Annotated in this window: 95 protein-coding genes, 1 tRNA gene and 1 pseudogene (1 of these 97 only partly in view); 37 read left to right on the top strand and 60 right to left on the bottom strand. The window is 60.5% G+C overall.

The window, feature by feature from the left end; all coding sequences use genetic code 11:
• The 4 genes from ABL914_RS00535 to dusB all read right to left on the bottom strand — a co-directional run.
• Nucleotides 1-412: the 5' portion of an ATP-binding protein gene (locus ABL914_RS00535; RefSeq protein ID WP_391561186.1), read on the bottom strand. 1,802 nt of this gene lie to the left of the window's left edge; only the first 412 of its 2,214 coding nucleotides appear in the window; the start codon lies at nucleotides 410-412; its stop codon lies beyond the left edge, outside the window.
• Nucleotides 413-477: 65 nt separating this feature from the next.
• On the bottom strand, nucleotides 478-1,881 hold the full coding sequence (locus ABL914_RS00540) for a sigma-54-dependent transcriptional regulator (RefSeq protein WP_391561187.1): 1,404 nt from the start codon (nucleotides 1,879-1,881) through the stop codon (nucleotides 478-480).
• Nucleotides 1,878-2,963, bottom strand: a complete 1,086-nt coding sequence (locus ABL914_RS00545; protein WP_391561188.1) for a nitrogen regulation protein NR(II) — start codon at nucleotides 2,961-2,963, stop codon at nucleotides 1,878-1,880. The genes ABL914_RS00540 and ABL914_RS00545 overlap by 4 nt, the downstream gene beginning before the upstream one ends.
• The gene (gene dusB, locus ABL914_RS00550; protein ID WP_391561189.1) at nucleotides 2,963-3,979 is read right to left on the bottom strand and encodes a tRNA dihydrouridine synthase DusB; all 1,017 of its coding nucleotides are present in this window, start codon (nucleotides 3,977-3,979) and stop codon (nucleotides 2,963-2,965) included. The genes ABL914_RS00545 and dusB overlap by 1 nt, the downstream gene beginning before the upstream one ends.
• 70 nt (nucleotides 3,980-4,049) lie before the next feature.
• Here dusB and ABL914_RS00555 point away from each other — a divergent pair, with 70 nt between their 5' ends.
• The 3 genes from ABL914_RS00555 (at nucleotide 4,050) to ABL914_RS00565 (ending at nucleotide 6,301) form a co-directional block, all read left to right on the top strand.
• On the top strand, nucleotides 4,050-5,201 hold the full coding sequence (locus ABL914_RS00555) for a bifunctional 2-C-methyl-D-erythritol 4-phosphate cytidylyltransferase/2-C-methyl-D-erythritol 2,4-cyclodiphosphate synthase (protein WP_391561190.1): 1,152 nt from the start codon (nucleotides 4,050-4,052) through the stop codon (nucleotides 5,199-5,201).
• 73 nt (nucleotides 5,202-5,274) lie between these two features.
• A complete protein-coding gene (locus tag ABL914_RS00560; RefSeq protein WP_391561191.1) occupies nucleotides 5,275-5,802 on the top strand; it encodes a hypothetical protein in 528 nt (175 codons plus the stop codon).
• 4 nt (nucleotides 5,803-5,806) lie between these two features.
• On the top strand, nucleotides 5,807-6,301 hold the full coding sequence (locus tag ABL914_RS00565; RefSeq protein ID WP_391561192.1) for a CinA family protein: 495 nt from the start codon (nucleotides 5,807-5,809) through the stop codon (nucleotides 6,299-6,301).
• Here the strand turns inward: ABL914_RS00565 and ABL914_RS00570 are convergent.
• Together ABL914_RS00570 and lipA are read right to left on the bottom strand one after the other, a co-directional pair.
• On the bottom strand, nucleotides 6,262-6,720 hold the full coding sequence (locus ABL914_RS00570; RefSeq protein ID WP_391561193.1) for a type II toxin-antitoxin system RatA family toxin: 459 nt from the start codon (nucleotides 6,718-6,720) through the stop codon (nucleotides 6,262-6,264). The genes ABL914_RS00565 and ABL914_RS00570 overlap by 40 nt on opposite strands.
• Nucleotides 6,720-7,652 carry a lipoyl synthase gene (gene lipA / locus ABL914_RS00575; RefSeq protein ID WP_391561194.1) on the bottom strand — a complete coding sequence of 311 codons (933 nt, stop codon included), beginning with the start codon at nucleotides 7,650-7,652 and terminating at the stop codon, nucleotides 6,720-6,722. Before lipA ends, ABL914_RS00570 begins: the two co-directional genes overlap by 1 nt.
• A gap of 65 nt (nucleotides 7,653-7,717) precedes the next feature.
• On the opposite strand from lipA, the gene ABL914_RS00580 reads away from it, so the two are divergent.
• On the top strand, nucleotides 7,718-8,374 hold the full coding sequence (locus ABL914_RS00580; RefSeq protein ID WP_391561195.1) for a carbonic anhydrase: 657 nt from the start codon (nucleotides 7,718-7,720) through the stop codon (nucleotides 8,372-8,374).
• Nucleotides 8,375-8,432: 58 nt separating this feature from the next.
• Here the strand turns inward: ABL914_RS00580 and ABL914_RS00585 are convergent, their stop codons facing one another.
• Entirely contained in the window at nucleotides 8,433-9,836 is a 1,404-nt protein-coding gene (locus ABL914_RS00585) for a hypothetical protein (protein WP_391561196.1), read from the bottom strand.
• Between the two features lie 339 nt (nucleotides 9,837-10,175).
• Between ABL914_RS00585 and gyrA the strand changes: the two genes are divergently transcribed.
• Both gyrA and ABL914_RS00595 read left to right on the top strand, forming a co-directional pair.
• Entirely contained in the window at nucleotides 10,176-12,878 is a 2,703-nt protein-coding gene (gene gyrA / locus ABL914_RS00590) for a DNA gyrase subunit A (RefSeq protein WP_391561281.1), read from the top strand.
• Nucleotides 12,878-13,723 (top strand): TauD/TfdA dioxygenase family protein, encoded by an 846-nt coding sequence (locus ABL914_RS00595; RefSeq protein WP_391561197.1) that lies wholly within the window; start codon nucleotides 12,878-12,880, stop codon nucleotides 13,721-13,723. Before gyrA ends, ABL914_RS00595 begins: the two co-directional genes overlap by 1 nt.
• On the opposite strand, the gene ABL914_RS00600 is transcribed toward ABL914_RS00595, so the two are convergent.
• The 5 genes from ABL914_RS00600 to carA form a co-directional block, all read right to left on the bottom strand.
• On the bottom strand, nucleotides 13,698-14,231 hold the full coding sequence (locus tag ABL914_RS00600) for a lysoplasmalogenase family protein (protein WP_391561198.1): 534 nt from the start codon (nucleotides 14,229-14,231) through the stop codon (nucleotides 13,698-13,700). The genes ABL914_RS00595 and ABL914_RS00600 overlap by 26 nt on opposite strands.
• Nucleotides 14,232-14,359: 128 nt before the next feature.
• Nucleotides 14,360-14,836, bottom strand: coding sequence for a transcription elongation factor GreA (gene greA, locus ABL914_RS00605; protein WP_391561199.1), 477 nt, complete (start codon nucleotides 14,834-14,836; stop codon nucleotides 14,360-14,362).
• Between the two features lie 107 nt (nucleotides 14,837-14,943).
• Entirely contained in the window at nucleotides 14,944-18,288 is a 3,345-nt protein-coding gene (carB, locus tag ABL914_RS00610) for a carbamoyl-phosphate synthase large subunit (RefSeq protein WP_391561200.1), read from the bottom strand.
• Between the two features lie 6 nt (nucleotides 18,289-18,294).
• Nucleotides 18,295-18,669 carry a hypothetical protein gene (locus tag ABL914_RS00615; protein WP_391561201.1) on the bottom strand — a complete coding sequence of 125 codons (375 nt, stop codon included), beginning with the start codon at nucleotides 18,667-18,669 and terminating at the stop codon, nucleotides 18,295-18,297.
• Entirely contained in the window at nucleotides 18,669-19,835 is a 1,167-nt protein-coding gene (gene carA / locus ABL914_RS00620) for a glutamine-hydrolyzing carbamoyl-phosphate synthase small subunit (RefSeq protein ID WP_391561202.1), read from the bottom strand. The genes ABL914_RS00615 and carA overlap by 1 nt, the downstream gene beginning before the upstream one ends.
• 159 nt (nucleotides 19,836-19,994) lie before the next feature.
• Here carA and ABL914_RS00625 point away from each other — a divergent pair, with 159 nt between their 5' ends.
• Nucleotides 19,995-20,462 (top strand): GatB/YqeY domain-containing protein, encoded by a 468-nt coding sequence (locus ABL914_RS00625; RefSeq protein ID WP_391561203.1) that lies wholly within the window; start codon nucleotides 19,995-19,997, stop codon nucleotides 20,460-20,462.
• A gap of 65 nt (nucleotides 20,463-20,527) precedes the next feature.
• On the opposite strand, the gene ABL914_RS00630 is transcribed toward ABL914_RS00625, so the two are convergent.
• Entirely contained in the window at nucleotides 20,528-20,881 is a 354-nt protein-coding gene (locus ABL914_RS00630; RefSeq protein ID WP_391561204.1) for a hypothetical protein, read from the bottom strand.
• Between the two features lie 249 nt (nucleotides 20,882-21,130).
• Between ABL914_RS00630 and dnaG the strand changes: the two genes are divergently transcribed.
• Together dnaG and rpoD are read left to right on the top strand one after the other, a co-directional pair.
• Nucleotides 21,131-22,990: a DNA primase gene (gene dnaG / locus ABL914_RS00635; RefSeq protein ID WP_391561205.1), complete on the top strand. Its 1,860-nt coding sequence runs from the start codon at nucleotides 21,131-21,133 to the stop codon at nucleotides 22,988-22,990.
• On the top strand, nucleotides 22,987-25,014 hold the full coding sequence (gene rpoD, locus ABL914_RS00640) for an RNA polymerase sigma factor RpoD (RefSeq protein ID WP_391561206.1): 2,028 nt from the start codon (nucleotides 22,987-22,989) through the stop codon (nucleotides 25,012-25,014). The genes dnaG and rpoD overlap by 4 nt, the downstream gene beginning before the upstream one ends.
• 35 nt (nucleotides 25,015-25,049) lie before the next feature.
• Here rpoD and ABL914_RS00645 read toward each other — a convergent pair whose 3' ends face one another.
• A complete protein-coding gene (locus ABL914_RS00645; RefSeq protein ID WP_391561207.1) occupies nucleotides 25,050-26,714 on the bottom strand; it encodes a M20/M25/M40 family metallo-hydrolase in 1,665 nt (554 codons plus the stop codon).
• Between the two features lie 190 nt (nucleotides 26,715-26,904).
• On the opposite strand from ABL914_RS00645, the gene rpiB reads away from it, so the two are divergent.
• The 8 genes from rpiB to ABL914_RS00685 all read left to right on the top strand — a co-directional run bounded on the left by rpiB (nucleotide 26,905) and on the right by ABL914_RS00685 (nucleotide 32,521).
• Entirely contained in the window at nucleotides 26,905-27,342 is a 438-nt protein-coding gene (gene rpiB, locus ABL914_RS00650) for a ribose 5-phosphate isomerase B (protein ID WP_391561208.1), read from the top strand.
• Between the two features lie 14 nt (nucleotides 27,343-27,356).
• Nucleotides 27,357-28,652 (top strand): serine hydroxymethyltransferase, encoded by a 1,296-nt coding sequence (glyA, locus tag ABL914_RS00655; RefSeq protein ID WP_391561209.1) that lies wholly within the window; start codon nucleotides 27,357-27,359, stop codon nucleotides 28,650-28,652.
• Nucleotides 28,653-28,655: 3 nt separating this feature from the next.
• Nucleotides 28,656-28,856: a hypothetical protein gene (locus ABL914_RS00660; RefSeq protein ID WP_391561210.1), complete on the top strand. Its 201-nt coding sequence runs from the start codon at nucleotides 28,656-28,658 to the stop codon at nucleotides 28,854-28,856.
• Complete coding sequence (gene nrdR / locus ABL914_RS00665; protein ID WP_391561211.1) at nucleotides 28,857-29,318, top strand: transcriptional regulator NrdR; 462 nt, start codon at nucleotides 28,857-28,859, stop codon at nucleotides 29,316-29,318.
• Complete coding sequence (locus ABL914_RS00670; protein ID WP_391561212.1) at nucleotides 29,302-30,357, top strand: TrmJ/YjtD family RNA methyltransferase; 1,056 nt, start codon at nucleotides 29,302-29,304, stop codon at nucleotides 30,355-30,357. The genes nrdR and ABL914_RS00670 overlap by 17 nt, the downstream gene beginning before the upstream one ends.
• 251 nt (nucleotides 30,358-30,608) lie before the next feature.
• Nucleotides 30,609-31,223: a 30S ribosomal protein S4 gene (gene rpsD / locus ABL914_RS00675; RefSeq protein WP_391561213.1), complete on the top strand. Its 615-nt coding sequence runs from the start codon at nucleotides 30,609-30,611 to the stop codon at nucleotides 31,221-31,223.
• 382 nt (nucleotides 31,224-31,605) lie between these two features.
• The gene (locus ABL914_RS00680; RefSeq protein WP_391561214.1) at nucleotides 31,606-31,776 is read left to right on the top strand and encodes a hypothetical protein; all 171 of its coding nucleotides are present in this window, start codon (nucleotides 31,606-31,608) and stop codon (nucleotides 31,774-31,776) included.
• 70 nt (nucleotides 31,777-31,846) lie between these two features.
• Nucleotides 31,847-32,521 carry a nitroreductase gene (locus tag ABL914_RS00685; protein ID WP_391561215.1) on the top strand — a complete coding sequence of 225 codons (675 nt, stop codon included), beginning with the start codon at nucleotides 31,847-31,849 and terminating at the stop codon, nucleotides 32,519-32,521.
• 11 nt (nucleotides 32,522-32,532) lie between these two features.
• Here ABL914_RS00685 and ABL914_RS00690 read toward each other — a convergent pair whose 3' ends face one another.
• From ABL914_RS00690 to grxC, 5 genes are all read right to left on the bottom strand, one after another.
• Nucleotides 32,533-32,841: a septum formation initiator family protein gene (locus ABL914_RS00690; RefSeq protein WP_391561216.1), complete on the bottom strand. Its 309-nt coding sequence runs from the start codon at nucleotides 32,839-32,841 to the stop codon at nucleotides 32,533-32,535.
• A gap of 116 nt (nucleotides 32,842-32,957) precedes the next feature.
• Nucleotides 32,958-33,034: transfer RNA gene (locus tag ABL914_RS00695), tRNA-Arg, on the bottom strand.
• 45 nt (nucleotides 33,035-33,079) lie between these two features.
• Nucleotides 33,080-33,544: a DUF1178 family protein gene (locus ABL914_RS00700; protein ID WP_391561217.1), complete on the bottom strand. Its 465-nt coding sequence runs from the start codon at nucleotides 33,542-33,544 to the stop codon at nucleotides 33,080-33,082.
• A gap of 9 nt (nucleotides 33,545-33,553) precedes the next feature.
• Nucleotides 33,554-34,369: a carbon-nitrogen hydrolase family protein gene (locus tag ABL914_RS00705; protein ID WP_391561218.1), complete on the bottom strand. Its 816-nt coding sequence runs from the start codon at nucleotides 34,367-34,369 to the stop codon at nucleotides 33,554-33,556.
• A gap of 4 nt (nucleotides 34,370-34,373) precedes the next feature.
• A complete protein-coding gene (gene grxC / locus ABL914_RS00710) occupies nucleotides 34,374-34,637 on the bottom strand; it encodes a glutaredoxin 3 (RefSeq protein WP_391561219.1) in 264 nt (87 codons plus the stop codon).
• 138 nt (nucleotides 34,638-34,775) lie between these two features.
• Here grxC and ABL914_RS00715 point away from each other — a divergent pair, with 138 nt between their 5' ends.
• A complete protein-coding gene (locus tag ABL914_RS00715) occupies nucleotides 34,776-35,249 on the top strand; it encodes an Hsp20 family protein (RefSeq protein ID WP_391561220.1) in 474 nt (157 codons plus the stop codon).
• A gap of 251 nt (nucleotides 35,250-35,500) precedes the next feature.
• Here ABL914_RS00715 and ABL914_RS00720 read toward each other — a convergent pair whose 3' ends face one another.
• The 3 genes from ABL914_RS00720 to tpiA form a co-directional block, all read right to left on the bottom strand.
• Entirely contained in the window at nucleotides 35,501-37,135 is a 1,635-nt protein-coding gene (locus tag ABL914_RS00720) for a CTP synthase (RefSeq protein ID WP_391561221.1), read from the bottom strand.
• A gap of 102 nt (nucleotides 37,136-37,237) precedes the next feature.
• The gene (gene secG, locus ABL914_RS00725; RefSeq protein WP_391561222.1) at nucleotides 37,238-37,654 is read right to left on the bottom strand and encodes a preprotein translocase subunit SecG; all 417 of its coding nucleotides are present in this window, start codon (nucleotides 37,652-37,654) and stop codon (nucleotides 37,238-37,240) included.
• A gap of 70 nt (nucleotides 37,655-37,724) precedes the next feature.
• A complete protein-coding gene (gene tpiA / locus ABL914_RS00730; RefSeq protein WP_391561223.1) occupies nucleotides 37,725-38,483 on the bottom strand; it encodes a triose-phosphate isomerase in 759 nt (252 codons plus the stop codon).
• Nucleotides 38,484-38,690: 207 nt separating this feature from the next.
• On the opposite strand from tpiA, the gene ABL914_RS00735 reads away from it, so the two are divergent.
• The 11 genes from ABL914_RS00735 (at nucleotide 38,691) to lexA (ending at nucleotide 49,817) form a co-directional block, all read left to right on the top strand.
• Nucleotides 38,691-40,628 carry a peptidyl-prolyl cis-trans isomerase gene (locus tag ABL914_RS00735; protein ID WP_391561224.1) on the top strand — a complete coding sequence of 646 codons (1,938 nt, stop codon included), beginning with the start codon at nucleotides 38,691-38,693 and terminating at the stop codon, nucleotides 40,626-40,628.
• Nucleotides 40,629-40,637: 9 nt separating this feature from the next.
• Nucleotides 40,638-42,155 carry an anthranilate synthase component I family protein gene (locus ABL914_RS00740; protein WP_391561225.1) on the top strand — a complete coding sequence of 506 codons (1,518 nt, stop codon included), beginning with the start codon at nucleotides 40,638-40,640 and terminating at the stop codon, nucleotides 42,153-42,155.
• A gap of 36 nt (nucleotides 42,156-42,191) precedes the next feature.
• Nucleotides 42,192-43,259 (top strand): alpha/beta fold hydrolase, encoded by a 1,068-nt coding sequence (locus ABL914_RS00745; RefSeq protein WP_391561226.1) that lies wholly within the window; start codon nucleotides 42,192-42,194, stop codon nucleotides 43,257-43,259.
• The gene (locus ABL914_RS00750) at nucleotides 43,256-43,984 is read left to right on the top strand and encodes a phosphodiester glycosidase family protein (RefSeq protein ID WP_391561227.1); all 729 of its coding nucleotides are present in this window, start codon (nucleotides 43,256-43,258) and stop codon (nucleotides 43,982-43,984) included. The genes ABL914_RS00745 and ABL914_RS00750 overlap by 4 nt, the downstream gene beginning before the upstream one ends.
• 18 nt (nucleotides 43,985-44,002) lie before the next feature.
• Nucleotides 44,003-44,962 carry a prolyl aminopeptidase gene (gene pip / locus ABL914_RS00755; protein WP_391561228.1) on the top strand — a complete coding sequence of 320 codons (960 nt, stop codon included), beginning with the start codon at nucleotides 44,003-44,005 and terminating at the stop codon, nucleotides 44,960-44,962.
• Nucleotides 44,963-45,025: 63 nt separating this feature from the next.
• Nucleotides 45,026-45,622, top strand: a complete 597-nt coding sequence (locus tag ABL914_RS00760) for an anthranilate synthase component II (RefSeq protein WP_391561229.1) — start codon at nucleotides 45,026-45,028, stop codon at nucleotides 45,620-45,622.
• 38 nt (nucleotides 45,623-45,660) lie between these two features.
• Nucleotides 45,661-46,584, top strand: coding sequence for an anthranilate phosphoribosyltransferase (gene trpD / locus ABL914_RS00765; protein WP_391561282.1), 924 nt, complete (start codon nucleotides 45,661-45,663; stop codon nucleotides 46,582-46,584).
• Complete coding sequence (gene trpC, locus ABL914_RS00770; RefSeq protein ID WP_391561230.1) at nucleotides 46,581-47,369, top strand: indole-3-glycerol phosphate synthase TrpC; 789 nt, start codon at nucleotides 46,581-46,583, stop codon at nucleotides 47,367-47,369. Before trpD ends, trpC begins: the two co-directional genes overlap by 4 nt.
• Complete coding sequence (moaC, locus tag ABL914_RS00775) at nucleotides 47,362-47,835, top strand: cyclic pyranopterin monophosphate synthase MoaC (RefSeq protein WP_391561231.1); 474 nt, start codon at nucleotides 47,362-47,364, stop codon at nucleotides 47,833-47,835. Before trpC ends, moaC begins: the two co-directional genes overlap by 8 nt.
• On the top strand, nucleotides 47,835-49,037 hold the full coding sequence (locus tag ABL914_RS00780) for a molybdopterin molybdotransferase MoeA (RefSeq protein WP_391561232.1): 1,203 nt from the start codon (nucleotides 47,835-47,837) through the stop codon (nucleotides 49,035-49,037). The genes moaC and ABL914_RS00780 overlap by 1 nt, the downstream gene beginning before the upstream one ends.
• 96 nt (nucleotides 49,038-49,133) lie before the next feature.
• Nucleotides 49,134-49,817 (top strand): transcriptional repressor LexA, encoded by a 684-nt coding sequence (gene lexA / locus ABL914_RS00785; RefSeq protein WP_391561233.1) that lies wholly within the window; start codon nucleotides 49,134-49,136, stop codon nucleotides 49,815-49,817.
• A gap of 6 nt (nucleotides 49,818-49,823) precedes the next feature.
• Here lexA and ABL914_RS00790 read toward each other — a convergent pair whose 3' ends face one another.
• The gene (locus tag ABL914_RS00790; RefSeq protein ID WP_391561234.1) at nucleotides 49,824-51,998 is read right to left on the bottom strand and encodes a ComEC/Rec2 family competence protein; all 2,175 of its coding nucleotides are present in this window, start codon (nucleotides 51,996-51,998) and stop codon (nucleotides 49,824-49,826) included.
• Between the two features lie 350 nt (nucleotides 51,999-52,348).
• Here ABL914_RS00790 and ABL914_RS00795 point away from each other — a divergent pair, with 350 nt between their 5' ends.
• Both ABL914_RS00795 and ABL914_RS00800 read left to right on the top strand, forming a co-directional pair.
• On the top strand, nucleotides 52,349-53,632 hold the full coding sequence (locus ABL914_RS00795) for a citrate synthase (RefSeq protein WP_391561235.1): 1,284 nt from the start codon (nucleotides 52,349-52,351) through the stop codon (nucleotides 53,630-53,632).
• A 44-nt stretch (nucleotides 53,633-53,676) separates the two neighbouring features.
• Nucleotides 53,677-53,892, top strand: coding sequence for a hypothetical protein (locus tag ABL914_RS00800; protein ID WP_391561236.1), 216 nt, complete (start codon nucleotides 53,677-53,679; stop codon nucleotides 53,890-53,892).
• Here ABL914_RS00800 and ABL914_RS00805 read toward each other — a convergent pair.
• From ABL914_RS00805 to ABL914_RS00820, 4 genes are all read right to left on the bottom strand, one after another.
• Complete coding sequence (locus tag ABL914_RS00805; protein ID WP_391561237.1) at nucleotides 53,860-55,275, bottom strand: sensor histidine kinase; 1,416 nt, start codon at nucleotides 55,273-55,275, stop codon at nucleotides 53,860-53,862. The two genes, ABL914_RS00800 and ABL914_RS00805, sit on opposite strands and share 33 nt — an antisense overlap.
• A 6-nt stretch (nucleotides 55,276-55,281) precedes the next feature.
• Entirely contained in the window at nucleotides 55,282-56,250 is a 969-nt protein-coding gene (locus tag ABL914_RS00810; RefSeq protein WP_391561238.1) for a hypothetical protein, read from the bottom strand.
• Nucleotides 56,251-56,273: 23 nt separating this feature from the next.
• Complete coding sequence (locus ABL914_RS00815) at nucleotides 56,274-57,431, bottom strand: hypothetical protein (RefSeq protein WP_391561239.1); 1,158 nt, start codon at nucleotides 57,429-57,431, stop codon at nucleotides 56,274-56,276.
• A gap of 147 nt (nucleotides 57,432-57,578) precedes the next feature.
• Nucleotides 57,579-57,881: an Hpt domain-containing protein gene (locus tag ABL914_RS00820; protein ID WP_391561240.1), complete on the bottom strand. Its 303-nt coding sequence runs from the start codon at nucleotides 57,879-57,881 to the stop codon at nucleotides 57,579-57,581.
• A gap of 69 nt (nucleotides 57,882-57,950) precedes the next feature.
• Between ABL914_RS00820 and ABL914_RS00825 the strand changes: the two genes are divergently transcribed.
• Nucleotides 57,951-60,563 (top strand): ATPase, encoded by a 2,613-nt coding sequence (locus ABL914_RS00825; protein ID WP_391561241.1) that lies wholly within the window; start codon nucleotides 57,951-57,953, stop codon nucleotides 60,561-60,563.
• Between the two features lie 44 nt (nucleotides 60,564-60,607).
• On the opposite strand, the gene ABL914_RS00830 is transcribed toward ABL914_RS00825, so the two are convergent.
• The 23 genes and pseudogenes from ABL914_RS00830 to ABL914_RS00940 all read right to left on the bottom strand — a co-directional run bounded on the left by ABL914_RS00830 (nucleotide 60,608) and on the right by ABL914_RS00940 (nucleotide 83,292).
• Complete coding sequence (locus ABL914_RS00830) at nucleotides 60,608-60,877, bottom strand: DUF1467 family protein (protein WP_391561242.1); 270 nt, start codon at nucleotides 60,875-60,877, stop codon at nucleotides 60,608-60,610.
• A 10-nt stretch (nucleotides 60,878-60,887) separates the two neighbouring features.
• On the bottom strand, nucleotides 60,888-62,522 hold the full coding sequence (locus tag ABL914_RS00835; protein WP_391561243.1) for a ribonuclease J: 1,635 nt from the start codon (nucleotides 62,520-62,522) through the stop codon (nucleotides 60,888-60,890).
• Nucleotides 62,519-63,304 carry a type III pantothenate kinase gene (locus ABL914_RS00840; RefSeq protein WP_391561244.1) on the bottom strand — a complete coding sequence of 262 codons (786 nt, stop codon included), beginning with the start codon at nucleotides 63,302-63,304 and terminating at the stop codon, nucleotides 62,519-62,521. The genes ABL914_RS00835 and ABL914_RS00840 overlap by 4 nt, the downstream gene beginning before the upstream one ends.
• A 10-nt stretch (nucleotides 63,305-63,314) precedes the next feature.
• Nucleotides 63,315-64,031 carry a biotin--[acetyl-CoA-carboxylase] ligase gene (locus ABL914_RS00845; protein ID WP_391561245.1) on the bottom strand — a complete coding sequence of 239 codons (717 nt, stop codon included), beginning with the start codon at nucleotides 64,029-64,031 and terminating at the stop codon, nucleotides 63,315-63,317.
• Complete coding sequence (nuoN, locus tag ABL914_RS00850; protein ID WP_391561246.1) at nucleotides 64,028-65,494, bottom strand: NADH-quinone oxidoreductase subunit NuoN; 1,467 nt, start codon at nucleotides 65,492-65,494, stop codon at nucleotides 64,028-64,030. Before nuoN ends, ABL914_RS00845 begins: the two co-directional genes overlap by 4 nt.
• Nucleotides 65,494-67,023 carry an NADH-quinone oxidoreductase subunit M gene (locus tag ABL914_RS00855; protein ID WP_391561247.1) on the bottom strand — a complete coding sequence of 510 codons (1,530 nt, stop codon included), beginning with the start codon at nucleotides 67,021-67,023 and terminating at the stop codon, nucleotides 65,494-65,496. The genes nuoN and ABL914_RS00855 overlap by 1 nt, the downstream gene beginning before the upstream one ends.
• Before the next feature lies 1 nt (nucleotide 67,024).
• The gene (nuoL, locus tag ABL914_RS00860; RefSeq protein WP_391561248.1) at nucleotides 67,025-69,037 is read right to left on the bottom strand and encodes an NADH-quinone oxidoreductase subunit L; all 2,013 of its coding nucleotides are present in this window, start codon (nucleotides 69,035-69,037) and stop codon (nucleotides 67,025-67,027) included.
• 7 nt (nucleotides 69,038-69,044) lie between these two features.
• Nucleotides 69,045-69,347, bottom strand: coding sequence for an NADH-quinone oxidoreductase subunit NuoK (gene nuoK, locus ABL914_RS00865; protein ID WP_391561283.1), 303 nt, complete (start codon nucleotides 69,345-69,347; stop codon nucleotides 69,045-69,047).
• A 19-nt stretch (nucleotides 69,348-69,366) separates the two neighbouring features.
• Nucleotides 69,367-69,984, bottom strand: a complete 618-nt coding sequence (locus tag ABL914_RS00870) for an NADH-quinone oxidoreductase subunit J (RefSeq protein WP_391561249.1) — start codon at nucleotides 69,982-69,984, stop codon at nucleotides 69,367-69,369.
• A gap of 153 nt (nucleotides 69,985-70,137) precedes the next feature.
• Nucleotides 70,138-70,623 carry an NADH-quinone oxidoreductase subunit NuoI gene (nuoI, locus tag ABL914_RS00875; RefSeq protein ID WP_391561250.1) on the bottom strand — a complete coding sequence of 162 codons (486 nt, stop codon included), beginning with the start codon at nucleotides 70,621-70,623 and terminating at the stop codon, nucleotides 70,138-70,140.
• Nucleotides 70,620-71,132 carry a DUF1643 domain-containing protein gene (locus ABL914_RS00880; RefSeq protein WP_391561251.1) on the bottom strand — a complete coding sequence of 171 codons (513 nt, stop codon included), beginning with the start codon at nucleotides 71,130-71,132 and terminating at the stop codon, nucleotides 70,620-70,622. Before ABL914_RS00880 ends, nuoI begins: the two co-directional genes overlap by 4 nt.
• Complete coding sequence (gene nuoH / locus ABL914_RS00885; RefSeq protein ID WP_391561252.1) at nucleotides 71,129-72,175, bottom strand: NADH-quinone oxidoreductase subunit NuoH; 1,047 nt, start codon at nucleotides 72,173-72,175, stop codon at nucleotides 71,129-71,131. Before nuoH ends, ABL914_RS00880 begins: the two co-directional genes overlap by 4 nt.
• 198 nt (nucleotides 72,176-72,373) lie before the next feature.
• Nucleotides 72,374-74,377 carry an NADH-quinone oxidoreductase subunit NuoG gene (nuoG, locus tag ABL914_RS00890; RefSeq protein ID WP_391561253.1) on the bottom strand — a complete coding sequence of 668 codons (2,004 nt, stop codon included), beginning with the start codon at nucleotides 74,375-74,377 and terminating at the stop codon, nucleotides 72,374-72,376.
• On the bottom strand, nucleotides 74,377-75,123 hold the full coding sequence (locus tag ABL914_RS00895; protein ID WP_391561254.1) for a hypothetical protein: 747 nt from the start codon (nucleotides 75,121-75,123) through the stop codon (nucleotides 74,377-74,379). The genes nuoG and ABL914_RS00895 overlap by 1 nt, the downstream gene beginning before the upstream one ends.
• Nucleotides 75,120-76,406, bottom strand: coding sequence for an NADH-quinone oxidoreductase subunit NuoF (gene nuoF / locus ABL914_RS00900; RefSeq protein WP_391561255.1), 1,287 nt, complete (start codon nucleotides 76,404-76,406; stop codon nucleotides 75,120-75,122). Before nuoF ends, ABL914_RS00895 begins: the two co-directional genes overlap by 4 nt.
• A gap of 190 nt (nucleotides 76,407-76,596) precedes the next feature.
• Nucleotides 76,597-77,265 (bottom strand): complex I 24 kDa subunit family protein, encoded by a 669-nt coding sequence (locus tag ABL914_RS00905; protein ID WP_391561256.1) that lies wholly within the window; start codon nucleotides 77,263-77,265, stop codon nucleotides 76,597-76,599.
• On the bottom strand, nucleotides 77,265-77,645 hold the full coding sequence (locus tag ABL914_RS00910; protein WP_391561257.1) for a hypothetical protein: 381 nt from the start codon (nucleotides 77,643-77,645) through the stop codon (nucleotides 77,265-77,267). Before ABL914_RS00910 ends, ABL914_RS00905 begins: the two co-directional genes overlap by 1 nt.
• Nucleotides 77,642-78,847 (bottom strand): NADH-quinone oxidoreductase subunit D, encoded by a 1,206-nt coding sequence (locus ABL914_RS00915; RefSeq protein ID WP_391561284.1) that lies wholly within the window; start codon nucleotides 78,845-78,847, stop codon nucleotides 77,642-77,644. Before ABL914_RS00915 ends, ABL914_RS00910 begins: the two co-directional genes overlap by 4 nt.
• Before the next feature lie 208 nt (nucleotides 78,848-79,055).
• Nucleotides 79,056-79,664: pseudogene (locus ABL914_RS00920) on the bottom strand (NADH-quinone oxidoreductase subunit C); the annotation flags it as partial.
• On the bottom strand, nucleotides 79,661-80,215 hold the full coding sequence (locus tag ABL914_RS00925; protein WP_391561258.1) for a NuoB/complex I 20 kDa subunit family protein: 555 nt from the start codon (nucleotides 80,213-80,215) through the stop codon (nucleotides 79,661-79,663). The pseudogene ABL914_RS00920 and the gene ABL914_RS00925, both read right to left, overlap by 4 nt.
• A complete protein-coding gene (gene ndhC, locus ABL914_RS00930; protein ID WP_391561259.1) occupies nucleotides 80,212-80,586 on the bottom strand; it encodes an NADH-quinone oxidoreductase subunit A in 375 nt (124 codons plus the stop codon). Before ndhC ends, ABL914_RS00925 begins: the two co-directional genes overlap by 4 nt.
• Nucleotides 80,587-80,659: 73 nt before the next feature.
• Nucleotides 80,660-81,865 carry a hypothetical protein gene (locus tag ABL914_RS00935; RefSeq protein ID WP_391561260.1) on the bottom strand — a complete coding sequence of 402 codons (1,206 nt, stop codon included), beginning with the start codon at nucleotides 81,863-81,865 and terminating at the stop codon, nucleotides 80,660-80,662.
• Nucleotides 81,862-83,292: a coniferyl aldehyde dehydrogenase gene (locus ABL914_RS00940; protein WP_391561261.1), complete on the bottom strand. Its 1,431-nt coding sequence runs from the start codon at nucleotides 83,290-83,292 to the stop codon at nucleotides 81,862-81,864. The genes ABL914_RS00935 and ABL914_RS00940 overlap by 4 nt, the downstream gene beginning before the upstream one ends.
• Nucleotides 83,293-83,430: 138 nt before the next feature.
• Here ABL914_RS00940 and ABL914_RS00945 point away from each other — a divergent pair, with 138 nt between their 5' ends.
• The gene (locus tag ABL914_RS00945; protein ID WP_391561262.1) at nucleotides 83,431-84,627 is read left to right on the top strand and encodes an acetyl-CoA C-acyltransferase; all 1,197 of its coding nucleotides are present in this window, start codon (nucleotides 83,431-83,433) and stop codon (nucleotides 84,625-84,627) included.
• A 140-nt stretch (nucleotides 84,628-84,767) separates the two neighbouring features.
• A complete protein-coding gene (locus ABL914_RS00950; protein WP_391561263.1) occupies nucleotides 84,768-85,022 on the top strand; it encodes a hypothetical protein in 255 nt (84 codons plus the stop codon).
• 35 nt (nucleotides 85,023-85,057) lie between these two features.
• Here the strand turns inward: ABL914_RS00950 and ABL914_RS00955 are convergent, their stop codons facing one another.
• On the bottom strand, nucleotides 85,058-85,531 hold the full coding sequence (locus tag ABL914_RS00955) for an SH3 domain-containing protein (protein ID WP_391561264.1): 474 nt from the start codon (nucleotides 85,529-85,531) through the stop codon (nucleotides 85,058-85,060).
• A gap of 78 nt (nucleotides 85,532-85,609) precedes the next feature.
• Between ABL914_RS00955 and ABL914_RS00960 the strand changes: the two genes are divergently transcribed.
• Together ABL914_RS00960 and ABL914_RS00965 are read left to right on the top strand one after the other, a co-directional pair.
• Nucleotides 85,610-86,629, top strand: coding sequence for a 2-hydroxyacid dehydrogenase (locus ABL914_RS00960; RefSeq protein ID WP_391561265.1), 1,020 nt, complete (start codon nucleotides 85,610-85,612; stop codon nucleotides 86,627-86,629).
• Between the two features lie 113 nt (nucleotides 86,630-86,742).
• The gene (locus ABL914_RS00965) at nucleotides 86,743-88,062 is read left to right on the top strand and encodes an ammonium transporter (protein ID WP_391561266.1); all 1,320 of its coding nucleotides are present in this window, start codon (nucleotides 86,743-86,745) and stop codon (nucleotides 88,060-88,062) included.
• A gap of 30 nt (nucleotides 88,063-88,092) precedes the next feature.
• On the opposite strand, the gene ABL914_RS00970 is transcribed toward ABL914_RS00965, so the two are convergent.
• The 8 genes from ABL914_RS00970 to ABL914_RS01005 form a co-directional block, all read right to left on the bottom strand.
• On the bottom strand, nucleotides 88,093-88,776 hold the full coding sequence (locus ABL914_RS00970) for an esterase/lipase family protein (RefSeq protein WP_391561267.1): 684 nt from the start codon (nucleotides 88,774-88,776) through the stop codon (nucleotides 88,093-88,095).
• An 8-nt stretch (nucleotides 88,777-88,784) separates the two neighbouring features.
• Nucleotides 88,785-90,203, bottom strand: coding sequence for an NAD(P)H-dependent flavin oxidoreductase (locus tag ABL914_RS00975; RefSeq protein WP_391561268.1), 1,419 nt, complete (start codon nucleotides 90,201-90,203; stop codon nucleotides 88,785-88,787).
• Nucleotides 90,200-90,949: a class I SAM-dependent methyltransferase gene (locus ABL914_RS00980; protein ID WP_391561269.1), complete on the bottom strand. Its 750-nt coding sequence runs from the start codon at nucleotides 90,947-90,949 to the stop codon at nucleotides 90,200-90,202. The genes ABL914_RS00975 and ABL914_RS00980 overlap by 4 nt, the downstream gene beginning before the upstream one ends.
• A 64-nt stretch (nucleotides 90,950-91,013) precedes the next feature.
• Nucleotides 91,014-92,141: a peptide chain release factor 2 gene (gene prfB / locus ABL914_RS00985; protein WP_391561270.1), complete on the bottom strand. Its 1,128-nt coding sequence runs from the start codon at nucleotides 92,139-92,141 to the stop codon at nucleotides 91,014-91,016.
• 68 nt (nucleotides 92,142-92,209) lie between these two features.
• A complete protein-coding gene (locus ABL914_RS00990) occupies nucleotides 92,210-92,764 on the bottom strand; it encodes a peroxiredoxin (protein ID WP_391561271.1) in 555 nt (184 codons plus the stop codon).
• A 28-nt stretch (nucleotides 92,765-92,792) separates the two neighbouring features.
• Complete coding sequence (locus tag ABL914_RS00995; protein WP_391561272.1) at nucleotides 92,793-95,399, bottom strand: penicillin-binding protein 1A; 2,607 nt, start codon at nucleotides 95,397-95,399, stop codon at nucleotides 92,793-92,795.
• A 71-nt stretch (nucleotides 95,400-95,470) separates the two neighbouring features.
• Nucleotides 95,471-96,340, bottom strand: a complete 870-nt coding sequence (locus ABL914_RS01000; RefSeq protein WP_391561273.1) for an N-acetylmuramoyl-L-alanine amidase — start codon at nucleotides 96,338-96,340, stop codon at nucleotides 95,471-95,473.
• A 10-nt stretch (nucleotides 96,341-96,350) separates the two neighbouring features.
• Nucleotides 96,351-96,680 carry a hypothetical protein gene (locus ABL914_RS01005; RefSeq protein ID WP_391561274.1) on the bottom strand — a complete coding sequence of 110 codons (330 nt, stop codon included), beginning with the start codon at nucleotides 96,678-96,680 and terminating at the stop codon, nucleotides 96,351-96,353.
• Between the two features lie 104 nt (nucleotides 96,681-96,784).
• On the opposite strand from ABL914_RS01005, the gene ABL914_RS01010 reads away from it, so the two are divergent.
• Nucleotides 96,785-99,469, top strand: coding sequence for a ribonuclease E/G (locus ABL914_RS01010; protein WP_391561275.1), 2,685 nt, complete (start codon nucleotides 96,785-96,787; stop codon nucleotides 99,467-99,469).
• A 228-nt stretch (nucleotides 99,470-99,697) separates the two neighbouring features.
• Here ABL914_RS01010 and ABL914_RS01015 read toward each other — a convergent pair whose 3' ends face one another.
• Nucleotides 99,698-100,255, bottom strand: a complete 558-nt coding sequence (locus tag ABL914_RS01015) for a class I SAM-dependent methyltransferase (RefSeq protein WP_391561276.1) — start codon at nucleotides 100,253-100,255, stop codon at nucleotides 99,698-99,700.
• Nucleotides 100,256-100,446 lie beyond the last annotated feature (191 nt).

Raw genomic sequence — 100,446 nt, forward strand, 5'->3', positions numbered from 1 at the left:
AGAATTCATAGCCAGATTGGAACAGGAACGAAGCGAAGATCACCACCAGCAGCGTCGGAATTGCGGCGATCAGTGAGAACAGAAACACCAGACGGACGTGCAACTGGCCGCTGCGCCCAACCTGCTCAGCCGCCCGTTGCAGCGCGAGCCGCCGCCCCAGCAGCACCAGGATCGCCATTGCCGGCACCAAAGTGCCCAGCAGCAATGCCGCCGCCAGCTCGCTGGGCAGCAAACGTCCGTCAACCGAACGCTCGGTAACCTGGCTCCAGGTGAAAGCCGTCATCCCCAGGAACGCCACGATCGAACCGATTTCTAGAACGGTGAACAGATTTGACCGGCGCGTTGCCACTTGAAGCCGCCGCCACAGGCGTGGCCAGGTCCGCCTGCGGTCAAGTAGTACCTTTTCAGCCATCGTTGCGCAAATACAACACTTGTGTTGCGAAAATGCAAGGCAATTCGCCCTGCGCCAGGCCCGGTTCAGCGCTGAATTACCCCCGGATCGATCTCAAGATCGGTCAGGCGCTTGCGCAGGGTATTGCGGTTGATCCCCAGCAACCTGGCGGCCTGCAATTGATTGCCGCCGGTCTCACGCAGCGCCAGGATGAATAGCGGACGCTCGAACGCGGCCAGCGCGGCATCATAGACTGCGCCCTCACCGGGTCGATCAGCCTGCCACCACTGCGATGCGGCGATTTCAAATCCATTGCCGGTCGCTGTGCTGGAACCTGAATCAACCTCTCGCAGCAGCGGTTCAACGCTGTCCACGTTGATGGTATCTTCGCGGGCCAGCAACGCCACGCGGTAGATGAAATTGCGCAGCTCGCGCACGTTGCCGCGCCATGGCTGACAGGCCAGCAGCTGAGCCGCAGCATCAGACAGACTGTGAAATGGTAGCCCTTCGGACAAAGCAGCCCGGAGGAAATGTCGTGCCAGGGCGGGGACATCATCTGGCCGTTCACGCAGCGGCGGCAGAGTTATGGGCACGACATTGAGGCGGTAGAACAGATCTTCGCGAAACTGGCCTGCGGCAATCATCGGTTCAAGATTGCGGTTGGTCGCAGCAACAATCCGCACATCGACCGAGATCTCTTCACGCCCGCCAACCCGGCGGACCCGCCCCGATTGCAGTGCCCGCAGCAGCCGGGTTTGCGCATCAAGCGGCATGTCGCCAATTTCATCGAGGAACAACGTGCCGCCATGGGCTTGTTCAAACTTGCCGATGTGGCGGGCAACCGCCCCGGTGAACGCGCCCTTTTCATGCCCGAACAGCTCGCTTTCGATCAGTTCAGCCGGGATCGCCGCGGTGTTTACGGCAATGAATGGACCGGATTTGCGCTGGCCCAACTGGTGGATTGCCTCTGCTACCAGTTCCTTGCCGGTGCCACTTTCACCCAGAACCAGGACGGTCAGATCGTTGCGCAGAACGCGGGTGATCATCCGGTAGACCGCCTGCATCGGTGCTGACCGGCCAACCAACGGCAGGCCGGCGACGGGATCATCGCCCTCCCCCGCCACTCGCGGTGCCGAATTGCCAACCGCCTGGCGCACGGTGCGGGCCAGTTCATCGATATCGAAGGGTTTGGGAAAGTACTCGAAGGCGCCGGTGTCGCTCGCGCGGACCGCGGTATCGAGTGTGTTCTGCGCCGAAAGGATGATAATCGGCATGTCTGGCGCTGCATCGCGCACTGTGCCCAGCGTCTCGATCCCATCGCCGTCGGTCAGCATCACATCGGTGATCATGGCGGCAAATTGCTGCTGCGCCAGCAGCCGATCCCGCTCGGCGACGCTATCGCACTGGGCAACGGCAAAACCCTCGGCCTCCAGCGCGGCGGTGATTACCAGCGCGATCCCCGGATCATCTTCTACCAGCAGCACGCTCATGCCGCGTGCTCCCGCAGCAAGGGTTGCCGTTCTTCAGCCAAGGCCAGATGCACCCTGAAATGAGTCATCCCGCTGGCCTCTTCGCGGTCATGGGTGATCCGCCCGTTCATATCGGCCACCAACCGCCGGACCAGCGCCAGCCCCAGTCCCTGCCCGGACTTTTTGGTGCTGACAAAGGGTTCGAACACATGATCACGCATATCAGGAGCGATCCCCGGGCCATTATCACTTATCCGCAGCTCGATCGGCAAACGCACCGCGCTGCCATCGATCGCGCGGTGAAGCTGCAGGCCACTGGCAAAGCGGGTCCGCACTGCCACTTGCGGCTGCGGAGAATGCGCGGCAGCTTCAACTGCGTTCGACAAGAGGTTGATCAGAACCTGCACCAGGGCATCGGCATTGCCCAGAACTGGCGGCAAGGATGGATCAAACTCCTCTATAATCGGCGGAGCCTTGCCGCCCACCTCGATAACGCTGCGTGCGCGCCGCACTGCTTCGTGAAGGTTGCATGGCCCCAGCACAGCAACGCTGCGCCGCGATAGCGATTGCATCTGATCGATCAGCTTGGCGATCCGGTCCACCTCGTCTGCGATCAAGCCGGTCAGGGCCAGGTCGCTGCCTTCAAGCTTGCGGCCCAGCAGCTGCGCCGCACCGCGAATTCCGGCCAGGGGGTTCCTTATTTCATGCGCCAGCACATCGGGTGCGCGGATCGGGCGGTCTTCAGCGGAAGCCTGAGTTTCGCGCATTGCTTCGGCACCGCCAATATCGCTCAGGCTCAATACTTGCCAGCCTGGTTGATCGAGCAACGGAGCAACCGTCACATCAACCCGGCGCCGGCCTTGACCCAGGATTTCAATCGTTGTCGCCCGGGCTGAAAGCTGGGCATCGGCCTCCGCCAGATGCGCGGCCAAGCGGGCCTCGTCAAAGCGCATCACATCACCAAGCGCGCGTCCTTCCAGGCGGCGCAGGGACTGCCCCAGCAACTGTTCAGCAGCGGGGTTGGCAGCTGCCACTTTCTGCCCCGGCGCCAGCACAACTACACCCAGCGACAGGCTGGCAAGTTGAAGCTGCGGATCGGCCATCAGGCTGCGGCCCGGCTCAGGAACGGGCCGTAAAAGCCGTTCAACTGGCGAACCACCTCGGCCGGATCATCGATAAAGTTGACCTGATTGCGGAAAGCCGCCGATCCGGGCAGGCCGCGCGTGTACCAGGCCAGATGCTTACGCGCCATGCGGCTCCCGGTTTCGCTGCCATAGTGATCAAGCATCGCCTGATAGTGTTCCAGCACAATTGCGAATTGCGCATCGATATCCGGATCGGCCAGTTGATCACCGCTACCCAGCCAATGCATTACCTGCGCCAGCGCCCACGGCCGGCCATAAGCGCCGCGCCCGATCATCAGGCCGTCTGCCCCCGATTGCTCCAGCGCCTTTGCACTATCGGCAATATCGCAGATATCACCATTGACGATAACCGGGATTGAAACCGCCTCCTTCACGCAGCGGACAAAAGCCCAATCGGCATCGCCGCGGTACATCTGATTGCGGGTCCGCCCGTGGACAGTAATCATCTTTGCGCCCAGGTCTTCGGCAATCCGGGCAAGTTCCGGGGCGTTCAGGCTATCGTGGCACCAACCCATTCGCATTTTGACCGTAACCGGCACCTGCACAGCCTTGACTGTGGCCTCGATCAACCGCGTGGCCAGCGGAATTTCGCGCATCAGGGCCGATCCGGCATTGCCGCCGACTACTTTTTTCACCGGGCAACCCATGTTGATATCAATGATCGCCGCTCCGCGATCCTCAACCAGCTTGGCGGCTTCGGCCATTTGCAGCGGATCACAGCCAACCAGCTGCATCGAAACCGGATCTTCGGCCGGATCCCACATCGCCTTTTGCACGGATTGCCGGGTTTCGCGGATTGCCGCCGGGCTGGCGATCATTTCCGTGACATTGAGGCCCGAACCGAACCGCCGAACCAGCCGGCGGAACGGCAAATCACTGACCCCGGTCATCGGGGCCAGGATCACCGGGCAATCGATCGTAACGGGGCCAACCTTGATCGGAGCCAATTTGGGCGGTGGTGGAAGCGGGTTCATTGGGTGTGCCTAAAATTTGGGCAGCGCATAGGGAATTGCGCGAGCGAGGGCAAGCCTTTACCGGCAACCCGTGCCCCAGTCGCTTGCCCCTCCTGCCGGAACCGCTGCCGTAATCGTTGCAGCCGGTGCGGGCCTGCGCGCCGGGCAACCCGTGCCCAAGCAATTTGCCCTGTGGCGCGGCAAGCCGCTGCTGCGCCATAGCGCTGAAAGCTTCGCCAGGCTGGGCATTACACCAATCGTTGTGGCAATTCCGGCAGGTGCCGAGGCAATTGCGGACGAAGCGCTGAATGGGCTGCCCGGCGTCCGGATGGTAACAGGCGGCGCAACCCGGCAAGCTTCGGTGCGGGCCGCGCTGGAATCGCTGGTGGGCGATCAAGTGGAAACGGTGCTGATCCACGATGCCGCCCGGCCAAATCTGCCCAGCGGCGTTATCGCGCGATTGATCGAAGCGCTGGCAGCCAATCCGGGCGCAATCCCGGTGCTCCCGGTGATAGATTCGCTAACCGAAACCGACGGGGCCTTGATGGGTATCCCGGCTCAGCGAGAATCTTTACGCCGGGTTCAAACCCCGCAGGCGTTCCGCTATGCTGCGATCCTTGCCGCGCACCGGGCCTGGCCAGGCGATCTTACGGCCGGCGATGATGCGCAGGTTGCGCAAGCTGCCGGGATTGCGGTGGCTTTGGTTGAAGGAGACGAGGCGCTGCACAAGATCACAACGCAGGCCGATTTTGGCCCGGCCCGCGCACCGGTGCGGATCGGGACCGGCTATGATGTTCACCGTTTGGCTGATGGAGAAGAACTGTGGCTGTGCGGTGTCCGGATCGAACATGATCGCGGTCTTGCCGGGCATAGCGATGCCGATGTTGCAATTCATGCCTTGGTCGATGCCATCCTTGGCGCGTTGGCAGACGGCGATATCGGCCAGCATTTCCCGCCCAACGATCCCCAGTGGCGCGGGGCAAGCTCAGATCGGTTTCTCATCCACGCCGCCGAACGTGCCGCGGCACTGGGTTATGCCATCGGCAATGTTGATCTTACGATAATTTGCGAAGCACCCAAAATCGGGCCGCACCGTGATGCGATGCGCGCGCGATTGGCGCAATTGTTGGGCGCACCAATTGCTGCGATCAGCGTCAAAGCCACCACAACCGAGCGACTGGGCTTTGCCGGCCGCGGCGAGGGGATTGCGGTGCAGGCAGCGGTTACATTATTTGCCAACTGACAATGCGGTTAAAGCTATGGAAATCTGCCGCGTTCCAAGGCATCCTGAATTAAATGGAAAAAGGGTCTCCTCAATGATTGCCAAGAACCTGTTTCGCTGCGCCGGTTTGCTTGCGCTGGCCGCCTCTGCACAGCTTTCCGCGGCCCAGGCCAAGCAATGCCTGACTGAACCGGAAATGCGCGGATTGGTGGGCTATGCCCTGCCCGCCGTGGCCGACGCAGTGGTTCAGCGGTGCTCGTCGATCCTGCCGGCCAATTCGTTCCTGAATTCCAGGGGTGCAAAGCTGGTTGCCGATTTGCGCTTGGGCCAAAGCGCAGCCTGGCCAGGCGCGCGATCGGCCATTGGCAAAATCGGCTCAGGCGATGGCAAATCGGGCGAAAACTTGAGCGAATTGCCCGAAGGCCTGGTTGGCCCGTTGATGGAAGGCCTGATCCAGGAACGTTTTGTAGATGATCTCAAGCCGCAGGGTTGCAAGGATATTGACCGGGTTCTGACAACGCTTGCTCCCCTGCCCGCCGCAAACATGGTAGAAATGATCACCCAGGTCGTCATGATCGCGGCACGAGACGACAAGAAAATGCCGACTTGTCAGGCTGTCTGAAAGCATGACCAACCTGCTGCCCAGAAAGCTGATTGAAGCTGCAACCCGCACAGTCGCGCGCAATCGCGCGGCAGGCCGGGTTGTGGCCTTGGCAGAAAGTTGCACCGGCGGGTTGGTCGCTGCGGCTTTAACCGAAGTCGCGGGTTCGTCGGCTGTGCTTGATCGCAGCTATGTTACCTATTCCAATGCGGCCAAGCAGCAGATGCTGGGCGTTTCGGGCGATATTATCGAGACTTTCGGTGCCGTTTCGATCGCCTGCGCCTGGGCCATGGCGCAAGGCGCCCTAAACCGCAGCAACGCCGATATCGCGGTGGCGATTACCGGGATCGCTGGGCCCGATGGCGGTAGCGATGGCAAGCCGGTGGGTACGGTGGTGTTCGCCCGGGCAACTCGCGGCTCTGATGAAATAGAGACCGACGAGCGCTATTTCGATGCACCAGACCGGGCCGGGGTGCGGCTTCAGGCGGCGCTGTTGGCGCTGGAATTGCTGGAACCGTAAAGCGCATCGGCGCGCGCTTCGAATGCCCCCACCATTTTGCGAAAGGCACGGTCAAAATATTGCCCGGCCAATTTTTCGAACACAGCATTGCGGAATGTGAATTTGACCAGAAATTCCACTTCGCAGCCGCCTTTGGTTTCGCGAAACTGCCAGATATTATCCAGATCACGCATGGGCCCATCAAGGTAGATAACCTCGATCTGGGCTGCGCGCTGCTTGATAACCCGCGATGTGAATTTCTCGCGTAGCGCGTTAAAACCCACCAGCAAATCGGCGATCATTTCGGTTTCGCTATTCGAGCGCACCCGGGTGCCGACCACCCACGGCAGAAATTCATGATACCGCCCGACATCGGCAACCAGATCGAACATCTGTTCGGCCGAATAGGGCATCTGCCGGACTTCGTGGATCCCCGGCATCAGGGTTTGGCAGCCATGCGCGCGCTCTGCGCCTGGCGCGCCGCGCGCATGGTCTTGAAATCATCGCCGGCGTGATAGCTTGAACGGGTTAGCGGGCTTGATGCAACCTGCAAGAACCCCTTCGCCCGGGCGATCGAACCATAAGCGTCGAATGCCTGGGGCGTTACGAATTCAATCACTTTGGTGTGCTTGGGCGTGGGCTGCAGATACTGCCCCATGGTCAGGAAATCGATCCCTGCCGTGCGCATATCATCCATCACCTGATGCACCTCAAGTCGCTGCTCGCTCAACCCCAGCATGATGCCGCTTTTGGTGAAGACCAGCGGATCATGGCGTTTCACTTCTTCCAGCAGGCGCAGCGATGCATAGTAGCGCGCACCGGGGCGAATTGTGGGATAGAGCCGCGGAACGGTTTCCAGATTGTGATTGTATACATCGGGCCCGGCAGCAACGATCGCCTCCACCGCTTCACGCATCTTGCCGCGGAAATCGGGTGTCAGAATTTCAATCGTGGTATTGGGGGTATTGGCCCGCAGCGCCTTGATCACCTTGATAAACTGCCCGGCTCCGCCATCGGGCAGGTCATCGCGATCGACCGAGGTTATCACGATATGCTCTAGCCCCATCTTGGCCGCTGCGATTGCAACGTGTTCAGGCTCAAGCGGATCGACCGCGCGGGGCATTCCGGTTTTGACGTTGCAAAACGCACACGCGCGTGTGCACACATCACCCAGGATCATCACCGTCGCGTGCTTTTTGGTCCAGCATTCACCGATATTGGGACAGGCGGCTTCCTCGCAGACTGTATTAAGGCCCAGATCACGCATCAGCTTGCGGGTTTCACCATAGCCTTGGCTGGTTGGCGCTTTAACGCGGATCCAATCGGGCTTGCGCTGGCGTTCAGATTTCGGAGCAGATGCTAGATCGTTCATTGCGCCCAGATAGGCGTATGGGCCAAGGGTTGCCAGCCGGAATTTGCACCGCCAAAGGAACCACCATGAGCGAACAAGATTCCACTGGATTCGAACGCCTGATCGATGGCTATCGCCGCTTTCGTGACAATGGCTGGGGCCCCAACCACGAGCGCTGGGCAACTTTGCACGATGGGCAATCGCCCGATGTAATGGTGATCGCCTGTTCTGACAGCCGGGTTGATCCCGCCCAGATCTTTGATGTCGATCCGGGAGAAATGTTTGTCGTGCGCAATGTTGCGGCAATGGTTCCGCCGTTTGAAACCACTCCGGGCCACCACGGCGTTTCGGCCGCTCTGGAATTTGCGGTGCAGTTTCTCAAAGTGAAGGAAGTGGTGGTGCTGGGCCACGGCATGTGCGGCGGCTGCAAGGCCGCGTTGACCCAGGAAATGCACGGCACCGAACCCGGCGAAGGCGGGTTTATCGCTGATTGGATTGCGATGCTTGACGATGCCCGGGCCAATGTAGTGGCCCACCACGGTGCTCATGGCCGCGCAGCAGAGCAGGCGATGGAGCTTGAAGGGATCAAGGTCAGCCTAGCCAACCTGCGAACGTTTCCGTGTGTTCGATCCAAGGAGCGCAAGGGCGAGCTGCGGCTGACCGGCGCGTACTTCGCGATCTCGGACGGGTTGCTGCATATTCTGGATGAGGCGGACGGCACCTTTAAGCCTTGCCTCAGTTGATCCATGCAAAAGGGCGGCACTTTCGCACCGCCCTTTGCATTAAATCAAAGATGCCCGGCTACTTCCCGGCCAGCTTGTTCTTGGCATAGACCGTCCACAGCTGGGCGATCGGCCCACGGGCGTCGGTCACTTTGGCAAAGGCTTCGATGGCTTCGGCATATTTGCCCTGATCGATCAGGGCAATGCCCAGGCGCAGGTTGACCCGGCCGGCATCAACACCCGGCTTGGTCAGCGCCAGACGGTACATTTCTTCGGCCTGGGCAGACATGCTGTGGCTGAGGAAAGTATCGGCCGCACCCACCACCGTAGCGGCATCGGCGCGTGGCCCACGGGCGTCACGCTCTTGCACAACCAGCAGGCTCTTGTCCTCGGCAACGCGACCGCGGGCTTGCGTTTGCAGCTTGCCAACGGTGTTACCCACGCCATCAACAGGCGTTGCCAGGGTAATCATGCCGGCTGCGATGCCCTGATCGATCATCCGCAAGACTTCAGCCGGAAGCCGCTTAGGATCAGCATAGACGATGTAATCAACATAGTCGCTGCCGTCTTCAAAGCTGCCGGTACGATCGCGCAGCCGCAGCAGATCAAGCCGTTCCTGCCCGGCGTACTTGTTGATCGTGGTCACCGTGAAGATCGCCCGGCTCCAGTTGGCCTTGGTCGGGTAATAGGTCACCAGATCGCTTGCCAGCAGGGTCGTTTCTGCGGGGAGTTTGTTGTTGAACGCAATCACCACCCCGTTGTCGATCCAATATTCAGGAGTTGTTGCGCCGTTGCGAACAATCGCGCCGTGCAGCAGCTTGAGGCCAAGCGGAAGTTGCTTGTCGAGCAGATAGGCATTGGCCAGCTGGAATTCAGCCTCATCCTTCACAAATCCGCCATCGACAGCCAGCTTGAGCTCGCGCTGTGCACCGGGATAGTCGCCCGCATCCAGCGCCAACCGGCCAAGATCATGATGCGCCGAAGCCGCCTGCTCTGGGCTAAGCTTGCCGCTGTCGAGCTGCAATTGCAGGCCGGCCTTCTGGTTGGGCTTGTCCATTGCAATATTGGCGTAATAGGCCAGCAATTGACCGGCTGTCATTTTGTCATCGGCATTTTCGGCAGCGGCGGCAGCAGCCTGCACCAGGCCAAGTTCCTTGGTGAGCATCGCCTGAAGCGCGGCCAATTCGGTGTTGTAACCGGCCAGCGCAGCTTCCTTGGCGGCCTTGTCTCGCGTTGAGTTGAATTTCTGAAGCGCCTGCACTGTCTTCTGGCGCTGGGCCAGAACATCGGCCCGCTTGGCCGCAGCTTCCAGCGCAGCAATAGCCGGACCGGCCGCCCGCTTGAACTTATCGCTAAGCTTTGGAGCAGGTGCTTCCGGCGGCTTCTTGTCTTTGGCTTCAGCAGCGCTGAACCCCACGGCCGCAACACCCATTGCCAGCGCCAGACCCATGGCAGAACGGGCAAAAATATTGGCTCGAACCATCGAAGTCGTCTCCTATTAAGCCCGCAATCCGAAGCACTATTGCCGGATAAAACGGACTTTCCCTCTGCTTTGCCATAGGCGCTGAAGCGCCGGTTTGGCAACAGTCCAGCGCACTAGGCAGACCCCCGTGAACGATGATTGAATGGGCCAACGCCTGTGCGTTCAGAAATGCTTTCCCAGATGTGGAAAAAACCGGCTTTGGCGGGGGTTTTGGTGGCCTTGGCGCAGCGCATGGCCTAGAGCAACGGCAACCCAATTCCCATTCAGAAACGAAGCGAAACCAACCGCGTGAGCGACGAAACCGAAATTCCTGAATCAAGCCCCGAACCGATCGGTCCGATGGGCGATTTTCCCCGCGTCGATATCGTCGATGAGATGAAGGCTTCTTACCTCGATTACGCGATGAGCGTGATCGTGGCGCGTGCCCTTCCCGATGTGCGCGACGGCTTGAAGCCGGTCCACCGCAGGATCCTGTTTGCAGCACAGGAAGGCGGCATGGTTGCGGGGCGGCCCTATCGTAAAAGCGCCAAGATCGTTGGTGACGTGATGGGCAATTATCACCCGCATGGCGATAGCGCGATTTACGATGCACTCGCCCGCATGACGCAGGACTGGTCGATGCGATTGCCGCTCATCGACGGCCAGGGTAACTTTGGCTCGATGGATCCCGATCCGCCGGCTTCGATGCGCTATACCGAAGCCCGGCTGGCCCGGGTTGCCAACAGTCTGCTTGATGATCTCGACAAGGATACGGTCGATTTCACCGACAACTATGATGGCTCGCGGCAGGAACCGACAGTCCTTCCTGCCCGTTTCCCCAACCTGCTGGTCAACGGCGCAGGCGGGATTGCGGTGGGCATGGCGACCAACATTCCGCCGCACAATCTGGGCGAAGTTATCGATGGCTGCCTGGCCTATATGGATAATCCGGCGATCACATCGGAAGAGCTGATCGAATACATTCCGGGGCCCGATTTCCCCACTGCCCCGCTGATCCTGGGTACGGCCGGCGCGCGCAAGGCCTATACTGAGGGGCGCGGCTCAGTCATCATGCGTTGCCGCCATGAAATTGAGCAAGGCCGCGGAGATCGAGAATCGATCGTGCTGACAGCGATCCCGTATCAGGTCGGCAAATCGGGCCTGGTTGAAAAGATCGCCGAAGCCGCCAAGGACAAGCGGATCGAAGGCATCTCTGATATTCGCGACGAATCGAGCCGGCTTGGTGTGCGCGTGGTGATCGAACTGAAACGCGATGCCACTGCAGAAGTTGTGCTGAACCAGCTGTGGCGAAACACGCCGGCCCAGTCGAACTTCCCGGCCAACATGCTGGCAATTCGCGGCGGGCGCCCCGAAGTGCTGATGCTGCGCGATTTTATCGCCGCATTCATCACCTTCCGCCAAGAGGTTATCACCCGGCGGACCAAGTTTGAACTGAACAAGGCGCGTGACCGGGCGCATATCTTGTTGGGCCTGGTGGTTGCTGTCACCAATCTGGATGAAGTGGTGCGGATCATCCGTGCTGCCCCCAATCCCGCCGCAGCCCGTGAAGCCCTGCTTAAGCGCGAATGGCCGATCGGCGAAATCGCGCAATACATCAGGCTGGTTGAGGCGATTGAGCCTACCGAAGATCAGGATGGCGGAACCTATCGCCTGTCAGAAACCCAGGTCAAAGCGATCCTTGAGCTGCGGTTGCACCGACTGACCGCGCTTGGTCGCGACGAAATCGGCGATGAACTGAAGATTCTGGCCACTGCGATCGAGGGATTTCTTGCGATCCTGGGTGACCGGCAAAAACTGTATGCCGTGATGCGCGAAGAGCTGGTGCTGATCCGTGAGACTTATGCCACCCCGCGGATCTCTGAGATCACAGCCGCGGCTGACGGAATCGACGATGAAGACCTGATAGAACGCGATGAGATGGTCGTCACTGTAACGATGGATGGGTATATCAAGCGCACCCCCCTTTCGACCTTCCGGGCACAGAACCGCGGCGGCAAGGGCCGCGCCGGAATGGCGACCAAGGATGAAGATGTTGTAACATCCATGTTCGTCACCAGCACCCACAACCCGGTGCTGTTCTTCTCCACCGCCGGCAAGGTGTATCGGCTCAAGGTCTGGAAGCTGCCCGAAGGCGGACCGGCCACGCGCGGGCGGCCGATCGTCAACCTGCTCCCGGCGCTCGACAAGGATGAAACCATCCAGACAGTGCTGCCGCTGCCTGAGGACGAGGCCGAATGGGCCAAACTTTCGGTGGTCTTCGCCACGGCCAAGGGCAACGTCCGGCGCAATTCGATGGAACTGTTCACCAACGTCCCCAGCAACGGCAAGTTCGCCATGCGCTTTGAGGATGACAGTGCAGACCGGCTGATCGGTGTCGCACTGCTTGAAGCGAGCGACGATGTGCTGTTGGCAACCCGCGCCGGAAAAGCAATCCGTTTTGCAGGTGATGAAGTGCGCGAATTCCAGAGCCGCACCTCTACCGGCGTGCGCGGAATGACGCTGAAGGGAGATGACGAGGTAATCAGCCTGTCAATCCTGCGCCGTGTTGGAACCACCAGTGAAGAGCGTGAGGACTATGTCCGGTTCGCCCCGTGGAAGGGTGAAAAGGAAGGCGAACCTTCGATCTCGGCAGAACGCATGGCCGAACTGGCCGAACATGAGCAGTTCATCCTGACTGTTTGCGCCAATGGCTATGGCAAGATGAGCTCAGCCTATGAATACCGCCGTACTGGCCGCGGCGGCCAGGGCATCACCAATATTGACAATATCGGCCGCAACGGCCCGGTTGTTGCCAGCTTCTCCGCCACTCTGGCAGATCAACTGATGCTGGTGACCAATCAGGCAAAGTTGATCCGCCTGCCGCTGGTCAGCCTGCGTGTGATCGGCCGCGGCAGCGCCGGGGTGCGGCTGTTCAACGTTGCCGATGAAGAACACGTCGTTTCCGCAGTCCGGCTGGCCGAAACCGGCGATGATGAGGAAGCTGGCGACGTCATCGATAGCGGACCCGCCGGCGAAGCCGATCCCGACGATACGGTGCATTGATGCAGCTGGAGATCACCCCATCGGGTCAGGCGTGCGGCGCGCATGTGACCGGGGTTGATCTTAAGGTGCCGCTTGATCCCGGTGCCATCGCAGAAATCCGCTCGGCCTGGCTGGAACATCACGTTCTGGCTTTTCCGGGCCAGTTTCTCGCAGACGATGATCTGGAACGCTTTACACTGGCGATGGGCGGGTTTGGTGAAGATCCGTTCTTCGCGCCGATCCCGGGCCGCAAGAACATCGCGGCGATCCGGCGCGAGGCGGACGAGACAACCCCGCTGTTCGCTGAAAACTGGCATGCCGATTGGTCATTCCAGGAATTTCCGCCGTCCGGAACCTGCTTGAACGCCGTGGATATCCCGCCGATGGGCGGCGACACATTGTTCGCCAGCCAGCACGCTGCTTGGGAGGCACTCAGCGCCGATCAGCAAGCCCGCTATGCCGATCTGATCGCGACCCATTCCGCCCGGCTCGCCTATGCCCCCGACGGCAGTTACGGTGAAAAAGACAAGGGGCGCTCGATGGACATCCGCCCTGGCGAAGCGGCCTTGGCCACGCAATCACATCCGCTCGTCCCCGCCCATCCCGAAACCGGCCGGCGCGGTTTTTACTCAACGCTGGGTTACATAATCGGGATTGAGGGGATGGAGCATAGCGATGCCATCGCGCTGCTGATGGAACTGCAGCAATGGCAAGGTGACGCGCGCTTTATCTACACCCACAAGTGGGAGCCCGGCATGCTGATCATGTGGGACAACCGCTCAGTCCTGCACAAAGCCACCGGTGGCTACGAAGGCCACCGGCGCGAACTGCACCGCACCACTATCGCGGCGTGGCGCGGTCTCTGAGCTCGCCCACCACCCCGGTGCAAATCAGGAACTGACCGAAATAATACAGCGGCCAGATCAGCAGGTCGGGCAGCGCGCTGCGGGCAAGTGGCCCCATGCGAGAGAAGATCAGCAGATCGCTGATCACGAACAGCACGGCACCCAGCCCCACGCGGTAGCGCGGAAAACTGCTGGTCCAGGCTGCGGCGGCCATTGCCGCCAGGCCAAGCGAATAAAGCACCAAACCGGGCGCATCGGCGCGGTTAACAGGAAGCTGGAATGCGATCAACGGGACCAGCCCCAGCATGGCCAGCGCCAGCCCTTTTTGACTGAGGCTGAGGCTTTCGCGTCGATGCCGGCAATAAAGCTGGACCGCTATCAGGTGGCCGATCAGGAACGCGACCGCGCCCCAGATCAGGTTCAGTTCAATCAGCACATCCCCCAGCGCGCCAAAACTCATCACGGCGGCAATCTGGAACGCATCGCGGCCCGTGTGGCGGGCCATTGCATAGGCTGCGAGCAAGGCCACACCCGCGCCCTTCTAGGCCATCTGGTAAAGGCCGGGAATCTGGCTATCCCTGATAAAGAAATAGCTGATCCCGGCCGCAAGGCTAAGCACCAGCCATGGGCGCTTTTCGATGAGCGCCCGGCCCGGCATCAGATGAAAGCGATCTTTTCAACCACGTAGAACCGATCGCCAGATGGCACGGTTACTTCGATCTCGTCATCGACCCGGCGCCCGATCAGCGCCTTGCCCAATGGCGAATTATAGCTGATCCGGCCCAACTTGGCGTCGGCTTCATATGGGCCAACAATCTGATAAGTTACCGGCTTTTCGGCATCATCCAGCAGCGTCACAGTGGCGCCAAAGATCACCTTGTCACCCGAAAGCGTTGTCGGATCGACAATCTGCGCGCGGCTGACTTTGTCTTCAAGATCAGAAATGGCCATTTCGACATGGCCCTGACGCTCTTTGGCAGCGTGATACTCCGCATTCTCAGACAAATCGCCGTGCGCGCGCGCTTCCTCAATCGCATCAACGATCAAGGGGCGCTCTACCCGCAGCGCTTTCAGCTCGCCGATCAGGCGTTCATAGCCCTCTGCCAGGATCGGCATCTTCTCGACACTCGCCATTGTCCCTCTTCCTCCTGCCGCGTCCCCAAATCAGTGACTAGAACCCTATTCCCGCGCCCGGTGGGCTACGGGTCAGGCCAGCCGCGATGTGAGGAAAGCGCGATTGATCAGATGCCGTAATAATCCTGCAACGATCGGACTTCAAGCTTTGCGTGCCGCAGTGCAGCAATTGCCTGCGCTGCCGCCACCGAAGCCGCCGCTGTGGTATAGTAAGGGACCTTGCCCGTAAGCGCAGATCCGCGGATCGATTGCGAATCCTTCAAGCTTTGCCAACCTTCTGTCGTATTGAAAATCAACGATATATCGCCGTCGATAATCTTGTCTACGATATGCGGGCGGCCTTCGGCAACCTTGTTGACCAGTTCAACCGGCAGTCCCGCTTCGGCCAGATAGCGCTGGGTGCCGCCAGTTGCGATCACGCTAAAGCCGTGCTCGATCAGCTGCTTGACGGCCGGCAGGATCACCGGCTTGTCGCTGTCCTTCACCGAAACGAAGGCCACGCCGCTTGCCGGCAGGCGGGTTCCCGCACCAAGCTGGCTCTTGGCGAAGGCAATTGCGAAGGTCGCATCGATCCCCATCACTTCGCCGGTGCTCTTCATTTCGGGCGAAAGCACCGGATCGACCCCGGGGAAGCGCGCAAACGGGAATACCGCCTCTTTAACCGACATGTAGGTGAATTCGCGTTTGAACGGCGGGAACGTATCCAGCTTTTCGCCGGCCATCACCCGCGCTGCGATCTTGGCGACCGGTTGGCCGATTGCCTTGGCCACAAACGGCACCGTGCGGCTGGCGCGCGGATTGACCTCGATCAGATAGACATCTGTTCCTTTGACCGCGAACTGGATGTTCATCAGGCCTTTGACGCCCAGCGCCATTGCCAGCAGTTCAGCCTGGCGCTCCATTTCGGCAATCGTTCCGGCCGGCAGGCTATAAGGCGGCAGGGTGCAGGCGCTGTCGCCCGAATGGATCCCGGCTTCCTCAATGTGCTGCATTACGCCCGCGACGACAACTTTTTCGCCATCGCACAGCGCATCAACATCACATTCAACCGCATCGCGCAGATACTGATCGATCAGCACCGGACTGTCGCCCGAAACCGAAACGGCGGTGGTGATGTAATCATCCAGCTGCGCCACCGAATCGACGATTTCCATTGCCCGTCCGCCCAGCACATAGCTGGGACGCATCAGCACCGGGAAGCCGATCCGGTTGGCCACGGCCACCGCCTCATCACGGCTGCGGGCGATGCCATTGAGCGGTTGCTTAAGCCCCAGATCGTTGACCAGCTTGGCAAAGCGTTCGCGGTCTTCGGCCAGATCGATTGCATCGGGCGAAGTGCCCAGGATCGGAATCCCGGCATCCTCCAGCGCCTGCGCCAACTTTAAAGGCGTCTGTCCGCCAAACTGGACAATCACACCCACCAGCGTGCCATTCTGCTGTTCCACGCGCAGGATCTCCAGCACGTCTTCACCGGTCAGCGGCTCAAAATAGAGCCGGTCTGAGGTGTCATAATCGGTGCTGACCGTTTCCGGGTTGCAGTTGATCATGATCGTTTCATAGCCCGCCTCTTCCAGCGCGTAGCAGGCGTGGCAGCAGCAATAGTCGAATTCGATCCCTTGCCCGATCCGGTTGGGCCCGCCGCCCAAAATGACGATCTTCTTGCGGTCCGATGGCGCGGCCTCGCACTCAGGCTCACCAAACAGCGGGCTTTCATACGTGGAATACAGGTAAGGCGTGATCGCCTCAAACTCAGCCGCGCAGCTGTCGATCCGTTTGAACACCGGGTGCACGCCCAGTTTGGTGCGCAGCTCGCGCACTTCATCCTCGGTGGTCGCCCCGGCCATTGCCCGCAGCGCATCGTGGAGCAGGCCCGAACGCCTTGCCGCCAAGGTTTCGCCCAGCCCGCCGGCCACCCCAACCCCGCGCACGGCCAAAATCGCAAGGCGCTTGTCGGAAAAGCCCATCGCCTTCAGGCGGCGCAGGCCCGCTGCATCGTTGGGCAGGCCGTCTTCCATGATCGCGGCTTCTTCGGTGACGATTTCCGCGATGTGCCGCAGGAACCACGGATCGAAGTGCGTTATTGCCTGCACTTCTTCGATGGTGAAGCCTTCGCGAAATGCCTGCGCGATGATCAGAATGCGATCAGGGGTCTGGCGGGAAAGCGCCGCCGTCACCGCATCACGCCCGGCCCCTTCAAGGCTGAGCATCCGGTTAAACCCGTCCAGCCCGGTTTCCAGGCCCCGCAGCGCCTTCTGCAGCGATTCCTTGAAGTTGCGGCCAATCGCCATCACTTCGCCAACCGACTTCATCGCGGTGGACAGCAGCGGCTCGGCGCCCTTGAACTTTTCAAACGCGAACCGGGGGATCTTGGTGACGACGTAATCGATACTGGGTTCAAACGAAGCCGGGGTTGCGCCGGTGATCTCGTTGGTGAGCTCGTCCAGCGTATAGCCCACCGCCAGCTTGGCCGCGACGCGGGCAATCGGGAAGCCGGTGGCCTTGGATGCCAGCGCGGACGAACGCGAAACGCGCGGGTTCATTTCGATCACGATCAGGCGGCCGTCCGCTGGATTGACCGCGAACTGAACATTCGATCCGCCGGTTTCCACCCCGATCTCACGCAGCACAGCCAGGCTGGCGTTGCGCATGATCTGGTATTCCTTGTCGGTCAGCGTCAGCGCCGGGGCGACGGTGATCGAATCGCCGGTGTGGACCCCCATCGGATCGACGTTTTCGATCGAGCAGATGATGATGCAGTTGTCGTTCCGGTCACGGACGACTTCCATCTCATACTCTTTCCAGCCGAGCAGCGATTCTTCGATCAGCACTTCGGTGGTCGGGCTGGCATCAAGGCCGGAGCGGACTATGACTTCAAACTCAGCCTTGTTATAGGCCACCCCGCCCCCGGTTCCGCCGAGCGTGAAGCTGGGCCGGATGATCGAGGGAAGGCCGGTGCGTTCGAGCACCGCGAAGGCCTCATCAATGTTGTGCGCCACGCCGCTGCGCGCGGATTCCAGCCCGATCTTGTCCATCGCATCGCGGAACCGCAGGCGGTCCTCGGCCTTGTCGATCGCATCGGCATCGGCGCCGATCATCTGGACGCCGTACTTTTCCAGAGTGCCATCATTGAACAGCGCCAACGCGGTGTTGAGCGCGGTCTGCCCGCCCATCGTTGGCAACAGCGCCCAGCCGCCGGGATTGAGCGCGGTCTCCTTGGCGATAATCGCAGCGACCACATCGGGGGTAATCGGCTCGATATAGGTCGCATCGGCCATGTCCGGATCGGTCATGATCGTGGCGGGGTTGGAGTTGACCAGGACCACCCGGTACCCCTCCTCCTTCAGCGCCTTGATCGCCTGGGTGCCGGAATAGTCAAACTCGCAGGCCTGCCCGATAATGATCGGGCCAGCGCCAATGACGAGGATCGAGGAGATGTCAGTCCGTTTGGGCATAATGCGTCAGTCTTCCAACGGTTTACCGTCAGGGCCGATAACTCGCCCCAAATTGTCAATCATTTGCAGCCCAAAGTTGCGTGACTTCACACGTCCAACGGCCTCGAGCAGTCGTCCAAAATCGTCGGGCGAATAGTTATCCGGCACAAGGATGGTGACGGTTCCGGGCTTATCAACTCTAGTTCGATCCCAACCGACGGCCTTTGCTGCTTGGACAATATCGGTAAGAACCGATGATTCTGACGATACAAACCTAACCGCCGCAAGGTTTGGCTCGACTTCGCTTCCTTGAGCAAATGCTGTCGGAGCAACAATCCCCGCGGCAATTGCAATCGCGAGCAGGGTCTTACGAATACATGCTTTGAAAGACATAATCGCCATCACTCCAACATCCCCACAAACCGCTCGAACAGATAGAAGCTATCCATCGGCCCCGGGCTCGCTTCAGGGTGATACTGCACCCCGAACGCGCGCTTACCCTTGATCGCAATGCCGCAGTTGGAGCCGTCGAACAGCGACACGTGGGTTTCCACCACGCCGTCGGGCAGGCTCGCCCCGTCCACCGCAAAGCCGTGGTTCATGCTGGTTATCTCCACCACGCCGTCTTCCAGCCGCTTGACCGGGTGGTTCGCGCCGCGGTGGCCCTGGTGCATTTTGATGGTCTTGGCACCTGCCGCGAGGGCAAGCATCTGATGGCCAAGACAAATCCCGAACACCGGAATGTCGCGTTCCAGCAGGCCCTGAATGACCGGCACGGCATAGACCCCGGTGGCTGCCGGATCGCCTGGGCCGTTGGAGAGGAACACGCCTGCGGGTTCCAGCGCCAGCACATCGGCCAGCGCGGTGTTGCCCGGCACCACCGTGACATGCGCCCCGGCATGGTCAAGGCTGCGGAAGATGTTGTCCTTCGCGCCGAAATCCATCGCCACCACGTGCGGGCGGGGCGAGTGCGGTGAGCGGGCATAGCCCTTGCCCAGCGCCCAGGTACCGCCCTGCCATTCCTGATTGGCGGTGCGGCTGACCACGCGGGCGAGGTCCATCCCTTCCAGCCCCGGCCAGTCCTGCGCGCGCTTGAGCAAGGCGGGCAGATCGAACTTGCCGTCCTTGGCATGCGCGATCACCGCGTTGGGCGCGCCAGACAGGCGGATCATGCGGGTCAGCGCGCGGGTATCAAGCCCGGAAAGGCCGATCTTGCCCTTGGCTGCCAGCCAATCACCAAAGGTGCCGGTGGAGCGAAAATTGCTGGGCGCGGTTACATCTTCGCGCACCACGCAGCCGACCGCGCCGTCTACCGCGCTTTCAAGGTCTTCGTCGTTGACGCCAACATTGCCGATGTGCGGAAACGTGAAGGTGACGACCTGCCCGGCATAGCTGGGATCGGTCATGATCTCCTGATAGCCGGTCATCGCGGTGTTGAAGCAGACTTCGCCCACGGCGGCGCCTTCTGCGCCAAAGCCATGCCCCCAGGCCAGGTGGCCATTGGCCAGCACAAGGACTCCCGTCGCACCAGCAGGTTGCTGCGCGCGGGCAAGGGCGGCGTCGGCCATTTTGGGGCGCTCCGTGTCTCTGGTTCCAGCAATGTCGCTAAGAGGTGGCCGCTAAGCCCCTCTCCCCCCAGCGTCAACCTATGAAACGGGGAATCTTTGGGCTAAGCCGGTTCTTTCCCCAGCTTCACAAAGCTATTCAGACAGAACCGAAGGAATATCATGCTCCGCGATACCATCAAGGCTGCGCAGATCACTGCGATGAAAGCCGGCGACAAGCCCCGCCTTGCCGCCGTGCGCCTGATCCTGGCCAAGCTGAAAGACAAGGACATCGAACTGCGCCCAAGTATTGCTAGCGGGGCTGCTGCGCTGCCAGATGACGATGTGCTGGTAACAGACGTATTGCAGAAAATGGCCAAACAACGCCGCGAATCGATCACCATGTTCGTACAAGGCGGGCGGCAGGAACTGGCCGATATCGAACAGGCCGAACTGGCCGTGATCGAAGAATTCATGCCGATCCAAATGGGCGAGGATGAAACCCGCGCCGCGATTGCCGCGATCATCGCCGAACTGGGCGCGGCGGGCATGAAGGACATGGGCAAAGTGGTTGGCGCGCTAAAGGCGCAGCACGGAACGCAGCTCGATATGGGCAAGGCCTCGGGCCTCGTCAAAGCGGCGCTAGGTTGAACCTGGAACCAATTGGGGCCTTGCCGCAGTTTGCGGCAAGGCCCCGCTTTATGGATTGTCGTAGCTTAGCTTGAAGCCCCGCCAGCCAGGCCTTTGAGCGTAGCGATTGCCCGCGTGACCATCCGGATTGTCGCCGCAACACCAAATGCGCCTGCAGCCACAAGCCCAAACCCGCTGAGCATCGCCCCAAGCTGGGTGCCCACTGCGGGCACAGCTACCATTGCCGCTCCAGCGACCGGCAAAGCAAGCGTTGCGATACCAATCCGCGCCATCATATCATCAGCTATCGAAATCCCGGCAATCATCCCCAACGCCAGCAGACCAAGCGCAACGTTTAGCCCTTCCATCGGCATGAACGCGGTTACGATAGCCATAAGTGTAGCCAGCGCACCTGCCAGCCCGGTTATTTTGGTAAGCATCGTCTTCCCTCCTGTTATTATCAGGGGTGATCCCGGAATTGCTTTGTCTGAATGCTTAAGTCTGAATATTTGATTTTCCCCAGGCCACCCCCGCGACCCGAAATGCAGACTAGTCGCATTAGCAAGAAAGGAAAGGTCTAATTACCCTACGGAATCCGTGGGTTAGCCACTGCGCCTTGCCGGCGACAAGGCTGTGGGGCGATTTCGCATGAGGTTGAGGAAATCCACCGCAGCGGCTAGACCCATGGCATGTCACTCACCCCGCAATGGCTAGATGAACTGCGCGCGCGGATCACGCTGTCCGGCGTGATTTCGCGCACCACCCGGCTGACCAAGGCCGGGCACGAGTTCAAGGCCTGCTGCCCGTTCCACAATGAGAAAAGCCCCAGCTTTACCGTCAACGACCTGAAAGGCTTTTACCATTGCTTTGGCTGCGGGGCGCATGGTGATGTGATCCGCTGGATGACCGATCAGCGCGGGCTTTCGTTTATGGATGCGGTCAAGGAACTGGCCAGCGAGGCCGGGATGGAACTACCCGCGATGGATCCGCGCGCCGCGAAGGAAGCGGAAAGGCGCGATAGTCTGCACGATGCAATGGCGGCGGCGCAGGCCTGGTTTGTCGATCGGCTGGCCTCTGTCGAAGGTGAAAAAGCCCGGGCCTATCTGGCCACGCGGGGGTTCAATCAGCGAACGATAGAGCGGTTTGGATTTGGCTTTGCGCCCGAAGGCCGGCAATCGCTGAAGGCCGCGCTCAGCCAATTCCCAGAAGCGATGCTGATCGAGGCGGGCCTGCGCATCGCGGTTGAGGACAAGGACCCTTACGATCGGTTTCGCGGCCGCCTGATGTTGCCGATTGAGGATGCCCGCGGCCGGGTGATCGCGTTTGGTGGACGGATCCTGGATGCGCAGAAATCTGATGCGCCAAAGTATCTCAACAGCCCTGATACGCCGTTGTTCGATAAGGGCCGCACCCTTTATAACCTGCACCGAGCCGGGCCAGCCAGCCGCCAAAGCGGGCGGATCGTGGTGGTTGAAGGCTATATGGACGTGATCGCGCTGGCCGCTGCAGGGATTGAAGATGCGGTTGCTCCGCTGGGCACGGCTCTCACCGAACGGCAGTTGGAGCTGCTGTGGCGGATGGTTGAAAATCCGGTGCTGTGCTTCGATGGGGATGTGGCTGGGCAACGTGCAGCAATGCGCGCCGTGACCCGCGCCTTGCCGCTGCTTCGCCCGGCGCACAGCCTGAAAATTGTGCGGTTGCCGGCCGGGCTTGATCCCGATGATCTGATCAAGCGCGATGGGCCAGCGGCGATGGAAGCCGCGCTGGCTGCGCCGCAAGATTTGCTGAGCCTGCTATGGGAGCATGAGCGCGATGCCCTCCCCCTTGCTTCGCCAGAGGATAAGGCAGGCCTGAAAGCGCGGCTAATGGCGCACGTTGATACGATAGCCGACCGCGATATCCAGGCGCTGTACCGCCGCGATCTGACCGAACGTTTTTCAGCTTTCGCATTTCCGCGCCGGGAACAGCGCGAATGGAAGCCCGGTGCCCGCGGCGTCCCGGCCCCGCGCCGCAGCGATCCTGCGCAAACCGCTCGCTTGCGCAAAAATGCCGGATCGCGTGATGCCTTGTCAGCCGCTGTGCTGGCCGGGTTGCTGCGTTTGCCGGGTGAATTGGCCCGCCATGCCGATGGTCTGGCCCATGCTGATCTGGCCGATCCGCGGTTTGCCGCCCTGATTGATGCTGTTGATCGCGGTGAACGCCTTGAATCCGGGCATTTGACCACCATATTGGCCAATCGGGGGCTGGCGCCTCCGTCTCTTGAAGACTATGCGGCTTTGCGTTTCGGTTTTCTGGCCGAAGATGCAACCGATGAACAGGCCTGTGCTGATCTGGATCAGGCGGTCAGTTTACTGGTCGAACGGCCGGCGCTTGAAGCAGCGCTGGCCGAAGCGACCAGACGGTTTGAGCGAGACTTGTCAGACGGGGCTTATGCTGAACAGCAGCGTTTGCTGAAGAGAAAGCTGGAATTCGATTCGCGCTTGCGGCAAATGGCCAGCGCGCGTGCGGGGGCAGAATTGAATGCTCCTGCCAAACCAATGGCGGAATGATGGAAGACGACGATATCTCGGGTGGCGAAAAGGATGGCGGCGATGCACCGCTGATTGACCTTAACGAAGCCTCGATCAAAAAGCTGATTGCCCGGGCCAAGCGCCGCGGCGTAATTACGATGGACGAGCTGAATGAGGCCCTGCCGCAAGACCAGATGAGCTCTGAGCAGATCGAGGACATTATGTCTGCGATCAGCGAAATGGGCGTCAACATCGTCGAAAGCGACGAGGACGCGGTCGATCCTGATGAGAAGGAAGTCGACGAGGTAGATGAGCAGCCCGACGGGATGTCGGAGCGGTCCGAGCTTCTCAAAAAGAAAGAAACGATCGAGCGCACGGATGATCCCGTGCGGATGTACCTGCGCGAAATGGGCGCAGTCGAACTGCTCAGCCGCGAAGGCGAAATCGCCATCGCCAAGCGGATCGAAGCCGGCCGTGACACCATGATTCTGGGTCTGTGCGAAAGCCCCATCACTTTCCACGCAATCATCCAGTGGTCCGAAGCGCTCAACAACGGTGAAATGCAGCTGCGCGAGATCCTTGATCTTGATGCCATGCTTTCAAAGGAACCGGCGCCCGAAAATCTGACCGAGGACGGCGAGGAAGAAGGCGAAGCTGAAATCAGCGAAGCGACTGCCGGACCCAGCTTCAAGGAAGAAGAAGACGTCGAGGAAGAGGAAGCCAAGAGCGACGACGACGACGACGATCAGATCGAGCGGCGCATGCCGCGCCAGAGCGACGAAGAAGAAGAAGACAACACGCTTTCGCTCGCGCAGATGGAAGCCCAGCTTAAGCCTGAGGCTTTGGAAAAGTTTGCCTCGATCACCGCACTGTTCAAGAAGTTCGAGAAAATCCAGTCAGATCGCCTGAAAATGATGGGCGAAGGCGGCGCGTTCTCTGCGATAAAGGAAAAGAATTATCAGCAACTGCGCGAAGACCTGACTGCGCAGGTTGAATCGGTCCAGTTCCACGCCACCAAGATCGAATACCTGGTTGACAACCTCTATGCCTTCAACCGCCGCCTGACCGCGCTGGGCGGTCAGATGCTGCGTCTGGCAGAGCGTCACAAGGTGAACCGCAAGGATTTTCTGGATAGCTATGTCGGGCGTGAGCTGGATGATGGCTGGCTGGCCGCGCAGGCCGGCAAGGACAAGAAGTGGGCCGCTTTTGCCGATGCAGAAACCGATCCGGTAGAGCGGATCCGTGCCGAAATTTCCGATATCGCTTCGGCCACGGGCATGTCGCTGGGCGAATTTCGTCGGATCGTAAACATGGTCCAGAAGGGCGAACGCGAAGCGCGGATTGCCAAGAAGGAAATGGTTGAAGCGAACCTGCGTCTGGTGATCTCTATCGCCAAAAAGTATACCAACCGCGGCCTGCAATTCCTTGACCTCATTCAAGAAGGCAACATTGGCCTGATGAAGGCGGTCGATAAATTCGAATATCGCCGGGGTTACAAGTTCAGCACCTATGCCACCTGGTGGATCCGCCAGGCGATCACCCGCTCGATCGCCGATCAGGCCCGCACGATCCGCATCCCGGTGCACATGATCGAAACGATCAACAAACTGGTCCGCACCAGCCGCCAGTTCCTGCACGAGCAAGGCCGCGAGCCTACGCCTGAGGAAATGGCCGAACGGCTTTCAATGCCGCTCGAAAAGGTCCGCAAGGTGATGAAAATCGCCAAGGAACCGATCAGCCTTGAAACCCCGATCGGTGACGAGGAAGACAGCCATCTGGGCGATTTCATTGAGGACAAGAACGCCGTCATCCCCGTGGATGCGGCAATCCAGGCCAACCTCAAGGAAACCGTCACCCGCGTGCTGGCATCGCTGACACCGCGCGAAGAACGCGTTCTGCGAATGCGCTTTGGCATCGGCATGAATACCGATCATACGCTGGAAGAAGTCGGCCAGCAGTTCAGTGTTACGCGCGAACGCATCCGCCAGATTGAGGCAAAGGCGCTGAGGAAACTCAAGCACCCCAGCCGATCGCGAAAGATGCGGAGTTTTCTGGATCAGTGATTGCTGAGGCCCCGCTTCGGCGGGGCCTTTTCGTTTCAGCTCTTGCTATCGGCGTAGACTGCCCTGGTTTCGGCCGGAGCATCAAATTGAACCCACAATGCCATCGCAACCGCGCAGGCCAGAAATCCAAGGATCGCAGCGCGGGCCTTGGCCGCTGCAAGTGCGGGCCACAGCGGCAACAACACCATTGCGCCCAATGCAAATGGCAGAGCCGCAGCCATCGGCATGGTTGGTCCAACCCCTTGCATCAACTGGTGCCCAAGCGAAATCATGTAGCCGGCAATCAGGCCAGCACTCATGACCCGCAACCAAACCTGGGGCCATGCCAAAGCAAGAGCGAACAGCAATACCGGGACAACCACGACATAGGCAGCCGTTGGAGCCAGCGCTTGCAAAGCTATCCCCAGCAGTACCAGCGGCAAAGCCGCCCCGGCATCTCGGGCCGCGCCGCCTTTGCTGTTGCCAAACATCAGCAGGAAAACCGCTGCGCAGACTGATGCGGCGATCACCTCTAGCCGCGGGATCGCCGCAAGCCGGTCATAATATTCTCCATGCCCTGAACCAATCGACAAGCGATTGAAGGCGTACAAACCCAGACCTGACACAGCCAGCAGGCCCAGCATCCGGACAGCGCCATCCACCAACCCGGACCGTCCATCGCGCCTTACAGCAAAGCCGAGCGCGCCAATCGCTGCGGCCAGCATCGGCCAGCCCAGCCACGTCGGCCAGAAGGCGGTAAACAACCCGAAGAGATCAAAAAACACGGCATTGGGCGCCTTCGCTGGGAACTGGGCCGATGAAAGCAGAGCCCCCGTCAGATCAAGCACCTGCCCGCCCATGTCCTGCAATGAACCCTGATCAAGCCGATCAGGCGTAGCAAGCGGCGAATGGTAAAGTCCGGATCGGCCGATGAAAGCGAAATTGTATGCCACATACGGGCCCTTGATTACCGGGGTCAGATCAGAATCGTTGGGCAAGACGGAATAGACAAAAGCCGCCAGAGATGAGGCGCCCGGACGCGATACCGCTGCGGCATAAAGCCGGGCTGCTTCGCCATTGTTGTGCGATGTCTGGAACAGAGTGGTCCGCCCGCCTCCGCCGCGCGCTTCCATATTGATCACCGCGCCAATTCGGCTTCGCAGGGGATGTTGGGTGAAAAAGTGTTCCGCACCCTCCAGCCCCAGCTCTTCTGCATCGGTGATAAGCAGCACCAGATCGCGCTCGGGTTGTCCCTTGGCCCGGATCGCACGGGCCACTTCAAGGCTTGCTGCAACACCGGCAGTATCATCGGGCGCGCCGGGCGATCCCCAAACTGTGTCGTGGTGTGACATCAGCACCAATGCCGGCAGCGCGCGATCCCGCCCGGGCAGCACCCCGATCAGATTGACAAGCGCCATCGCCGGATCATTTTTCCCGCTCCATTTGTTGAGCCGGGCCAGCGCGCGCGGGCCGATCTGGCCTTCGCTGGTTGCCACTTCCATCCCCAGCGACTGCATGCGCTGGCTAATGTAGCCGCGCACCGCGGCGTTTTCTGCTGACCCTGTGGGGTGTGGCTGACTGGCAATGCGCCGCACATCCACCATCGCGCGTTCGGCTGAAAAAGCGGTGACAGGCGCATTGGAGCCCGCCGGCGATGGCGGGGTGGTCGCAAAAATTGCCAGGCACAGCGCCCCGATCATGGTCAGCAAGAACGTGCGCATGATGCCTCCTTGGTTTTTCAGTCTGCCAGTTGCAGACCTCAGGCCTGATGCTTGCCACTCAATCCCAGGCGGACCAACCTGCCAACAGCCAAGATCACCAACTTTAACGCTAGGCATGCTGGCAATGCGCGGTGGTGCCGACTAGAGGGGCGGCTAACGATTCTCACTCTTTGCGGGGGCCACCTTAGCCATGCGCATCGCCATTGCATCCGACCACGCCGCTTTTGATCTGAAGTCTGAGCTGCGCGAATACCTGATCGGTCTGGGCCATGACGTGGCCGACCTTGGTCCCGAAACGACCGACCGTGTCGATTATCCCGATTTCGGCTACAAGCTGGCCGCAGCGGTTGCCGATGGCACCGCAGAATATGGCGTAGCGCTGTGCGGTAGCGGCATCGGCATTTCAGTAGCTGTAAACCGCAATCCAGCCTGCCGCTGCGCACTGGTTTCCGAACCGCTTTCCGCCGCCTTGGCGCGTGAACACAACGATGCCAACTGCATTGCCATGGGTGCACGGCTTACCGGGCCAGACATGGCCAAGGCCTGCCTGGACGCATTCCTTGCCACCCCATTTGGCGGCGGCCGTCATGGTCCGCGCGTTGACAAGCTTTCCAATCCCTCGATCTGAAGGTCATGCCACTGATGTCCGATGCTGTCCGTTCCGCCGGGTTTTTTACCACCCATCTGGCCGAAGCCGATCCCCAAGTTCACGCCGCGATCCAGAACGAGTTGAAGCGCCAGCGCCACAACATCGAACTCATCGCCAGTGAGAACATCACCAGCCTGGCGGTGCTAGAGGCAACCGGCAGCGTCTTCACCAATAAATATGCCGAAGGCTATCCGGGCAAGCGCTACTACGGCGGCTGCGAATATGCCGACGTAGTTGAAACGCTGGCGATTGAGCGGGCCAAGGCGCTGTTCGGCTGCCAATTTGCCAACGTTCAGCCCAATTCGGGCAGCCAGATGAACCAGGCTGTGTTCCTGGCACTGCTAAGCCCGGGTGATACTTTTATGGGGCTCGATCTTAATTCGGGCGGACATCTTACCCACGGATCGCCCGTCAACATGAGCGGCAAGTGGTTCAAGCCGGTCGCCTACGGGGTGCGCCAGGACGATGAGCAGATCGATATGGACGCGGTTGCGGAACTGGCCCGAGCGCACAGGCCCAAGCTGATTATCTGCGGCGGCACCGCCTATTCACGGATCTGGGATTTCCAGCGTTTTCGCGAGATCGCTGACGAAGTCGGGGCCTATTTGCTGGCGGATATCTCGCACTTTTCCGGGCTTGTGGCGGGCGGCGCGCACCCCTCGCCCTTCCCGCATGCCCATGTCGTCACCACAACCACCCATAAGTCGCTGCGTGGCCCCCGCTCTGGCGTGATCCTGACCAACGAGGAAGATTTGGCCAAGAAGCTTAACTCCGCTGTGTTTCCTGGCCTTCAGGGCGGGCCGCTGGTCCATGTAATCGCTGCCAAGGCCGTGGCTTTTGGCGATGCCTTGAAGCCCGAATTCAAGACCTATGCGGCACAGATCGTCAGGAATGCGCGCGCGCTGGCCGCCTCACTTGGCGGGAAAGGCTTGCGAATCGTTTCGGGCGGGACCGACAACCATCTGATGCTGGTTGATCTTTCCGCCAAGAACGTCACCGGCAAGGCCGCTGAAAAGGGCCTCGACCGGGCCTGGCTCACTTGCAACAAGAACGGGGTGCCGTTTGATACACGCTCGCCGTTTGTTACCTCTGGAATCCGGCTTGGCACCCCAGCCGGAACCACCCGCGGATTTGGCGAGGATGAATTCACCCAGATCGGCCATTTGATTGCCGAGGTCGTTGACGGGATGGCTCGCAACGGCGATGAAGGTGATGGTCAGGTCGAGCAAAAGGTGCGAGACCGCGTGGCGGCGCTGTGCGAGCGTTTCCCGATCTATCCGGAGTTATAAGCGATGAGCGGTGATTTCGTAGAAGATGCCAAAGTGGAAATCAGCGGCATGGCCAAACAAGGCATGCGCCACCCATCAACCAAACCTGTGCTGACCGGCGCTGCGGTGGGTGCTGCGGCGGGTTGGCTGCTGCCGCTCGTCTCGATCCCGGCTGGTCTGGTGTTGGGCGCGGGCGTGATGTTCTACAAAAGGCTGCGCCCTTAAGTGCGTTGTCCATTTTGTGCGCATGATGACAGTCAGGTAAAGGATTCTCGGCCGACCGAGGATAACACTGCGATCCGGCGGCGGCGGCAGTGCGATAGCTGCGGGGCGCGTTTCACTACGTTTGAGCGCGTTCAACTGCGCGAAATCACCGTCGTGAAAAGCGATGGATCGCGCGAAAGCTTTGATCGGTCCAAGATCGAACAATCGGTTGCGCTGGCCTGCCGCAAACGCGGGATCGGCCAGGAACGTCTCGATCAACTGGTTTCAGGTGTGCAGCGCCAAATCGAAACGCTGGGCGATCCTGAAATCGAAGCCAAGGCAATCGGCCAGATGGTGATGGACGGGCTGCGCGGGCTAGATTCCGTAGCCTACATCCGCTTCGCCAGCGTTTACCGCGAATTTGCCGAGGCCAAGGATTTTGAAGAATTTGCCGGCAACGTGCGAGATGCAGGGCAAGAGTAGCCGCGCTATGGCGAACCCGTTTGTAACCTATATGTTGCGCTGCGGCGATGGCGCCTACTACGTTGGCCATACCGATGCGCTTGAGCTTAAACTTGCGCAGCATCAGGCTGGAACGCTGGATGAATTTACGGCCAAACGGCTGCCCGTGGAATTGGCCTGGTCGGCACCGTTTGCGGATCAAGCCGCAGCTTTCGCGGCAGAGCGGCGCCTTAAAGGCTGGTCCCGGGCCAAGCGTGAAGCGCTTATTGCCGGAGATCAGACCCTGACTGCCCAGCTTGAAACCAGGGCTCCTATTTCCCGGGTAGATACTGCCCAGATGATGACCAGACCTGCCGCAAATCAACCGGTGATTGTGCTGGTGCGCCCGCAACTGGGCGAAAACATCGGAAAAGCCGCAAGGGCAATGCTCAATTTCGGGCTCAGCGAAATCCGGCTGGTCGCCCCGCGCGATGGCTGGCCCAACCCAAGCGCCGGTCCACCCGCTGCAGGTGCCAATGTCGTGCTGGAAAACGCGCTGGTATTCGACACCTTGGCAGAGGCAGTTGCGGATTGCGCGCACGTTTATGCAACGACAGTGCGCAAGCGCGGTGTAACCAAGCCGGTTGTAACCCCTGAACAGGCAGCGCAGGCCATCCATCAGGAACGTGGCCGTTCCGCCCTGGTGTTTGGCCCAGAGCGTAGCGGCCTGGATAGCGACGATGTGGCCCTTGCCCGGGCAATTGTTACGGTGCCGATCAATCCCGAATTTGCCTCGTTAAATTTGGCCCAGGCGGTAATTCTATGCGCCTATGAATGGTCAAAGGGCGCGGCGCTGATCCAGCCTACGGCCGAGGAAATTCTGCCCCCTGCCCCGCAAGACGAACTTGAAGGAATGATCGGCCAATTGGTGGCGATGTTGGAGCCGCGTGACTATTTCAGGCCAAACAGCCGCTCGGACGCTACCATGCGGACCTTGCGTACCATCCTGACCAAACCGGGCTGGAACCATCTGGAAGTGCGGACCCTGCGCGGGGTTCTGTCGGCGCTTAAGCGGCGTTGAGCGGGTTGCCGCAGCGACTGGGCTGACTATGTTCACCCTCGCTCTGGCGCAAGCGCGCCGCAGATCGAAGTTCAGCTCAGCAACTAGCCCTTGATTTCGGCCAAGCGCGCGGCTAAAGGCCCGCCTTCGCAATTGAGCGGGCACTCCGGTGAAGCCTGTCTCGCAATCCGTAAATTGGCGGATTGGTGCGGTTCCGGACCAGAAGCGACGGCATTAACGCTGCGCAAGCAAATAGTAAGGACACGCTCGACATGTCGAAGCGCAAGGCATCTAAGTACAAACTTGACCGCCGGATGGGTGAAAACATCTGGGGTCGCCCGAAAAGCTCGGTCAATCGCCGTGCCTATGGCCCCGGTCAGCATGGCCAGCGCCGCAAGAGCAAGGTTTCGGATTTCGGCATTCAGCTGCGCGCCAAACAAAAGCTCAAGGGCTACTATGGCGATGTAACCGAAAAGCAGTTCAAGCGCACCTATCAGGAAGCCGCAAAGATCAAGGGCGATACCGGTCAGAACCTGATCGGCCTGCTCGAACAGCGCCTCGACATGGTAATCTACCGTGCCAAGTTCGCGCCGACCGTGTTCTCGGCCCGCCAGATCGTTTCACACGGCCACATCTATGTGAACGGCGTGAAGTGCAACATCGCCAGCCGCCGTGTGCGCCCCGGTGATGTTGTCAGCCTTGGCAAGAAGGCCAAGGAAATGGCCCTGATCGCCGAAGCGCAGAGCCTGCCTGAGCGCGAAATTCCTGATTATGTCGCGCCCGACGGCACCGACAAGATCACTTTCGTTCGCGTTCCGACGCTGGATGAAGTGCCCTATCCGGTAAAGATGGAACCGAACCTGGTTGTCGAATTCTATTCGCGCTAATCAGCTGGTCAAACCAGATACGAAAGGGCGGCCTTGCGGGGCCGCCCTTTTCGTTTGGACGCTACATCCTGAAGGCTTGCCCCTGCCCTCTTGAAGGCAATCCTGGCACCAGTAGCGCTTCTTAGAGCGGCAATCGGAAAAATAGAAATCACCCTTAATCCAACCCCGTTTATCCTGAGCTTGTCGAAGCACTGTCCTCTCCTTCAAGCAGTTGCGCTAAACGACTTGAAGGAGAGGACAGTGCTTCGACAAGCTCAGCAAAGACGGATTTTGGATCAGATTTGGTGTGGCTTGCTCTAGGAAAAGGTTATTTTCCATTCGGCATGATTGTGAACCCATGATCCATCCGGGCTGGATATTCTGCCGGCGATGGAGGCGCACCTTGATCGATCCAACCAGCCAATACCGATTTTGTACGCAGCATCGCTGCGGCAAATGGTATCCCAGCCTGACCAGCGCCCAACAGCAAGCTGCCGCAATCGGTGCGGGCTTACTGGAATTGCGCACGGGGATGTTCCAGCCCTATCGCGGCACCCGGCTTGAAACCCGCTGACCCTAAGAAAAGGGGTTTAATCGCTCGATGAAATTGCTACTTCCACTCCAGCCATTGGCAGGGGGATAGCATGCAATTTGACGACGTGATCATGGGGCGCCGCTCAGCCAGGGGCTATCTCGACAAACCGGTGCCGCGCCAGTTGATCGCAGACATTCTGACCCTTGCGATGCGTGCACCCAGTTCGATGAACACCCAGCCCTGGAATTTCCATGTGATTACTGGCGCGCCGCTTGATCGGATCCGGGCCGGAAACACCGAACGCAATCTGGCCGGAATTCCCCACAGCCGCGAATTTCGCACCGGCCATGCGTTTGAAGGTGTGCACCGTGATCGCCAGATCGGTGTGGCCAAGCAACTGTTCAGCGCGATGGGCATTGCCAGAGATGACAAGGATGCCCGGCTCGATTGGGTAATGCGCGGGTTTCGGCAGTTTGACGCCCCGGTCTGTGTAATCATCACCTATGACAAGGAACTGGCGGACAGCGATGATACGGCGTTCGATTGCGGAGCAGTTACCACCGCACTGGTCAACGCTGCCTGGTCACGCGGGCTTGGCTGCGTCATCAACAGCCAAGGCATTATGCAAAGCCCGGTGGTGCGCGAGCATGCTGGTATCCCCGAAGGTCAGGTGATCATGAAGGCCGTTGCACTGGGCTGGCCCGATGACAGTTTCCCCGCCAACGCGGTGGTATCTGAACGCAGGAGCGTGGATGAAGCAGCTGTATTTGTTGGATTTGATTGAAAAGCCCACGCTCAATTAAGCAGCAGAACCTTTTCATCAGGATGGACCATATTCAGGTCCGAACGCAGCAATTGCCCAGCCATGTCGGGATCAACCTGATTCGGATTGAGCAAGGCAACCCGGTTTTTCAGAACCTCGCGCCGCGCTTCGATCTGTTGCAGCTCTTTCTGCCTCAGTTCCAGCAAGCGGCTGTTTTCGCTCCACGAAAGAATTCCGCTGGGGCCGATCGTGATCCAACTGCTCATCCCCAGAAGGCAGGCCAGTGCCAACGCTTGCGTCGCGCGTTCTTTGGCCAGCCGGGGATGTTGGGGAGAATTCATGATTGCCTTAGAATCATAGTTGATTCAGCAGTTCAAGCGCTAATTTTGCCAAACAACCGAATTGTGGCTGACTGTGCTTGCCGCGCACTGTTCATGCAGTCTGCGAAGTGGAGATTTGGTGCGCCCGAGTGGATTCGAACCACCGGCCCCCAGATTAGGAATCTGATGCTCTATCCTGCTGAGCTACGGGCGCGCCAAGCGCGCTCTAGGAGTGTCAGCGCTGCGGGGCAAGCCCGCCTCAATTAAGCTTGTCTGGCGGTGCGATCGGAAAGGGCAAAGGAACCAGCGCAACGCCCTCGTCGAGCAACTCCCTGGCCTCTTGCGCGGTAGCTTCGCCATGGATAATTTCAGCCTCAGCCTCACCATAATGCATTTTGCGCGATTCTTCAGCGAAGCCTTTGCCAACCCAGCGCGATCCGCCCAGCGCTTCAGCCTGAAGCGCAGCCAGCTTGGTCAGCACCTCTTTGGCCTCAGCCGTCAATTTTCCGCCAGCCACTGGCTGCTTAGATTCCGATGGCAGCGCTGCCTGATTGCCCTTTCGCCCGATATTGGGCGCCATCACGGCCTTGCCTACATCACGCGAGCCGCAATCCGGGCAGCTGACCAAGCCGCGGGCCTGCTGTTGCTCAAACGCCTCCGATCCGGCAAACCAGCCTTCGAAGCGGTGCCCACCAGCGCGGCATTCAAGATCGAATACAATCATTGCAATACTTTATGAGCCAATTTTCTGCTTGTTGGCAAGGCATGGAACTTGCGCGCGCACCGCGGCGATCTGGGCGGGATCAAGCTCGGCAAAACGAAGCCCGGCAGCCTCGCCGCCCATATCGAGCAGCACTTCACCCCACGGATCCACCACCAGCGAGTGGCCAAAGGTCTCGCGGCCGTCGGCATGCTGGCCGACTTGCGCCGCCGCAATCACAAATGCGGTCGCCTCAATCGCCCTGGCTCGTTGCATGACGTGCCAATGGGCCTGGCCGGTTGGAACAGTGAAGGCTGCGGGGATCGCAATCATATCCACACCAGCGCGGCCATAATATTCAAACAAGGCCGGAAATCGTAAATCATAACAGATGGTAAGGCCCAGCTTTCCAAGCGGAGTATCAACTACAACCGGGCCGTCCCCCGGGGCGTATGCACTGGATTCCCGCCAGCTTTCACCGCTGGCCAGATCAACATCAAACATATGGATCTTGTCATACCGGGCGGCAATATCCCCCGCCCCATCAATCACGAACGAACGGTTGGCCCAGCGGCCATCTTCGCGCAGCACCGCCAGCGATCCGATCGCAACCCAGATCCCGGCGCGCGCCGCAGCATTACGGACATCAGCCAGCACCGCGTTTTGCACTTCGGGAACCACATGAACTGCACCGCGCGTGCGGTTACGATCGAGCAATCCCGACATTTCCGGCGTGAACAGCATGGTCGCCCCGCCCATCGCGGCGCTGCCCACTGCAGATACCATGCTTGCGGTGTTGGCCACCGGGTCTATTCCCGAGGTCATCTGCAGCAAGGCTATCCGCTGCATCCGATCAGAGCCGCAGCAAGGGATCAAGTTTGCCGGCCCGGTCCAGCGCCTGAATATCGTCACACCCGCCCACGGCGCTGCCATCGATCAGGATTTGCGGGACTGTTGCAGCACCCGGGACGCGGGCCAGCATCTCGGCCCTTTTTGGTCCACCAAGGGTGATATCATACTCTTCGTAAGCCACGCCCTTGCTATCAAGCAGCGCCTTGGCGCGTACGCAATATGGGCAGCCCCACTTGGTATATATCTCAACCTTGGGCTTGGACACTTGGCTACTCCTCTTGAAACCACGCCAGGCTATCATACATCTGGTGCGGTGTCATGGTCCGCAAGGGGATGACGCCAGCACCGGGATGCCGCTTGCGGGTCCTGTTTTCGCACTATTGCTCAACAAGAGGATTTTGCCATGAACCGTTTTGATTTCACCCCCTATCGCCGCACCATGGTTGGTTTTGACCGGCTGTTTGATCTGCTTGAAAACCAGAGCCGGATGAGCAGTGGCGACAATTACCCACCTTTCAATATCGAGCGCCGCGGTGACGATGCCTATCGCATCACGCTGGCCATAGCCGGCTTCAAGCCCGCCGAAATTGATATTACCGCCCAGCAGAACCTGCTGGTTGTTCAGGGCAAGAAGGGAGAAGACAGCTCTGCCGGGCAGTTTCTGCATGTCGGCATCGCCCAGCGCGGGTTTGAACGCAGGTTTGAATTGGCTGACTATGTCCGGGTTGATGATGCCAATCTGGAGGACGGCCTGCTGACCATCGATCTGGTCCGCGAAGTTCCAGATGCGATGAAGCCCAAGAAAATTCCGGTTGGCACGCAAAAATCGCTCAGCGTGGTCAAGGACGACAGCAAGGACGATATCGCCGCGGCTTGATCCCATAGCGGAAGGCCGGCGCAATTTGGGGGTGAGGCCAGGCCTCACCCCCCCGACGCTTGCGCGCCGTCTTGTCGCATCTCAATCGTCCGGGTCGCAGAAGACGATCAGACACGACAAAGCCCAGTTGCGATTCGAAACAAAACCCCGTTACCCGAGGCGCTATCGGGGTTTGACAGGGTGTTGCAAGGGATTTTCCGCCGTTATCGACCAGCGTGTTAACCACGCCGATGAAAAACAAGCAATATCAATCAAACCAGCCGCGCCTGCTGCAATGCGGCCGCGATAAATCCAGCAAACAACGGATGCGGATCGAACGGCCGGCTTTTCAGCTCGGGGTGGAACTGTACCCCGACAAACCAGGGATGGTCCGGTCGCTCGACAATTTCAGGCAGCAGCCCATCTGGAGACATCCCTGAAAATACCAGACCGCCCTTTTCCAGCGCATCTTTATAAGCCCCGTTAACCTCGTAGCGATGGCGGTGCCGCTCGCTGATTGAGGTCGCCCCGCCATAGATTGCGGAAACGTGGCTGTTGGCACCCAGCTTTGCCTCATAGGCCCCCAGCCGCATGGTTCCGCCCAGATCGGTGTCCGCACCGCGTTGCTGCAGACCTTCGGGGCTCATCCATTCGGTGATGATCCCGACCACTGGTTCATCGGTTGGGCCAAATTCGGTGGAGCTGGCAGCTGCGATCCCGGCCGTGCCGCGCGCAGCCTCGATGCAGGCCATCTGCATGCCCAGACAAATCCCGAAGAACGGCACCTTGCGTTCGCGTGCGAACCGGACCGAAGCAATCTTTCCTTCGGTGCCGCGCACCCCGAAACCACCCGGCACAAGAATGCCATGCATCGGTTCCAGCTTGGTCACGATTTCATCATCGCCGGCTTCGAACAGCTCTGCGTCGATCCACTTGATGTTGACTTTGACCCGGTTGGCCATGCCGCCGTGAACCAAAGCCTCGTTAAGGCTTTTGTAGGCATCGGGCAGGCCAATATATTTGCCCACCACCCCGATTGTCACTTCGCCTTCCGGGTTCTGGAAGCGATCGACGATGTCTGCCCAGACCGAAAGATCAGGCGCCGGGCTGCTAAGGCCAAAATGGTGCAGCACTTCTGCATCAAGCCCTTCGGCGTGATATTGCAGCGGCACCGCATAAATGCTTTTGGCATCAAGCGCGGGGATTACCGCTTCTTTGCGGACGTTGCAGAACAGCGCAATCTTGGCGCGCTCGTTTTCGGGCAGCGGATGTTCACATCGGCACAGCAGCAGATCGGGCTGCACACCCATGCTGGTCAGTTCGCGGACCGAGTGCTGGGTTGGCTTGGTCTTAAGCTCGCCCGCGGCCGAAACGTAGGGCACCAGCGTGACATGAACCGAACAGAACCGTTCGCGCCCCAGTTCGTTGCGCATCTGGCGGATGGCCTCAATAAATGGCAGCCCTTCGATATCGCCCACCGTGCCGCCGATTTCACACAGCACGAAATCGAGGCCTTCGGTATCGGCCAGCGCAAATTGCTTGATCGCATCGGTAACGTGCGGGATTACTTGCACCGTTGCGCCCAGATAATCGCCCCGGCGTTCCTTGGCGATGATGTCGCGGTAAATCCGTCCGCTGGTGATATTATCGGCTTGCCGTGCTGAAACGCCCGTGAAGCGTTCGTAATGGCCCAGATCAAGATCGGTTTCCGCGCCGTCATCGGTCACGTAAACCTCGCCATGTTGATAGGGGCTCATGGTTCCCGGATCGACGTTCAGATAGGGATCAAACTTGCGGATACGGACCTTGAATCCGCGCGCCTGCAGCAATGCCGCAAGGCTTGCCGCCATCAAACCTTTGCCAAGCGAGGAGACCACGCCGCCGGTGATAAAAATGAACCGCGCCATGGGAGTCGGGCCTTAAGCGTTCGAATGGATTCGGCGCAAGCGCGTTCTGCGGCAATCCACAGCCGCGCGCACCTGCAACGGGGAAATTGCGCTGAACGGAGCCTAGTTAGGCTTGGTCGGCGCGCCCGCAGGCGCCGGTGCGGTGCCCAGCGGTGCCTGACCAGGAGCCGCTGCCGGAACCGGCTGCGTGCCAACCGGCACAAGCCCACTTGGGGCAAGCGGATCACCCGCAGGAGCCGGCGCCGGAGCTGCCGTTCCACTCAACGAGGTGTCAAATTCACGTCCGCCGCTGTTGCGGGTCGCCAATGCGGCCAGCAGGATCGACAGCGACACGAACATAATTGCCAGGATCGTGGTCAGCCTGGTCATGAAATCAGCTGCGCCGCGTGCTGACATCAGGCCGGCCGGGCTGCCCCCGGTTCCCAAACCACCGCCTTCCGATTTTTGCATCAGGATAACAGTTACCAACAGGGCGGCAACAACAGCCTGGATCGCGGTTAGGAAATGCATCAGCGTCATGGGGAATCCGTAAATAGGTGTGCGGCAGCGCATCTAGGCGCAGCGCGGCCAATGTGCAAGGTTTGCAAGCTCAATCGCCGTCCTGCGGGGCAGCAGCCAGTACGATCGCCAGAAAGCTTTCCGCAGTCAGGCTTGCTCCGCCCACCAATGCGCCGCCCACTTCAGCGCCGCCCAGCAATTCAGCGGCGTTCCCGGCATTGACCGAACCGCCATAAAGAATCCGCACGCCAGCACCCTCTTCGCCATAGACCGCAATCAGTTTGGCACGGATTGCGCGGTGCATCGCGCTGACATCATCAACCGATGGAACCCGGCCAGTGCCGATCGCCCAGACCGGCTCATACGCTACAGTGAGCCCAGCCAGCGCCCCCTCGCCCTGCGGCAAGGAACCGCCAAGTTGCCCCGCAACGATGGCTTCGGCATTTCCCGCATCGCGTTCTGCCTCGGTTTCGCCAACACAAACAATCACGCCCAATCCGGCGGCCAGGGCGGCTTCGGCCTTGGCTTGCACCACCTGATCGGTTTCTGCATGCATGGCCCGGCGTTCGCTATGCCCCACGATCGCAAAGCCGGCCCCGCTATCGGCGAGCATTGCAGCAGACACTTCGCCGGTGTGGGCGCCCGAAGCCTGCGCATGGCAATCCTGCCCGCCCACTGCGATTGCCTCAACCGCCTCTGCCAAAGCCGCCACCAATGTGAACGGCGGCGCAATCGCAACATCCACGCCGGTATGGCGCGCTGCGCCGCGATCAATCGCGCGGGCCTCTGCCAGCTGCGCGCGCAGCCCGTTCATTTTCCAATTGCCTACGATGTAGGGGCGTGACGCCATGATGTTTCCCTCAATACTGCAAATCCGGCCTGTGACCGTGAATCGCCTTGCGGTTAGGCCAGTGGGCCAACGCTTGTCAAAGTGCATCGCAATGCCCGGCTGAGCCGGGCTGCCCCATTGCCTGCGCCGCCAATGCCCACTAAAGCGCCGGAGTAAGGCGGGCCGACGGTCGGATCGCATGGCATTCACGGCAGTGGCAACAGCTTCATGATTTCATTTATCCGCTCGTTCTTCAATTCCAAGCTGGGCGTAGTTCTGGCGATGGGCTTCGTTGTGCTGATCATGTTCGGATTTGCGGCTGGCGATCTTGCTGGCAATGGCGGTTTCGGGGCGTTCGGCAAGGGCAACCGGGTCGCCACGATCGGGCGGCAAAGTGTCTCTTCAGACGATCTGGAAAAGCAGGTTGGCATCTGGCTTGAGCGGTTGCGCAAAAGCAACCCTGGCTTCACGATCAAGCAATTCATCGCCGAAGATGGGATCAACAAGCTGCTGTCGTTCCTGATCGATGCCAAGGCTACGCGGCTGTGGGGAGAATCGCATGGAATCTATATCGGTGAGCGGTTGATCGATCACGAAATTGCCAAGAATGGCCGCCTTCAGGGCCCCGATGGCAAGATCGATCCTGACCTCTATGGCCAGTTTCTGGCCGAACAGGGGATGACCGATGCCCAGTTTCGCGGCGAAGCAATCGAACTGCTGATGGCACGGCAATTGCTGGGCCCGTCAACTATCGGGCTGACCGTGCCCAGGAAGGTCAGCATGCGCTATGCCGGGGCCCTGACCGAGCAGCGCCAGGGGGCAATTGTCACCCTGCCGCTGGCCGCGTTTGCGCCCAAAGGCCCGCTCACCGATGCAGAGGTGCAGGCCTATTATAATTCGCACAAGGGCGATTACGCCCTGCCCGAACGCCGCACGATCCGCTGGGCCAGCTATAGCGACAGCGCAATTCAAAACGTGCCAGCGCCAACCGACGCGGAAGTGGCGGCGCGCTATAATGCCGGCAAGGCGCTCTATGCCCCAACCGACAAGCGCAAGCTTACCCAGGTGGTGCTACCTACCGAAGCCGCCGCCCGCGCTGTTCTGGCCGAGGCGACTGGCGGCAAGAAGCTTGAACAGGTGGTTGCAGCAAAAGGGCTATCGGTGGCAGCGCTGGGCAGCCTGACCAAGGAAGCCTTTGTGGCCCAGGCCAACCAATCCGCAGCCGATGCGGTTTTCGCCGCCGAAGCAGGCAAGACTGTTGGCCCGTTCAAGGTGCCGCTTGGCTGGGCCATTGTGCGGGTCGATGCGCGCGAAACTACTGCGGGCAAGACGCTGGAGCAGGCAACCCCCGAAATCACCAAGCTGCTGGCCGACGAAAAACGCCGCAATGCGATAATCGAATATTCCCAGCGGATTGAGGAAGAGTTCAGCAACGGCGGATCGCTGGGCGATGTTGCCAAAGAGCTGGGGCTGACAGTGGTCGAAACGCCGTTGATCCTGGCCGATGGCAGCGTGTTCGGCCAGAACGGGTTAAATGTTGCGCCGCAGCTGGCCAAGGTTGTGCCAACCGTGTTCCAGCTTGATGGGCCGGGCAATCCCCAGCTTGCAGAGGTTGAAGCAGGCAAGACCTTTGTGGTCTTCGACGTTGGCCAGGCCATGCCCGCCGCGCCCCCGCCGCTCGATCAGATCCGCGCCCAGGTTGCCGAAGACGCGCGCATCGCCAAGGGCGAGGTCGCGGCCAAGGCTGCGGCAGACAAGATCAAGGCGCAGGTTGAAAGCGGCGTCCCGATCGAAGTCGCGCTGGCTTCGCTGGGCGTCACCCTGCCGCCGGTCGATCGGGTCGATACCAACCGCCAGAAAGTTGAAGAGCAAGGCCCGGCAGCAGCGATGCCGCTGCGGTTGCTGTTCGCTATGCCCAAAGGCAAGGTCAAGCTGCTGCGCGCACCGCGCAATCGCGGCTGGTATGTTGTCACCGTAACCCAGGTTACACCCGGCAACGTTGCCGAGAATGACGAACGTATGACCGGGTTGAGCGACAGTCTGCGCAAGGCCAAGGCCGAGGAATATACCGAGGAAACGCGTGATGCATTCCGCGGCGAAGTGGGATCAACCCGCGATGATGCCAATGTCGTGAAGCTGCAAAGGCAGCTTTCCGGCAGTAACTGATCCGCGCTGATGGGCGGTGGCCGGCCTGAAAACCACGCTGAAGCCGCAGCACAGCTTGCTGCTGGCAGACCCGGTGTGGTGTGGCGCCGGCTGATCGCCGATTGCGAAACGCCAGTGGGCGCAGCGGCCAAATTGATGGTCGAGGGCCGGGGTGATTACCTGCTCGAATCGGTTCAGGGCGGCGAAGTGCGCGGGCGCTATTCCTTGTTGGGACTGGATCCCGATCTGGTTTTCCGGGCCAGCGGAGAACACGCAGAGATCAACCGGATCTGGCGCGATGATCGCAGCGCTTTTATGGGGTTGCCGGGCAACAGTCTGGCCGAACTTCGCGCCCTGGTCGAAACCTGCCGGTTTGAGGTTCCAGCTGCCCTGCCGCCGGCCCTGTCGTGTCTGGTCGGTTATTTTGGCTATGAAACCTATGGTCTGATCGAAAAGCTGCCGCGCCCCGCCGCCAGCCCGCTCGATCTGCCTGATATGCTGTTCGTGCGCCCGGCGCTGATCCTGGTGTTCGATCGGCTTTCAGACGAGCTCTATGCGATTGCCCCGCTCTGGCCGTCAGACCAGGCTCCAGAGCGCGCCTTGGCGGCCGCTGAAGAGCGGATCGACGCGGCCCTGCACCGGCTGTCGCAGCCTCCTGTCGCTGCCGTGCAGGATGCCGCGCTGCCCGAACCTGCGCTGGCCCCCACCTTGCCAGCAGGCCGCTATGCCGAGATGGTGCTGCGGGCGAAGGACTACATCTCAGCCGGAGACATATTTCAGGTGGTGCTGGCGCAGCGCTTTACCTGCCCCTTCACCCTGCCCCCGCTGGCGCTCTATCGTGCGCTGCGACGGGTGAACCCTTCGCCGTTTCTGTATTTCCTCGATTTGCCGGGCTTTGCGCTGACCGGATCGAGCCCGGAAATACTGGTCCGGGTGCGCGACGGCGAAGTGACAATCCGGCCGATCGCCGGAACAAGGCCGCGCGGCAAGACGCCCGACGAAGATCGCGACAACGAAGCCAGCCTGCTGGCCGACCCCAAGGAACGCGCCGAGCATCTGATGCTGCTTGATCTGGGCCGCAACGATGTAGGCCGGGTTGCGCAAGCCGGAACAGTCAAAGTTACCGAAAGCTACACCGTGGAACGCTACAGCCACGTGATGCACATAGTATCGAACGTGGTGGGCCAGCTGGACGGCACCAATCACGATGCAATCGACGCTGTTTTCGCCGGGTTTCCGGCCGGCACGGTCAGCGGCGCACCAAAGGTTCGCGCCTGTCAGATCATCGCTGAGCTGGAAGGCGAAACCCGCGGTGCCTATGCTGGCGGGGTTGGATATTTCGCGCCAGACGGCAGCCTTGATAGCTGCATTGTGCTGCGCACCGGGGTGGTCAAGGACGGCATGCTGCACGTTCAGGCCGGCGCGGGGATCGTGGCAGACAGTGATCCGGCCTATGAGCAACGCGAATGCGAGGCCAAGGCCGGGGCGCTGATTGCAGCCGCGCGGGAGGCGGTGCGGGTCGCGGGTGAAGCGGGCTTCGGGCAGTAGCTTGACCTTGCCCGTGCAAGGCTTAGCCTGCCCTATATGCGCAAACTCCTCATCCTGTTCGCCCTGCTGTTCGCTAACCCGCTCCACGCCGCCGAAGACTGGTCAAAGCGCGGCGCTGAGCAGGACGTGATGCTGAAAGACTTCCACTTCGGCACCGGCGAGGTGATGGACCTGCGGATGCACGTCACCACGCTGGGCACCCCGCGCCGCAACGCCAAGGGTGAAATCGACAACGCAGTGATGATCCTGCACGGCACCGGCGGATCGGGCTGGCAGTTCTTCCGCCCGCAATTTGCCGACGAGCTATATGGCCCGGGTCAGGTGCTGGACATCACGCGGTGGTATGTGATCCTGCCAGACAATATCGGCCATGGTAAAAGCTCAAAGCCCAGCAACGGCCTGCGGATGGCCTTTGCCCGCTATGACTATGACGACATGGTCGACGCGCAAAAGCGGCTGCTGGTGGAAGGCCTGGGGGTAAATAGCCTGCAACTGATCCTTGGCACGTCGATGGGCTGCATGCACGGCTTTGTCTGGGGAACGCGCTATCCCGGCTTTGCCAGGCGGCTGGCTCCGTTTGCCTGCAACGCGGTGGAAATCGCTGGTCGCAACCGGATGTGGCGGCAGATGTCGATCGATGCGATCAAGGCTGATCCACTGTGGAACGGCGGAAACTATGGCCAGCAGCCGGCCCAAGGACTGCGCACTGCGCGCAACCTGTCGATCATTGCCGGCGGCAATGCCTGGGGTTTGCAGGAACTCTACCCGACCCGTGAAAAGGCAGAGGCGTTTCTGGCTGAAACCGGCGAAGCGCGCAGCAAGGCAGAACTTGATGCCAACGATCAGATCTATCAGCTGGACAGTTCACGCAATTACAACCCGGCACCCAATCTGGGGCTGATCCGCGTACCGGTGCTGTGGATCAACAGTTCCGATGATTTTATCAACCCGCCCGAACTGGGCATGGCCCAAAAGCAGGTCAGGCAAATCCCGCGCGCGCGGTTTATCCTGCTGCCCTACAGCCCTGAAACCAAGGGCCACGGAACCCACACCTGGGCGCGGTTCTGGAAAAAGGATCTGGCCAAGCTGATGGCCATGCGATGAAGGTCTGGCTGGCGGGATTTGCGCTGACGCTGGCAGCCTGCTCGCCTGCGCCAAAGCCACTGGCCGATTCCGCCTGCCACGAAATCAGCTTTGACGATACCCGCTTTACCGATTGCATTGCCGATCCGGCGCGTGATGCTGTGCGGTTGGTGATCAATCCCGAACTGCGCACGCTGGGCGCGCTGGCTGGTTCGTTGCGGGATAACACCAGGATTCGCTTCGCGATGAACGGCGGGATGTATGATGATGAAGGAAAGGCCATCGGCCTTGCCGTGATCGAGGGCCGCCAAGTCCACCGGCTTAATCGCAAGCAAGGCGGCGGTAACTTTCATCTGCTCCCCAACGGGGTTTTTTCAGCTGAAGCCGATGGCTGGCATGTCCGCACAAGCGATGCCTATGCCGCCGCCACACCGCGCTCCGCAATGGCAACCCAATCAGGCCCGATGCTGGTGATCGAAGGCAGGCTGCATCCGGCTTTCGCGGATGATGGGGATTCGCGCTATATCCGCAATGCGGTCGGGATTGATCGAGCCGGCAAGGCCCATTTCGTGATTTCCGAGGAGCCAGTTTCCTTTGGCCTTCTAGCGCGTCTGTTCCGCGACAAGTTGGGCTGCCCCAATGCGCTGTTCCTCGATGGGTCGGTATCGGCGTTGTGGGATCCAGCGGCACAGAGGACTGATAGCAGTGTGGCATTAGGCCCGCTGCTGGTGGTGGAGGCGCGCTGAATGCGCTAGGCTATGATCATGACCCAGCGCCGTACCCTTTATCCGCCGATTGAACCCTATGCTTCGGGCATGCTTGACGTGGGCGATGGTCATAGCATTTATTGGGAGCGCTGCGGCACTCCTGGAACAAAGCCCGCGCTGTTCCTGCATGGCGGACCGGGCGGCGGGATCAGCCCAATGCAGCGCCAGCAGTTCGATCCGGCGCTGTATGACGTGCTGCTGTTCGATCAGCGCGGCTGCGGGCGATCTACGCCCTTTGCCTGCCTTGAAAGCAACACCACCTGGCACCTTGTCGCAGATATTGAGCGCCTTCGCGAAATGGCCGGCCACGATCAGTGGCTGGTGTTTGGCGGATCCTGGGGTTCCACACTCAGCCTCGCCTATGCCCAGACCCACCCGGCACGGGTCAGCCAACTGGTGCTGCGCGGGATTTTCCTGGCCAGCCAGAAGGAAGCTGACTGGCTGTACAAATACGGAGCGAGTGAACTTTACCCCGAAGCCTGGGATCAATTCGCAGGACACATCCCACCCGAAGAGCGCGGCGATCTGCCCACAGCCTATCAAAAGCGCCTTACCAGCGATAATCTGGAGGTTCGGCTGGCCGCGGCCAAAATCTGGGCGCTGTGGGAAGGCGTTACAGTAACCCTGCTGCCTGACGCAGAGATGATGGCCGATTTCACCGCCGACGATCACGCCGTGGCAGTGGCGCGGATCGAGAACCACTATTTCATGCACGATTGCTGGCTGGAACCGGGCCAGTTGCTGCGCGATGCCCACAAGCTGGCCAATTTGCCGGGCGTGATCGTGCAGGGCCGGCATGATTGCTGCACCCCGCCGGCCGCCGCATGGGCGCTCAAGAAAGCATGGCCCGAAGTGGAACTGCAGATCGTTGACGATGGCGGGCACCTGTTCACCGAACCGGGCATTACCGATGGACTGGTGCGCGCTAGCGACCGTTTTGCGGGAAAAACCGACTAGCACCGCGCCCAATCACGCAACCTTATCTGGCAAATCGCGTAGCCCGCGCCTATGTCCGCTGGCATGAGCGCAACCGACATCCTCGTCATCGACAATTACGATAGCTTCACCTGGAATCTGGTCCACTACCTGATGGAACTGGGTGCCAAGGTTGAAGTGGTTCGAAACGACGCAATTTCGGCCGGACAGGCGGTATCAAGCGGGGCCAGAGGATTTCTGATCTCACCCGGCCCATGCACCCCAAACGAAGCCGGGATCAGCCTTGATCTGGTTGGCGCCTGTGCTGAAGCTGGCAAGCCGCTGCTGGGTGTATGCCTTGGCCACCAGTCGATCGGTCAATACTTCGGCGGGCAAGTGGTGCGCGGCGGGCTGATGCATGGCAAAACCAGCACCGTCACACACGATGGCAGCGGCCTTTATTCCGGAATACCGTCTCCGTTCCAGGCGACGCGCTATCACTCGCTGATCGTCGATGATGTGCCGGATGGTCTGGTTGTCAATTGCACCAGTGATGATGATCACGTGATGGGTTTCCGCCACACTTCGCTGCCGATCCACGGCGTGCAATTTCATCCGGAAAGCATCGCCACGCAGCACGGCCACGCCATGCTGGCAAACTATCTGCGCGTCTGCGGAATTGCGGTCAAGGAACTGGCGTGAGCCTGTCGCTGGAAGAATCCGAAGATCTGTTCGGACAAATGCTCGATGGCGCGCTGGCTGACCAAGCCATTCGCGATATCCTGATTGACCTTGCGACACGCGGCGAAACCGCTGCTGAACTGGCAGGCGCCGTTTTTGCCATGCGCGCACGGATGAAGCGGGTTGCCGCCCCGCCCGGCGCTATTGATGTCTGCGGCACCGGCGGCGATGGGCAGCATTCGCTCAACGTTTCAACGGCAGTGGCGCTGGTAGTTGCGGCTTGCGATGTGCCCGTTGCCAAGCACGGCAACCGTGCGGCATCAAGCCTGGCTGGCGGCGCAGATACGCTTGAAGCGCTGGGTCTTGATCTCGCCCGCGCTAGCGAATTGGCGCATCAGACCCTGCCTGATCTTGGCATCGCCTTTTTGTTCGCGCAGGCCCACCACCCCGCCCTGGGCGCGATTGCACCAATTCGCAAAGCCATCGGGCAACGCACGATCTTCAACCTGATCGGCCCACTGGCCAATCCGGCAGGGGTTGCGCGGCAACTGGTGGGTGTGGCTCAACCCAATCTGATCGCGCTATACCGCGATGCGATGGATTTGCTGGGGACACAGACTGCGCTGATCGTTTCAGGCGCCGAAGGGCTCGATGAATTGTCGATCGCGGGGACCAGCTATATGGCCGCAATCGGTCTGCCGCACTTCCCGGGTGAAGTAATTCCCGGCGATGCCGGGCTTTTGCCGCATCCGCTTGAAGACCTGCGCGGCGGCGATGCTGCGTTCAATGCTGCAGCCTTGCGCCGATTGCTTGATGGTGAAGCCGGGGCATACCGCGATGCCGTAATCCTGAACGCCGCGGCAGCATTGATTGTCGCGGGCCAGGCCGGCGATTGGCTTGAAGGCGCAGAAGAAGCCGCTGAAGCGATTGACAAAGGTCTTGCAAAAGCCCTGCTGGATTGCTGGATCGAGACTGTGAGATGACCGACAAACTTGCCGAAATCTGCGAGGCCAAGCGCACTGAAGTCGCCGCGCGCAAACGGATTGCAACCCGTGCAGAACTTGAACGCAGCGCCGCGCAGCAAACCGCGCCGCGCGGGTTTGAGGCGGCCTTGCGGGCCAAAGCTGCTTGCGGATATGCCCTGATCGCCGAAATCAAGAAAGCCAGCCCCTCCAAGGGCCTGATCCGGGCCGATTTCGATCCTGCAGCCCATGCCAGGGGCTATCAGCAAGGCGGCGCAGCGTGCCTTTCCGTGCTTACCGATGCACCCTATTTTCAAGGACACGAAGAGTACCTTGTCGCGGCGCGCGCAGCCTGCGATTTGCCGGTGCTGCGCAAGGATTTCATGGTCGATCCCTGGCAGGTTGCCGAAGCCCGCGCGATCGGCGCCGATGCCGTGCTGATCATCGTTGCCGCGCTGGATGATGCGCAGATGGCAGAGATAGAATTTGCCGCGCTGGAATGCGGGATGGACGTGTTGGTAGAGGTTCATAACGCAGCGGAGATGACCCGGGCCGGCGCGCTGAAATCGCGGCTGATCGGGGTCAACAATCGCGATCTGAAGCGCTTCGTTACCGATCTTGCCAACAGCGAACAGCTGGCCGCACTTGCCCCGCCAGGCACTCTGCTGGTCAGCGAAAGCGGCATCAATGGTCACTCCGATCTGGTCCGGCTGGCGCAAAGCGGCATTCTCACGTTCCTTGTTGGCGAAAGCCTGATGCGGCAAGCCGATGTTGCCGCCGCCACCCAGGAGCTGCTCAATGGCTGAACTGACCCATCTTGACGAACAGGGCAACGCGCGGATGGTTGATGTTGGCGCAAAGGCTGAGACGCCGCGGGTGGCAATTGCCGAAGGGCGGATCCGGATGAGCCAGCCCGCACTGGCCGCAATCCGCGATGGCACGGTCTCAAAGGGCGATGTGTTTGCTGCGGCCCGGATCGCCGGGATCATGGCAGCCAAGAAAACCGCCGATCTTATTCCGCTGTGTCATCCGCTGGCGCTGACTTCGGTGACAGTCGATTTCGCGTTCAGGGATGATGCGGTGCAGGTTACCGCGCAGGCCGCGCTCACCGGGCGGACCGGCGTGGAAATGGAAGCGATGACGGCCGCTTCGATCGCGCTCCTGACGATCTACGATATGGCCAAGGCAGTCGATAAAGGCATGGTCATCGATGGCCTGAGGCTGATCGAGAAGCGCGGCGGAAAATCGGGTCATTGGCAGGCCGCTGACTGATGGCAATGCTAACGCTTGATGACGCTCAGGCCAGGCTGCTTGCACTTGCAACACCGTTGGAAATTGAACGCGTCGCGGCTGGCGATGCGCTGGGGCGCTACCTTGCCGGGCCACTGATTGCCAATCGGACGCAACCCCCGGCCGATCTTTCGGCAATGGATGGCTATGCGATGCGTATCGCCGATCTGCCCGGACCCTGGCAAGTGGTGGGCGAAAGCGCTTGCGGCCATCCGTTTGCCGGCGAACTTGGCAGCGGCACGGCGGTGCGGATCGCAACCGGCGCGCTGATTCCTGCTGGTGCCGATATGGTGCTGATGCAGGAAGACGCCGCGCGTTCTGGACCATTGCTGAGCCTGACCGGCACCCCGCCCGAACCGCGCGGAAAGCACATTCGGCGCAAAGGCCACGATTTCGTTGAAACAGCCCAATTGTTGCCCGGTGGCACCCGGCTGGGGCCGGGCCAGATTGCCCTGGTCCGCGCGGCGGGATACAATCTGGTGCCAGTCCGGCGAATGCCGCGCGTGGCCATCATCGATAGCGGTGATGAACTGGCCGAAGATGCCGAATCCTGCGCGTTGCACCAGATACCGGCAAGCAACGGCGTAATGCTTGAAGCCATGATCCGGCAGACGGTGCCTTGTGAAGCCTGGCGGATCGGCCCGGTTGCAGACCGGATGGAGGCATTGGCCTCGGCATTAGCCCAGGCCGGACAGGCCGATGTCGTGGTGACAAGCGGCGGCGCATCGGTGGGCGATCACGATCTTATCCGTCCGGCGCTGCAAGCCTGGGGTGCAGAGATCGATTTCTGGAAGGTTGCAATCAAACCAGGCAAGCCGGTGATGATTGCGCGGCGCGGTGCACAATTGGTGGTTGGATTGCCCGGCAATCCGGTTTCCAGCCACGTCACTGCATACCTGTTCCTGCTGCCTCTGCTGCGGGCATTGTCCGGAGCACACTCGCCCCTGCCATTTGCGGTCGATGCGCTGGCAGGCGAGGATCTGCCGGCTGGTGGGCCGCGGCGCGAATTCATCCGTGCGGCCTGGAACGGGCGCGTGGTCTCTGCCCAGCTTAATCAGGATAGCGGCGCGCTGGGTGCGCTGGCTGCCAGCAATGCCCTGATCGACCGGCCAGCAAATGCGCCGGCGATGGCTGCCGGCAGCCCCGTTCCAATATATCTGGTCGAAAATGGCGGTGTTGCTTGACTTGCCAAAATATGTTGCTTAATTGTTCCGCATTCGTTCACTGAACGGCACAGGAACATTCCGCTCCTCGTCCGTTCCAATGGGAGTGATGCGCGCATGCTTACCCGCAAGCAGCACGAGCTGATCCGTTATATCCAGGCCAAACTGGAAGAAACCGGGGTGTCCCCTTCATTTGAAGAGATGAAGGAAGCGCTCGATCTTAAATCCAAGTCTGGCGTGCACCGGCTTATTTCCGCTTTGGAAGAACGCGGGTTTATCCGCCGCCTGCCCAATCGGGCCCGCGCGCTGGAAGTGCTCAAACAGCCTGAGGATGTGACCAGCAAAGCCCCCGCCCGCAATGCCGGCAATGTGGTAGAGCTGAAACGGCCAGAACCGGCGCGCCCTGCCCCTGCCAACGATGTGATCGAAATTCCGCTCCACGGCCGGATCGCGGCTGGCGTGCCAATCGAAGCGATGGAAACCGCTTCGATGCTGCCGGTGCCCGCCGCGCTGCTGGGCTCTGGTGAGCATTATGCGCTGGAGGTTTCTGGTGATTCGATGATCGATGCCGGAATTCTCGATGGCGATTACGCCCTGATCCGCCGTACAGACACCGCCCGCGATGGCGAAATTGTGGTCGCGCTGGTTCGCGGAGAGGAAGCAACCCTCAAATATTTGCGGCGTGAAAACGGTCAGGTTCGGCTTGATCCGGCCAATGCCGCTTACGAGCCGCAGGTCTATGATCCGCGCGAAGTTGTGGTCCAGGGCAAGCTGGCCGGGCTTTTGCGCCGCTATCACTAGAATCGGTCAAGGCCGAATTGTAGCACTGGCAGCGTCGGCATCTTCGCTGCCAGTGGCTTGCGGCCTCGGCCGCCAGGGCCGCGGTTCGGGCGGGCTCCACCAGCCATGTTCGCCTTCGCGCTGGGCGACTGAATCGACGCTTTGGCGCGAAAGATCGATGGAAAGCCCGCCGCTCTGATCCAGCATCCGCCGGTCCGCCTTGAACCAGCGCGGCTTGCATGATCGCGGCAAATAGCGCGCTGCCACCACGATATCGGTCCGCTCGCAAGCCGCAGCCAGCGCCCGTTCTTCAGCGAATGCCGTGCCGCGGGCCAGCAGCAGCTGCCAATTGCGCCCACCGCGGTTCAATCGGATTGCACAGAAACCCTGGGTGCACTGGGCACCGGGCCAATCATCAAGCAGGCGGGTTTCACCATCCATCCCGGCTTGCTCCAGCAGATTGTCGCGGGTGTAGTCACTGCGGGTTTGGCGCAGCACCAGCAATTCACTGCGGCTCTCACCCGTAATGCCAACATGGCGCCCATCGCCAGAAATCAACAGATCCGGCGGTTTGATGAAAGCCAGCAATATCAACCCGATTGCGGCCGGACCAAAGCCCCACAGCCGCACCCGCCCGCGCCACAGCGCCAGCCACAGCCCGCCTGCCACAAACAATCCAAAAGCCCCGTGCCCCATTGCCGGCAGCATCGTCACTGCTCCGGGCATGCTCGCCGTCCAATGCGCCAGCGCCAGCAACAGCTCGAGCGACTTTCCAGCCAGCCACCAGAACGGCGCACCGGCGCCAACCGCGTCGAACAGCAGTGCCAGGGCAATCAGCGGCATCGAAGCCAGGGTCGTCAGCGGGATCGCAACCACATTGGCCAGCGCGCCATAAACCCCGGCGCGATGAAAATGGAACAGGCCGATTGGCATCAGCGCCAGTTCAATCACCACCCCGGTCAGCAGGAGGCCGGTGATCTGCCGCAATCCGCGCTGCCATATCGCTTCCTCACGCGGGGCAAAAAAGGCCCGCAGCCGATCTGTTCCGTGCAGCGCAACGATGGCTATCACGGCGGCAAAACTCATCTGAAAGCTTGGTCCAACCAGTGCCTCGGGCCAGATCAGCAATACGGCGGCGGCGGCCACCGCTATCAACCGCATACTAAGCGGTTCGCGCCCCAGCGCCAGCGCCAGCAAAACCAGCACCGCACCGATACACGAACGAATGGTTGGCACCTGGGCTCCGGTTAGCAGGGTATAGCCGATACCGGCACCGGCCCCGAAGCCCGCAGCCATAACCGGCAGCCGAATTCTCAGCGCCAGCCACGGAAACAGCGCCAGCAGCCGCAAGGCTATCACATAGCCCGCCGCAACCACGGCGCTGACATGCAGTCCGCTAATCGAAAGCAGGTGGGTTAGCCCCGCATCGCGCATCGCATCCTCGTCTTCAGGCGCTATCGCGCCGCGATCGCCGCTGGCGAAGGCTGCGGCGAGCGCGCCGGGAGAGCCATCCAGCTGCAACCGCACATGCTGTGAAAGCCTTCGCTGCACCCGTTTGATCGGTCCATCGCTGCTGCCGTGCTCCAAAACCTCGATCGGCCCCAGCACACTGCCCGTTGCCGAAAGCCCTGCAAACCAGGCACTGCGGGCAAAATCATAGCCCCCCGGCAGCATTGGCGGCGCAGGAGGGACCAGCCTGGCCCGGACCCGCAGCAACGCGCCTTCGGCCAGTTCGGGACGATCATGATCGGCGTCAAGCCCAAGCCGCACCGCAATTGCGCGTCCGGTGCCCGGTTCGCGCGCGGCAACAATCAGCCGCACTTTATGCTGGGCGGGCAGATCCTCGCGCGCCAGAACGCGGGCATCAAAGCGTTCGACCATCGGCCGCGCGATCGGGCGTGCACCGATCATCCAGGCCTTCGCCCAGACCAGCATGCAGCCCAGCGCCACGGCAATCCCCATTACCATCAACGCCTGGCGCAGCAGCGTGTACGCCCCATCACGGCGCAGCAAGCCAAAGCCGACCAGTGCAATACCAAGTGCCAGCGCGATGGTTCCAAGCCACTGCCAGATGTTCGCTCCGCTAAACCATGCCGCAATCCCCGCAGCCAGCCCGATTACGGCCCAGGGTCCGCGATCATATCCTGCAGATTCAAGGAAATGTTCGGCGCGTGCGGCCACCTGCACAAGGGCGCTGGACAAGTCCCGCGGCATGCGCCAATGCTTATGTTGCAGTGCAGCGCCGAGAGGCGGATCGCTGCCGACTGGCACCAGAGGCGGATCGTCGCTGGCCATGGAGAGCAACAGACAGGATGGCGCCGCGCTTGGCAAGAGCGCTGCTGTAATCGCTCCTTTGCTTCTGCCTGGCCCGGCGCGCTCGTTTAAGGACTTATCCCACTGGACATGCCGCAAAAGCATGGCCAGTTTCAGGGGAGTCGGTGCCAGCCTAGCGCAAGCCCCTAGCCCGGTGCTAACCGGCTGGATGGCATAATTTGCTAGGGCTGCGGCAGCAATTCGCGCAAGGCTGGCTGATTGGCCAAGGAGTGTAAGTGGTGAGCAACGAAGCAAAGCTTAGCACCGCGGGCGGGGAATTCATCTATCCGGTGATTTCAGGCAGCGTCGGTCCAGATGTGATCGATATCCGCAAGCTTTATGGCCAGACGGGCCAATTTACCTTCGATCCGGGCTTTACCAGCACGGCCAGCTGCGAAAGCGCGCTGACTTATATCGACGGCGATGAAGGGGTGCTGCTGCACCGGGGGTATCCGATCGGCCAGCTGGCTGAAAATTCCAGTTTCATGGAAGTCAGCTATCTGCTGCTAAATGGCGAACTGCCCAGCAAGGCCGAACTGGCCCGGTTTGAAACCACGATTACCCGCCACACCATGCTGCACGAACAGCTGGCCACGTTCTACCGGGGCTTCCGCCGCGATGCCCACCCGATGGCGATTATGTGCGGCGTGGTTGGTGCGCTTTCTGCATTCTATCATGATTCAACCGACATTTCGGATCCTGAGCACCGCACGATCAGTTCGCACCGCTTGATCGCCAAGATGCCGACGATCGCGGCAATGGCTTACAAGTATTCGGTTGGCCAACCGTTCGTCTATCCGGACAACAACCTGTCCTACACCGGCAACTTCCTGCGGATGACCTTCGGCGTCCCGGCAGAGAAGTACGAAGTGAATCCGATCGTCGAGAAGGCGCTTGACCAGATTTTCATCGTCCATGCCGATCATGAACAGAACGCATCGACTTCTACCGTGCGGCTCGCTGGATCATCAGGCGCAAACCCGTTTGCCTGCATCGCGGCGGGTATCGCTTGCCTGTGGGGCCCGGCACACGGCGGGGCCAATGAAGCGGCGCTCAACATGCTGCGCGAAATCGGAACGCCAGACCGGATTCCCCACTATATCGAGCGCGCCAAGGACAAGAACGATCCATTCCGCCTGATGGGCTTTGGCCACCGTGTTTACAAAAACTACGATCCACGGGCGACTGTGATCCAGGGCATGGTTCGCGACGTTCTGGGCTCGCTGGGCATCAACGATCCGGTTTTCGAAGTTGCCTTGCAGCTTGAAGAAATGGCCCTCAACGATCCCTATTTTATTGAAAAGAAGCTGTTCCCCAATGTGGACTTCTATTCGGGCGTGATCCTTTCAGCGATCGGTTTCCCGACCACGATGTTCACTGTGCTGTTTGCCCTTGCCCGGACAGTCGGCTGGGTGGCGCAGTGGAACGAAATGATCAGCGATCCCAACCAGAAAATTGGCCGCCCGCGCCAACTCTATACCGGCCCGGTTGAACGCGATTACGTTCCGCTCGACAAGCGTTGATCGCAAGCCGATAGACTGGCCCCTATAACCAAGGGGAGAGAATGATGGAAAGCCTGCGCAATCTGCTGCGCGCCTTGTACATGGTACTGGGCGGACTGATGGTATTTTCGGGGATTTTCTGGGCTTTGCAAGGCCTGGGTATCATCATGTGGCCGGCGGAAAGCTTCATGCTGGCTGATCGGGCCTGGACGCTTTACGGGTCTATCTGGGCCGCTATCGGGGCCGGATTAATCTGGGTTTTGCGCGGTAGTCGGCGCTGAAGCCAACAAATCAGCGGGCAGATCAAGCACAAACCTGGCGCCCTGACCGGACGCGCTTTCCACGGTAAGATCACCGCTCATCGCGCGGGCCAGACGGCGCGAGATATAGAGCCCAAGGCCCGATCCGCCGTCTTCCCCGCTCCGGCCAAGGCGTTCGAATTTCTCGAACACCTTGGCTTGCTGGTCTGCGTTAAGCCCTGGCCCTTGATCAGCCACGATCAGATTGGCGCGCGCGCCAGCATCCTCCAGCCTGATCCAGACTTGCGAATTATCAGGCGCATAGCGGATTGCATTGCCAACAAGGTTGAGCAATATTTGCAGCACCCGCCGGAATTCCGCGATCGCCGGCAGATGCTCTCCAAGCTTGGGCGCATCAATCGTAATGCCGCGCTCTTGCGCCCGGACGCCCAGGATCCCGGCGGCGCGGCGCGCTACGTCGGCAAGATCGATCCGGTCAGGTGCGGTGTTGAATTCATCGGCTTCAACCACCTCAAGATCGGTCAGATCCTCCACCAATGCGAGCAGATGCTGGCCGGCCGCCGCGATATCGGCAGCATACTGGCTGTATTCATCGGCCAGCGGCCCAGCCATCCGATTGCGAATGGTTTCGGCGTTGGCGATGATCCGGGCAATTGGTTGACGCAGTACCGGCGCGATATCACGGCCGACCAAGCCAGGTTCATTGCTGGGCATCACCAACGCATTCGGATCAGCCTTGGGCAGCGGCGGGGCAAGTGGTGCATCGGCGGTCAGGCACAATTCAAAGCCTGCCGGATCCCCGCCCGGCACTTCGCTGGGCAACAGCGCCGCACGCCATTTGCGGGTTGATCCAGCAATGGTGATCGCCGCACCATCAAGCAGCCGCCAATGCATCGGTTGTTCAAAGCCGCTGCCTTCAATTTCGACAAAATCGGTCCAGGGCTGATGCAGCCCCTGCTGCATCGCTGCGGCCAGCCCGGCAAGATCGGCCGCGTTGGTGCTGACACCCAGCACCCGCTGCCGAGGATCGAGCGTTGCGGTCAATTCCGCAAGGTTGCGCTCAATCGCGGCACGGTGCGCGGCCACTTCGCGCGGATCGTCAACCGCAAGCGGGCTGGTGGCCCATGAATTGACGCGGATTGTGCAGCCGCCATCGCTGGCCGGGGTTACCTCAAGCCAGGCCGTGATCGCATCGCGGCCGTCGTTGGCTTTGATCGATCGGGCCAATTTGAGCCCGAACTGGCGGGATTTCGCCACCAGATCGCGCAAAGCAGGAATGGCAATTTCCCCAGGAATCTCCCCGCCGCAGGCCCGCTGCAAACCGGTCAGCGGCTCAGCAGCTTCGGTCAGGCGATCGGCCGAATCACTGCGCGCATCGATCTGTTCGGAAGCGTTGTGTGCCATCACACGTCAGCCGCCCGGATAGGCCGCGGAATGCGCCAGCATGGCTGCGGCACGATCAGCCCCAAGCTGATCGAACCCTTGCGGCAATTCCACTTCAGGGTGAAGCGCGACGAACTGTTCCTCGATTGATTGCGGCTTGAGACCCGACGCCCGCAGCGCCAGGGCAAACCGGGCAACTTGCGATTCATTGGTGGCGAGCACCGCCAGATCGCGGTCTTGCCCTGATGCCATAGACAGCGCGGTCAGGAAAATTCCCGCTCCGGCGTGGGTCACGCTTAGCGCCGCACTGGCCCCGCCGCCCATCCCGGCGACCAGCCGGGTAATCAATCCCAACCTGCTGCGGCCTTCATCGTATCGCCCACGAATAACTTGCTCGGCCTGGGCCGCGATAGCTTGCGCCGCATCATCAAGTTCGCCGTGATGGCGCAGCGCCAGCAGCGCCGCATGAAACAGATCAGCAGGGAGTTCTTCCAGCGGCAGTTGCATCCGGCGCTGCGATTGCGCAAATCGCGCCTGTTGGGCCAACAGCGACATCGCCCCGGCTGAAACATTGGCTTCGGTCGATGCGATCAAGGCCTGCATCAATGGCGAAACCACAGGATCCAGCGCCAACCGGGCCTGCAAGCGTTCGGTCAATTGCCATTCCAGCGCCAATGCATGGGCATGGGTTAGAAAGCTGCCTTGCCCCGCCAGCCCTTCGACCAGGCTTTCGACGCGGACTGGATCGTGATTGCGTTCGTCATCTTCTTCGCCGGCTTCAGCCAATGCATCCAGCAACTGGCTGGCGATGTGGGCCAGCATCGCACGGACCCGGGCGATAATCTCATCACCGAAAACCGAATGCTCATCATTGGCCAGCAGATGCCGCAGGATCGGCGCAATCGAAGCGATCTGCGCATCACCCTGCGCCAGTTCGCGGCGCAACACTTCGTCGATCGATCCATAGTCAGGAACAGTGGTCGTAGGTTCACTCATATCCGCGCCATAGCCCGGTTTGGTTAAAGCCCGGTTAGTCGCGATTTATTGCCGAGCGCCAGCAAAATGAGGATCGCCACAAGCGCCGCGCCCAAATGAGCCGTTTCGCCAGCTACGCGCCCGGCCACAGCGCCCATCAAAACAATCGCGATAACTCCGCGATCGGCAATCCAGCTTTTCCAGCGCCCAACATAGACGCTGGCCAGAATTCGCAGCAACGCGATCAGCATGAATGCCGGGAAAAACCGCTCAAGCCCATGCATGGGGTGGATCGGATTTGCGGCATAGCCAAGCAGCACCACCAGCAACCCATCAATCACCCAACCAAACGCCGCAAGCACTGTCGCCGTTACGTTTTTAGGAGCGCTTTCAGTTTCAACCCGGGCCAGTAGATCAGCGAATTCACGCTGGATCCAGCCAAATCCGCACAGCCCAAAGCCCAGCGCGATGAAACCCATCCATCCCGCGCCCAATGCCAAAAGCGCGGTTAAAACCGCCGCCGTAACCAAAATTCCCGAGCCGCTGCCAGCATGCAGCATGGATGGACCAAGCCGGCGGACCGCAACCATAGCCAAGGCGCGGCTTGGCCCCGATGGAGCCGGATCACTGCTGTGCTGGCGGATCCATTGCGGCTCAATCGCATGCGCATCACTATCACTTTGCACCAGCGACCAGAACGCACCGCCCGGCCCGATCACTCCGATCGGCTGCTGGCGCACCCCGGCTTGCAAAGCAATCCGCTGAAGCGATGAGACCGCATCGCAATCGGCTGGCAGTTCGCTCAAGCGTTCAACCAGGCGGCCCGGAATACGCATGGCGCCAGCAGCCGCATGGTTCAGGTCAATCCGTTCGAAACCGGCAGCAAGGCCCTGTTCGATTGGCTGGACCAAAACCGATTGCTGATCGGCCAACAGGCTGCATGCGCGATCGCGCGATGAAAATAAGCCATCGGAAAAGGCAATCAGCTCATCACTCGCCGTAACCAGCCCTTGCAGCGGCCGCGGACCAGGGATCACGTGAAACTGCGCGCCCGATTGTTCGGCACGGTGCTGCAGTTCAACGATTTCCTTGGTCAGCGCAGGCGCCAGGCAAACAATCCGTTCGCACCCCAGCGCAATTGCCACGCCAAGTTGCTGGCCGGCCACAGTCGTTCCGCCAATCCGCAGAAACGCACGCGGCAAGCCACCGCTTTCCGCAGCAATATCAAGCATAGGTAACAGCGCGACCCGCAGTGTTTTTCTCCGCACTTTCGGGGGATAGGGTGGCCGATTTAGGCGTCTATTCCCAAAGTGCCAAGCCCGCTGCGCCCGGCTATCCGCGCTGTCGGCTCAAGCCGCTGTAAAGTCGTCAAGAAAACCTTGGATGCGGCGCAACACTGCGGGATCACCCGGAGCGCCATCAAGCGCTTCATCGGCAAGCGCAATCAATTGTTCGGCATGAAAGCTTGCCGCAACGCCCTTTAGTCGCAGCGCCGCCATCTCCCAATTGCCATCGCAGCGCGAACGGCGCAGCAAATCCAGCTGGCGCGCCACGCTCTCCGCAAAGACCTCGCGCAACTCAGCAAACAGGGCCCCATCCTCGCCAGCAGCAGCGGATAGGGTCGCGTCAAGAGCTCCAACATCATAGGCCATTTTGGCAGCTTTAGTATGAAGTGGTTAAACCGGGGTTTATCCACAGGCTAAACATGGTAAACGGCACGGATGACCAAAGGTTCACGCATCGCCGCCGTTGAAATCGAAGCACCCGCCGAAGCGGCTGAGGACGCACTTGTGCTGACTGCCGAGGTGCAGGAACAGGGTTCGGAGGATTGGTGGGAAGATGCGCCTGCCCGCCCGCGCCGCTGGCCGTTTTTGCTGGCCGGACTGGTTACAGCCACAGCCGTTGCCGGCTGGACCGCGCTGCTTGTAATTGCAAACCTTGCCGCAATGCAGGCAGGTGCCGATCTGGCGCAGTGGACCGGATGGATCCGGGATTGGTCGGTTCCGGTATTGCTGCTGGCGATGGTCTGGATGCTGCTGATGCGCTCTAGCCGGCGCGAGGCGATGCGGTTCGGCGAAGCGGCGCGGATGCTGGGCGATGAATCCGCCCGGCTTGAAACCCGGCTATCCACAGTCAACCGCGAGCTTAGCCTGGCCCGCGAATTCATCGCAGCACAGGCCCGCGATATTGATTCACTGGGCCGAGTTTCGGGTGAGCGCCTTTCCCAGCATGCTGACAAATTGGCGTCGCTGATTCACGATAACGGCACCCGGATCGATGCAATTGCCGATGTCAGCACTGCCGCGCTTGAGAATATGGAACGCTTGCGCAATCAACTTCCGGTGATCGCCAGCTCGGCCAAGGATGTCACCAACAACATCGGTGCGGCCGGGCGCACGGCGCAAGGCCAGATCGGCGAATTGGTGGCCGGCTTCAACAAGCTGAACCAGTTTGGCATGGCCAGCGAAAAGCAGATCATGAGCCTCAGGGATGCGGTTGATGGGGCAATCACCGAATTCACGCTCCAGACCGATCAACTTGGTCAAATTGCCGAGCAGCGGTTTGCCCAGCTTACCCGCAGCGGGGAGCAATTCCGCGGCGAACTGGATAGCCATGAGGTTGAAGCGCTGGCCGCGATCCGCAGCCGCGCAGACGCGCTAAGCGAGGAGTTGAACCAGGCCCGAGCCGACCTGGACGATCATGAAGCGCAAAGCCTTACCTCGCTGCGCGCCAGACTTGGCTCTGTTCGCGATGAAAGCGCGGCGCTGATCCGCTCGCTGCGCGACGGCGAAACCGGGGCGCTAGATACCTGGAAGACCGCGATTGGTGCGCTTGAGCAGGATCTTGGCCAAGCCATCGCACAAGTGGCTGAAATAGACCGCAAGGCGATGGAATCAGCCCGCAACCGGCTGACCGCATTGGACAATGAAGCGGCTGAAGTCGATAATCGGATGATCGAACGCGACAAGCTGTTCATTGCCGAAATCGAACAGCGCCGGGCCGATTTTGACATCCGCCATGATGAGTTCGTGGCCCGGCTGGCGGCGCAAATGGCCGATCTAGAAACCGCAGCGGGGCGCCATCATGCCGCCCAGGATCAGCAACTCTCCCGGCTTTCAAGCCAGGGCGAAGCAATCGAACAGCAACTGGGCGCCTTTACGCGCGACATCGAAGAGGCGGGGAACCATGGCGCGGATGTTCAGGCCAAGTTGACCGGCAATCTGGCCGAGCTGGAAAGCAGGCTGACCGCCAGCCGCGATGCGCTGAACGGAACCGATGCAGTGATCGCCGGCCTGACCGACAGTTCGGTTCGGCTGCTTGAACTGATCCAGGCCAGCGTCACCCATTCCAGCAAGAACCTGCCCGATGCATTGGGGCTTGGTGAAGTCCGCTTGCAGGCGGTCGAAGCCCGGATCAAGCTGTTGGCAGAGACAGCCAGTGAAGCTGTTGGCCACAGCGAAACTTTGGCCGGGCAGGCCGAAGCGGGCCAGCAACGGATCGCCCAAGCGAGCGAACAAGCCGCCGCGCTGCAACAGGCGCTGGAAAGTGACGGAGTGCAGCAAGCCCGCCGGCTTGATGCGCTTCAGGCCTCGCTCACACAGATTCGGGGCGAAAGCATCGCCCTGGCGGAACAGACCCAAAATGAACTGTCGAGCGCCATTGAAGCGCTGAACACCGCTGCACGTGACGCCGTTAGCGGGATCGAGACGATGAGCGCGACCGCGATAACCGCTCTGGCAGCCAAGATCGGAACCGAAGGCGGAGCCGCGCTTGAAGCAGCAATGCGCGCCCGCGCCGCTGAAGTGATCGACAATCTGGAGGAAACCGCCGGACGCGCTGCCGGGGCAAGCCGCGATGCCGCAGTCCAGCTGCGCGATCAACTGAGCAAGGTTGATGAGCTGGCCGGCAATCTTGAACGCCGGGTTGCCCACGCACGCAGCCGTGCCGAAGAGCAGGTCGATAACGATTTTGCCCGCCGCGTGGCACTGATCACGGAAAGCCTCCATTCAAATGCGATCGATCTGGCCCGGGCGATGGACCACGAGGTTAGCGATACGGCTTGGGCGGCCTATCTGAAGGGTGATCGCGGCATCTTCACCCGCCGCGCGGTGCGGTTGCTGGAAACGCCAGAGGCCAAGGCGGTTGCGCAGCTTTACGAGGCCGACCGCGATTTTCGCGATCATGTCAGCCGCTATATCCACGATTTCGAAGCGATGCTGCGCCAGCTCCTCTCAACCCGCGATGGCCATGCCCTGGGGGTTACGTTGCTGTCATCCGATATGGGCAAGCTTTATGTTGCCCTGGCACAATCGATCGAACGGCTGCGCAGCTAAGAGCGTGTTCCCTTGCGGGCCGGTGTTGCCCAATGAAACAGATTCTAACCGAACCAGCGCGTTACATCGAGCAGTTCGACGCCGAACCATCCATAAACGTAGTTTGCGTAGTATAGTCCAAACAACAGCGCGGCCAGCAAGGTGGCGCGCCGCGCGACAAGCCCGGGCCTGAAATTGACCGGGGCGCTGCTAACCTGCCCCGGAACCAGATCGGCCCCTTCATCGTCGTGCGTGCGAAGGCCAATCGGCATCACAAAAAATGCGCTCATCACCCAGAACAGCAAATAGATCGCCAGGATTGAGGTCCATTTCATCGCGGTCTCCTCAATGCTCTGGCAATATCACGCGGACCTGCGGCTTTTTGCCAGACCAGCGCTGCGCGGCGCGCCGCGCGGCCAGGCGGGCGGCTTCGATCACCACATCACGGTCATGGCGCTGGCCGCCCTTAAGCTTGGCCAGCGCAGCCGCAACATCCTGCTGCGCTTCAGATACGAAGTCTTCGTAATCCTCATCCAGCGGCAGGCCGATCCCTTCAACATGGACCTTGCCCTTGCCATCAAGCACCACGATCACGATGCCGTTTTGCGCCAGGCGCCGGCGCATCACAATCGCCTCGCCATCTGCCGGGGTGATGATATCGCCATCCAGCACAAGGCGCCCGGCCCGCACTTCATCGATCTTGCCCGGCTTGCCCGGGGCCAGGCGAACCAGATCACCGTTGCCTTGAACCACAACCTTGCCGATGCCAGAAGCTTTGCCTAACCGGCCCTGCTCTTTCATGTGGCGCATTTCGCCGTGAACCGGGACCAGAATTTCTGGCCTGATCCAGCCATACAGCGCTTCAAGTTCAGGGCGGCCAGGGTGTCCTGATACGTGGATATCGCTTTGCCGGTCAGTCACGATCACCACGTCGCGCGAAGCCAGCTTGTTCTGGATCCGCCCGATTGAAACCTCGTTCCCGGGAATTTGACGGCTGGAAAACAGCACCACATCGCCGGCTTCCAGGGCAATCGAATGGTTGTTGTCTGTTACGCGGGCCAATGCGGCGCGCGGCTCGCCTTGCCCGCCGGTCGCCAGGATCAGAACTTCGCCGCGCGGAAGCGCCATTGCCGTATCGAAATCGATCACATCGGGCAGGTTTTTGAGATAGCCGCTGGCCTTGCCGGTGCGGATGATCCGATCGAGCGATCGCCCCGCCACACACAGCTTGCGGTTGGTTGCTCGGGCAACCTCGCCCAAGGTATCAAGCCGGGCTACATTGGATGCAAACGTGGTGACCAGAACCCGCCGGCCATGATGCTTGGCCACTTCCTCTAACAAGGCAGCACGCACGGCGCCTTCCGATCCAGATGGCTTGGGATTGAAAACGTTGGTCGAATCGCAAACCAGCGCCAGGACGCCCGAATCGCCAATCGCGGTCAGTTCTGCCGGGGTGGCAGGTGTGCCCACCAGTGGATCATCGTCCAGCTTCCAATCGCCGGTATGGAATATCCGCCCATAGGGTGTCTCAATCACCAGCGCGTTGCCCTCTGCAATCGAGTGCGCCAGCGGCACATAACGGATCCCGAACGGCCCCAGATCAAACTGATCGAGATGGTCAATCACATTGAGTGTGACCTTGCCCGAAAGCCCGGCCTCTTGCAGCTTTTCGGCCACAAGGCGCGCGGTGAACGGCGTGGCATACAGCGGCACACCCAGCTCCGCCGCGAAATAGGGTACTGCACCGATATGGTCTTCATGGGCATGGGTCAGCACGATGCCGATCAGATCCTTGCGGCGCTCTTCGATGAAATCGAGATCGGCAAAGACCAACTCGGTTCCAGGGTATTCATTGGCCCCAAAGGTCATCCCCAGATCAACCATCAGCCATTTGCCGTCAGCCCCATAGAGGTTGACGTTCATCCCAATCTCGCCCGATCCACCCAGCGCGCAGAACAGCAGTTCCTTACCCGGCTTCATGCCGCCAGATCCCGGTTGGCATAGAGCAAGGCAATTCCCTTCAAGGTTAGATCAGGTTCCACACGATCAAACAGATCGGCATGCTGCTGAAACAGCGCGGCCAGGCCGCCGGTGGCAATCACTTTGATCGGACCGCCAATTTCAGCCTTCATCCGGCCAATCATTCCTTCGATCATGCTGACATAGCCCCAATAAATTCCGATCTGCATCTGCCCCACGGTATCGCGGCCAATCACGCTAGCGCTGGGCGGCGGTTCGATCGCGATCCGTGGCAGCATCGCGGCGGCTTCATAAAGCGCATCAAGCGAGAGCGAGACCCCGGTTGCTATCGATCCCCCGCGATAGGCCCCTTCCCCATCGATATAGTCAAATGTGGTCGCGGTGCCAAAGCTGATGACGATCTTGTCACCCGGTTCAAGCGACTGCGCCGCAATGGCATTGACCGCCCGGTCAGCCCCCAGCGCGCGCGGCTCGTCCACCTTAAGGGCGATCCCCCATTCAAGCGGCGCGCGTCCGGCGATCAAGGCTTCGACTGAAAAGTACTTGTTGGCCAGCACCTGAAGATTGTGCAGTGCCCGCGGCACCACCGTGGCGATCACCACCGCAGAAACCTGCCCGCGCGAATAACCTTCCATTTCCAGCAGCTGATTTAACCACACGGCATATTCATCTGCCGTCCGCTTGGGATCGGTCGCAATCCGCCAGCGGCAGACAATTTCACCGGAATCATCAACCAGCGCAAATTTGACGTTGGTATTGCCGTTGTCGATGGCGAGCAGCATCGCGCGATCCTCAATTAGGGGCCAGGCGCACTTCGCCTGCGTGGATTGTCCGCGTCGTGCCGTCTGCCAGCCCCAGTTGCAAGGCTCCATCTGCGGCCAACCCGGCAAACAATCCGGATAAAGGCGCTTCACCCGGTTCTCCGACCTGCAAAGGCGTGCCGACAGGGTGGGCCGCAGCCAACCAGCGGCACAACAATGGCTCAAGCCCGAACTGGCGCCAGCGGCCCAGTTCGCGGTCCAGGTGCGCGGCCAGCGATGCCGCAAACAGATCGCGGTCTGGCGGCGGACCGAAAGCCGCAAGCGCAATGGTTTCACGCCCTGCCACTTGCGGGGCCTGCGCCAGATTAACCCCTATCCCTACGATCACAGCAGAACCGGCGGCTTCAAGCAGGATCCCGCACAGCTTTGCTGATCCGATCAACAGATCATTGGGCCATTTCAGCTGGGCCCGCGCAGGGGCTGGAATCAGCGGCGCGGTCGCTTCATAGGCAGCCAGGCCAGCGACCAGCGCCAGCGTGGCCGGCAAGGGATCCGATGGTTGGGGATGGACCACGGTAGAGCCCATGAAATTGCCCGCACCATCGCTCCACACCCGGCCCTGGCGGCCCCGGCCAGCGTTTTGCCGGTCAGCCACCAGCCAATACCCTTCAGGCATGGATTCGGCTGCGCCAAGCCGCGCTGACAGATCGGCATTGGTTGAACCGGTGGTGGCGATGTATTGGATCAAACCGGTGGGAACAGCACCATGGCGGCCGTCATGGTGAACTTGGCCAGGGCCTTGGTTGCCAGATAGCCCAGCGGCGAAACAAACACCGCGCAGGCTGCCAGCAGCCATTCATGCGCCATATCGCTTTGACCCTGGACCGTTCCGGCCGGCTCATCAAAGTACATCACCTTGACGACCTTGAGGTAATAGAATGCCCCGATCACACTGGCGAGAGCTGCGGCAGTAGCCAGCCAGACCAGCCCGGCGCCAACCGCCGCCTGGAACACCACAAACTTGCCCCAGAACCCGAACAGAAACGGAATTCCTGCCATTGAAAACATGATCGAGCCCAGCCCCAGCGCCAGCAACGGGCGGCTTCGCGAAAGCCCGGCAAGATCGCTCATTGCCTCAAGGTGGTTGCCGTCCTTGTCCCTAAGCATCAGCACAGCCACAAAGCCGCCGATCGTCATAGGCACATAAATCGCCAGATAGACCAGCATTGCACTGGCCCCTTCGACGGTCGCCGCGGCAAGGCCAACCAGCATGAAGCCAACATTGTTGATTGAGGAATAGGCCAGCAGCCGCTTGATGTTGGTCTGCCCGATCGCACCCAATGCACCAACCACAGCCGAAGCCAGCGCGGCTACAATCACGATCTGACGCCACATTTCAGTCTGGCTGCCAAACGCCTCGATCGAAACCCGCATGGTCAGCGCCAAGGCTGCAACTTTGGGGGCCGAAGCGAACAGTGTGGTAACCGGCGTTGGCGCGCCTTCGTAGACATCCGGGGTCCACATGTGGAACGGCACGGCGCTGATCTTGAACGCCAGGCCAGCCAGCACGAAGGTTATCCCGAACAACGCCCCGGTTGAAACCCCGCCAGTCAGCGCAGCAGAAATTCCAGCGAAATTGACGGTACCGGTAAAGCCATAGGTCAGGCTCATCCCGAACAGCAGGATGCCGCTGGCCAGCGCGCCCAGCACAAAGTATTTCAGGCCCGCCTCAGCCGAACGCTCATCCGGCTTAAGGAACGCGGCAAGCACATAGGCGGCGAGTGAATTCAGCTCTAACCCGACATAAAGCGTCAGCAGGTTGGTCGCCGAGACCATTATGCTCATCCCCAGCACTGCGAACAGCACCAGCACCGGATATTCGCTGCGATAGGATCGGTACGTTTCAAAGAAAGCTGGCGCGATCAACAGCGCTGCGCCTGCCGAAATATAGATCAGCAATTTGGCAAAGGCGGCGAAGGCATCGCCGGAAAACAGCCCGCTATAGGCCAGCGCGCCCGGCCCATTGGACCCATTGCACAGCGCCGGAGCAGTCATCACAGCCGCAACAAACAGCGCCAGGATCGCTACCCAGGTTATGCCGCGCGCGTCCTTGCGGCCTTGCCCCCAAGCCGAAATGACCAACAGGATGATGCCGACAACGCTCAGCAATTCTTCGGGCGCGGCGATCCGCAGTGACTGTGCCCAGTCCATCAGTGCGTTTCCTTATGCTGCGCGTGGTCTTCCACAGATTTTGGTTGCCCCAGGTGAAGCTGGGCATCGCCCACCGGCCGCGCCGCTGCCATCCGGGCTTCGATAAAGCGCACGTCATCGCGGATCGGTGCCAGGAAACTCTCGGGATAGATCCCCATCCACAGCACCGCCGCAGCGATCGGCGCAAGCATCACCCATTCACGCAGATCAAGGTCTGGCATCGCGGCCGCATCGGCGTTCCGCTGATCGCCAAAGGCAATCCGGCGGTAGAGATAAAGCATATAGCCCGCCCCCAGGATAACGCCCATGCCGGTTACAAATGCCAGCCAGCTTGAAGCCTGATAGGCCCCCGCCAGGCTGAGGAATTCACCCACAAAGCCGCTCGTGCCCGGCAGCCCGACCGATGCCATTGTGAACAGCATGAAGAACAAGGCGTATTTGGGCATATTGATCGAAAGCCCGCCGTAACGGCTGATTTCACGGGTGTGCAACCGATCATAAATCACGCCAACGCACAGGAACAACGCGGCAGAAACCAGCCCGTGGCTAAGCATCACCACGATCGATCCTTCAAGGCCTTGCGTATTGAAAGCGAACATCCCCGCAGTCACGATCGCCATGTGCGCCACAGACGAATAGGCGATCAGCTTTTTCATGTCTTCCTGCACGAGCGCGACCAGGCTGGTATAGATCACCGCGACCATCGACAGCGCGAAGACCAGCCAGGCAAAATCGGCACTGGCTTGCGGGAACATCGGCAATGAGAATCGGATGAAGCCATAGCCGCCCATCTTCAAAAGCACGCCGGCCAGGATCACCGAACCTGCCGTTGGGGCCTGAACGTGGGCATCGGGCAGCCAGGTGTGAACCGGCCACATCGGCATCTTCACGGCAAAGCTGGCAAAGAACGCCAACCATAACCACCACTGCGCTTCAGCCGGGAAATCATAGGCCATCAGCTGCGAAATATCGGTGGTGCCGGCTTCCTTGGCCATCCAGATCATCGCGATCAGCATCAGCACCGATCCGAGCAGGGTGTAGAGGAAGAACTTGTAACTGGCATAGATTCGTTCAGCCCCGCCCCAGACACCGATGATCAGATACATCGGGATAAGGCCGGCTTCGAACATGATGTAGAACAGGTAGAGATCCTGCGCCGCGAAAACGCCGATCATCAGCGTTTCCATCAGCAAGAACGCAGCCATATATTCACCAACGCGCTTTTCGATTGCGCGGCTGGCCAGGATGCAGATCGGCATCAGGAAGACCGATAGTTCGATCAACACCAGCGCAATGCCATCAATCCCAAGGCGCCAGTCAAATCCGGCGAAGATCTGGCTTTGCTCACGGAACTGGAACTGATCCGCGCCCACCTCAAAGTTGCACCACAGCACCGCGCCCAGCGCCAGATCAATCAGCGTGGCGCCCAGCGCCAGAATGCGCGCCAGCTTGGCATCAACCAGCAAACAGGCCAGCCCTGCCACCAGCGGCACGGCCAGCATCAAGGAAAGGATCGGAAAGCCATTCATCTCAATGCACCGCCTGCCAGAAAACCCAGCTGATCGCCGCGGTCAGACCCAGCAGCATGACCAGCGCGTAAGAATAGAGGTAGCCCGTCTGCAACTTGCCTGCCAGGCGGCTGCCCATCAGTATCGCCCAGGCAGAGCCATTGGGCCCAAACCGATCGATCAGGCCGATGTCGCCCAGCTTCCAGAACTGCCGGCCCAGCCAGAAAGCCGGCTTCACGAATATCAGGTTGTACAGCTCATCGAAGAACCACTTGTTGTAGACAAACGTGTGGACCGGCTTGATCGCGTTTGCGAACTTTGCCGGCAGGCCGGGGTTCCGGATATAGGCGTACCATGCGGCCGCAAGACCGGTGATCATTACCCCGAACGGAGCCCATTTCACCCACAGCGGAACATCGTGCATGTGGTGGATCAGCGCTTCGCTGAAGGCCACACTGCCGCGCCAGAAATGGCCATCGCCCGCGCTGATGAATTCGTGATGGAACAGGAACCCGGCGATGATCGCACCCAGGCTCAGCACGCCAAGCGGGATCAGCATTGCCAGCGGGCTTTCATGCGGGTGATATCCGGCGGTGCCATCATCATGCTTGGCGTGGCCGTGATGATCGTGATGCACCGCATGCTGGATGTGCTCAGACTGGTCCCAGCGCGGCTTGCCGTAGAAGGTCAGGAACATCAGCCGCCAGGAATAGAAGCTGGTCAGCAGCGCTGCGGTAATCCCCAGCCAGAAGCCCAAGCTGCCGCTGGCGGTATGCGCTCCATATGCCGCTTCAAGGATCGAATCCTTGGAATAGAACCCGGCAAAGCCGAACACATCGACAATCCCGACGCCAGTGATCGCCAGCGTGCCCGCCATCATCGCCCAGAACGTCAGCGGAATATGCTTTCGCAAGGCTCCGTAGAACCGCATGTCCTGTTCGTGATGCATCGCGTGGATCACGCTGCCCGCACCCAGGAACAGCAGCGCCTTGAAGAAGGCGTGGGTGAACAGGTGGAACATCGCCGCGCCCGGTGCGCCAACGCCTGCGGCGACAAACATATAGCCCAGCTGCGAGCAGGTTGAATAGGCAATCACCCGCTTGATATCCCACTGGGTGGTGCCAATCGTTGCGGCGAAGAACAGGGTTGCAGCGCCCACATAGGTCACCACGGCCATCGCCGTTTCGCTTGTGGCGAACAGCGGCGAAAGGCGGCAGACCATGAACACGCCCGCAGTCACCATCGTGGCGGCATGGATCAGCGCAGAAACCGGCGTTGGCCCTTCCATCGCATCAGGCAGCCAGGTGTGCAGGCCAAGCTGCGCCGATTTGCCCATCGCGCCGATGAACAGCAAGATGCACAGGATCGTCATCGTATCCCACTGGGTGCCCAAAAAGTGGATCGTCGATCCCGCCATGCTGGGTGCACGAACCAGGATTTCGGGGATCGAAACGGTGTTGAACACCAGAAACACGCCAAAGATGCCCAGCATGAAGCCAAGATCGCCAACCCGGTTGACCACGAAAGCCTTGATCGCAGCCGCACTGGCACTGGGCTTTTTGAACCAGAACCCGATAAGGAGGTACGAGGCGAGCCCGACCCCTTCCCAGCCAAAGAACATCTGGACCAGATTATCGGCCGTCACCAGCATCAGCATGGCAAAGGTGAACAGGCTGAGATAGGCAAAGAACCGCGGCTGATCGGGGTCTTCATCCATGTAGCCCCAGGAATAAAGGTGAACCAAGGCCGATACGGTGGTCACCACCACCAGCATCACCGCGGTCAGCGTATCGACACGCAGCGCCCAATCGAATGTCAGGCTGCCCGATTGTACCCAGTGTAATACCTGCACCACTTGCGGTTCGCCGTGCCCGCCCACGAAACTGATGAAAATCGGCCAGCTGAGCGCGCAGGCGATAAACAGCGATCCGGTTGTGATCGCCTTGACCGCAGTATTGCCAAGCGCCCGGTTGCCCAGCCCGCCGAAAATCGCGGCCAGCAACGGCAGGAAGACTATGAGGTGGATGGAAGTCACGTTCGCATCACCCCTTCAGATGGCTGACATCGTCAACCGCGATAGTGCCGCGGTCACGGAAATAGAGCACCAGAATGGCAAGGCCGATCGCGGCTTCGCCTGCCGCCACCGTCAGCACGAACATCGCGAAGATCTGCCCGGTCAGATCATTCAGAAACGCGCTGAACGCGACCAGATTGATATTCACCGCCAGCAGGATCAGCTCGATAGCCATCAGGATGACGATCACGTTCTTGCGATTGAGGAAGATCCCCAGCACGCCCAGCACGAACAGGATCGAGCTGACCGTGATATAGTGTTCGATGCCGATGGTCACAGCTGGACCCCCCTCATAACTTCACCCCAGCGCCAACTTCCGGGGAAACATTGACCGTAGCCTCATCCGGCCGGCGAGCGTTCTGGCGGGGCACTGATTGGGCGCGCACACCGCCGCGTTTGCGGTGGGTCAGCACAATCGCGCCGACCAGCGCAACCAGCAAGATGATGCCAGCCGCTTCAAACAGGAACAGATACTTGCCGTAAAGCAGCATCCCGATCGCTTCGATGTTGCTTTGCCCGGCCACTGGCGCGGCGCTGCCGTCGGCTACACCCAGCGTGATCCCGCCTTGGCCAATCGCCCCCAGCCCGATCACGATTTCACCCAGCAACACCGCCGCCAGCAACAGCCCGAGCGGGAAGTTCTTGATGAACCCGGCGCGCATTTCGGCGAAATCGACGTTGAGCATCATCACCACGAACAGGAACAGCACCGCCACCGCGCCAACATAAACGATCACCAGCAACATCGCGATGAACTCTGCGCCCAGCAAGATCATCAATCCCGCCGCGTTGAAGAACGCGCAGATCAACCACAACACCGAATGCACCGGATTGCGGGCCAGGATCGTCGCTCCGCCAGACAGGACGGTGAGGCTGGCGAAGAGGTAGAATGCGAGAGCGGTAATCATGCGGCGCACCTTGCGTTCAGCGGAACCATACCAAAACCACCCTCGTCATTCCCGCGCAGGCGGGAACCAAGGGCGGACCAACACCGGGTCCCCGCCTTCGCGAGAATGACGAGCTGGTTTGGAATGAGCGAACCCCGGTTCATCGCGCGGCCCCTAACGATACGGCGCATCGGCTTCAAGGTTCGCGGCAATCGCCCGCTCCCACTTGTCCCCGTTGGCCAGCAGTTTGGCTTTGTCATAGAGCAGTTCTTCGCGCGTTTCGGTCGCGTATTCGAAGTTCGGCCCCTCGACGATCGCATCGACCGGGCAGGCTTCCTGGCAAAAGCCGCAGAAGATGCATTTGGTCATATCGATATCATAGCGCGTGGTGCGGCGGCTGCCGTCATCACGTGGTTCGGCCTCGATCGTGATCGCCTGCGCCGGGCAGACCGCTTCGCACAGTTTGCAGGCAATGCAGCGTTCCTCGCCATTGGCATAGCGCCGCAGCGCATGCTCACCGCGGAAGCGGGGCGAGAGAGGATTCTTCTCGAACGGATAGTTGATCGTCGCCTTGGGCTTGAAGAAGTACTGCAAGGTCAGCCAGTGCGCCTTGACGAACTCCCACAAGGTGAACGATTTGATGAGTTGGGGGAGGGTCATGGGGTTGGTTCAGTCCATTGCCGAAGCGGTGTGTCGTAGCTTATCCTACCAGGGTGACGAGGGTGCCCGCTCTGAACGGTTCCAAAGCACTGGAGATTGCACTCTTCACTCTTGGCAGTTTCGCTTATCAGTCTCCATTTCTCCCGGAGGTATTCCGGCAATTTGGTGAGTGTCCCCCATGCAACGATATGAATCTGAGCATCACGCATTATTTGGGTCACGTGAGCAAGATTCTCATCCTCAACCTGCTGGCTTTGCTTTCCAATTTGGTTCACATCTTCCGTGCGTTTAGCGAAGACGTTACCCACTATCAGTTTGCCCCAACCAAGGCGTTTTCCAAACCCGACTAGCCGCGTAATCGTGTTGTCATCTATCTGGGCATCGGCCCACGATGGATTGACCATAAAAACCGCAACAGTTGGTCCTGTCTGAACGAAATCACGTTCGAGACGGTACCGGTATGTCTCGCACGGGCTCATAACCGCACTCATTGCAGCGACAACGCTCATACCCCAACCCTCGTCCACATCAGCCAGCCGCTCACTAGCACCACAAAGCCCAGCGAAACCGGCAGGAACACCTTCCAGCCCAGCCGCATCAGCTGGTCATAACGGTAGCGCGGAACGGTCGCCTTGACCCATGAGAAGATGAAGAAAAACACGAAGATCTTGATGAACAGCCACAGCCAGCCCGGGATCAGGTAGAGCGGTGCCCACTCGATCGGGGGCAGCCACCCGCCCCAGAACAGCGTGGCGTTGAGCGCGCACATCAAGAGGACATTGGCATATTCGCCCAGCCAGTAGAGCGCGAAGCTCATGCTGGAATATTCGGTCTGGTAGCCTGCGACGAGTTCGCTTTCTGCTTCGGTCAGATCGAACGGCGCGCGGCCGGTTTCGGCCATGCCCGAAATCAGGAACATCACCGCCATCGGGAACAGCAGCGGGTTGAAGCCGTAGCCGTTGAGCAGGCCGAAAATATGCCCGCGCTGGCCCAGCACGATGCCGTTCATGTTGAAGGTGCCAGCGTACATCACCACGCAGATCAGGATGAACCCGATTGAAACTTCATAGGAAATCATCTGCGCCGAAGCGCGCATGGCCGAGAAGAACGGGTACTTCGAATTCGACGACCAGCCCGCGATCACCGTGCCGTAAACCCCCAGCGACGACACCGCGAGGACATAGAGCAGGCCGACATTGATATCGGCCAGCATTGCCCGTCCGTTGAACGGGATCACCGCCCAGGCCATCAGCGCCACGGTAAAGGTGATGATCGGCGCCAGCAGGAACAGCACCTTGTTCGATGCGCTTGGCACGATGGTTTCCTGCAGGAACACCTTCAGCCCATCGGCAAAACTTTGCAGCAGCCCCCACGGACCGACCACATTGGGCCCGCGCCGCAGCGCCATCGCCGCCCAGATTTTCCGATCAACATAGATGATCATCGCAACGCTGAGCATCAGCGGCAGCGCGATCAGGAGGATGCCAAGGATGGTGGCGGTGAGCCACGACCACTCATAGGACAAGCCATAGGTTTGGAAGAACTCAGTCACAGGAGGACGCCCCCTTACCTTCATCGTCACCCTGAACTTGTTTCAGGGTCCATCGTGCCGCAATTCCGGCACGCATAGCGGCAAACCCACCCCGCGGCACGCTCGCTTTCTTCCCGCGACCACCGGGCAGGACGCGCGTTGGATCCTGAAACAAATTCAGGATGACGGGGCCGGTTGGATGTGTGGGTGCGGCGAAGGTCATTCCGCGGCCTCCGCGAAGCTTTCACCGTGGAGCAGTTCGGCCGAGCAGCGCTGCATTACCGCGCTGGCCCGGGCGATCGGGTTGGTGAGGTAGAAATCCTTGATAGGGTAGGCTTCGATTGTGCCCTTGGCCCCGGCTTTGCCCTTTGGCAGAGGACCGTAATCCGCAAGGCCTTCGTGGCCCAGCGCCGGAACCGCCGCCGTCATCGCCGCGCGCAAAGCGTCAAAGCTGTCAAACCCAACCGAAACACCCAGCGCGTCGGCCATCGCCCGCAGGATCGTCCAATCCTCACGCGCGTCGCCCGGTGCAAACACGGCCTTGTCAGCCCACTGCACCCGGCCTTCGGTGTTGACGTAAGTGCCCGGCTTCTCGCTGAAGGCAGCCGCCGGCAGGATCACATCGGCAGCATGCGCGCCCTTGTCACCGTGGTGGCCAATGTAGACGATCATCGAGCCCGCAAATTTGGTGTAGTCCACCTCGTCCGCGCCCAGCGAAATCAGCATCTTGGGCTTGGCTTGGGCCAGATCGGCGATGCCGCCCTTTTGCGCATAGCCCAGCATCAGTCCGCCCATCCGGCTCGCCGCCATGTGCAGCACGTTAAAGCCGTTCCAATCATCACGCACCAGCTTGTACTTGGCTGCCAATGCCAGTCCGGCCGCTAGCGCGCCCTTGCCCAGTGCCGCGCCGCCAAGGATCAGCGCCGGACGCTCCGCCGCCTTGAATGCGGCTTCGGCGGCGGCAGGCAGCTTGTCGATCACGGCCAGATCGGTGCCAAGGAAGGTCGTGGGATAGGTGGTTTCCCATTCTGCCCCGATCACGAACACCTTGGCTCCGCGCCGTGCGGCCTTGCGCAAGCGCGACTGCACCAGCGGTGCTTCCCAGCGCACATGGCTGCCCACGATCAGGATCGCGTCGGCCTCTTCAATCCCGGCCAGGCCCGAATTGAAATTGACCGCGGCAAGGTTCGAGCAATCATAGTCAAGTCCGGTCTGGCGGCCTTCGAGCAGGCTGGAACCCAGTGCACCGGCCAGCGCCCGGCCTGCGAACATCGTTTCGCAATCGACCAGATCGCCCGCGACAACGGCAACCGATTTTCCCGGATTGATCTTGGCCACTGCGGCCAAAGCCTCAGCCCATGTCGCTGCCTGCAGCTTGCCGTCCACGCGCAGCCACGGCTTGTCGAGCCGGCGGGTGGCCAGCCCATCAACCTGAAAGCGGGCCTTGTCGGAAATCCATTCCTCGTTCACGTCATCGTTGACGCGCGGCAGTGCCCGCAGCACTTCGCGGCCGCGCGCATCAAGCCGGATGTTGGCCCCGCAAGCGTCGGACACGTCGATGCTGAGCGTCTTCTTCAGCTCCCACGGCCGCGCTTCAAACGCATAAGGGGCGCTGGTCAGCGCGCCGACCGGGCACAAATCGATCACATTGGCGCTCATCTCGTGGCTTGCGGCCTTTTCGAGATAGGTGGTGATCTGCATGTTCTCGCCGCGATAGAGCGCGCCGATTTCGTCCACGCCGGCCACTTCCTCGCTAAACCGCACGCAGCGGGTGCAATGGATGCACCGCGTCATCGTGGTCTTGATCAGCGGGCCCATGTACTTTTCGGTGACAGCGCGCTTGCTCTCATCATACCGGCTCTTGCCGCGGCCATAGGCCACCGCCTGATCCTGCAGATCACACTCACCGCCCTGATCGCAGATCGGGCAATCAAGCGGGTGGTTGATGAGCAGAAACTCCATCACCCCTTCGCGCGCCTTCTTGACCATTTCGCTGTCGGTCTTGATCACCTGGCCTTCAGCAGCCGGCAGCGCGCAGCTCGCCTGCGGCTTGGGCGGACCCGGTGCCACTTCGACCAGACACATCCGGCAATTACCGGCGATGCTGAGGCGCTCGTGGTAGCAAAAGCGCGGGATTTCCTTCCCCGCCAGCTCGCACGCCTGCAGGATCGTCGCACCCTGCGGAACTTCGAGTTCGATGCCGTCTACGGTGACTTTAGGCATTACTTAGCCACTCCGTTAGCCGATACCGGGGCAGCCATGGCCAAACGGTAGTAGTTGATCGCAATGGCGCCATGCAGCACCGTCTTGCCAAACGTCAAAGTCTCGCCTTGAACAAGGCACGAGGCGAAAACGGGTTGCAGCGCGGTCAACGCGCCTTTCTCAGCGACCGAGCCCTTCTTGGCGACAATCCAGTCGTAAGATGCCTGGGAATTTCCGCGCACGATGCATTCGCCATAGTGCGACAGCCACGTTCTGCCCAACTCTTCGGCATATGCTTGTTCAACCGTCAGCCGGCGCGTTGGGTCCGACGGCGAAGGACGCTTCGCTGAAAACTCCGCCAGCGAGACCGGCTGCCAATGCGTCAGCGGAGCGCGGTTCACGAAATTGCCGGTTTCGGCGGTCCTCAAATCCGCGATCACGAGTTCCTGAGCGAGAAGCGCACGGAAAATGTCAGGCTGTATGACGAAAGCATGTCCGTCACGAATTACCAGCCCGTCACAACCCATGACATGCGCTAGCGGCTTGGTCGTGTAAATCGAGCCAAAGTTATGCTCCAAGCGGTCGTTGGGAGTATTGGAAAGCACCAATTTCCGCGCTTCAACGTGCTGGAACAAGACCATGCACCTCGCATATTCGCCGGTGTATTCGCGCAGTTCCTGCTGCGAGCCGGAACGGGTTTCGTATTGCGCGTTGGCCGCCGATGAGAGCATGCCGAGCGCAAGAATAGGCGCAAGACCAAGCCTCACTCCGCCGCCTCCCGCATATGCCCAGCAATTCGCGCTTCCAGCTCGGGCCGGAAGTGGCGGATCAGGCCCTGGATCGGCCAGGCGGCCGCATCGCCCAGGGCGCAGATGGTATGGCCTTCGACTTGCTTGGTGACGTTCCACAGCATGTCGATTTCTTCAATGTCAGCATCGCCGGTGCGCAGGCGTTCCATCACGCGGTACATCCAGCCAGTGCCTTCGCGGCATGGGGTGCACTGGCCGCATGATTCGTGCATGTAGAAGTGGCTGAGGCGGCTGATCGCGCGGACGATGTCGGTGCTCTTGTCCATCACGATCACGGCGGCGGTGCCAAGGCCTGAGCCAGCCTCCTTGCAGCCATCGAAGTCCATCGGCATGTCCGGGCACATCGAGCCGGGAACCAGCGGCACCGACGAGCCGCCGGGGATCACCGCGAGCAGGTTGTCCCACCCGCCGCGAATGCCGCCGCAGTGCTTTTCGATCAGTTCGCGGAACGGAATGCTCATCGCTTCCTCAACCACGCAGGGCTTTTCAACATGACCCGAAATCTGGAACAGCTTGGTGCCCTTGTTGTTATCGCGGCCAAAGCTGGAAAACCAGGTGGCCCCGCGCCGCAAGATCGTGGGGGCGACGGCAATGGACTCAACGTTGTTGACCGTGGTCGGGCAGCCATAGAGCCCGGCGCCGGCCGGGAACGGCGGCTTGAGGCGCGGCTGGCCCTTCTTGCCTTCCAGGCTTTCGATCATCGCGGTCTCTTCGCCGCAGATATAGGCGCCCGCGCCGCGGTGGACGAAGACGTCGAAATCGTAGCCGCTCTTGCAGGCGTTCTTGCCGATCAGTCCGGCGTCATAGGCTTCCTGCACGGCCGCGAACATCGTCTCGGCTTCGCGGATGTACTCGCCGCGGATGTAGATATAGGCGGCGCGCGCGCCCATTGCGAAACCGGCGACCAGCGCGCCTTCGATCAGCTTGTGCGGATCGTGGCGCAGGATTTCACGGTCCTTGCAGCTGCCGGGTTCAGACTCGTCGGCATTGATCACCAGGAAGCCGGGCCGCGCCGGGTTGGGCTCCTTGGGCATGAATGACCATTTGAGGCCCGTGGGAAACCCGGCCCCGCCGCGCCCGCGCAAGCCGCTGGCCTTCATCTCCTCAATGATCCCATCGCGGCCGCGCGTCAGGATCGCCTTGGTATTATCCCAATCGCCCCGCTTGCGCGCGGCGGCCAGCGTCCACGGTTGATAGCCGTAGAGGTTGGTGAAGATGCGGTCTTTGTCTTGGAGGCTCACGACTCACCCCCACACAACAAAATCTCGTCACCCTGAACTTGTTTCAGGGTCCATTTCGCCATTGGCCCGGTGGCTGCAGAAAATGAGCCAGCTGCCCGGTTTGCTCTTGCCTGACCCCACCGGTTGAGAACCACGATGGACCCTGAAACAAGTTCAGGGTGACGGACGGGGCTTAAGGATGGGTAGTTCATCACCAATCCCCCCGGTAATCGTGGTTGGCCTTGGCCATTGCCTTCAGCGTCGTCGGCCCGCCCACCGGCTCAACCGTGTGGCGGCCCGGCTCTTGTGTTCCGGCCTTGGGGCTTTTGCCCGCGGCCAGTGCATCAAGCACCGCATCAACCCGGTCAGCGGTCAGGTCTTCGTAGTTATCATCGTTGATCTGGACCATCGGGGCGCTGGCGCAGTTGCCCATGCATTCGACCTCAGTCAGCGTCCACAGCCCATCGGCGGTGGTGTGGCCCTTATGCATGCCGCGCTTCTTGCAGGCGGCCATGATATCATCAGACCCGCGCAGCATGCACGGCGTGGTCCCGCAGACCTGGACGTGGAACCGGCCGACCGGGACCAGATTGTACATGGTGTAGAAGCTCGCCACCTCAACCACGCGGATGATCGGCATGTCGAGATAGCCTGCGACATATTCCATCACCGGGATCGGCAGCCAGCCCTGCGTATTGGTTTCCGCGCCCACCTGACGCTGCGCCAGATCCAGCAACGGCATCACCGCCGAGCGCTGGCGACCTGCGGGATAACGCGCGACGATAACCTTCGCCTGCTTGGCGTTGTCTTTGGTCCAGGCGAACTGGCCCCACCGCGTGCGCAGTTCGGGGGTATCGGGTTCGAGATGACGGTCAGCCATTAGTTGCTACCAGCAGGAGTTAGGTTGATTCTTGGCGGCGGTGGGCCAAACCCAACCTCGCGGATTTTGTTTCCGGTGAAATGCAAAGACATACCGTGCCGTTCATCCGGGCATTCAAGATAGACATTGATATTGAGGTCTTTGTTCCCCTCAATGCTCGAGATTGGGCAAGTTTGCATCCAAGTAGCAAGCTCCTGCAGTGTGCCATGACTTCCCGTCCAGTCGAGAAGTTTTGGCTTGGCCACCAAAAAAGTCCGCGCGGTCTTCAGATCGTTCTTAACCAACGCGGAAGTGAAAGAGGCGGCCACAACATATTTCGATGCTGGGAAACCTGCACCAAGCAAGAGCATCGAAGAAAGCGCTATTGCAATCGCCCTCACCGGTCACACTCCCCGAACACCACGTCGATCGCGCCCAGAATCGCGGTCGCATCCGGCAGCATGTGGCCCTTGCACATGAAGTCCATCGCTTGCAGGTGGCTGAACGCCGTGGGGCGGATCTTGCAGCGGTAGGGTTTGTTGCTGCCGTCACTAACCAGATAGACGCCGAATTCGCCCTTGGGGCTTTCGGTTGCGACATAGACTTCGCCGGCCGGCACGTGGAAGCCTTCGGTGTAGAGCTTGAAGTGGCTGATCAGCGATTCCATCGACTGCTTCATCTCACCGCGCTTGGGCGGAGAAATCTTGCGGTCGTCCGAGCAGACCGGACCCTGCGGCATGTCGCGCAGGCACTGCTTCATGATCTTGGCTGACTGGCGCACTTCCTCAACCCGGACCATGAACCGGTCATAGCAATCCGAGCGCGTGCCGACCGGAATCTCAAACTCCATCCGGTCATAAACATCATAGGGCTGACTTTTGCGCAGATCCCACGCAATGCCGGCAGCGCGGATCATCGGGCCGGAAAAGCCCCAGGCCAGCGCGTCTTCCTTGCTGACATGCGCGATATCGACATTGCGCTGCTTGAAGATGCGGTTGTCCACCACCAGGCTCATCGCATCATCAAACAAGCGCGGCAGCCGGTCATCGAGCCAGACGCCCAGATCATCGAGCAGCTTTTGCGGCACGTCCTGATGCACCCCGCCGGGGCGGAACCACGCGCTGTGCATGCGGGCACCGCTCGCGCGTTCGAAGAAGTTGAGGCAATCCTCGCGAATCTCGAACAGCCACAGGTTGGGCGTCATCGCGCCCACGTCCATCACATGGCTGCCCATGTTGAGCATGTGGTTGCAGATCCGGGTCAGCTCGGCGAACAGCACGCGCAGGTATTGTCCGCGGATCGGCACTTCGAGATTGAGCAGCTTTTCGATCGCGAGGACGTAGCTGTGCTCCATCGCCAGCGGGCTGCAATAATCGAGCCGGTCAAAGTATGGCAGCGCCTGGAGGTAGGTCTTGTGTTCAATCAGCTTTTCGGTGCCGCGGTGCAGCAGGCCGACGTGGCAATCGATCCGCTCGATAATCTCGCCGTCCAGCTCCATCACCATCCGCAGCACACCGTGCGCGGCCGGATGCTGCGGGCCGAAATTGATCGTGTAATTGGTGATAACCTCGTCGCCGGTGGTGGGGGCTTGGTCAAGTTGCATGGTCACAAAAGGCCTCCCAACACACAAGCTCCGCCACCCTGAACTCGGTTCAGGGTCCATGTCGCAGATAGCCCGGTGGGCGCGCGAAGAGAGCCAACTGCGCGGTTTGCCTTGGCACGAAGCCACCGGGCGGAAACCACGATGGACCCTGAAACAAGTTCAGGGTGACGGTTGAAGAGAGGTTGGATCATGCCTTGCCTCCCTCCACCTTTTCGTCCCCAGGCAGCACGTATTGCGCGCCTTCCCACGGGCTCATGAAATCGAACTGACGCAGATCTTGCGCCAACTTTACCGGCTCATAGACCACGCGTTGTTGCTCATGGCTGTAGCGCAGCTCGACATAGCCGGTCAGCGGGAAATCCTTGCGGAACGGGTGGCCTTCAAAACCATAATCGGTCAGGATCCGGCGCAGGTCCGGGTTGCCGTCAAACACCACCCCGTACATGTCGAACACTTCACGTTCCAGCCAGCCGGCGTTGGGCCACAGGCCAGTGATGCTGGGCACCGTGGTATCTTCGGCCGCGCTAACCTTTACCATGATGCGGTGGTTCTTGGTCACCGAAAGCAGCATGTATACCACTTCAAAGCGCTCAGCCCGGTCCGGGTAATCGGCCCCGGCCATTTCCATCATCTGCTGGTATTCGTGTTCATCACGCAGCAGTTGCAGCGCGCCGACAATCTGATCGCGCGCGACCGTCAGCAGAATTTCGCCATGCTCTTCCCTGGCCGCGATGAGCATGCTGCCCAGTGCCTTGCCAAGCGCCGCAACAACACCTTCGTTGGAGGCGAACCGGGGGGCTGCATGAACCACGCTCATCGCTCTACCGTCCCGATCCGGCGGATCTTGCGCTGTAATTGCATCACGCCATACAGCAGCGCTTCGGCAGTGGGCGGACAGCCCGGCACATAGATATCGACGGGCACGATCCGGTCACACCCGCGCACAACTGAATAACTGTAATGATAATAACCGCCGCCGTTGGCGCAGCTGCCCATCGAGATGACATACTTCGGGTCTGACATCTGATCGTAGACCTTGCGCAGCGCCGGGGCCATTTTGTTACACAGCGTTCCGGCCACGATCATCACGTCTGATTGGCGCGGGCTGGCGCGCGGGGCCACCCCAAAACGCTCCATATCATACCGCGGCATGTTCACATGGATCATCTCAACCGCGCAGCAGGCAAGGCCGAAGGTCATCCACCAGAGCGAGCCGGTGCGGGCCCACTGGAACAATTCCTCAGTACCGACGACGAGGAAGCCCTTGTCGTTTACCTCGGCGTTGAGGTCCTTGAAAAAGTCCGCGTCTGGCGCGGTTACCGGGCCATTCCACAGCGGGCGGCCAAGGGCATCAACCGGAATGCTCATTCCCAATCCAAAGCCCCCATTTTCCATGCATAGATCAGCCCGAACACCAGCTCGGCAATGAAAACCATCATTGTGATCCAGGCCGACCAGCCCAGTTCAAGAAACGTTACAGCCCAGGGAAACAGGAAAGCCGCTTCCAGATCGAAAATGATGAACAGGATTGCGACCAGATAGAACCGCACGTCAAACTGGCTGCGCGGTTCCTCAAACGCGGGAAAACCGCATTCATATTCGCTGAGCTTTTCCGCATTGGGATTATGCGTCCCAGTCAGCCGGGCAACGCCCATCGGCAGGAACACGAACAGCGCTGAAAGCGCAAAAGCGATCCCCAGAAAGATCAGGACAGCCAGGTATTGTGACAGATCAACCACGTAGATTCCCGCTACTTAGGAGTCGGCTTCGGCCCGCCTCTAGGCCCATGGCTGGGCTACTGCAAGCACAGGATTACCTGCTCTCAACAAGCTTGATCGATGCAATCACAGTCGGCCCTGGCCGCTCGCTTCCGGCCGGTTCGCCGCCAGCACCAAAGAGGTCCCAACGGGCATTGGAAACATAGACCAGACGGCCACCAATGATCTGCCCGCTGGTCGGCTCGCCGCCGCCGGACGGAGCCTGCAAAATCACCCGCATGCTGGCGATCGAACGCCCGCCCGGGGCCAGTTGCAGCACAGCGATCCGGATCGGACGGGTGCCGTTCTGGATGGCAATCAGCCGGTTGCCGCTGCGGTGCAGCCCGTCAATCCCGTCGAGCATCATGGCGGGGGTGCCCGGCAATCGGCGGACTTGCCCGCCCGGCAGATCAATCAATGCCAATCCGTATCCATAGTCGCTCAGATACAGCATCCGGCCATCAGCAGAAACCACCAACCCTTGCGGACTTTTGAACCGCCCGGGCGGCACCAATGGTTCCAGCACTTTGGAGCCAGGCCTGGCCAGCCACACACCGCCGTTCAGTGGATCGCTGGCATAGACTGTGCCGTCTGGACCCAGGGCAATATCGCTGGGCACTACGCCTGCAGGAGCGGCAATCTTGCGCAGCACCTGGCCGTGGCGCGGGTCCACCAGAATCAGCCCGGAAAATGCCCCGGTTGACCTGGGTGTTTGTTCAAAAATCCCAGACGCAGCCCAAACCAGCCCGCTTTTGCGGTCACGTACCAGTCCGGTGATGCTGCCCAGCCCGGCCAGGGACAACCGGTTCCAGCGGCGGCCATCACGGCTGATCAACAAATCCTGCGCGGTGACCCCGCTGGCAATCCGCAACGAGCCGGAATAGGTAATCGCCTCAACCAGCCCGAATTCAGCCGGGACAGAGCCTGCTTCGGATGGCTGCCCTTTGGGCGCCGCATTGGCGGCAAAGGAATTGCGGATAACCGGATCAAGCCAGCGCGCGGTCTGGTCTTGCCCGGCCGGGCTTAGTGCATATCCCATTGCGGCCAGCCGGCCCAGCGATTGCCGGGCCCCGGCATCGTCCCCAGCCTCAATCTGCGCGCCAAGATTTCGGCGCAGCAAATTGCTGCTGTTGGGAAATGCTGCGGACCATCCGGCCGGATCCAGCCCGGCATCGCGCGCGGGCCACTGATCTGACGGTGATGGAACCGCCCAGGCCAGCGATGCGGCCCCCAGCAAAAGCGCCGAGGGCCACAGCCTCATTTCTTCAGTTCACGCGCAAGGGTGGAATGGGTGCTTTTGCCATAAGGCGGCTTGAACCCGGAAAGGCCCGCGATATCCATACCCGACTGGCGATAGACCGCGCGGCAATGGCTGAAAGTCTTGAACCCGTCTGCCCCGTGATAATTGCCCATCCCCGAAGGACCTACGCCGCCAAACGGCAGGTCTTCCATCGCATTGTGGAACACAACATCGTTGACCGTCACCCCACCCGAGATCGTCCGGCTCAACACCTTGCTTTCCTCGGCCTTGTCAGAACCGAAGTAATATAGCCCCAGCGGACGATCATGATCGTTGACATAGTCAATCGCGCTATCGATCGAATCATAGGTCATCACCGGCAGGATCGGGCCGAAGATTTCTTCCTGCATGACCTTCATGTCATCGGTCACATTGCGCACGATCGTAAGCGGCATCTTGTTGCCGTTTGAACTTTTGAAATCTTCGCCGGCCGGGTTGACCTCGATCAGCTCGGCACCCTTTTCCTTGGCATCGGCAAGATACCCTTGCAGGCGTTCGAAATTGCGGCCGTTGACCACAGACGTGTAATCATCATTGGCCAGCAGGGTCGGGTACATCGCCTCAACCCCGCTTTTGAGGCTGTCGATCACATCCATTTCCTGATCCTTGGCGACCAGCAGGTAATCGGGTGCCAGGCAGATTTGTCCGGCGTTCAGCATCTTGCCCAGGGCGATCCGTTGCCCGGCTTTGGTCTTGTCCGCGCTACGGCCGATGAAGGTTGGGCTTTTGCCGCCCAGCTCCAGCGTAACCGGCACCAGATTTTCGGCTGCCGCGCGCATGATGTGTTTGCCCACGCTGGTTGCACCGGTAAAGATCAGATGATCGAAAGCCAGCTTGCTGAACGCGGTGCCAACTTCAACCCCGCCAGTGAAAACCGCCATTTCCTCTTCCGCAAAATACTGCGGCACCACTTCGGCGAACACATCGGCCACGCGTTCGGTAAATTCGCTTGGTTTGATCATCGCGCGGTTTCCGGCGGCCAGGATCCCGGCCATTGGCACCATCACCATTCCAACCGGGAAGTTCCACGGCGCAATCACCCCAACCACGCCCTTTGGCTGATAGATCACTTCGGCCTTGGCCCCCAACAAGCCCAACGGAAACATCGCCTTGCGCTTTTCATTGCGGCCCCAGGCCTCAAAATGCTTTTTCGAATGTTTGAGGGCGCCAACCGACGGCATGATATCGGTCATCAGGGTCTGTTCGATGCTGCGATGGCCAAAATCGGCGCTTACTGCCTTGGCAAGCGCATCCTTGTGATCGATCAGCATCGCAATCGCGCGGTCAATCCGATCACGCCGAACCGACATCGCTTCGGGCATAGCAGCTGTAAAGGCAGCACGTTGGCGGCCCAGGACATCGCTCATGCGGGTAATTTCAGCGCTCATTTCACAGGTCCCCGTTTCTATTTGCCACTCTTTTCCCGCAGGCAGGCAGGCTTGGCAAGCGGATAAGCGCGATTGCCATTGCTGCAACGCAGCATTAAAGATGCGACAGACTCAAGACTTCCAGAAAGGTTGCCTGCCATGGCCCAGCTTTCCGCCGCCGATCCTATCGTCATCCTGTCCTATGCCCGCACCCCGATGGGCGCCATGCAGGGCGCGCTGGCCGATGTCAGTGCAACCGATCTGGGGGCCACCGCAATTCGCGCTGCGGTTGAACGGGCCGGAGTGAACGGCGACGATGTAGAGCGGGTCTATATGGGCTGTGTGCTGCCCGCCGGTCTGGGCCAGGCGCCGGCCCGGCAGGCCACCATCAAGGCCGGGCTTCCCGCTTCGGTTCAGGCAACCACCGTCAGCAAGGTCTGCGGATCTGGCATGCAGAGCGTGATCATGGGCGCTGAGGCACTGGCAGCCGGCACAGTTGATTTGCTGATCGCAGGCGGGATGGAGAGCATGACCAACGCGCCCTACCTCCTTAAGAAGCATCGCTCTGGCGCGCGGATCGGGCACGATACTGCCTATGATCACATGTTCCTCGATGGGCTGGAAGATGCCTATGAACCGGGCCGGGCAATGGGCACTTTCGCGCAGGATACCGCTGATGCCTATCAACTGACCCGTGAGGCGCAGGACGCCTATTCAATCGAATCGCTGCGCCGGGCGCAGGCCGCCATTGCCGATGGTGCCTTTGCCGCAGAAATCACCCCAGTAACCGTGGTAAGCCGCGCTGGTGAAAGCGTGGTTGATACCGATGAACAGCCGGGCAAGGGCCGTCCAGACAAAATTCCCGGCCTGAAACCGGCTTTTGCCAAGGATGGCACGATCACCGCGGCAACCTCCAGCTCGATCTCGGATGGCGCGGCTGCGCTGGTCCTGACCCGCCAAAGCGTGGCCGGTGCAAAAGGCTTCACGCCGGTCGCCAAAGTGATCGCCGCTGCGGCTCACGCCCAGGCTCCCAAGGATTTCACCACCGCACCGGTTGGCGCGATAAGCAAGGTGCTGGAACAGGCCGGCTGGACTTTGGATCAGGTTGATCTGTTCGAAGTGAACGAAGCCTTCGCTTGCGTCGCAATGTTTGCGATGCACGATCTGGGGATCGCCCACGACAAGATCAACGTGCACGGCGGTGCCACTGCGCTGGGCCATCCGATCGGTGCGTCTGGCGCGCGGATCATCACCACACTGATTGCCGCCCTGCAGCGCCATGGCAAAACCCGCGGGATCGCCAGTCTGTGCATCGGCGGCGGCGAAGCTACTGCGGTGGCCGTCGAACTGGTCTGATAGCGCCAATCTGCGCGACAAATCGCGACACAACTTGCCCGGATCCGAACAACGGATTCCGGGCAAGTTCAGTTTGGGGAGGCCACCTTGGCTGGTGCCAGCAAGATCTGCCGGCACCTTCACAGCACAGGAGAACCCGAATGAAACGCACTATCATCGCAGCCATGATCATGGCCGGACTGGCCCTGCCCGGCATTGCCCAGGCCAAGGTCACCCGCGCCGAGCTGCGCCGTGACGTCCATGAAGTGCGGCAAGAACGCCGCGATGTTCGGCAGGACGTTCGCCAGCACGATTGGCGCGGGGCACACGAGGAGCGCCACGAACTGCGCGGTGCAAAGCGCGATCTTCGCCAGGACAAGCGCGCATTCAGGCGCCAGCATCACCGCGGGCGCTGAACGGGCCGATCAGGATTGGGCGGGTCGGAGCCTGTTTAGGGCTCCCCCGCCCCCCACAACCGGGCCTGTTCAACATAGCCTTTGCGTGGGCCAACACTGAATTTGCACCAGCCACTGTCACAATTGCCAAGCAGTCCTACCACACCCGGCGCCATCTGCCACAGCAGCTTGGCCCCGACATTGCCATGCGATCGCATCGCGGCCGGTTCCTTGCCAATGACAAATCCGGTCCGCTCACGCGTCAGGAAACGGGCCAGAACCCACCCTTTTGCACCACCTGGATCTTCGACAAAGCGCCAGCCCTCCTTGATCCGCAGAACTTTGAGCGGCAAGTTCTGGCGATGGAAAACCCATAGAATCCGGTAGTCTTCGCCCGGGCCAACCCGCATGTTTACATCGTCACCGCGGCGGATTGAGGCCCAGTAGGGCGTTTTGGCATCTTGGGCCACGGCCGGAACGGCACAGATCGCTATGGCAGCAGCAACAAGGAATCGGCGAGTGATCAACATCGCGGCATGATAGCGCGCCCGGCGCCCCTGCTTCAACCCGCTTGACCATGCGCCCCGGCAAAGCCTAGCGCTATCGCCATGACAGTTGTTTCCGATACCCCAGCCCGGCGGCGTGTTTCAGGCAAGCTCCGCGTTCATGTAACCCGCCGGTTGCTGCCTTCGGTGGAAGCGCGAATGGATGAGCTGTTCGACGTTTCGCTGAATGCCGAAGATCGCCCGTTGACCCGCGACGAGCTGATCGCCGCGATGCACGCCAGCGATGTAATCGTTCCCACTGTGACCGATCGGATCGATGCGGACATGCTTGAAGCAGCGGGTGAGCGCCTGGGCCTGATCGCCAATTTCGGTGCCGGGATCGAACATATTGATCTGGCCGCAGCGCGGGCCCGCAAGGTCATCGTCACCAACACTCCGGGCGTCTTCACGGATGATACGGCGGATCTGGCGATGATGCTGATCCTTTCGGTTCCGCGCCGGCTTGGTGAAGGCAGCCGGCTGGTCCGCGATGGCAACTGGACCGGCTGGACCCCCACCGCGATGCTAGGCCGTTGTATTGGCGGCAAACGGCTCGGCATTATCGGGATGGGCCGGATCGGGCAGGCCGTGGCCCACCGCGCCCGTGCCTTTGGAATGGAGGTTGGCTATCACAATCGTCACCCGCTGCCACCCAGTGTCGAATCGATGTTCGGTGCGCGCTATGAACCCGATCTTGAACAGTTGATCGCCACCAGCGACATTATCACCCTGCACTGCCCGGCTGGCGCCGATACACACCATCTGATCAACGCCCGGCGGCTGGCAGCGATGAAGCCGGGCGCCTTTCTGGTCAACACTGCGCGCGGTGATCTGGTTGACGAGGACGCGCTGATTGCCGCGCTGACGCAAGGCACATTGGCCGGTGCCGGGCTGGATGTGTTCGCACGCGAACCACAAGTTGATCCGCGCCTGATCGCCCTGCCCAACGTCATCACCTTGCCCCACCTTGGCAGTGCCACGGTTGAGGGGCGCGAGCATGCCGGCGAAAAGGTTATCGCAAATATCCGCTTCTGGATCGATGGACACCGCCCGCCCGATCAGGTGCTGCAAGGCTGGGCATAATCGCCCCCGCGCGCAACATCCGTGCGGCTTCGCGCTTGCTAGAATTGCAATCGTTGCTTTAAGCCGCGTTTGAGGAATCGCGCGCCAAAGCCCGCGCCCGAAGGGAGAAACCAATGCGCACCTTTGCGAAGCTGTGTCTGACAATTGCAGCCATGGCGGCTCCTGCCGCAGCCTGGGCCCAGGATGCAGCAGCCGATGCAGCGGGCGATGCCCTGAACAGCGGCGATAATGCGTGGTTGCTGGTCTCGTCAGCACTGGTTTTGATGATGTGCATGCCGGGGCTGACCCTGTTCTATGGCGGGTTGGTCCGGGCCAAAAACTTCCTCTCGGTTGCAGTGCAAACCGGCGCGGTTGCGGCAGTCGCCTCGGTGCTGTGGGTCGCGGTGGGATACCGGATTGGCTTTGGCGATGTCACCAATGGGTTCTTCGGCAGCGGCGATATCTGGATGCTTGGCAACACCGAAGGCGTGCTGCGCGATGGATACGCGGTTAGCGAGCGGACATTTTCGCTGTTCCAGCTTACTTTTGCCGCGATCACGCCTGCACTGATGGTGGGGGCCTGGGTTGATCGGGCGCGGTTTGGCTGGGTGATCGGACTTTGCGCGCTGTGGGGGCTGGTAGTCTATGCGCCGGTTGCGCACTGGGTTTGGGGTGATGGCTGGTTAGCTTCGCGGATGAACACGATGGACTTTGCCGGCGGGATCGTGGTGCACACCACCGCCGGGGTATCGGCCTTGGTTGCGGCGATGCTGGTTGGCAAGCGCCTTGGCTTCCCGCGCCAGTTGATGCTGCCGCACAGCCCGGCGCTGACCATGGTTGGTGCGGCGCTGCTGTGGGTTGGCTGGTTTGGCTTTAATGGCGGCTCTGCCGTTACAGCTGATGACAGCGCGGCGGGAGCAATCATCAATACCCATCTGGGGGCCTGCATGGCGGCATTGGTCTGGCTGCTGATCGAGAAGTTCAAGGTTGGCAAACCCACCAGCGTCGGCTTTGCCACCGGCGCCATAGCCGGGCTGGCCACGATCACCCCGGCGGCGGGCTTCGTCGCTCCGTGGGCAGCGATGGCCATCGGCGCGATCGCCGCGCTGGTATGCTTCCCGATGATCCAGATCATCAAAGGCCGGCTGGGGATCGACGATTCGCTGGATGTATTTGCTGTCCATGGGGTTGGCGGGATTACCGGATCGCTGCTGCTGGCGGTGTTCCTTTCGCCCACGCTTGGCGGGGCTGGCTATGACGAAGGCTTCAACATGGTTAGCCAGCTAGCGGCGCAGGCCGTGGGCGTGGGTGTTGTTGCAATCTGGTCGGCGATTGCCACCGCGGTGCTGGCCGTGCTGGTCAGTCTGGCGATCCCGATGCGGGTGGGCGAGGATGACGAGCGCGAAGGACTGGATCTGGCCAGCCACGGTGAGCGCGCCTGGGAATTTGAATGATCCGGGCACACCGATCCTGGCCTGGATGCACTAGCCCAATTCTTCGGCCAGCAACCGGCCGATCAGCCTGATCCCTGCGGGTGAACGCGCCAGCGACAGATGCCGGCCGGTCAGCTCAACCTGCCGGTCACTCTCTTCCGCCAGCCCTCGCGCTGCGGCCTGGGCCACGATCCCATCGATCGGTGAGTGCACCGCCAAGGTCCGCACCGGCGGTTTGGCGGCCAGATCGGTTGCGATCGGCGGGCTATCAACGCGGTGATCGTTTAGCAGTTCATACAGCCGCCAGGCATTGTTTGCGCGCGGATCGCCGGAAAACGGGCTGCCCAGCGTTATGACCAGCCGCACCAGATCTGGCCGCTGTTTGGCCACCTCGCGCGCGAACACCCCGCCAAGGCTCCAGCCGATCAGGGTGGCGCCCTGCTGATGCCGCTGGGATAGCTCTTCAAGCTGCGGGACAAGCCGGTCCAATAGATCTGCCCGCGCGCCGCTGTTTTTGCCAATCTGCCAGCCATACGCAGCATATCCAGCAGCGTTCAGCGAACGCCGCAGCCGGATTGATGAGACATCGCTGGTCAGATAGCCGGGATAGACAATCACCGGCTGACCGTGTCCGGCCGCAATGGGCACCGCGCGCTGCAATGGGCTGAGCAGCAACTTGGGAATCTCAAGCGCTTCACCCGCCCACAGCCGCAGCGGCGGGGCGCGATCATTCATGGGCGCGCTCAATCCCCGGACAGGATCCGATCGACCAGCTGCTTCACCGTTGGGGTGAAGTTGTTCGAATAGAACGGGTCGGTCTTGAAATTGTGGGCGTTGTGGCCGGCAAACATCAGGTTCTGATGAATGTCCTGGCCGTGGACAATCGCCTTCAGCGTCTTTTGAATGCAGAAGCTGCGCGGATCGGCCAGATAGCCGGTGGTGTAATCATCATGATCTTTCCATGATGAAAACCCGCAGTGCGAAAGGCAGCCCATGCATTCCTTCTGATCGGTCTGGATCACCGAACGCTCTGCCTCATCGACAAAGACAATCGTATCATCGGGTGTGCGCAGGCCTTCCTTGAAACCTTGCGCCACCCAGCCGCGGGCCCGTTCAAGATCGGCCGGAGCAACCCAGAAATTCTTGTTGCCCACACCCACATCAAGCCGGGCGGTGTGCTCGCCAGCTTCAACCTTCGAATAGGGAATTTGCCGGGCGCTGCGCGCTTCGAGATTGCGGATAAAGGAATTGCGCACCGCCGAGCTGTAGAAACCGGTTGGTGAAAAACGGTGCAGCAGGATGTCACCTTCGTTCAGCGTGCGCAGATGGTCTTTCCAGCCCTGCGGGATCGGGCTTTCCTGGGTCAGCAGCGGACGCGTGCCGAATTGGAAAACGATCTGGCCCAGTTCGGGATTGTCGATCCAGTTTGCCCAATCGCGCAAATACCACACCCCACCGGCCATCACGATCGGCACGCTATCGGCTATGCCTTCGGCGCGCATCGTATCGCGCAGCGCCTTTACCCGCGGATAGGGATCCTGCGGCTGAAGTGGATCTTCTGCGTTGGATAGCCCGTTGTGGCCGCCCGCCAGCCACGGATCTTCATAAACCACCGCCCCCATCAGATCGGGAACCTTGTGGTACGCCCGTTTCCACAGCGCGCGAAACGCGCGGGCAGAGCTGATGATCGGCAAATAGTTGACGTTGTGGCGCGCGGCGATTTCAGAAAGCTTGTACGGCATTCCTGCCCCGCAGGTTACCCCGGTCACCATCCCGCGGGTCTGCTCAAGCACCCCTTCAAGTATGGGCTGTGCCCCGCCCATTTCCCACAGCACGTTGATATTGATCGCGCCCTGTCCGCCGGAAATATCATAGGCCCGGCGAATCTGATCGACCGATCCCTTGATCCCAAAGGCGATCAGCTCATGATGGCGATCCTTGCGGGTTGCGCCATTGAACACCTGATCGACCATATTGCCGTCTTCGTCATAGAAATCCGGATTGACCGCGCTGACAGTGCCGATCCCGCCCGCCGCAGCCCAGGCTCCCGAGCTGGCATGATTGGTTGCCGCAACCCCTTTGCCGCCCTCCACAATGGGCCAGACTTCGCGTCCGCCATAGATAATCGGCTTAAGCCCTGAAAAGGCAGTGGCAGCGGTCATTGCGTCCCCGTTTTCCCGTTAACCGAATTGCACGGCTTGATATCTTCCGGCCTGGGGCGTTCCCCACTCGCCTCAAACGCGGCATAATAGCCGTTGAGTTCGGGCCTAAGCACAAATTGCACCAGCCGGAAACCCACCGCGCCAAATTCGCAAAACAATTGCCGCGGCGGCATGCCATGCTGATCCGATGGACGATCGACATCCACCACAATCACCTGCCCGCCCGGCCGCAACGCAGGCCGCATATGCCACAGAAAAGCATAGGGTTCGGCGATTTCGTGATACATATGGACCATGAAAATCCGATCGAAGCTGCCACCCGGCAGCATCGGGTTTTCCGGCTTGCCGGTGCGGATCGAAACCTGGCCCAGCCGTTCACGTTCAACCCGCTGGCCAAGCCGCTGGATTGAACCGGGATCGATGTCTTCCGCCAATACCCGGCCTTTGGGGCCAACCCGATCGGCCAGGCGGATTGTGTAGTATCCCTCGCCCGCGCCGATATCGGCCACCGTGGTACCCGGATTGATCGCCGCCAGATCCATCACAACCGCAGCCTCACCCATATCGTCGCGCTGGTCTTCGTTGGTGAATTCATCCCCCGCAAGCGTTGAAACCGGGCGGTAAGCCTCAGGAAACCCGCGCGCGCCTTCGGATCGGCCAGATTGATCGCTGGCCGGTGTGCAAGCGCCAACTGCGGCCAACAGCGCAACCGCAACCGGCAAGGCAAGGTGTCCACGGGTCTTCACGGCCTTGTTCTTAGCCCAGCCAATGCAGCTTGGCAAAGTTGCAAACACGCGCACCCGCCAGGCCTCAATCGACGTCTTCTACCTCAACCGCTTCACCCGTCACGCGCTGTGCCAATGCTGCCGCCATGAACGGATCGAGCGCGCCGTCGAGCACATCGGACGGGGTTGGTGAGGTGAAGCCGGTGCGCAGATCCTTGACCATCTGATAGGGCTGCAACACGTAGGAACGGATCTGGTGGCCCCAACCGATATCGGTCTTGCTGGCATGTTCGGCGCTGGCGGCGGCTTCGCGTTTTTGCATCTCGGCTTCGTAAAGCCGGGCTTTCAGCATCCCCATACAGATATCACGGTTCTTGTGCTGGCTGCGATCCATCTGGCTGGCGACAATGATGCCGCTGGGAACGTGGGTCATGCGCACCGCGGAATCGGTGGTGTTGACGTGCTGCCCGCCCGCGCCGCTGGCGCGGTACGTATCGATCTTGAGATCGGCCGGATTGACCTCGATCGCAAAGGTATCGTCGATTACCGGATAGACCCAGACCGAGGAAAAGCTGGTATGGCGCCGGGCCGAACTGTCATAGGGCGAAATGCGAACCAGCCGGTGGACGCCGCTTTCGGTCTTGGCATAGCCATAGGCGTTTTCGCCTTTGCACATGATCGTGGCGCTCTTGATCCCGGCTTGGTCACCGGCCTGATACTCAATCGTCTCAACCTTGAAGCCGCGCTTTTCCGCCCAGCGGGTGTACATCCGGAACAGCATTTCGGCCCAGTCCTGGCTTTCGGTTCCACCAGCGCCTGCATGGATTTCAATGAAAGTGTCGTTGCTATCGGCCTCTCCGGCCAGCAGCGCCTGAACCTTATCAGCATCGGCCCGATCGGCCAGCGCGCTCAAGGTGGCGATCCCTTCATCGACCGTCGCTTCATCGCCTTCCATTTCGCCAAGCTCGACATATTCGATCGCATCGGCCATCTGCGCGCCGATTGAATTGACCGTGCCCACCGCAGCTTCCAGCCTCCGGCGTTCTTTCATCACCGCTTCGGCATCTTTGGGGTTGTCCCACAGCTTGGGATCTTCAACCCGCGCGTTCAGCTCATCAAGCCGACGCAGCGCACGGTCCCAGTCAAGGAACTTGCGGACCAGCGCCAGTGCCTTTTCGATCCGTTCGATATGGGCCTGCCCCTCGGCACGCATGACAGCACACTCCTTGAAATCGGACTGTGCCCGTTAGCCGGATTGCCTGCAATGTAAAGGGTATGCGCTTATCGCCGCCGCTGCCGCAATGCCCGCACTGTCGCCAGGGTTTTGGTCACGTGTTGGTTGGGGTTCATATCGGTGTAGGCCAGAACCACCCGCCCATCGCGCCCGATCACATAGCTGGTCCGGCTTGAAAGCCCGGTCTGGGTGCCATCTGCCTTCTTGAGCGTGACGTCATAGGCATCGATGATCGCGGGGGTTGCAACGCCCACCGGAAACCTGTTGCCGCAGTCCTTGCTGCTGAAAAGCTGCTGGGTCTGGATCGTATCAGCGGAAAGGCCGATCAGGGTCGCACCAGCGGCCTTGAAATCAGCCGAAGCGGCGGCAAAGGCGCGGGCCTCGATCGAGCAGCCCTGGGTGAAGCTTTTTGGATAGAAGTACAGCACCACCGGTCCTTTGCGCAAAGCAGCAGAAAGGGTGAAGTTGAACACTTTGCCGGCCAATGCACCTTGCGTTACGAACTGCGGTGCACGGGCGCCTTGCGGCAGATCGGCCGGGGCGGCTGCGGGCAGCGCCAAGGCCGCGATTGCCAGCGAAAAACCAAGAACTTTACGCTTCATAATCGTCTCCTTGCCAGCCCTGCCAGGACTATTGACCGCCGACTGTTGCATCCGGCGCAATTGTTGGCGCAGCTTCGGGTTCCTTGGCATCACCCGGATCGGTGTTTGCAGCGGGCGCCTTTGGTTTGCCCGCGCCCCTGCGGGCCGCCGCAATCAAGGCTGCGCGCTGCTTCTCCAGTTCTTCTGTGCCGATCCCTGGCCGGGCTTCGCTTTCGGCCTTGAACGCTTCCCAGATCACGCCGGAATCCTTGCTATCGCCCGGTGTGCCGCCAAACACGCGTTTGCCGCTGATCCGGTCAACCTTGACCCAGTGAATATCAGCTGGCGCCACAAATGGTCGCTCGCTCCAGCGGGGTTTGGTTGATGCAACAAGCTGCTTGAAGATCGGCGCGGCAACATTGCCGCCCTGCACCCAGCCGCCCAGCGGGCGCGGCTGATCATAGCCCAGGTACACCCCGCCAACGATATCCTGATTGCCGCCAACGAACCAGACATTGGTTGGCCCCGTGGTGGTCCCGGTCTTGCCAAACAGCGGCACACCCAGATCATCCAGGAGATAGGCCGTGCCGCGCGTCACCACGCCTTCCAGCATGTGGACCACCTGAAACGCGGTGCGCGGATCCATCACCTGCTTGCCGCGCGAATCAAACCGCGGCATCGGTTTTCCGTCCCATTCAGCCATGTTGCACTTGGTGCAGCGGCGGGTGTCGGCCCGCAAGATCACCTTGCCCGTTCGGTCCTGAACGTAATCGATCACGGTCGGCTGGAATTGCAAACCATTGTTTGCCAGCGCGGCATAGCCGTTGACCATCTGCTGAACGGTTGTTTCCCCGGCCCCAAGCGCGAATGCCAGATAAGGCGGATACTTGCCGATCCCGACCCTTTCGAAAGTCTTCGAGACATTTTCCATCCCGGCATCGCTGGCGATCCGCACCGTCATCAGGTTGCGCGATTGTTCAAGCCCCCAACGCATCGTGTGCGATCCGCTGCCGCCGCCGCCACCGAAATTGACGAAGCACTTCTGGCCATAGCGTGAACCCTGATAGACGCAGAATTTGCCATCAAGAATCTCGCTCGACGGGCTCATCCCGAAATCAAGGCCGGTGCCATAGACGAACGGCTTGATTGTAGATCCGGGCTGGCGCATCGCCTGGGTGGCGCGGTTAAAGCTGCCAAGGCCCGGATCAAACCCGCCCTGCATCGCCAGGACACGGCCTGAATGGGCGTCCTCAAGCAACATCCCGCCAGTAATCTCGGGCACCACCCGCAAGGCCCAGCTGTTCGTGCCAGAAGGTGCAGCAGCAACGATATCGCCAGCCTTCAGTGCATCCGGGATACCCTGCAGCGGCCCCTTGGTGCCATCGCCAAAGCCAATTGTGGCTGCGGCGCCCTTGCGTTCCAGGACCAGCCCAACGCGCCAATCGAGATAGGAAATCGACTTGCCCGAAAGCGCAATCTGGCTTTGCCAGCTATCCATATCCAGATCGATATGATCGATCGGCTTAACGAAACCGCGCCCACCGCCAAATCGCAGCAAGCCGGTTCGAAGCGAATCCTGGGCGCCCTTCTGGAGCTGCGGATCAAGCGAAGTTCGGATCCACAGGCCGCCCGCATAGACGCTGTTGGGCCCGTTTTCAGCATTCTCGCCATACTTCTCGATCAGCTGACGGCGCACTTCCTCAACGAAATAGCCATTGGCCGGATCCCAGTTATCACCCCGGCGCGGAATAATGCCCAGCGGTTCTGCCTTGGCAGCGGCGGCTTCGGCGGCGGTGGCCGCTTCGTTTCTGACCATCTGGTCAAGCACCCAGTTGCGCCGCTCTAGTGCTTCGGGTGCAAATTTGGCCCGGCCATAGATCTCAGGACCGCGCGGCAGGGTTGCCAGGAAAGCATACTGCGCCAGATTCAGTTCGCCCACATCCTTGCCGAAATAGGCCTGCGATGCAGCTTGTACCCCAAAGCTCTGCCGGCCGAGCGGGATCTCATTGAGATAGAGCTCAAGGATCTGTTCCTTTTCCAGCACGCTTTCGATCCGCCGGGCCAGGACCATTTCCTTGATCTTGCGGGTAACCGAATACTCATTACCGATCAGGATGTTTTTCGCGACCTGCTGGGTAATGGTAGAGCCGCCCTTGGCGCGCTTGCCAGAGCCAAGCTTGGTTACATAATCCAGCACCGCGCCGGCCAGGCCGGTATAATCAACGCCGCCGTGGCTCCAGAATGTCTTGTCCTCGGCCGAAAGGTAGGCCCCTTTCAGCTTCTCCGGAAAGTCCACATAGCGCAACTGCACGCGGCGTTCGCGGGCATAGGAATAAACGATCTGCCCATCGATCCCGCGAACCATTGTTGGCAATGGCGGCTGGTAGGTAAGCAGGCTATCGGCTGACGGTAGATTGCGAGTGACTGTTACCCAAAACAGCAGGTTGAAAGCCAGAAAAGCGGCCAGCAGATAGTTGATGATCCGAAAGCGCCGGCTATCGCCCCACCGGGTGCGGTACCATTCTCCAAAACCGGTATCACCCAGCTTTTGCCGCCCAGCAGCAAACAGCGCCTTCGCTTTGCCCCACAATCCGCCTGCTTCGCGGCGGATGCGCAAGCGCACCGAACCTGGATCCTGATCGTCGCTTTCAGCCATAGGTGGCGCGCTCTAGCACGGCCTTGGCGCGCATTGCCAGTGTGTTTGCAATGCCTTCCCGTCCGTTTCCACTATCCTTGTGCTGCCCGGGCAAAAAACACCCTGATCGCCCGCGCCACAGCCTCTGCAAAGTTTTGCCGGCCTGCACCCGAAGTCAGCCGGGCAACATCGGTTTCGTTGTTGATATAGCCGGATTCGAACAGCACCGATGGGACATCGGGTGATTTGAGCACGGCGAATGCAGCTGATTGCGGATCGGCTTCCTTGAACGGCATTCGGCCCAGGCCTTCGCGCAAGATCAGCCGGGCGAACAATTCCGATTGAGTCTGGGATTGGCGCTGGGCCAGATCGACGAGCGCTGTGCTGACATCGCTGCTCTGCCCGGCAATCTTCACGCCATTGACCACATCCGCAGCGTTTTCGCGCGCCGCAATTTTTTCCGCCGCTTCGTTGCTGCCTTTGGCTGAGAGGGTATAAACCGTGGCGCCCAGCGCCTTCCCCTCGCCTTCAGTGCTATCGGCATGAATCGAAATATACAAATCCGCTCCCAGCAAACGGGCTATTTCTGGCCGCTCCCCCAAAAACAGATAGGTATCATCGCTGCGGGTAAGCGCCACACGCACCCCGCCCTGGCGAAGTAACTCGTCGCGCAGCGCAATCGCCAGCGACAGTGTCAGCGCTTTTTCCTTAAGCTCGCCGGCTCCTGCTCCGGGGTCTTTGCCGCCATGGCCGGGATCGATCACCACCAGCGGGCGGCTTGAATCCGGTGGGCCCAGAACCTTCGGCAAAGCCGCCGCCGCCCCTGGCCTGGGCAGATCGACCGTAACCACGTAATCATAGCCGCGCCCGGGGCGGCCGAATGTTCGATCGGCCTGCACCATAGCGGCAAACACCGCAATCGGTGTCAGCAAGATCACAAGCAGTATCAGAAACCGGCGCATTGCAGCCTGATTAGTGCGCCTTGCCGCGCGGTGCAATCACCGCTTTGCGGCATTCACCTTGCCGCAGCCCTGAAGCAATGCTAGTCACCCCATCGACCGGGATCGGCATGGCCGTTTCCGGAAGGAGAATCCGGTATTTTTCGTTCCGGATCAAACAGGTTGATGCATCAATGAAAAGCCTTGAACCGTCCCAGACGTCCGGAGCCATAGCGGCTTCGACCCATGGTGCGGCTGGCCGTGCGCGCTCGGGTTTGCCGCGCATTTTCACTGTTGCAGACACGCTCATCGCCGCCGGAGCCCGCTGTGGAACCGGCATCATCGATACATCCGCGCGCAGCATGGGGCATTGCCCGGCATCGCGCGGACTGTCCGCATATAGCCGCGCCGAAACCGCACGCAGCCTTCGGGCCTTGCGCTGCGCCAGGCGCGCACGGAGTATTTATAATGACAACGCGCATGCTTATCGATGCGCGCCACCCGGAAGAAACCCGGGTGGCGGTGCTAAAAGGCAACCGGATTGACGAATTCGATTTCGAATCCGCCGAACACAAACAGATCAAGGGCAATATCTATCTTGCCAAGGTCACCCGGGTAGAACCGTCGCTGCAAGCGGCCTTTGTTGACTTTGGCGGCAATCGCCATGGCTTCCTGGCCTTCAGCGAAATCCACCCCGATTACTACCAAATCCCCAAAGAGGACCGCGAGGCCCTTTTGGCTGAGGAAGCCGCCCACGCTGAGGAAGAGGCCGCTTTGCGCGCCATTGCTGAGGGTGAGGAAGACTTCGTCGGTGATGACGAACTGGGCGAAAGCCTGGCCGATGATATGGCCGGGACCACGCACGATCACCACGACGACGATGACTTCGGCGGCGTGATGGAAGTTGACACGTCTGAAAAGGACGAGGTGGCAACGATCGAAGATGGCCTGGTCGAGGATGGCTTTGATCATGACGACGAAGCCGGCGGCGAAAATGAAGGCGAAGACAACGGCGATAATGACGACAGCCACCGCCGCGGCCGGGGCCGCCGGCGGCAGGGCGGAAATCGCGGTCACGCCAAGGAAGCTGACGATTTGCGTGCCAAGCGCATGGCTCTGCGCCGTCGTTACAAAATTCAGGATGTAATCCAGCGCCGCCAGGTTCTGCTGGTGCAGGTGGTCAAGGAAGAACGCGGCAACAAGGGTGCCGCGCTCACCACCTACCTCAGTCTGGCGGGCCGGTACTGCGTGTTGATGCCCAATTCCAGCCATGGCGGCGGGATCAGCCGCAAGATCAATTCTGCCGGTGACCGCAAGCGGCTCAAGACAATTATCGCTGAGATGGATCTGCCCAAATCGATGGGTTGCATCGTTCGCACCGCCGGTCTTCAACGCACCAAGACTGAAATCAAGCGCGATTTCGATTACCTTGCTCGGCTGTGGGACGGGATTCGTGAGACGACGCTGGGCTCTACCGCTCCGGCGTTGATCCATTCAGACAGCGATCTGATCAAACGCGCGATCCGCGACATCTATAACCGCGAAATTGAAGACGTGGTGGTGGAAGGCGAACATGGATACCGCGCGGCGCGTGATTTCATGAAGCTGCTGATGCCCAGCCACGCCAAACGGGTGAAGCAGTATGCCGATCCGGTACCGCTGTTCCAGCGCTATGGCGCCGAAGATCAGCTGACCGCGATGTACGATCCCGAAGTGCAGCTGAAAAGCGGCGGCTACATCGTGATCAACCCCACCGAAGCGCTGGTCTCGATCGACATCAACTCTGGCCGCTCGACCAAAGAACACGGGATCGAGGCGACCGCGCTTAACACCAACCTCGAAGCTGCGCGTGAAATCGCCCGGCAGTTGCGCCTGCGCGATATGGCCGGACTGGTTGTGATCGACTTCATCGACATGGAGTACAACAACAACGTCCGCAAAGTTGAAAAGGCGATGAAGGACGCGCTCAAGAATGATCGGGCGCGGATCCAGGTTGGCCGGATTTCCAGCTTTGGCTTGATGGAGATGAGCCGCCAACGTCTTCGTACCGGGGTACTAGAAGCATCAACCCGCGCTTGCCCGCACTGCGATGGCACCGGGCTGGTGCGCACGGCATCAAGCTCTGGTCTGGCTGCGCTGCGGCTGATCGAAGACGAAGCCGCCAAAGGCAAGGGTTCGGTTATCACGCTGTTCGCTTCCACAGAAGCGGCGGTCTATCTGCTCAACGCCAAGCGCGCAGATCTTGCTGAAATCGAGCTGCGCTATGGCGTCGCCGTGGCCGTGCTGCCTGAAGGTGAAAACGAGGGCGCCAAGATGCGCGTTGCCTCGTCTGGGCCGCGCCCTGAATTCGTGCCCCGCTTCGAACCGATCGCCATCGAGGAAGACGATGACGACGTGTTTGAAGAGGAGGAAGACGATTTCGAAGCTGAAGAACGCAGCGAAGATGGCGAAGATCGCGGCAAACGCCGCCGCAAGCGTCGCCGGCGTGGTGGACGTGACCGCGAGCGTGATGAAGCTCCGCGTGGCGATGACGAAAACGATAGCGAAAGCGAAAGCGAAGAATCCGCCGACGATGAAGGCGATGAAGACGATGATCGCAGCGCAGCCGAAAGGGCCGAGGACGGTGATGGACCGCGCAAGCGTCGTCGGCGTGGTCGGCGGCGGCGCGGCGGCAAGGGCCGCGGCGATGGCGAAGGCCAGGCACAAACCGACGATGGATCGGATGCTGAATCAGTAGAAGCCGCTGGCGAAGAAAGCCCGGCGCAAGAAGCCGTTGCCGCCGATACCGCTGAGGAAGCCCCGGTCAAGCCGAAGCGCACCCGGCGCAAAAAGGTAGAGCCGGAAGCCGCGGTTACCGCTGAAGCAGAAGTGGCCGAGGAACCCGAACCTGAAGCGGTTGCAGCACAGGCCCCAGCCAAGCCGAAGCGTTCGCGTAAAAAGGTGGTTGAAGCCGTTGATGCCGAGCCTGAAGCGGCCCCTGCCGCTCTGGAACCGGCCGCACCGGAAGCCGGAGAGGTTCCGGCCAAACCAAAGCGTTCGCGCAAGAAGGTTGCTGAACCCGTAGCCGCCGAAGAAGCTGCTGATCCGGCCGCCGATCCCGGCGAGGCTGGACAGCCGCGCCGAGGCTGGTGGCAACGCACTTTCGGCGAATAGATTGCATTAATGGCCGCGCTCGGTGATCCACCTGGCGCGGCCGATGCGCCATACTGCATTGCAGGTAAAATCTGAAACTCGAGTAAAAATCCGTCTGCCCTGAGCAGGCCGAAGTGCTGTCATTTCCTTCTAGCGGTTATGCATAACGCATGAAGAACCAGGCCAACACTTCGACCTGCTCAGGGTAGATGGAAGCGGGAAGAACGTTTCAAATTTCCGCTTGCCGCTCTAACCGGTCTTCACCGCAGCGCCCCATTCCATCCACCCCGCCCAGCGCGGTGTCTTGGGAATATAGCAGGCTCCGATCGGTTCCACCTGAAAGCCGCCAGCGCTAACAGCGCTGCTGATCGGCCGGGTCAGGTGGCAACCACCAGCAAGGCGTTTCCACACCGGTTCGATCCGCGTTTGCCATTTTCGCACACCTTCGTCGGGCGCTTGGCCGTGTTCCGCGAACAACAGCAATCCGCCGGTTCGAAGAATTCGCCGCATTTCCTTCAGCACCTGTCCAGGATCTTCGACCGAACAAAGCGTGTAGGTGCAGACCACGCAATCAAAGCTGGCATCGCCAAACGGAATTGCTTCGCCAAACCCCTGACGCAGATCTGCATCCCAGCCCTTTTGCGCCGCAGCGGCACGGGCAAATTCGATCCCCTTGAGCGATGGGTCCATGCCCGAAAAGCTTCCAACCATCGAAGCGTCATAGAACTGCTGGTTGATGCCGCCGCCGCAGCCCATTTCAAAGACTTTGCCACTGGCCTTTGGGATCAGCTGCGATCGAACCTTCATGATTCCTGGTGAAGAGCAGGCACACTGGATCACACGTGGAACTATGTGTTCGTCATACCAATTGCCCAAACCCATGATTCGCCCCTTCACTGACCGCGATTGGGCTGCATAGTGCCAGATTGTGAGGCGCGCGGAAGCTGCATTCCATCGATTCTTGAGACAATGCCCAGGCGCCTGGCCCACCCACCCGG

The sequence above is a fragment of the Novosphingobium sp. genome (assembly GCF_040079535.1).
In the GTDB taxonomy this organism is placed as follows: domain Bacteria; phylum Pseudomonadota; class Alphaproteobacteria; order Sphingomonadales; family Sphingomonadaceae; genus Novosphingobium.

Bases quoted from the DNA above. Each gene is read 5' to 3' on its own strand.
- ABL914_RS00540 (WP_391561187.1), bottom strand. From the start codon at position 1,881: ATGAGCGTGCTGCTGGTAGAAGATGATCCGGGGATCGCGCTGGTAATC.
- ABL914_RS00545 (WP_391561188.1), bottom strand. From the start codon at position 2,963: ATGGCCGATCCGCAGCTTCAACTTGCCAGCCTGTCGCTGGGTGTAGTT.
- dusB (WP_391561189.1), bottom strand. From the start codon at position 3,979: ATGAACCCGCTTCCACCACCGCCCAAATTGGCTCCGATCAAGGTTGGC.
- ABL914_RS00560 (WP_391561191.1), top strand. From the start codon at position 5,275: ATGATTGCCAAGAACCTGTTTCGCTGCGCCGGTTTGCTTGCGCTGGCC.
- ABL914_RS00565 (WP_391561192.1), top strand. From the start codon at position 5,807: ATGACCAACCTGCTGCCCAGAAAGCTGATTGAAGCTGCAACCCGCACA.
- ABL914_RS00570 (WP_391561193.1), bottom strand. From the start codon at position 6,720: ATGCCGGGGATCCACGAAGTCCGGCAGATGCCCTATTCGGCCGAACAG.
- lipA (WP_391561194.1), bottom strand. From the start codon at position 7,652: ATGAACGATCTAGCATCTGCTCCGAAATCTGAACGCCAGCGCAAGCCC.
- ABL914_RS00580 (WP_391561195.1), top strand. From the start codon at position 7,718: ATGAGCGAACAAGATTCCACTGGATTCGAACGCCTGATCGATGGCTAT.
- ABL914_RS00585 (WP_391561196.1), bottom strand. From the start codon at position 9,836: ATGGTTCGAGCCAATATTTTTGCCCGTTCTGCCATGGGTCTGGCGCTG.
- gyrA (WP_391561281.1), top strand. From the start codon at position 10,176: ATGGGCGATTTTCCCCGCGTCGATATCGTCGATGAGATGAAGGCTTCT.
- ABL914_RS00595 (WP_391561197.1), top strand. From the start codon at position 12,878: ATGCAGCTGGAGATCACCCCATCGGGTCAGGCGTGCGGCGCGCATGTG.
- greA (WP_391561199.1), bottom strand. From the start codon at position 14,836: ATGGCGAGTGTCGAGAAGATGCCGATCCTGGCAGAGGGCTATGAACGC.
- carB (WP_391561200.1), bottom strand. From the start codon at position 18,288: ATGCCCAAACGGACTGACATCTCCTCGATCCTCGTCATTGGCGCTGGC.
- ABL914_RS00615 (WP_391561201.1), bottom strand. From the start codon at position 18,669: ATGGCGATTATGTCTTTCAAAGCATGTATTCGTAAGACCCTGCTCGCG.
- carA (WP_391561202.1), bottom strand. From the start codon at position 19,835: ATGGCCGACGCCGCCCTTGCCCGCGCGCAGCAACCTGCTGGTGCGACG.
- ABL914_RS00625 (WP_391561203.1), top strand. From the start codon at position 19,995: ATGCTCCGCGATACCATCAAGGCTGCGCAGATCACTGCGATGAAAGCC.
- ABL914_RS00630 (WP_391561204.1), bottom strand. From the start codon at position 20,881: ATGCTTACCAAAATAACCGGGCTGGCAGGTGCGCTGGCTACACTTATG.
- dnaG (WP_391561205.1), top strand. From the start codon at position 21,131: ATGTCACTCACCCCGCAATGGCTAGATGAACTGCGCGCGCGGATCACG.
- rpoD (WP_391561206.1), top strand. From the start codon at position 22,987: ATGATGGAAGACGACGATATCTCGGGTGGCGAAAAGGATGGCGGCGAT.
- ABL914_RS00645 (WP_391561207.1), bottom strand. From the start codon at position 26,714: ATGCGCACGTTCTTGCTGACCATGATCGGGGCGCTGTGCCTGGCAATT.
- rpiB (WP_391561208.1), top strand. From the start codon at position 26,905: ATGCGCATCGCCATTGCATCCGACCACGCCGCTTTTGATCTGAAGTCT.
- glyA (WP_391561209.1), top strand. From the start codon at position 27,357: ATGTCCGATGCTGTCCGTTCCGCCGGGTTTTTTACCACCCATCTGGCC.
- ABL914_RS00660 (WP_391561210.1), top strand. From the start codon at position 28,656: ATGAGCGGTGATTTCGTAGAAGATGCCAAAGTGGAAATCAGCGGCATG.
- ABL914_RS00670 (WP_391561212.1), top strand. From the start codon at position 29,302: ATGCAGGGCAAGAGTAGCCGCGCTATGGCGAACCCGTTTGTAACCTAT.
- rpsD (WP_391561213.1), top strand. From the start codon at position 30,609: ATGTCGAAGCGCAAGGCATCTAAGTACAAACTTGACCGCCGGATGGGT.
- ABL914_RS00685 (WP_391561215.1), top strand. From the start codon at position 31,847: ATGCAATTTGACGACGTGATCATGGGGCGCCGCTCAGCCAGGGGCTAT.
- ABL914_RS00690 (WP_391561216.1), bottom strand. From the start codon at position 32,841: ATGAATTCTCCCCAACATCCCCGGCTGGCCAAAGAACGCGCGACGCAA.
- ABL914_RS00700 (WP_391561217.1), bottom strand. From the start codon at position 33,544: ATGATTGTATTCGATCTTGAATGCCGCGCTGGTGGGCACCGCTTCGAA.
- ABL914_RS00705 (WP_391561218.1), bottom strand. From the start codon at position 34,369: ATGCAGCGGATAGCCTTGCTGCAGATGACCTCGGGAATAGACCCGGTG.
- ABL914_RS00715 (WP_391561220.1), top strand. From the start codon at position 34,776: ATGAACCGTTTTGATTTCACCCCCTATCGCCGCACCATGGTTGGTTTT.
- ABL914_RS00720 (WP_391561221.1), bottom strand. From the start codon at position 37,135: ATGGCGCGGTTCATTTTTATCACCGGCGGCGTGGTCTCCTCGCTTGGC.
- secG (WP_391561222.1), bottom strand. From the start codon at position 37,654: ATGACGCTGATGCATTTCCTAACCGCGATCCAGGCTGTTGTTGCCGCC.
- tpiA (WP_391561223.1), bottom strand. From the start codon at position 38,483: ATGGCGTCACGCCCCTACATCGTAGGCAATTGGAAAATGAACGGGCTG.
- ABL914_RS00735 (WP_391561224.1), top strand. From the start codon at position 38,691: ATGATTTCATTTATCCGCTCGTTCTTCAATTCCAAGCTGGGCGTAGTT.
- ABL914_RS00740 (WP_391561225.1), top strand. From the start codon at position 40,638: ATGGGCGGTGGCCGGCCTGAAAACCACGCTGAAGCCGCAGCACAGCTT.
- ABL914_RS00745 (WP_391561226.1), top strand. From the start codon at position 42,192: ATGCGCAAACTCCTCATCCTGTTCGCCCTGCTGTTCGCTAACCCGCTC.
- ABL914_RS00750 (WP_391561227.1), top strand. From the start codon at position 43,256: ATGAAGGTCTGGCTGGCGGGATTTGCGCTGACGCTGGCAGCCTGCTCG.
- pip (WP_391561228.1), top strand. From the start codon at position 44,003: ATGACCCAGCGCCGTACCCTTTATCCGCCGATTGAACCCTATGCTTCG.
- ABL914_RS00760 (WP_391561229.1), top strand. From the start codon at position 45,026: ATGAGCGCAACCGACATCCTCGTCATCGACAATTACGATAGCTTCACC.
- trpD (WP_391561282.1), top strand. From the start codon at position 45,661: ATGCTCGATGGCGCGCTGGCTGACCAAGCCATTCGCGATATCCTGATT.
- trpC (WP_391561230.1), top strand. From the start codon at position 46,581: ATGACCGACAAACTTGCCGAAATCTGCGAGGCCAAGCGCACTGAAGTC.
- moaC (WP_391561231.1), top strand. From the start codon at position 47,362: ATGGCTGAACTGACCCATCTTGACGAACAGGGCAACGCGCGGATGGTT.
- ABL914_RS00780 (WP_391561232.1), top strand. From the start codon at position 47,835: ATGGCAATGCTAACGCTTGATGACGCTCAGGCCAGGCTGCTTGCACTT.
- lexA (WP_391561233.1), top strand. From the start codon at position 49,134: ATGCTTACCCGCAAGCAGCACGAGCTGATCCGTTATATCCAGGCCAAA.
- ABL914_RS00800 (WP_391561236.1), top strand. From the start codon at position 53,677: ATGGAAAGCCTGCGCAATCTGCTGCGCGCCTTGTACATGGTACTGGGC.
- ABL914_RS00805 (WP_391561237.1), bottom strand. From the start codon at position 55,275: ATGGCACACAACGCTTCCGAACAGATCGATGCGCGCAGTGATTCGGCC.
- ABL914_RS00810 (WP_391561238.1), bottom strand. From the start codon at position 56,250: ATGAGTGAACCTACGACCACTGTTCCTGACTATGGATCGATCGACGAA.
- ABL914_RS00820 (WP_391561240.1), bottom strand. From the start codon at position 57,881: ATGGCCTATGATGTTGGAGCTCTTGACGCGACCCTATCCGCTGCTGCT.
- ABL914_RS00825 (WP_391561241.1), top strand. From the start codon at position 57,951: ATGACCAAAGGTTCACGCATCGCCGCCGTTGAAATCGAAGCACCCGCC.
- ABL914_RS00830 (WP_391561242.1), bottom strand. From the start codon at position 60,877: ATGAAATGGACCTCAATCCTGGCGATCTATTTGCTGTTCTGGGTGATG.
- ABL914_RS00835 (WP_391561243.1), bottom strand. From the start codon at position 62,522: ATGAAGCCGGGTAAGGAACTGCTGTTCTGCGCGCTGGGTGGATCGGGC.
- ABL914_RS00840 (WP_391561244.1), bottom strand. From the start codon at position 63,304: ATGCTGCTCGCCATCGACAACGGCAATACCAACGTCAAATTTGCGCTG.
- nuoN (WP_391561246.1), bottom strand. From the start codon at position 65,494: ATGGACTGGGCACAGTCACTGCGGATCGCCGCGCCCGAAGAATTGCTG.
- ABL914_RS00855 (WP_391561247.1), bottom strand. From the start codon at position 67,023: ATGAATGGCTTTCCGATCCTTTCCTTGATGCTGGCCGTGCCGCTGGTG.
- ABL914_RS00870 (WP_391561249.1), bottom strand. From the start codon at position 69,984: ATGATTACCGCTCTCGCATTCTACCTCTTCGCCAGCCTCACCGTCCTG.
- nuoI (WP_391561250.1), bottom strand. From the start codon at position 70,623: ATGACCCTCCCCCAACTCATCAAATCGTTCACCTTGTGGGAGTTCGTC.
- ABL914_RS00880 (WP_391561251.1), bottom strand. From the start codon at position 71,132: ATGAGCGTTGTCGCTGCAATGAGTGCGGTTATGAGCCCGTGCGAGACA.
- nuoG (WP_391561253.1), bottom strand. From the start codon at position 74,377: ATGCCTAAAGTCACCGTAGACGGCATCGAACTCGAAGTTCCGCAGGGT.
- ABL914_RS00905 (WP_391561256.1), bottom strand. From the start codon at position 77,265: ATGGCTGACCGTCATCTCGAACCCGATACCCCCGAACTGCGCACGCGG.
- ABL914_RS00915 (WP_391561284.1), bottom strand. From the start codon at position 78,847: ATGCAACTTGACCAAGCCCCCACCACCGGCGACGAGGTTATCACCAAT.
- ABL914_RS00925 (WP_391561258.1), bottom strand. From the start codon at position 80,215: ATGAGCATTCCGGTTGATGCCCTTGGCCGCCCGCTGTGGAATGGCCCG.
- ABL914_RS00935 (WP_391561260.1), bottom strand. From the start codon at position 81,865: ATGAGGCTGTGGCCCTCGGCGCTTTTGCTGGGGGCCGCATCGCTGGCC.
- ABL914_RS00940 (WP_391561261.1), bottom strand. From the start codon at position 83,292: ATGAGCGCTGAAATTACCCGCATGAGCGATGTCCTGGGCCGCCAACGT.
- ABL914_RS00945 (WP_391561262.1), top strand. From the start codon at position 83,431: ATGGCCCAGCTTTCCGCCGCCGATCCTATCGTCATCCTGTCCTATGCC.
- ABL914_RS00950 (WP_391561263.1), top strand. From the start codon at position 84,768: ATGAAACGCACTATCATCGCAGCCATGATCATGGCCGGACTGGCCCTG.
- ABL914_RS00955 (WP_391561264.1), bottom strand. From the start codon at position 85,531: ATGTTGATCACTCGCCGATTCCTTGTTGCTGCTGCCATAGCGATCTGT.
- ABL914_RS00960 (WP_391561265.1), top strand. From the start codon at position 85,610: ATGACAGTTGTTTCCGATACCCCAGCCCGGCGGCGTGTTTCAGGCAAG.
- ABL914_RS00965 (WP_391561266.1), top strand. From the start codon at position 86,743: ATGCGCACCTTTGCGAAGCTGTGTCTGACAATTGCAGCCATGGCGGCT.
- ABL914_RS00970 (WP_391561267.1), bottom strand. From the start codon at position 88,776: ATGAATGATCGCGCCCCGCCGCTGCGGCTGTGGGCGGGTGAAGCGCTT.
- ABL914_RS00975 (WP_391561268.1), bottom strand. From the start codon at position 90,203: ATGACCGCTGCCACTGCCTTTTCAGGGCTTAAGCCGATTATCTATGGC.
- prfB (WP_391561270.1), bottom strand. From the start codon at position 92,141: ATGCGTGCCGAGGGGCAGGCCCATATCGAACGGATCGAAAAGGCACTG.
- ABL914_RS00990 (WP_391561271.1), bottom strand. From the start codon at position 92,764: ATGAAGCGTAAAGTTCTTGGTTTTTCGCTGGCAATCGCGGCCTTGGCG.
- ABL914_RS00995 (WP_391561272.1), bottom strand. From the start codon at position 95,399: ATGGCTGAAAGCGACGATCAGGATCCAGGTTCGGTGCGCTTGCGCATC.
- ABL914_RS01000 (WP_391561273.1), bottom strand. From the start codon at position 96,340: ATGCGCCGGTTTCTGATACTGCTTGTGATCTTGCTGACACCGATTGCG.
- ABL914_RS01005 (WP_391561274.1), bottom strand. From the start codon at position 96,680: ATGCTGCGCGCGGATGTATCGATGATGCCGGTTCCACAGCGGGCTCCG.
- ABL914_RS01010 (WP_391561275.1), top strand. From the start codon at position 96,785: ATGACAACGCGCATGCTTATCGATGCGCGCCACCCGGAAGAAACCCGG.
- ABL914_RS01015 (WP_391561276.1), bottom strand. From the start codon at position 100,255: ATGAAGGTTCGATCGCAGCTGATCCCAAAGGCCAGTGGCAAAGTCTTT.